Genomic DNA, 114,269 nt, shown 5'->3' with positions numbered 1-114,269 from the left:
CCCTCTATTCGGGCAGCGCGCCGTACTACCCGCGGGGCCGCGTGGCGTATCCGGCGGAACTCGCCACCGCCTTCGCCGCCCAGCTCGGCCTGGACGGATCGGGACGGCTGCTCGACGTCGGCTGCGGGCCCGGTTCGCTGACGCTGCCGCTGGCCGGATCGTTCGAAGAAGCGGTCGGGCTCGACGCCGACGAGGACATGCTCGCCGAAGCCGCCCGGCTGGCGGCGGACGCCGGGATCGGGAACTGCCGGTGGGTGCACCGGCGCGCGGAGGAGCTGCCCGCCGGGCTGGGCCGGTTCCGGGTGGTCACCTTCGCGCAGTCGTTCCACTGGTTCGACCGGCCGCGCGTCGCCGCCGCGGTGCGCGGAATGCTGGCGCCCGGCGGGGTCTGCGCCCACGTGCACGCGTCGACGCACGAGCTCGTGCACCCCGCGATCGCGGAGCTGGTGCGCGAGTACCTCGGACCGGTGCGGCGCGCGGGACGCGGGACACTGCCGGACGGCACGGCCGGCGGTGAGGCGGCGGTCTACCGCGCGGCCGGTTTCCACGGCCCGCGGCGGTTCGAGCTGCCCGGGCGGGTCGTGACCCGGACCGTCGACGAGGTCGTCGCCGGGGTGTTTTCGCTGTCGAGTTCGGCACCGCACCTGTTCGGCGAGCGACGAGCCGGGTTCGAGGCGGACCTGCGGCGGCGGCTGGCCCCGGCGGAGACGTTCACCGCGCGGCTGCCGCACATCGCCGTCGACCTGTGGTTCACCAAGGGTTGTTGAAGTCCTCTTCCTCTTCGGCGGCGGTGCGGGGCCGGCGGGCGCCCCGCGGCTCGTCCCGCCCCGGCCGCCGCGCCGGTTCGAACCCGCCGGGGCCCGGATACGCCTCCGCGTCGAAGGCGGACGCCGGTTCGGCGTGCGACCGGTCGGTGCTCCAGCCCGACTTGGTCTTGCGCTGGGCCATTTCCCGGACGTGCTGGACGTACCGCTCCGCCGCCTGGACCTGCTTGGTCATGTACTCGTGGGACCGGGCCTTGATCTCCTCGCCCTGCTGTTCGCGCAGGGCACGGCGATCGGCCTGTTCGCGGACGAGGCCGTCGAGCTCGGCCCGCATCCCGGCGATGTCGGTCATGCGTCCTCCTACCTGGTCCGGGCGGACGGCGGGTCTTCGTCGTCCAGGGAACCGATGATCCGCCGCCCGGGCTCACCGAGGTTGTCGAAGACGGCGCCGTCGATGCGGTAGGCGGACGAGCGGCGTTCGGTGTCGCCCCCACCGCCGCCGCCGTGGCCACCCATGGCGCCCATGCCGGGCATCCCGGACATCGACGAGCCGGACGACCCGGGTGCACCGGGCGCGCCGGAAGCCGACGCGAAGGCCGCCGCGGGCTGCGGCTGCGCGGCGGCGCCGGAGTGCGCGCCGCCGGAGACGGGGGTGTCACCGAGCCCGGCGACGCCGTCGAAGCCGGCGCTCGAGAAGCCGGCGTGGGCGCCGCCGCCGATCCCGGCTGTCGAGAGGCCGTGGTGGGCGCCCCCACCGCCGCCACCGGCGTGCGCGCCGCCGGCGGAACCGTCTCCGGAGCCGTGGTGGGAGCCGCCGGTGTCGCCGGGCGCGTGTCCGCCGTCGTGGTCCGAGCCGCCGTGGTGGGCACCGGGAGCGCCGCCGTCGTGGGACGCGAGGTCCTCGAGGGTGCCCCGGTGGGTGGGCAGGTCGTCGATCCGCTTCTCGGGAGTGTCGCCGAGGGCGCCTTCCGGCTTGTCGTCTTCGCCCAACGTGTACGTCGTCGGGGTGCCCTTGCCGTCGTCGACGGTCACCGTCGTCGGGCCGTCCGGCCCGTCGGGACGCTCGGCGGTGATCTCGAGGCCGCCGTCGTGGATGTGGATCTTGCCGTCCGGGCCGGGGCGGTAGGGGTCCGCGTCCGTCCCTTGTGGACCATCGGCGGGCTTGCCGTCGGCGGCCTTGCCGTCGTCGGACCAGTCGAGCTTGAAGTCCTTCGGTTCGCCGGGACCGTCGCCGACCTTGATGTCCATCTTGCCGTCGTGGTCCGGCTCGGTCATCTCGAAGGTCTTGTCGCCCTGCTTGACCTTCAGGACGTCCCGGTCGTCGTCGCCGCCGAGCAGGCCGTCGGGCTTGCCACCGGGATCCGTCTCGATGCCCGGGCCGCCGAACTCCTTCAGCGCGTCCGCGGCCTTCTTCTTCGCGTCCTCCGCGGCTTGTTCGGCCCCGGCCTTGCCGTCGCCGTCTTCGCCCGAGCCCGGGTCACTGCCACCCGAACCCGAACCGCCGCCCGCGCCACCACCGGACTCCGTCTGGATGCCCGGACCGCTGAACTCCTTCAGCGCATCCGCGGCCTTCTTCTTCGCCGCCTCGGCCGCCTGCTCGGCCCCGGCCTTGACGTCATCCCCGGAGCCCGAGCCCGGGTCACTGCCACCCGAGCCCGAACCGGAACCACCGCCCGCACCGCCGCCGGACTCCGTCTCGATACCCGGACCGCTGAACTCCTTCAGCGCCTCCGCGGCCTTCTTCTTCGCCGCTTCGGCAGCCGCGGCCGCGGCGTCCTGGCCGCTGTCGGGCGGCGGCGTCATCGACGACGGTGCCGTGCTGTCGGAGCCCGGCCCCGAACCACCGCCGGAGCCCGACCCCCCGCCGGAGCCCGAGCCGCCACCCGAGCCGAGGCCGGCCCCGGAATCCGTCTGGATTCCCGGGCCGCTGAACTCCTTCAGCGCGTCGGAGGCTTTCTTCTTCGCCGCCGCCTCCGCCTCCGCGGCCTGCTGCTTGGCTGCTTCCGCGGCCTGCTGCTTGGCCGCCTCCGCCGCGGAGCCGTCGTCCTGGCCGCCCGGTGAATCCGAGCCACCGCCACCGGAACCACCACCCGCGGAGCCGCCACCCGACGACGTGGACCCGTCCGGGATCGGCGGGACCTGACCACCACCGCCGCCCGCTCCCGAGCCGCTGCCGGAGCCCGAGCCGCTGCCGCCGCCGGTGCCGCTGGGCAGGTCGGTCCCCGAGCCGCCACCGGCCCCCGAACCCCCGCCCGACGCACCGGCCCCCGCGCTCGTGTCGGGGATCGGCGGCACCTGACCGCCACCTCCGCCGCCCCCCGAACCCGAACCCGAACCGCCGGATCCGGAGCCCGAACCAGATCCGGAACCCGAGCCCGAACCGCCGCCGGACCCGCCCGAACCGGACCCGCCGCCCGAACCACCGGCACCGCCGCCGGAGCCGCCGGCCGTCCCGGACCCCCCGCTCCCGGACCCACCCGGAGTGCCGGACCCGCCGGGCAGCGAAACGCCTTCGAACTCGTTGCGGATCCCGCCCATCACCTTGTCGAGCGCGTCGTACGCCTGGTCGACGAGGTCTTTCGTGTCCTTGCAGGTCTTCGCGAACCCCTGGTACAGCCGGTCCCACATGTCGGGGTTGAACTGGTTCTGCACCCACTGCTTGGCCAGGTCCTGGCCGTGCTTCTTGATCTCGTCGCCGTCGCAGCAGCCCTGGTCGTTGAGCGTCTTGACCAGGTTCGTCCCGAAGTTCAGGTCCATCCAGCCCGCGATCTGGGCGAGGTCCTTTTCGTTGCCGTGCTCGCCGTTGGCGACGGCGATGACCTTCTGCGCCATCGTGTAGTCGGCCTTGCCGACCAGGTCGGTGTACATCCCGATGACGGCGTCGGCCTTGCCCTTGCACAGCTGGAACACCGTCGTGGCGGTCTTCAGCGTCGCTTCGCTCGCGTTGCCGAGCGTCTGGGACAGCTTCGCCGCCTTCGGCTGGATCTTCTCGTTGTAGGTGTCCGACGCGGCATCGGCACCCGCGCCGCTCCAGCTGCCGAACAGGGTGCCCAGCTGCGAGCCGGTGTCCTGCTCCGTCCGGTCCACCGTCTCCGAGCCGCGCTTGAAGTGCCCGGCGTCCGCGACGAAGTCGGCGAAACTGATCCCGCGCTGCTCGTCGAACGGCGCCCGGATGTCCTTGTCGAGGTCGAGCGCGCGGGTGTTGCCGCGGCAGTCGGCCGGGATCTTCGCCAGCAGCGAACCGAACGTCTCGAACAGCTTCAGCGCGGGCGCGGCGGCGTCGAAGATCTCGTCGGACGTCTTCGTCCCGGTGGCGCCGGCTCCGCTGTCGTCGCCGGCCGCAGGCGGCTGCGTCCCGTCGAGCTTCTTCTTGCCGTCGTCGACAGCTTTCTTTTCCTGGTCCTCGTTGTAGCTGTTCTGGTCGCCGCTCGCCTTGGCCTTGTCGTAGGCCTCGTCGACCGATTGGCCGGCGAACAGCGGGTTCGCGGCGTAGGCGTGCGCGTACTTCTCGGCTTCGGCCCGCTTCTGCTTGATCTCGTCCGGTTCCTGGTCGGCCAGGAACGGCGGCGGTGGCGGGTTTTCCCGCAGCCAGCTGCTGATCAGCGCGCTCTTCTGCCCCGGCGGCACGCTCGGGTCGTCGAGCAGCGCCTTGACGTCGGACCACTTCTTCTTTTCGGCCATCAGAGCGTGCCCCCGGCGTTCGTGATCGCACCCGCCTGGTTGTTTTCGTTGGCGCCGTAGGTCGAGCCGGCGGTCCCGAGGTTCGTGCCGAACGAGCCGAGTGTGCTGCTGTAGCCGGAAACCGCGGCCCACAGCGCCTGTGCGCCGGCGGTGTACTTGGCCGCGTGGGCGCCGTGCGCCCGGCCGAACTTCTCCGCCGTCACCTGCGGTGTCTGCAGGTCCGGGTTGTCGTCCAGCAGGTTTTCCGCCAGGTCCCCGATGGTCTTGGACGCCGCCGACAACGCCTCGGTCGTCGCGGTGTACCCCCCGCCGCTCATTTCAGCGCCTCTCCTGAAGATCCTCGAGTTCCCAGTGCTTCCGCGAGCACCCCGGCCACGGATCCCACGTCGGTGAACCGGTCCAGCCGGTCCAGGTCGATCGTCACCCCGTAATAGATCTCCAGCGCCGCCAGCAGCTTGATCCGCCCCTTCGAGTCGATGCCCAGCTCCTCCAGGGGCGCGTCGGGCTCGACGAGAGCCGGGTCGAGCCGGAAGGTGTCGCAGACGACCTTCGTGACCTCGGCGCGGTGATCACCCACGGTCGCCACCATAACGTGCTTTCGCGGCCGACCGGGCGACCTTGCCGCTCGATGTGCGCGGAAGTCCACCGGAAGGGACCAGACGTACCGCGCGCAGCGTGAGACCGTGTTCGCGTGACACCGCGCGCAGCACCGCCCGGGTGACCTCCCGATCGTCGGCTTCGGCGCCGCGCGCCCGCTCCGCCACCACCACCGCACCCTCGCCTTCCTCGTCGGACACGCCGAACGCGGCGACGCGGTCGCGGCGGACCGCCGGGTGGGCCTCCCCGGCCGCCGCTTCGATGTCCTGCGGGTGGAAATTGCGGCCGTCGATGACGATGAGGTCCTTGAGCCGTCCGGTGACGTACAGGTCGCCGCGGTGCAGGACACCGAGGTCGCCGGTGCGCAGCCAGCCGGCGAGGCCGTCGAGCTCGGCCCCGAACGCCGTGGCGTCGCCGCGGCCCCAGTAGCCGTCCGCGACGTTCGGGCCGTGCACCCAGATCTCGCCGACCAGGCCTTCGGGCTGCTCCCGGCCGTCCTGGACGATCCGGACGAGCTGCCCGACCGGACGGCCGACGGACACGAGCTCCTGCCCGCCGTCGGTTTCGACGGCCCGGCCCTGCGCGAGGGCTTCGCGGTCGAACACCGCGCCACGCGGCCCTTCTTCGCCCGCGCTCGCGACGTACACGGTGGCTTCGGCGAGCCCGTACGACGGCCGGTGCGCCTCCCGCCGGAACCCGCGTGGCCCGAACACCTCGTGGAAGCGCTCGATCGTGCGCGGCCGGACGGGTTCGCTGCCGTTCAACGCGACCCGGACGTCCGACAGGTCGAGGTCCTCGCCGGTGTCGGCGTCGGCGGCGAGGTCGTAGGCGAAGTTCGGCGCGGCGGTGAACACCGCCGGGTACCCGGCGAGCTGCCGCAGCCAGCGCGCCGGCCGGTGCACGAACTCGGCCGGCGCCATGAACACCGACCGGCCGCCGGCGAAGACGGGCAGGCACAGCAGCTGGATCAGGCCCATGTCGTGGAAGAACGGGATCCAGCCCGCGCAGGTGCTGCCCTCGTCGACGGCGTACGCGAGGCTGCCCTGCCAGCAGGCGGCGACGATCGCGCGGTGCGGGATCACCGCACCGGCCGGCTCGCGCGTCGAGCCGGACGTGTACTGCAGGTAGGCGGGGCTGTCCGGCGTCACCGGCACCGGATCGGCGCCGGGCCCGCTGAGCTCGTCGACCACCACGACGCTTTCGTGCGCGGGCAGTCCCGGCGCCGCGGCCGACGACGTCAGCCACACCCGCGCACCGCTGTCGGCGAGGACTCCGGCGAGCCGCCCGGCCTGCGCGGGGCTGGACGGCGCCATCAGCGGGACGGCGACCAGGCCGGCGGCCAGCGCGCCGAAGAACGCCAGCGGGTAGGCGAGTTCCTGGCCCGCGAGGACGGCGACGCGCTCCCCCGGCTCGGCCACCCGGCGCAGCTCGCCCGCCACCACCCGGACCCGGGCGGCGAACTCCGCCCACGTCAGCGTGTGCTCCACGCCGCGAACGTAGTCCTGGTGGGTGAACAAAGGGCGTTCATCACCGGCGCGGGCGAACAGGCACTCCACGATCGAGGTGCGCAGCACGGCCTCGGGCACGGTCGCCGGCGCGGTCGGACGAGGCACGCTGGGCAACCTACCGGCCCGCCGAAACCCGGTTCACCCCCGGGGCGGGGCGCGGGTACGGTCGCAGACCATGGCCGCACCGGAAGCGCTGGTCTCCGCCCTCGCGGACCCCGACCGGCTCCAGCTGTTCGCCCGCATCTGCACCGCTCCCGACGGCCTCGAGGCGTCCCACGCTTCGGCCAAGCTCGCCAAGCGGCTCGTCGACGCGGGACTCGTCACCGAGGCCGAGGGCCGCTACCGGGCCGTGCCGTCGGTGTTCCGCGACGCACTCGCCAAGGCCCCGGTCGATCCGCTCGACGCGCTCTTCCGCCACGGACGGCTCGTCTCGATCCCGCATTCGGGCAAGCGGCGGCAGCTGCTGCTGGCCTACCTCGCCGAGCGCTTCGAACCCGGCCGGCTCTACAGCGAGCAGGACGTCCGCGAGAAGCTCTCGATGGTCCACGACGACCACGCGACGCTCCGCCGCTACCTCGTCGACGACGGCCTCCTGCAGCGCAGCAGCGACGGCGGCGCCTACGGCCGTCCCTCGGAAGCGCGCGCCGCCGGCTGAGCGGCCGGGAGGTCGAACAGCGCCAGGACGTCCGCGTCGGCGAACACGACGTTGTGCGCGACCTGCCCCTCCCGCACGGCGAGCACCTGCAGGGTGTGCAGCCGGAACCCCCCGGCGTCGTCGCGGCAGTAGGCCGCGAGCGCGGGCCGTCCGTTGGCGGCCGTGCGGGTCATGCGCCACTCCGGGCCGCGCATCCCGAACAGCCGCTCCAGGAACCGGCCGTAGTCACCGCGGCCCCGGAACCACAGCGGCACCGGCGGCATCTCCATCACGACGTCGTCGGTGAGCAGTTCGACGAGCCCGGCGACGTCGGCGCGTTCGAACGCACGCAGGTAGCGGTCCACGACCGCTTCGACCGCGGTGTCGTCCGGTTCGGGCACCTCGTCCGCCGACAGGCCGCCTAGTCCGGCGCGGGCGCGCTGCAGGGCGCTGTTGACCGCCGCCGGGGTCGTGTCGAGGAAGCCGGCCACTTCCGCCGCGCTGAACTCCAGGACGTCCCGCAGGATCAGCACCGCGCGCTGCTTCGGCGGGAGGGTCTGCATCGCCGCCAGCAGCGCCAGCCGGAGTGTGCCGCGGCGGGCCAGGCGCAGGCCGGGGTCGTCGAGGCGGGCGTCCGGGAACGGCTGCAGCCAGGGGATTTCGAACGACGGCGTCAGCGGTGCGCCCGGGTCGCCTGCCGGGCCGCCGAGCCCGGACGGCAGCGGCCGCCGGGCCCGTCCTTCGAGTGCGGTGAGGCAGGCGTTGGTGGCGATCCGGTAGAGCCAGGTGCGCACCGAGGCGCGGGCGGGGTCGTAGCCCGCCCACGCCTTCCACGCGCGGACGAGCGTCTCCTGGACCAGGTCCTCGGCCTCGTGGACCGAGCCGAGCATGCGGTAGCAGTGCGCCAGCAGCTCACGCCGGTGCGGTTCGGTGCGCGTCGCGAAGTCCTGCATCGTTCTCCCGTCCGGACGGCTTCCGGTGGGTGTACCGGTGCCGCCGCCCGGATTCATCGGCAACGGGAGAAATCTTTCTACAGGTCGTCGAAGTCCTCCGGCCGCAGACCGTCGAGTTCGGCGCGGAACCGGGCCACCTCGGCCTCGGCGTCCAGCACGTCGGCGGCCGGCCCTTCGGTCTCCTGCTCGACCTCGAGCTGCACGGACGCGACGTCCAGCACCTCTTCGGCGACGCGGATGGGCGCGCCCTGGCGCAGGCCGAGGGCGACCGCGTCGCTCGGGCGAGCCGAGACGCGGGTGCCCGAGGCGAGCACGAGGTCGGCGTAGAAGATGCCGTCCCGCACCTCGGTCAGCTCGACCGCGGCGAGGCCCTGGCCGAACGCGGCGAGCACGTCGCCGAGCAGCTCGATCGTGCCCGGGCGCGGCTGCGCGATCTGTTCCCGCGCCCGCACGAGGGCCTCGGCCTCGCCGTACCCGATCATGATCGCCAGCCAGCGGCGCGCGCCCTCCGGCTCGCGAAGCAGCATGAGGGGCGCTTCACCGGGCACGGGAACGGCCATTCCCACCACTTCGATCGGAATCACGCTGATCACCGCACTCTCCGTGTCGTGGAGCCCTCCGCGCGCGAAGTACCCACAACGAGCGGTTCACAACCCGATCCGGCGGCCGGGTTTCCCGGCCCGGGTACTTCTCGGCTGCGGACTCCGCTCCGGCGCCTTGCCCGGCGGCGGCGACGGCTGTCACCGTCGGGGTGTGGAACCGACGATTTCGCGCAGTGTGACCGTCTCCGCCGACCCGGGCACGGTGTGGTCGTGGGTCACCGACCTGCCACGGATGGGCGAGCTGAGCCCGGAGAACGTCGGCGGCCGCTGGCTGGACGGCACCGGCCCGGCACTCGGCGCGCGGTTCCGCGGCCGCAACCGCAACGGCGAGCTGCAGTGGTGGACGCGGGTGCGGGTGGTCGTGTTCGAGCCGGACCGCCGGTTCGCCTTCGACGTGCGCACGCCGTTCGGCTCGCGGGTCTCGCGGTGGGAGTACGTGCTGGCGCCGGCCGCGGGCGGCTGCGTGGTCACCGAGAACTGGTACCGGATCGGCAGCTGGGTGGTGCGGAAGTTCATGGGGCCGCGCGTCACCGGCCGCGCCGACCGGCCGGGCTACAACGTCCGGTCGATCGAGCACACCCTCGCGGCGCTGCAGGCCCGGGCCGAGGAGCGCGCCGCCGCGTGACCTGAGTCGCTTCGAACAGGTCAGTCTCTTGTTAAGACCCACATCTTCCAGCTAGGTTGCTTTTTCGAACCTAGGAGGATCATGCCCGACAGCGCGCCGAAGCCCGGCCTCGTGCTGCTGGTCGTCTCGACCGCCGCCTTCCTCGCCAGCCTGGACACGTTCATCGTCACGATCGCCTTCCCCGGCATCCGGGCCGCGTTCCCCGGTGACGACCTGGCGACGCTGTCGTGGGTGCTCAACGGCTACACGGTGCTGTTCGCCGCCTGCCTCGCCCCGGCCGGGCGGCTGGCCGACCGCTACGGCCGCCGCCGGCTGTTCCTCGCCGGTGTGGCGGTGTTCACCCTCGCGTCGGCGGCCTGCGCGGCCGCGCCGTCGATCCCCGTGTTGATCGCCTTCCGCGCGGTGCAGGCGATCGGCGCCGCGCTCGTCATGCCGACGTCGCTGGCGCTGCTGCTGACGGCGTTCCCGCCGCACCGGCGTCCGATGGCGGTCGGCGTCTGGGCGTCGGTGGGCGCGGCGGCCGCGGCCCTCGGCCCGCCGGTCGGCGGCCTGCTCGTCGAGGCGTCCTGGCGCTGGGTGTTCCTGGTGAACCTGCCGATCTGCGCGGCGACGCTGCTGGCCGGGCCGCGGGTGCTGCGCGAGTCGCGGGACACCTCGACCGGCGTCCCGGACCTCCTCGGCGCCACCGGGCTGCTGGTGGGCGTCGGTGCCATGGCGTACGCGCTGGTCGAGGCGCCCGACCGCGGGTGGACCGCCCGGCCGGTGCTGCTGGCGTTCGCGGTGGCCGCCGTCGCGCTGGCCTGGGTCCCGCTGCGCTCGGCGCGGCACCCGGTGCCGGTACTGGACCTGCCGGCCCTGCGCGTCCCGACGTTGTGGCTGGCCTGCCTGACCACCGGGGTGTTCGCCGCCGGGTTCGCGGCGATGCTGTTCGGCAACGTTCTGTTCCTGACGTCGATCTGGCACGACTCGATCCTGGTGGCCGGGCTGTCCCTGGCGCCGGGCCCGCTGGTGGTGGTCCCGGTGTCGATCCTCGGCGGCCGGTTCGTGCACCGCTTCGGGCCGGGCCCGGTCGTCGCCCTCGGCGGCGTGGCGTTCGCGACGGGATCGCTGATCTGGTTGCTGCGCATGGGATCGGTGCCCTCCTACGCGACGTCGATGCTGCCCGGCCAGCTGCTGACGGGCCTCGGTGTCGGGCTGATCCTGCCGAGCCTTTCGGGCGTGGTGGGCACGGTCCTGCCGCCGTCCCGCTGGGGCGCGGGCTCCTCGATGGTGAACACGGCCCGGCAGATCGGCACGGTCCTGGGCACGGCGGTGCTGGTGGCCGTCTTCGCCGGAACGCCGGACCTGGCGGACTTCCGGCGGGGCTGGCTGATGATCCTGGCCACGGCGGCGCTGACGTGCGCGGGCGGCCTGCTGATCGCCACGCGGCGGCGCACCGACCACCACGCCGAGCCCCAGGCCACCGCGGCCGCGCCCGCCTAGCTTGGTCCCGGCCCGACGCGGCGGCGGGGCACACGCCTTGGCGCGCACAAAGTCGGCAAAGGGGAGCCTTGAAGTTCCCTGCCACAACCAGCGGATCAGCTCGTCAGCCCCAGGCCTCGTCCAGCACCGCGAGCCCGGCGTCGATGCTCGCCGAGGGGATCGAGCCGTAGCCGAGGACCACGCCTTGCTGCGGGAAACCGCCGCACAGATCGGAAAGCGTCTGGATCGCCGCGCCGGCCGCCGCCGCGCGGGCCGCGATCGGCTCCAGGTCCGTCTCGTCCTCGGCCAGGGCGCACAGGTGCAGGCCCGCCGCCGACGGCACCGGGCGCAACCTACCCGCGAACACCCGTTCCAGGGTCGCGGTGATGCGCTCGTGGCGATCCGCGTAGACCTTCGTCGCGCGGCGGAGGTGGCGGGCGAAGAGCCCTTCGTCGATGAAACCGGCCAGCGCGGCCTGTGCGGGCAGGTCGCCGTGCCGGCCGGACAGCTGACGCGCGTGCTGCAGCGCGTCGCGCAGGGATGCCGGGGCGATCAGGAAACCCAGGCGCAGCATGGGAAGCAGCGTCTTGGAGAACGAGCCGACGTAGGCCACCCGGCCGTCGCGGTCCAGGCTCTGCAACGGCTCCAGCGGCCGGTCGGAGAACCGGAATTCACTGTCGTAGTCGTCCTCGACGACGACCGCGCCGGCGCGGGCCGCCCACGCCAGCAGCGCCGTGCGGCGGGCGAGGGACATCGGCGTGCCGAGCGGGAACTGGTGCGACGGCGTGACGTACACCAGTTTCGTGCGCGGCGGCAGCGCGGCGACGTCGAGCCCTTCGCCGTCCACCGGCACTCCGACGACTTCGGCGCCGTGCGAGGTGAACAGCAGCTTCGCCATCCGGTAGCCCGGCTCCTCGATGGCGACGCGGTCGCCGGGTTCGAGCAGGACGCGGCAGAGCAGATCCAGGGCCTGCTGCGCGCCTTGGGTGACGAGCACGTCGTCGGCGTCGGCGCGCACCGAGCGCGAGACGCCCACGTGCCGGGCGATCGCCGCGCGCAGCCCGGGGTGGCCGCCGGGCCCGGCGTAGTGTGCGAACTCGGCGGTGTCACGCAGTTCCCGCGCGAGCAGGCGCCGCCAGGTGTCCAGGGGGAACAGCGCGGTGTCGGGGATGCCCACGCGGAAGTCGAACTCCGGCGCGGGCGCCTCGGCGGCCGGGGGCGGCAGTGACCGCCACACCGCCGTCGGCTGCGGCCCGCGCACCGACGGAGCCTTGCGCGGCTTCGGCGCCGGGAGTTCCGCGCTGACGTAGGTCCCGGCGCCGACGCGGCCGGTGAGGAAGCCGTCGGCGGTGAGGCGGTCGTAGGCGACCGCGACGGTGTTGCGCGAGACGGCCAGGCGCCGCGCGAGCTCGCGAGTCGGCGGCAGCCGCTCCCCCGCGCGGAGCCTGCCGTCCAGGACGGCGTCACGCAGCTGGCGGTAGATGCGGACGCTCCGGTCGCCGCGACCGGCCAGGCTGACGTGGAAGTCCATCCGGCGAGCCTATATTGGCCCAATTCGATGGACCGGAATTGGATCTGGGATCGGGCCAAACAGGGCTCTAACGTTCCTCCCATGACCGTGCTTCTCGAACGTCCGAAGACCCGACGGCCCGGCCGGCTGCTCGCCGCCGCCCAGCTGGCCGGCTCGCTCGGCGACGGCGCGTTCCTGACCTGCTCGGTGCTGTTCTTCACGCGGATCGCCGGGCTGACGCCGGCGCAGGTGGGGCTCGGGCTCACGCTCGGCTGGGCGGTGGGTTCGGTCGCGGGGGTGCCGCTCGGGCACCTCGCCGACCGCCACGGCGCCCGCGGTTCGGCGGTGCTGCTGGCGCTGGCGACGGGCACGTCGATCCTGGCGTTCCTCGTCGTGCGCTCGCCGGTGACGTTCGTGCTGGCCGCGTGCCTCTACGGCAGCTGCCAGACCGGGCTGGCCGCGGTCCGCCAGGCGCTGCTGGCCGCGCTCGCCGACCCGGAGCGGCGGACGCGCATCCGGGCCCACCTGCAGTCGGCGGGCAACGCCGGGCTCGCCGTCGGCGCCGGACTGGGCGGTCTCGCCCTCTCGGCCGACACGGCTTCGGCGTACCTGACGGTCTTCGTCCTCGACGCGGCGGCCTTCGTCGTGACGGCGGCGCTGCTGCACGCACTCCCGGCGGTCCCGCGGACGGCGTCGCCGCACACGGGGGCACCGAAGTCCGCCGTGCTGCGCGACCGGCCGTACGCGCTGGTGACGCTGCTCAACGCGATCCTGCTGCTGCGCATGCCGCTGCCGAGCGTCGCGATCCCGCTGTGGATCGTCGAACACACCGCGGCGCCGGGCTGGACGGTGTCGGCGTTGTTCGTGCTGAACACGGTCGTGGTGGTGGTCTTGCAGGTCCGCGTCGCGGGTCGCCTGACGACCCTCGGTTCCGCGGCGCGGATGGTGCGCCGGTCGGGCGTGGTGCTGATGGCCTCCTGCGTGGGGTTCGCACTGTCGGCGCTGGGGACGTCACCGGCGGTGGCGTTCGCGGTGCTCGTCGCCGGGGCGCTGGTGCAGGTGCTCGGCGAGATGCTCCAGTCGGCGGGCTCGTGGGAGATCGGCTTCGCCCTGGCCCCGGCCGACAAGCAGGGCGAATACCAGGGCTTCTTCGGCAGCGGGACGTCGGTGGCCCGCGCGGTGGGCCCGGTGGTGCTGAGCACGGTGGTGGTCGGCGGGGGCCTCGCGGGGTGGCTCGTCCTGGGGGCGGTGTTCGTGGCCGCGGGCTGGGCGATGGGCCCGGCGGTCCGCTGGGCCGCCGCCACCCGCTGACCCGACTGCCCAAGGAGCGTTACTCGCTGACCTGGGCCGCCGCGGTCTGGTGCAGCGCAAGGTCCTGGCCCGCGGCCGAATCGTCGGCCCACGCGCCCGATTCCGCCGTCCACGTCCGGCCCGCGAAGCTCACCTTGTCCACGCCCAGTGCCTCCGCGCGGCCGACCAGCCAGGTCGCGTACGTCCAGCCCTGTGCCGCCGGGTGGGGTCCGCTGAGGCTGGACGTGCCCAGCTCCGCCGTCGCCGTCCCGGCGAGGTTCGCGGGCGCCGCCAGGGTCAGGTTGCGGCAGGTCAGCGCGGCCGGGAACTGGCCGTTGAACGCCGCCGCCATGGTGCGGGACTGCGATTCCCACTGCGAGTACGCGTCCGGGGCGCCCGACCGCTGGACCGCCTGCGCCGCCTCGGTGATCGGCAGCGTCTCCCAGTTCGGCAGCTTCTGGAGCTTCTCGTAGAACTCCGTCGCCGCGTAGACCGGGTCGCGCAGCTGGGCGACCGTGCCCCAGCCCTGGCTGGGCCGCTGCTGGAACAGCCCGACCGAGTCGCGGTCACCGCCCGGGAGGTTGCGCAGCTTCGACTCCTGCAACGCCGTCGCCAGCGCGACCGTCGCCGCGTGGGCGGGCAGCCCCAGCTTGGTGCCGACCGCCGAGATCGTCGCCGCGTTGTTCATCTGCTCCGGGGTGAACGTGTAGCTGGACGCCTTGTCCCCCGGCTGCGCCACCGTGCACCCCGGCGTCCGGATCTCACCGCGCGTGTACGCCACCACCACGACGATCCCGGCGGCCAGCACGACGACCGCCACCAGGACCATGGCCAGCTTCAGGCCACAACCGCGCACCCTGCCTCCCCTTCACCCGTTCGCACCAGTCTGCCCAATAGGAGGACGCGGTGCAGCGGGCGGGGTTCAGTGGCCGGTGCCGAGGAAGATCGGGTTGGACATCGCCACCATGGCGTTCGGCACCGTCGTGTTCGGGCCGCCGGACGGGCGACGGACCTCGACCCGCACCCAGCGGCTGTAGCGCGGGTAGGTCGTCCAGGTGACCGTGGCCGCCCCGGAGTCGCCGATCGGCTCGGTGTGTTCCGGGCCGAGCTGGTCGAGGAACGTCACCGTCGTCCCCGGCACGCCGGCGACCACGGCGTTGACGGTCACCGGTGTCCCGGTGCCCGCGGCGAGCCGCTCGCCGATGCCCGCGCTCGCGCCGCCGCCCGAGACGGTGAAGTCCAGCTGGACCGACGCCGATTCCGCCAGCCAGGAACGCCCGGCCGCGAGCCCGGCCAGGAGCTCCTGGCGGCGCAGCCGGTCGGCGAGCACGACGGTGTGCGGCAGGGCGACCCGCTGGTCCGGGTTGTGCGCGTCGGAGTCGCCGATCGCCGGGATGAAGCGGCCGCCGCGCAGGAGCCCGTCCCAGTGGATGACGCTCGCCTCGTCGTCCTGCGTCCACGGCCCGTTCCACACCTCGACGAGGTCGGCGAGCTCGTAGGCGAATTCGTAGGTGCAGCCGAAGCAGTTGGCGAACGGGTGCGCGGCGGTGACCAGGCCGCCGGCGCGGTGCACCTGGTCGGTGAAGCGCCGGAAGTCCCGCGGGTCGGCCGCCCGGTAGCGCCAGTCGATCCAGGTGCCGGCGGGCAGGCCGATCGCGGGCCAGTGCCCGGACCGGGTCGTCACCTCTTCGCCGTTGAGGATCAGCAGGTCGTCGGCGGCGTGGTCACCCCAGACCAGCTGCGAGCTGGAGGTGTTGTGGTCGGTGGAGACGATGAAGTCGAGGCCGGCGGCCCGGGCGTCGGCGACGAGCTGATCCGGCGTGCGGCGGCCGTCGGAGTGGACGGTGTGCAGGTGGCTGTCCCCGCGGTACCAGGCACGGCCGCGCTCGCGGGCGGGCGCGGCTTCCGGCGCCGGGTTCGGCTTGAACGGGGTGCCGTCCGGGCCGAAGGTGAGCGTGATGTCCACCCGGTAGTTCAGCCCCTGCGGCGCGACGGTGTACGGGCCGAGGATGACGTGCCACCGGCCGGGCTTGACCGGGCCGGCGAGGTAGCCGGGGGTGGCTTCGGACGCGCTGATCGAGAACCGGTCGCGGAAGCCGCCGGACCAGCCGCGGAAGCCGCGCGCGTTGCCGACGTCGTGGCCTTCGGGGCCGAAGATGCCGATGTCGCAGGCGTTCCCGCGGGTGCCGGCCGGCACGGTCGGCCGGTCGTAGGAGTACACGACGTCGATCTGCCGCACCCCACGTGGGACGTCGACGGGCAGGTAGTACCAGTCCGGCACGTCCGGTTTCAGCGTGCCGGTGACGGTCCGGGTCTGGCTGCCCGAGCCACCCGGCTGATCGGCGAAGGCCACGCCGGGCAGCATCCCCGCGGCGGCCGCCACCCCACCGGCCCGCAGCAGCGTCCGCCGGCTGAAGTCCCCGGAATCCATACGCACCTCCGCACCCGAGGCTAGGCGCGCCGGGCGAACGCGGACACCAACCGGTGGTGAACTTTCGCCGGCCCCTGGTCAGGGTTCGGCGCGCTTCCCCAGGATCTTCGTGAGGGCGACGACGGTGACGGCGGCAGCCAGCCCGAGCCGCATGACATCGACGGCGGGCACCCAGGTGACGGCGCCGTCGCGCACGACGAAGGCGCCGACGGGCCGGGCGAACACCCCGAAGCCGGCGCCTTCCCGCACGGGGAGGGTGTCGCCGCCTCCTCCGCCTCCACCGCCGCCGCCTCCGTAGACGGCCGCGGCCGGGATGACGACGACGCCGTCCCGCTCGACCGGATCGCCGTAGACGAGCCGGGCGGAGAAGATCCGGCGTGCGGTCGACGCCACCTGCCCCAGTTTCATCCCGCCATTCTGGCCGCCGAACCGGTTGCGGCGCCGCAAACTTCCGCGATCCTGCTTTGTTCCGCACGCGGGCGGAGCGTTTCGGAGAAGACGACGACCCCGTTGCCGGCCGCCCACCCCGCCCTGCCCGCTCCCCTGCTGGACCACCTGGTCGCGACCGCCGACGCCGAACCGGGGCCGATCCTCGCCGCCCGCCGGCACCTCACCCGCGACCACGCCAGGGCGCTCGCGGCCCGAGCGTGTGGTAGCCGCTGCTCGACCACGGCCTGCTCAGCCCGGCCGACGTCCCGGCCGGCGATCCGTGGCGCGGGCTGGCGGTGCTGGAGCACCCGGAACGGCCCCGGCCCGGGGCGGCCGTCCGGGCCTGACCGCGGAGTCCACTGTGGATCTTCCCGGCCACCCCGACGAGCGGCTCGGCACCGCCGTCGCGGCCAACCCGGCCCGGCCCGCCGCGGCGATGTCCACAGTGGCCGGTGCGGGCCGACCGGTTCCCGGCCCCGCGCAAAAATGCTCCACGGAATCGGTGCAGCGCTGAAAAAATTGCGCTAAAGGTGTGGCAGAAAGATGTATCCGATTGTTTTCACCGCGTTGACGGCTACCGTCCGATCGCTGCATTCTGCCACCCACGGGGAGGAATCATGGCACTGCTCAAGAACGGCGTGGTCACCGCGCCACCCGGTGCGGCCGCCGGCGCACGGGCACTGATCTCGGCCGATCCGTTCGGCTCCGGGACCGGCGCCGCCGCCGATCGGGGTGCGAACCGGTACGGCGTCTGCTCCATCGAGGACTTCCCGCCCGGGATGAACGACCTTTCCTTCACCCACGAGGACGCGGGTGGTTTCTACAATTACGTCAAGCAGTTCGCCGCGCCGAACTTCTGGTACACCGACGGCGGGGTGCTGTCGTGGATCTACGGCGAGGAGTACGACGACTGGCAGGGCACCTACGGCTTCGACGCCTGCGTCGCCGAGTACCACTCGGGGCACGGGACGATGGACGGCAACGGTGTCTTCTGGATGCCGATGGGCGGCACCTGGGGCGGGTCGGCCTGGGCGAGCTCGGCCGACATGCGCCTGGGCAACGAGGTCGCGCGCTACCTGTTCTTCTCCACCTGCCTCTCGCTGCGCATCGGCGACGGCAACAGCCCGATCCGCACGTGGGACGCGGCCAACCTGGGCCTGCGGATGATCTTCGGCTTCGAGTCGACCAGCGTCGACAGCCCGAACTACGGCGCCTACTTCTTCAGCAAGTGGAACGGCAACGGCCACAAGTTCGGCAAGGCGTGGCTGGACGCGTCGTGGGACATCGACCACCACCAGGCGCCCTCGGTCGCCGCGTGCGGGGCGACGCAGGCCGAGGCGCAGGACCGGCTGTGGAACGAAGGATCCTTCTCGACCGCCGCCGCGTCGAAGAACTGGTGGTGGTGGACCTGGTACGACGCCGCCAAGAGCATCCAGGCACCGCGGCTGGAGCTGCCCGGCTCGGCGCAGACCGCCCGGTTCGCCCCGCAACGGCTCTCCCCGTCGCGGCTGGCCGAGCTGGCCGGCCACTACGGCGTCCGGCTCGGCGGCGGGGTGCCCGCCGGCGCGATGGGCCCGCACGGCCTCGTGCTCGGCGAGGGCCAGGACGGTCCGCGGCTGAGCGTCGACCACCGGGGAGTCCGCGAAATCACCTTCGCCGACGCCGACGGCACCGGCCGGGACGCGCCGAGCGCGGACGAAGCCGTCCGGATCGCCCAGGACGCCGTCGAGACCTTCGGCCTGGCCGACCGCGTCGACCTGGTCGCCGACAAGGTGCGCCACCAGTACCACGCCGGCGGCACCGCCGACGACATCGCCGACCCGCGGGTGCGCGAGACCCACGTGGTGTTCACGCAGCTGGTCGACGGCCACCCGGTCGTCACGCCGGGCCTCGGCGAGGTGCGGGTCGGCATCGACGGCGGCGGCACGGTGACGACGATCGTCGACGCCACCCGCGAGGTCGAGCGGCTGGGCGAAGGCGCACCCGCGGCGCCGCCGCCGTCCGGTGCGGCCACCCGCGATCCGTCCACTGTGGACGAGGCGCTCGACGCGCCGCTGCAGCGGCTGCTGCGCCGGCTCTCGGCCGGCGGCCGCGTGCCCGCCGAGGTCCGCACGATCCCGGACTCGACGGCGGTCGGCTACGCGCTGCGCGGCGACGACGGCACCCCGGTCGTCCGGCGGACCGTCGAGGTCGACTGCGGTGCGGGGCTCGCGAAGCGGTACGTCCTGGAGGCTCCGCTGCGCTGACCGGCGCGAACCGGGCGGGCCGGCACCACGTCGGGGGGTGCCGGCCCCGCCGTTTCGCACGATCGGGTGTAGATCCGCGGTATCCGGGGCATCCGTCAGCGACACCTGTGCTCCAGGGGGAGCGCGCCGTACCGAGGGGAGACCGTGATGACCTTCCATTTCGTCAGCCGCTGGCTGGGCAGGCATCGCGATCGCCCCGGCATCACCGTCGACCTCGCGTGCGGCGGCCGCGTCACCCTGCGTGAGATCGACGGGCGGCCGGTGCTGGCGGTCACCACCGCGCCGGGGCCGGACGGCCGGTGCGAGGTCGCCGCCGTCCCCCTGTCGGAGGCCGAGCGCCGCGAGCTGGGGCAGGTCCTGGAGTCCGACGTCCTGCTCGCCTCCTGATCGCTTCCGCGCCACCCGCCGTTCGCGTGCCCGTAGGGTGCTTTGTCGCGAACCTCGCGTGAAAGCCGGTCCGGACGGTGTGGTGCGGGTCGCTTTTTGTGGGGTTCCCACAACTCAGCCGCCTCGGCATGCGCCATGGCGGACATTGGACCGGGCCCCGGTCATCCACCAGGGTGTAGACAGGTGCGGGCGACGTTCCAGGACAGGTGCGTCGCCTTCTGCGCGTGCGTACTTGGGAGGCTCAGCCGGTGTTCAGTCGTGTCGCCATCGTCAACCGCGGAGAGGCCGCGATGCGGCTCATCCACGCCGTCCGGGATCTGTCGGCGGAAACCGGGACGCGGATCGAGACGGTCGCCCTCTACACCGACGCCGACCGCACCGCCACGTTCGTCCGCGAGGCCGACCTGGCCTACGACCTGGGGCCGGCCTCGGCCCGCCCCTACCTCGACCTGGCCAAGCTCGAGCAGGCGCTGGTCGAGACGAAGGCCGACGCCGCCTGGGTGGGCTGGGGCTTCGTGGCCGAGGACCCGGCCTTCGCGCAGCTGTGTGAGAAGGTCGGCGTCACCTTCGTCGGGCCGAGCGCGGACGCGATGCGCAAGCTCGGCGACAAGATCGGCGCGAAGCTGATCGCCGAAGAGGTCGGCGTGCCGGTCGCGCCGTGGAGCCGCGGCGAGGTCGCCACGCTCGAAGACGCGCTGAAGGCCGGCGAGCGGATCGGCTACCCGCTGATGCTCAAGGCCACCGCGGGCGGCGGCGGGCGCGGCATCCGCATGGTCGCCTCCGGCGAGGACCTGGCCGAGGCCTACGAGCGCACCAGCCAGGAAGCGCTGCGCGCGTTCGGCTCCGGTGTCGTGTTCCTGGAGCGCCTGGTCACCGGCGCCCGGCACGTCGAGGTCCAGGTCATCTCCGACGGCACGACGGCGTGGGCGCTCGGCGTCCGCGACTGCTCGGTGCAGCGGCGCAACCAGAAGATCATCGAGGAGTCGGCCTCCCCGGTCCTCGCGCCGCCGCAGACGGCCGAGCTGAAGACGTCGGCGGAGCGGCTCGCGGTGGCCGTGGGCTACCGCGGCGCGTGCACCGTCGAGTTCCTCTACCACCCGGGCGAGAAGCTGTTCGCCTTCCTCGAGGTCAACACCCGCCTGCAGGTCGAGCACCCGATCACCGAGATCACCACCGGCACCGACCTGGTCAAGCTGCAGCTGCACGTCGCAGGCGGCGGGAAGCTCGAGGGCGAGCAGCCGGCCGAGAGCGGTCACGCCGTCGAGGCCCGGCTCAACGCCGAAGACCCCGACCGCGACTTCGCCCCCTCCCCCGGCCGCATCGCGCGGCTGGCGCTGCCGGCAGGCCCCGGCATCCGCGTCGACACCGGCGTCAGCGAGGGCGACACCATCCCGGCCGACTTCGACTCGATGATCGCCAAGATCATCGCCTACGGCCGCGACCGCGACGAAGCACTCGGCCGGCTGCGCCGCGCGATGGCCGAGACCACGGTGATCATCGAGGGCGGCGCGACCAACAAGAGCTTCGTGCTCGACCTGCTCGACCAGCCCGAGGTGATCGACGCCAGCGCCGACACCGGCTGGATCGACCGCGTCCGCGCCGAAGGCCGCCTGGTCACCCACCGGCACTCCGCGATCGCGCTCGCCGCGGCCGCCATCGAGGCCTACCAGGACGAAGAAGAGGTCTCCGTCCAGCGGCTGCTGTCCACCGCGCACGGCGGCCGCCCGCAGGTGCAGCACGAAAGCGGCCGCCCGCTCGACCTCAAGCTCCGCGGCGTCGGCTACCGCGTGTCCGTCGCCAGGGCCGGGCGGAGCCGTTTCCGCGTCGGCATCTCGGCCGGCTCGTCCGACGTGCACCACGCCGACATCGAGATCGACCGGTTCGACGCCCACAGCGGCCGGATCCTGGTCAACGGGCGGCGGTTCCGGCTGGTTTCGGCCACCCACGGGCCGATCCACCTCGTCGAGGTCGACGGCGTCACCCACCGCGTCAGCCGAGACGAAGGCGGCGTCGTCCGCTCCCCCGCGCCCGCGCTGGTCGTCGCCACGCCGCTGGCCGTCGGTGCCGAGGTCGAGGCGAACGCGCCGATCCTGGTGCTGGAGAGCATGAAGATGGAGACGGTGCTGCGCGCGCCGTTCCGCGCCCGCGTCCGCGAATGCCCGGTGTCCGTCGGCAGCCAGGTCGAGACCGGCGCGCCGCTGATGCGCCTGGAACCCCTGGCCGACGGCGCCGAGGACGAAGCGGCCGACGAGACCGAGACCGTCGAGATCGAGCTGCCTTCGGTGCCGGACGGCGTGTCCGCGGCCGAGCGCGTCGAACGCGGCCTGAACGACCTGCGCAGCCTCCTGCTCGGCTTCGACGTCGACCCGGCCGAGCGCAAGCGGCTCGTCGCGACCTACCTGGAGGCCCGCGCCGAGCTGGGCAACCGGCCGGTCGAGGGCGAACTCGAGCTGCTCACCGTCTTCGCCGACCTGTCCGAGCTCAGCCGCAACACCCCGGGCGGCGAACTCGACACCGAACCGGGCAGCCCGGTGCACAGCTCGCGCGAGTTCTTCCACAGCTACCTGCAGAGCCTCGACGTCGAACGCGCCGGCGTCACCGAAAGCTTCCAGGCGAAGCTGAAGCGCGTCCTCGCGCACTACGGCGTCCCCGACCTGGAGCGCACGCCGGAGCTGGAGGCCGCGGTCTTCCGGATCTTCCTGGCCCAGCAGCGGACGGCGGCCGACGTCGCGGTCGTCTCCGAGCTGCTGCGGCAGTGGCTCACCGGGGCACCGCCGGCCGAGGCGCTCAGCGAACGCGCCGGGCTCACCCTGGAGCACTTGGTCGAGGCCACGCAGGTGCGCTTCCCCGCGGTGTCCGACCTGGCCCGCGGTGTGGTCTTCCGCTGGTTCGCCCAGCCGCTGCTGCGCCGCAACCGCGCCCGCGTCTACGCCGCCGTCCGCACCGAGCTGAGCTACCTCGACCAGCACCCGGACGCCCCGGATCGCGCCGAGCGGATCCAGGCCATGATCACCGGCTCGCAGCCGCTGGTCCGGCTGATCGGGCAGCGGATCGGGCGGCCGGGCCGCGACCACGCGCCGCTGCTGGAGGTGCTGACCCGCCGGTACTACGGCAACCGCCGGCTCTCCGGCGTCGCCGTGCGCGAAGCCGGTGGGCACCGCTGGCTGACCGCCGAGCTGAACACCCCCGAAGGCGTGCTGCCGCTCGTCACCACCGCCGTCGACATCGCCGCCCTGCCCGATGCTCTCCGCACGCTCGGCGAGGTGGCCACCGAAGGCGTCGTCGCCGACCTGTACCTGCGCTGGGAAGACCAGCCGGACGTCGACGCGACCGCGGAGCGGCTCGGTGCGCTGCTCGCCGAAAACCCCCTGCCCGCCGGTGTGCGCCGGGTTGTGGTCACCGTGGCCGGCACCGGCGGCGCGGTGATGCACCACCACTTCACCTTCGAACGCGACGGGGCCGGCTTCACCGAGGACCGGCTGATCCGCGGCCTGCACCCGCAGATCGCCCAGCGCCTGCAGCTGCAGCGGCTGCGCGAGTTCGACCTCACCCGGCTGCCCTCGGCGGACGAGGAGATCTACCTCTTCAAGGCCGCGGCGAAGACCAACCCGGCCGACGAGCGGCTGATCGCGATGGGCCAGGTCCGCGACCTGACGCCGCTGCGCGAGGCCGACGGACGGCTGGTCGCGCTGCCGGCGCTCGAGGACGCGGTCACCGCCTGTCTCGACGCGATCCGCAACATCCAGGCGCAGCGGCCGCAGAACAAGCGGTTCGACACGAACCGCATCATGATGTACGTCTGGCCGCCGACCGACCTGACCACCGAGGAGCTCAACACCCTCGTCCAGCGCATCCTGCCGACTTCGGTGGGCGCCGGGCTGGAGGAGGTCCAGTTCCTGGCGCGGCGGCGCACGGAGGCGGGCAAGCTGACCGAGCTCGCCGTCCGGATCGCCCTCGACCCCGGCCACGGTGCGCGGCTGCACGTCGAGGCGCCGTCGACCGAGCCGGTGAAGCCCCTGGACGACTACCGCCTGAAGGTGCTGCGCGCGGCGCGCCGGGGCACCGTGTACCCGTACGAGCTGACCGGGCTGCTCTCCGGCCCGGAGGGCACCTTCACCGAATACGACCTGGAATCCTCGGGCGGTGGCGTCCTGGTCCCGGTCGACCGGCCGAAGGGCAAGAACACCGCGGCGATCATCGCCGGCGTCGTCACGACCCCGACCGAGCGGCACCCCGAGGGCGTCACCCGCGTCGTGCTGCTGGGCGACCCGACGAAGTCGCTCGGCGCCCTCTCGGAGCCGGAATGCTCGCGCGTCATCGCGGCGCTCGACCTGGCCGAGCGGATGCAGGTGCCGCTGGAGTGGTTCGCGCTGTCGTCGGGCGCGCGGATCTCGATGTCCTCGGGCACCGAGAACATGGACTGGGTCGCCGCGGCGCTCAAGCGGATCGTCACGTTCACCCAGGACGGCGGCGAGATCAACATCGTGGTGAACGGGATCAACGTCGGCGCCCAGCCGTACTGGAACGCCGAAGCCACGATGCTCATGCACACCAAGGGCATCCTGGTGATGACGCCGGATTCGGCGATGGTGCTCACCGGCAAGCAGGCGCTCGACTTCTCGGGTGGCGTGTCGGCCGAGGACAACTTCGGCATCGGCGGCTACGACCGCGTGATGGGCCCGAACGGCCAGGCGCAGTACTGGGCGCCGAACCTGCCGGCCGCGCGGCAGGTGCTGATGGCGCACTACGACCACACGTACGTGGTGCCGGGCGAGGCCGGCCCGCGCAAGGTGAGCACGAGCGACCCGGTCGACCGGGACGTCTCGCCGTTCCCGCACGCGATCGTCGGCAGCGACTTCCGGTCGGTCGGAGAGATCTTCTCCGCCGAGCACAACCCGGACCGCAAGAAGCCGTTCGACATCCGCACGGTGATGCGCGCGCTGTCCGACCAGGACCACCCGGTGCTGGAGCGCTGGGCGGGCATGGCCGATGCAGACACGTCCGCGGTGCAGGACGTGCACATCGGCGGCCGCCCGGTCTGCCTGGTCGGCATCGAGTCGCGGTCGGTCCCCCGCCGCGGCTTCCCGCCCACCGACGGGCCGGACACCTACACCGCGGGCACGCTGTTCCCGCGGTCGTCGAAGAAGACGGCCCGGGCGATCAACGCGGCCTCGGGCAATCGGCCGCTGGTGGTGCTGGCGAACCTGTCGGGCTTCGACGGCTCGCCGGAGTCGCTGCGCAAGCTGCAGCTGGAGTACGGCGCGGAGATCGGCCGGGCGATCGTCAACTTCGAGGGCCCGATCGTGTTCTGCGTGATTTCGCGGTACCACGGCGGCGCGTTCGTGGTGTTCTCCAAGGCGCTCAACCCGAACATGACGGTGCTGGCCCTGGAGGGCTCGTTCGCCTCGGTGCTGGGCGGCGCCCCGGCGGCGGCGGTGGTGTTCGCCGGCGAAGTCAACAACCGCACGGCGAACGACCCGCGCGTAACGGAGCTGCTGGCCCAGGTGGCGGCGGCCGGCGGCGCTTCCCGCGCGGCGTTGAACGCCCAGCTGGCGGAAGTCCAGTCGGCGGTCCGCGCGGAGAAGGTCAGCGAGGTGGCGGCGGAGTTCGACCGCGTCCACAGCATCCAGCGCGCGGTCGAGGTCGGCTCGGTGGACGCGATCATCTCGGCGGCCGAGCTGCGCCCGCGGATCATCGAAGCGATCGAACACGGCTTGAAGCGCTAGAGTCCGGCGGAGCCGGGGCCGATCGGTCCCGGCTCTGTCGGTTCTCTGGGGGTTGCCGTGCTTTCCGCCGTCCGGATCGAGCTGGAGCGGTACGACTGGACCGAGCGGCGCCTGCCTTTCGGCGGCGACCTCGCCTCCGTTCCCCTGGGCGTCGAGCGTCTGGTCACCGCGACCACGGATGCGGCGGCCAAAGCCGCGTACTACGAGTACTTCGACAACTACCTGATCATCCAGGGGAACATGTTCGCCCCGGCGGTCGACCTGGTGCCCGCGCTGTGCGCGGCGCTGGCCGAGGACCTGGCTCCCCCCGCGCGGTACTGGGTGCTGTACCTGATCCGTGAGATCGTGCTGGCCGAAGCCCGCATCGAAGAAACCCAGGCGGGCCACTTCGACCTGCCGGAACGGGCCCAGGCGCACGCGCGGGCCGCGCTGTGGCTGTTCTACCACGAGCTGTGCCACGGCGTCGCCGAGTGGGCAGCCCACATCCTCGAGGAGATCGAGCCGGATCAGGCCCGGCTCACCCATTTCATGGCGAAGGCGAAGCACCGGCTTCCCGCGGGTTCCTGAGACCGGTTTCGCGACTTTCGGGGGTATGACCTCTTTGCACCGGGCCGACACACTGTGCGTGCCGGTACGGTGACCACGGGTTCCGACCGGACCTCCATCCGTGCGGCGTGAGGAGATCCCCCGATGGCGTCAAGGTCCCTGTCCCGGCTCGCCCTCGCGGCGTCCGGGGTCCTGCTCACCTCCCTGCTCGGCGGCACCGCCACCGCGCAGACGGCGGACACGCCGGTGTTCTGGCGCGTCCCGGCCACCGCGACCCAGGCGCAGGCGCTGGCCGCGGCCGGTTTCGACGTCGAAGAAGGGGATGGCGGCAGCGTCGACGTCGTCGGCGGCCAAGCCGTCGCCGCGAAGCTGCGGGCGCTCGGCTACCGGCCCTCGTACTTCGACACCGTCTACAAGGAACTCCCCGCGCGGACGGAGAGCCTGGCGGCGGACACCTTCTACGGTGGCTACCGGACCGTCACCGCGCAGGAGAACCACCTCGCACAGGTCGCCTCGGCGCACCCCGACCTGGCCACGAAGTACACGATCGGCCAGTCGTGGAAGAAGACCAAGGGCCAGGGCGGCCACGACATCCAGGCGATCTGCCTGACCAAGAAGCAGACCGGCGACTGCACGCTGTCGACGACGTCGACGAAGCCGAAGTTCTTCCTGATGGCCCAGATCCACGCGCGCGAGCTGTCGACCGGCGAGCTCGCCTGGCGCTGGATCGACTACCTCGCCGACGGCTACGCCACCGACGCCACCGCGAAGTCCATTTTGGACACGACCGAGGTGTGGGTGGTGCCGATCGCCAACCCCGACGGCGTCGACATCGTCGCTTCCGGCGGGAACTCGCCGAAGCTGCAGCGCAAGAACGCGAACAACTCCCGCGGCGGCTGCAGCGGCACGAACATCGGCGTCGACCTCAACCGCAACTCGACTTATCGGTGGGGCGGCGACTCCAACTCCGCCTGCGCGGAGACCTACCAGGGCGTGAGCGCGGGTTCGGAGCCGGAGGTGCAGGCGCTGGAGAAGCTGGCCCGCGCGATCTTCCCGGACCAGCGCGGCACCGGGAACAACGACCCGGCGCCCGCGACCGCCAAGGGCACGATGATCACGCTGCACAGCTACGGCAACGACATCATCATCCCGTGGGGCTTCACCCAAGCCACTTCGCCGAACGACGCCCAGTACCGCAGGCTCGGCGCGAAGTACTCCGCGTCCAACGGCTACCTCGTCGGCACGAACGAGGAGACCGTCGGCTACGACACGTCCGGCACCACCGACGACTTCACCTACGGCGAACTGGGTGTCGCCAGCGTGACGTTCGAGGTCGGCGGTTCGAGCGGCTCCTGCGGTGGCTTCCTGCCGAAGTACACGTGCGTGGACAGCACGTTCTGGCCGAAGAACAAGGGCGCGCTGGTCACCGCGGCCAAGGCCGCGGCGGCGCCGTACCAGCAGTGATTCACGGGCGGCAGGCGTAGATGCAGTTCTGCGGGCGCGGGGATTCGAGCACTTCGACGTGCCGGAACCCCGCGTCCGCAAGCATTTCCGACGCCTTTTCGGTGCCCCACACGGCACCGAGCGCGGCACCGCCCTCGGCCAGCGACGTCGTGGTGCAGTACATCAGGCTGATCGAGTAGGTGAGGGCCGCCAGCGGGTTGCCGACGTTCCGCTCCAGGTGACTGGAGAAGTTGGTGTCCACCATGAAGAACAGGCCGTCCGGGGCGAGCGCGTGGCGGATCCGGCGCAGCACGACGTCCGGCCGGTCCTGGTCGTGGATGGCGTCGAACGCGGTGATGACGTCGTAGGGCGGATCGGCGGTCAGCTCGGCGGCGTCCCCGACGGCGAAGCCGGCGTTCGGCAGGCGGTGTTCTCTCGCCTGCTCGACGACGCCGGCGTTGATGTCCAGGCCGGTGAAGCGGGAGGCGGGAAACGCGCGGGCGGCCACGGCGATCGCGTTCCCGGTGCCACAGCCGAGGTCGAGCACGCGGGCGCCCGCCGTGAGCCGTTCCTTCAGGCCGGGGACCGCGCCGAAGAAGCCGTCCACGAGGTGCTCGCGGTAGATGTGCTTCCAGCTGTCGCCGGTCTTGGCGCCGAGGGTTTCGAGGTAGGGCCCGTAGGCCGACCTCGGGACGCCGCCGCCTTCGGCGAACGCGCGTTCCAGGTCCGGCAGGATGCCGGTGAACGCCGACAGCGTCAGCAGTGACGGCATCACGTTCGACGCGGTTTCGCCGAGCAGGAACTTGGCGTGTTCCGGCGGGAAGGTGTACTCGCGGCCGTCGTAGGTGAAGATCCCGCCGGTGACCATGGCGCCGAGCCACTCGCGGACGTAGCGTTCCTGCAGCCCGGCGCGTTCGGCGAGCCCGGCACTGGTGGCGGGCCCCCGCGCGGCGGCGGCGAGAAGGCCGGTGCGGTGGCCGACGCCGATGAGCATGGTGAGGGCGCTGCCGGTCATGGTCGCGGTCAGGTGCGCGGCGAACTCCTGCTCCTCCATGGGGTGGAGCCTACCCGCCGGCCGGACCGTCCGATGTGGACGATCCGGCCGGCGGGGTGGATCGGGCATCGCGGAGGCGGGGTGGTTGTGGGCGGCCGGCTCAGCCCGCAGCTGCGGCTACGTGGGCGCGGGTAGCACCCGGGTTCAGCGCGGCTGCGGCGACCCGCCGGCCGCGGTCGACCGCCCCGCCCCAACCCGCCCTCCTCCGGGCACGCCGCCCACCGGCCACGACCAACAGGATCCCCCTACAACCGCGAGCGTCCCCTTTGCCGGCGTGGCCCGGCGAGCCAGACCCAGCTCACCTCGGTTCGCCAGCACAGCCCCCGAACCGCCACCCCGGCACCGCACCACCGCCAAACCGAGCCCGTCAGGCGTCCTCGTCCTCCAGGCCTGCGTCGGCCAGTACCGCGTACACGCGGCGCCGCGCGTCGGCGAGGATCTTCTTCACCTCTGCGACCTGGGCCTCGTTGCCGCTGTACCCCACCTGGGCGGCCGCGCCGGACAGCTCGCCCAGCGCGTGCCACAGCGCCGCGAACCGGTCGGCGCCCGGCTCCTCCTCCGGCTCCTCCCACAGCGCCGCGAACTCCTCCTCGCGGCCCGCCACGTGCTCGCGCCCCGCGTCGGTCAGCCCCGCCACCCGGCGACCGGCCGTCTCGACCGTGTGGACCAGCCCCTCGTCCTCCAGCTGCTGCAGGATCGGGTACACCGATCCCGGGCTGGGCCGCCAGCGGTCGTGCGTGCGCCGCCGGATCTCCTGCATCAGCTGGTAGCCGTGCCTCGGCTCCTCGGCCAGCAGCGCCAGCACCGCCGGCCGCACCGGGCGGGCCGGCGGGCGGCCACCGCTGCCGCGGAAGTCGCGGACCCGCTGGAACGGCCCGGCCCCGCCCGACCAGCCGCCCGGGCCTCCGAACGATCCCGGGCCGCCCGGAAAGCCGGGGAAGCCCGGGCCGCCCGGGGGCTGGGGCGGGTGCGGCGGGAGGGGTGGCGGCGGCGGAAAGCCGCGAGCCAGCTCCGGGCCGCCGTCCCAGTCCTCCTCCCCCGGCACCGCAGGCCCCGGGTGCTCGAACCCCGCGTGCTCGCCCCCGGCGTGCCCCGGGTGCCCGAAGCCGGCGTGCCCAGCCCCAGCGTGCCCCGGGTGCCCCCGGTGGTGCTGCTCGAAGTGCCCCCCGAAGCCGGCAAACATCCGGCCCGCGCCCGCGCTCATCTCCATGATGACCCTCCTAGTCGTATCGGCGACATTCACACGATATATCGCCGCTCGATCGACGGCAAGGAGGTCAGCCGAAGTAGTGCCCGGCTTCCAGGTCGGCGAACAGGCCGGGCCATTCGGGCAGCCAGCCGAGCCGCTTCTGGGTCAGCACGCTCGACGCCGGCGTGTCCGGCCCGGCGAAGTGCGCGAGCCAGCCGAAGTGACCTGCGACGTCGGTCACCGAACGCACCGGCAGCCCGAGGCGCTCGCCGATGACGCCGGCGAGCACCTTCAGCGGCACGCCTTCGTCGCCGACCGCGTGCAGCCGCACGCCCGCCGGCGCCGCCTCGACGGCCAGGCGGTACAGGTGCGCCGCGTCGAACCGGTGCACCGCGGCCCAGCGACCCGTGCCGTCGCCCGGGTAGGCCGACACCCCCGTCTGGCGCGCGAGCCGGATCAGGGCCGGGACGAACCCGTGCCCGTCGCCCTCGCCGTGCACCGAATGCGGCAGCCGCAGCACCGACGCGCGCACCCCCCGCTCGGCCAGCGCGAGCGCCGCCGTCTCCGACGCCGACCGCGGGAACGCCGGGTCGGCCGCGTCCTCTTCGGTGGCCATCCGCCCCGGGGCCACCGGGCCGGTCGCGGCCGTGATGATCAGCGCCTTCCCGGATCCTTCGAGCGCTTCGCCGAACGCGCCGATCGCCGCGCGGTCGGTCGCGGCGGCGCCCGTGAGATCGGCGAAGTCGTCGTGGACGTAGGCGGTGTGGACGACCGCGTCCGCTTCGGCAGCTGCCGCGCGGAGGCCGTCCAGGTCGGTCAAGTTCCCGCGCCGGACCTCGGCGCCGGTGGCCGCGAGCGCCGCGGCCTTGTCGTCCGAGCGGGCGAGGCCGAGCACCTCGTGCCCCGCTTCCCGCAGTTCCCGGACGACGGCGCTGCCGACGAACCCGGTCGCACCGGTGACGAACACCCGCATTTTCGTACTCCTCGTGGTTGGCCGATGGTGCTTCCATCGTTGGGCCGCGGCGGCGCGGACGTCCAAAGCCTGGTTCTCATCGGGCGATACGCTTCAGGCATCACCGCAGGTAGACTGCGGTCATGGCGGACCTGGACCTGCGGCTGGTGCGGTACTTCACGGCGGTGGCCGAGCACCGGCACTTCGGGCGCGCGGCGGCCGCGCTGCACACCACGCAGCCGTCACTGAGCCGGCAGATCCGCCGGCTCGAAGGCCAGCTCGGCGCGCGCCTGCTGGACCGCACGCCGCAGGGCACGCGGCTGACCGAAGCGGGCGAAGTGTTCCTGCCGCGCGCCAAGGCGCTGCTGCAGTCGGCCGAGCAGGCGGCGGAGAGCACCCGCGCGGCGGCCGCGCCGAGCCGCCTCACGATCGGCTACCGGACGAACCTGTTCGTCACGCCGGCGGTGCGCGAACTGCGCCGCCGCCATCCGGAGGCCGAGGTGCTGACCCGGCACCTGGGCTGGACCGAAACCCGGGCCGCACTGCTGGAGCACCGGGTGGACATCGCGGTCACGCGGTTGCCGCTGCGGGCCGACGGGCTGCGCGTCACCGTGCTCTACGACGAAGAGCGGGTGCTGCTGGTGTCCGCGGACCACCGCCTGGCCGGCCGGGCGTCGGTCACGCTGGCCGACATCGCGGACGAGCCGCTCCCCCGCGTCGACGACCCGGAGTGGAACGCGTTCTGGCGCATCGACCCGCGCCCGGACGGCAGCCGGGCTCCGGACGGCCCGCTGGTCAGGGAGTTCGAGGAGAAGTTCGAACTGATCGCCGCGGGCCAGCTGGCGGCGATCGTCCCGGCCGGGGTCCGGTTCAGCCGTCTCCGGCGCGACGTGACGATCGTTGCGCTGGAAGGCATCGAGCCGTGCCAGGTGGCCCTGGCCACCCGCGCGACCGACGACAACGATCTCCTGGCCTCCGCGTGCCGGACGCTGGAGGCGCACCTGACCAGCCCGGAAGCGGCCGGCCTCACGGTTTCGGCGCGCTAAGAACCGGACTTCACCGCCAGCGTCAGCAACTCCGCCGCCGGACCCGTCAGGCGCCGGCCCGCCGGCCACACCGCGCGCAGCACCCGGGCCAGCTCCATGCCCTCCACCGGCACCGGCACCAGCCGCCGCCCGGCCACCTCGCGCACCACGTCGAGGTCGCTGATCACCGCCGGCCCGGCGCCGGCGATCACCGCGTTGCGCACCGCCGAAGCCGATCCCAGCTCCAGCAACGGCTTCACCGGGCCCGCTCCCGCCCGGCGCAGCGCCGCCTCGACGGTCTCACGCGTTCCCGAGCCCGGCTCCCGCACCACCAGCGGCGTCGCGGCCAGCTCCTCGGCCCGCAACGGACGGCGGCGCCGGGCCCAGGCGTGGCCGGCCGGGACCACCACGACGAGCCGGTCCGCCGCGACGCGGCGCGTGGCCAGGCCCGGCCACGGCCCCGGCGATTCGACGAACCCCAGGTCCACCCGCCCGCGCGCGACGAGGTCGGCGACCTGCTCGGAGTTGACCACCTCGAGCCCGACGTAGGTATCCGGCCCGCTCCGCTTGACCTCGCCGATCCAGGCGGGCACGAAGTGCTCGGCGAGCGTCATGCTCGCCGCCACCCGCAGCTGCGCGCCGCGCTGGGTGCGCAGGGCTTCCGCGCCGGTGCGCAGTCCGTCCACTTCGGCCAGCACGCGGTGGGCCCAGCCCGCGATCACCCGGCCGTCCGGGGTCAGCGCCGAGCCGCGCCGGGTCCGGTCCACCAGGGACAGTCCCAGCTGTCGTTCCAAAGTGGACAATCGTTTGCGGGCCGACGGCTGGGCGATGCCGAGTGCGGCGGCCGCCTGGCCGATGCTGCCGAGGTCGTCGACGAGCACCAGCAGGCGCAACGAGTCCAGATCCGGTCCGGTCATAGCTTCAGTCTATGACCTGACCACACACTGCCGGCTACCGCGCACGCCCGCGGGCGACGAGGCTGCAGGTATGGCACTGACGACGGCGAAGACCTCCGGCCTCGCGATCACCGGGCTCGGCGTCGCCGCGGCGTACGCACTCAGCTCCGCCTGGCCGGTGGTGGGCGCGCTCACGGTCGCGGTCGTGCTGGGCGTCACGGTCGGGAGCACGCCCGTCCTGACCGACGAGCAGCGCGTGGCCGTCGCCCGACTGACGAAACGCCTGCTGCGCGCGGGCGTCGTCCTGCTCGGGCTCCAGCTCGCCCTCCCCACCGTGCTCGCACTGGGCCCCGGCACGCTGGCCGCGGTCGTGCTGACGGTCGCCGTCACCTTCCTCGGCACGCTCGGCCTCGCCCGGCTGGTCCGGGTGCCGCGCAGTCTCGCCCTGCTGGTCGCCACCGGTTTCTCGATCTGCGGCGCGTCGGCGATCGCCGCGGTGGAAGGCGTGATCGAGCGCGACGACGAAGACGTCGCCACCGCCGTCGCGCTCGTCACCTGCTACGGCAGCTTCGCCTTGGCCGCGCTCCCCCTGCTCGCTCGCGCCCTCGGCCTGGACGCGACCCGGACCGGCAGCTGGGCCGGGATCTCGGTGCACGAGGTTGCGCAGGTGGTCGCGGCGGCCGGGCCCGCGGGCGCGGCGGCGGTCGGGATCGCCGTCGTGGTGAAGCTGAGCCGCGTCGTGCTGCTCGCCCCGGTGGTCGCGCTCGTCGGCGCCACCGAACGCGGCCGCCGCGACACGCACGCTCCGCTGGTGCCGCTGTTCGTCCTCGGCTTCCTCGCGATGGTCGCGGTCCGGAGCACCGGGCTCGTCCCCGCGTTCGTGCTCGACGTCGCGAAGATCGCGTCGACACTCCTGCTCGCCGGCGCGCTGTTCGGCCTCGGCTGCGCCGTCCGGCTCGGCGCGCTGCTGCGCGGCGGCGGCCGAGCCCTGCTCCTGGGGTTCCTGTCTACGCTTCTGGTGCTGGCGACCGGGTTCGGCACCCTGGCCGCGTTCACCTGAAATTTGCCTGCCCGACACGTATAGGTCGTTATACGTGCGGTTGTACTCCTCTTGTACGGGACGCGTCGACGCTGCTGACGAGACGTTGAACGAATCCGTAGGGAGCACGAACCGTGAAGATCACCCGACTCGCCCAGGGCCTGCTGGCCGGCCTGCTGGGGTGCGCCGCCCTGGCGGTCCCGGCGGCCATCGGCGCCGCGACCGCGCAGGCCGACGTGGCCAGCACATTGGTGTTCAACAAGGACACCGAGGGCCACGACTGCTACCGCATCCCCACCATCGTCAAAGCGAACAACGGCGACCTGCTCGCGTTCGCCGAAGGCCGCAACGGCGGCGCCCACGCCTGCGCCGACCTGGGCAAGATCGATCTCGTGATGAAGCGTTCCACCGACGGTGGCAAGACGTGGGGCGCGCTGAACACCGTCATCACGGCGTTCGGGGACACGAAGGGCAACCCCGCACCGATCGTCATCCCGGGCAGCGACCGGATCGTGCTGCTGTCGACCATGCAGTGCTACACCAATCCCGACTGCGGCCGGATCCCGCGCGTGTCCATCAGCGAGGACAACGGGAAGACGTGGGGCGCGCCGAAGACGCTGACCACGGAACTCGGCTTCTCGGCCGCGCCGGGCTGGCTGGCCACCGGGCCGTCCCACGGGATCGTGCTGACGCGCGGCGCGCACAAGGGCCGGCTCGTCGCCGGGATGAGCTACTCGAACATCGGCGCGCTGGTCTACAGCGACGACAAGGGCAGCACCTGGCACCTCGGCGCCACCGACAAGCCGACGACGAGTGCGATGAACCCGCAGGAGATCAGCGTCACCGAGCTCCGGGACGGCCGGATCTACGCCGCCGCGCGCAACCAGGCGAACGACGGCAACAAGTGCCTCGAGGACGGCACGCACAACCGCGCCTTCGCGATCAGCTCGGACGACGGCGCGACGTTCAGCTCGAAGTTCGACTTCGCCACCGACCTCGTCGCGCCGACGGTCGAGGGCTCGACGGCCCGGATGAGCGCCACCGACACCGGCGGCAAGTACAACCGGATCCTGTTCGCCGCACCGTCCGTTTGCGGCGAGCGCGAGGGGCTGCGCGTGCACTCGTCGTTCGACGAGGGCGCCAACTGGACCGGCACCGCCGGCAGCCTGCTCGTGTGGGGGCAGGGCGCGGCGTACTCGGACATGGTGCAGCTGTCGCAGTCGTCGGTCGGGGTGCTGTTCGAGGTGGGTCCCACGGAGCACCCCTACGACGCGATCCGCTTCGCGGCGGTCAGTGACGCCGCGCTCGGCGCCCCGGCCTGCGGTGGCGGCTACAGCGTGATCGACTCGGCGCCCCTGGGCACCGGCGGCGCGGCCGGCACGGTGTACCTGTCGTACAACGCGGCCAACGGCCAGAACTGCGTCAGCACCATGAAGAACGCCTCCGCCGGGACGGCCACCGCGACCGCGGCCTACCTGGAGGTCAAGGGCTCGGCGCGGCAGACCGACTCGGGCTCGTTCTCCTACTTCGCCGGCCCGGTCAAGGCCACGGCGGCGGACAAGTGCGTGAAGTGGGGCGGCGCGGCCGGCGGCCAGGTCTACGACAGCCAGTTCGAGCACTGCAGCTGAACCGGACGGGGACCCGCACCCCGGCCGGGTCCCCGCTCCGGTGCCGCGCCGGGCGGTCGGAAGCCGGTGCGGCTACCGACCTCCGAGCCCGCGCTACTTCGAACCCGCCGGTGCCGTCGCCACCGCGGACTCGCCGAACTTGATCCCCTTCGCTTCCTTCCCGATCGCCGTCAGCACCGCTACCGCGATCAACCCCGGCACCACCGTCCACACCAGAGCCGACGTGTACCCGTGGGACTCCGCGATCGCCTGCTGGATCGGCAGGTTCAATGCCGCCAGCAGATTGCCCAGCTGGTAGGTCACGCCCGGATAGAAGCCGCGGATGGCGTCGGGGGACATCTCCGTCAGGTGCGCCGGGATCACTCCCCACGCTCCCTGGACCATGATCTGCATCAGGAACGACCCCAGCGCCAGCATGCCGGCGCCGTGGTCGACCGCGAAGATCGGGATCACCGGGAGTCCCAACACCGCCGCCGCCACGATCGTGCGGCGGCGGCCCAGGCGCTCGGACAACGTCCCGAACGTCAAGCCGCCGATGATGGCTCCGATGTTGTACAGCACCGCTATCCACGTGCTCGTCGCCGCGCTCAGGCCCGCGCCGCCGTTGTCGTGGGCCTTCAAGAAGCTCGGGTAGACGTCCTGGGTTCCGTGGCTCATCCAGTTGAACGCCGTCATCAGCAGGATCAGGTAGCCGAAGCGGCGGATCACCTTCGGGTTCAGCAGGATGTCCTTCACCGACGTCCGCGTCACCTTCAGCTTCTCGCGCGCGGTCTCCCACACCTCCGACTCGCGGACGCGCGCGCGGATCAGCAGGCTGATCAGCGCCGGGAAGATGCTCAACACGAAGATCCAGCGCCACGGCAGCTCCAACGCCGAGTGGAACAGCAGGTACGCCAGCGCCGCCAGCAGGTAGCCGATCGAATAGCCGACCTGCAGCAGGCCCGAGAAGAAGCCGCGGCGCTCGACCGGGATCTTCTCCATCGCCAGGGCCGCGCCCAGCCCCCACTCGCCGCCCATGCCGATGCCGTAGACGAACCGCAGCACCAGCAGCACCGTGTAGTTCGGGGCGAACGCGCACAGCAGGCCGGCCACCGAGTACAGCACGACGTCGGCCATCAGCGGGATCCGGCGGCCCACCCGGTCGGCCCACAGACCGAACAGGAGCGCGCCGACCGGGCGCATCACCAAGGTCGCCGTCGTGATGAACGCCAGCTGCGTGGCCGTCGCCCCGAACGACTTGTCCTTCGCGATGTCCGCCAGGACGAAGACGACGAGGAAGTAGTCGAACGAGTCCATGCTCCAGCCGAGCAGCGCCGCGAGGAACGCGTTGCGCTGGTCGGAGGTAAGCGCTTTCCTGCCCGGTCGATCCGTCACCTTCGCCCCGTTCCGTCGGTTTCCCACCGGAAGACCTCAGGCCCGGTTTAGCACCCACCACCCCGGGCGGGCAAGGGGATCAGTGCGCGACGCGGATGCGGACCCGGCGGCCGACGTCCCGGGCCCACGCCTTGATCCGGTCCCAGTCGCGGAAGTCGCCGGTGCGCCGGCCCGACGCCACGAGCTTCGGGATCAGGCCGTGCACGATCGCCGGGTCCAGCCGGCCGCCGAAGGTGGCCGTGCGTTCCGCGTCGATGCGCGCGGCCAGCAGCGCCACGTTCGCCGGCAGGCTGACCTGGTGCGTCGCCGCGCCGGGGCCGCACGGTCCGCTGTGGAACAACCACACCGGACGCTCGGCGAGCGCCCGCGCGTTGCGTTCCAGCAGCCGGACGGCCTCCGGCCGCCACCGGTGGTAGTACAGGGCACTGCCGACGACGACCGCGGCGTAGTGCTCGACGCCGGCCACGTCGGCGGCGTCGCGCACGTCGACGGTCAGGCCCGCTTCACCGAGCTCGGCGGCGATGACCTCGGCGATCTGCCGGGTTCCGCCGTGACGCCCGGCGTAGGCGACGAGGACTGCGGTCATGCACCCCATTGTCGGCCCTCGCGGACCGGATTGCCCCGCGGACTGCACACGATCCGCCGAACGGGCGCTCGCACGCTACTCTCCGCAGCCCTCACGGCGGCGCCAGGAACGCCGGCCGCTCCGTCGGGTCAGGTTCGTCGTAGTAGCGGTGGAAAACCGCGGTTTGCCCGCCGGACAACGGCGGCACGATCCAGCTCCACTCCGCGGGGCACCGGCGCCCGGCCCGCTCCTCGCGTTCCAGGTGGGACAGGAACCGGTGCGATTCGGTGTGGTGGTCGGCCATGGTGACCCCGGCGGCGTCGAAGGAATGCTGCACCGCCAGCGTCAGCTCCACCAGCGCCCGGTCGCGCCACAGCGTGCGCTCGGACGCGGTGTCCAGGCCCATCAGCTCGGCGATCACCGGCAGCAGGTCGTAGCGCCCCTCGTCGGCCAGGTTCCGCGCGCCGATCTCGGTGCCGAGGTACCAGCCGTTGAACGGTGCGGCCGGGTAGGTGACGCCGCCGATCTCCAGCGGCATGTCGCTGATCGCGGGCACGGCGTGCCAGCGCAGCCCCAGCCCCGCGAACCAGCGGTGGTCGGGGTGGGTCAGCGGGACCTCCAGGACGACGTCCGGCGGCAGGGTGAACAGCCGCGGCTCGCCGGGCGCGGCCTCGATCAGCAGGGGCAGGACGTCGAAGGACCCTCTTCGCTCCGGCGGCCGCCAGCCGAGTCTTCGCACCTGCTCGGTGAATTCGGCGTAGCGCGGGTCGCCGAGGACCGAGCCGTCTTCGAGGCGGTACCCGGCATAGCGGATGAGCTGCTCGTTGTGGATGCGCGGGCCCGGTGTGTCCGGCGTGTCCGGGGCGAAGACGGTGATCGTCGGCCGGATCCGCCCGCCCCGGGTGGCCTGCCGGAGGTGGGCGACGCACTCGCCGGCGATCGCGGCGGGGTCGGTGACCCGGCGCCGGTCCCGGATGCGCAGGCTGCGCCAGTAGAGCCGGCCGATGCAGCGCGCCGAGTTGCGCCACGCGACGCGCGCACCGTACGCCAGCTCGGCCGGGGTGTGGCGGTAGGTGCCGGTTTCCTGGATTTCCGCGCGCACCGCGGCCAGCCGGGTCTCGAACCGCTCGCCCTCTTCCGCGGCGCCTTCGGCGAACATCCGGTCCAGGAATTCCTCCGCTTCCGCGGAATTGACGTTCTGCTCCCGCGAGACGCGCTGTGGGTAAAGCGGTAGCGAGGGCGTCACCCGCTCGGGTGTAACGGTCACCGCGGTTCCCCACTCTCCGAAATCGCGATCTGCAGCCCGACGAAAAGGTCCACCGTTCCTCCGAGAGTCGCCGACAACACTGCTGGCCGAAAGTCCCCACTGCCCTGGGAAATCCGGCCAGGCGAGGGAGGATACCCCACGTTCCGCGAGGCGGGCTCCGCCACTCGGGAACGCCGTCACGGCGATCGCGGAATACCGGCACACGCAGGCCTGATCCGAAAAACAACTGCTACCAAGCGTTATTCGGGCATGGCGCTGCGCGTTTTCCGTCAATCGATCACTTCCCACGGTGAAATCCGCGTGATCCTTTATCGCCCGGCCGCCTGCGTCTTTTCGTGGGTATTCGACGAGCGGCCTTCACCGGGGCCTGGCACCCGTGTACGCGCGCCCACGTTAGAGTCGCGGTATCGGCAAAAGAGGGAGGACGGTTTCGTGCACGCCAGGCGCATCCCCGTGGTCCTCGTCGCCGGGTTCCTCGGCGCGGGCAAGACGACGCTGCTCAACCACCTGCTCGCCAACCGCGAGGGCGCCCGGGTCGGCGTCGTGGTCAACGACTTCGGGCAGGTGAACGTCGACGCGCTCGCCGTCGCCGGCAAGGTCGACACGATGGTCTCCCTCGGCAACGGCTGCCTCTGCTGTGCCGTGGACGCCAGCAGGCTGGACGCGATGCTCGCGAAGCTGTCGAGCGCCGAGGCGGGTATCGACGTCATCGTCGTCGAAGCCAGCGGCATCGCCGAGCCCCGCGACCTCATCCGGCTGATGATCGCCAGCGAAAACCCCGACATCCGCTACGGCGGGCTCGCCGAGGTCGTCGACGCCGCCGAGTTCGAAGCCGCCCGCGAGCGCCACCCCGAGCTGGCCGATCACCTGCGGCTGGCCGATCTCGTGGTGCTGAACAAGGCCGACCGGGTGTCCGCCGAGGCGCTCGCGAAGCTCACCGCGACCGTCGAAGAGCTGGCGCCGGGCCGCCCGCTGCTGGTCACCGAGCACGGGCGGGTCGACCCGCGGCTGTTCTTCGACCCGGAACCCCGCGGCGAGCGGGCCGGCCAGCTGTCGTTCGACGACCTGCGCGAGGACGACCACGACCACTCGCGGCACCTGCACGCCGAGTACCAGACGGTCACGTTCACCGCCGCGACCCCGCTCGCGCCGCGGGCCTTCGTCGAGTTCCTCGAGCGGCGGCCGGCCGGGCTCTACCGGATGAAGGGCCAGGCCGACTTCGGCCCCGCCGGCCCGAAATCGCGGTTCCACCTGCACACCGTCGGCGGGTTCGTCCAGCTGGAGCGGTCGGCTTGGCCGCCGGGCGAGCCGCGGCGGACCGAGCTGGTGCTGATCGGCGCCGGGATCGACACCGACGCCGTGCTCGCCGACCTGGACCGGTGCCGGGCCGATGACCCCACCACCGTGGACGAGCGCGGCCTGCTGCACGTCCTGCGCTACCTGCCTGACGAGGCCTGAGGGCCGCCACGCCGAAGATCGGCAAATGCGCTCGGATCCCGGCCACCCCGACGGACACTGGCCGCCATGACGACCACCGCGGTGAGCGCACCACGCTGGTACCTGGTCGGCGTGCTGCCCGAAGACGTCCCCCTGGCCCACCTGATGACCCGCTCCGGCGACCTCCGCTACCGGCGTTCGGCCTGCGGGGAGCGGGAGTCCCGCAGCTGGAAGCCCGTCGACCTGCCGACGTCCGAGCTCGCGCCGTGCCCGGCGTGCGTCGCGACGCTGTCCGGCGTCGGCGAGGACCGCAGCCAGCTCGCCCTCGATCTGGGGATCTAAGCGGTCAACGTCCGCGCGAGCCGCTTCGCGGTCTCGAACGGCTGCGGGCCCTGGGCGACCACCGACGTGGCCGTGGCGCCCTCCAGCAGGAGCATCAGCTCGTCGGCCAGGGCGTCGGCGCGCTCGGGGTCGCCGCGGTCGCCGCGCCGGAGCTGCGCCCGCAGGTAGCCGTGCAACGCGGTCTTGTGGTGGCGGACCACTTCGCGGACCGGGTCGGCGGGGTCGGGGAACTCCGAAGCCGCGTTCTGGAAGGCGCAGCCGCGGTAGCCGTCGCGCGACAACCAGGCTTCGTAGGCATCGAACACCGCCAGCACCCGCTCCCGCGGATCGGCGTGCGCGGCGGTGATCCGGTCGACCTCCTCCTGCCACCGCCGGTCACGCTCCCGCAGGTACGCGACGACGAGCCCGCTCTTGGACCCGAAGTTGCCGTAGAGGGCCGCCTTCGTCACCCCGGCTTCGGCCGCCACCGTGTCGACGCCGACGGCGTGGATGCCGTCGCGGTAGAACAGCGTCGAAGCGGCTTTGAGCACCTTCGTGCCCGCATCACCGGGACGGGCTCGGGCCACCGCACTCCTCCGAACAGATCGGTATCGGTCTCTACCTGCAGTGATCGTACCATCGCTTGACACCAGACAGACCTGTCTGTTTGGTGGATGAAGTGGTGATGCAGACGAAGACGGACCGCTGGTGGTCCACGGCCGCGATCGGCGCGGTCGTGATCGCCCTCTGCTACGGGTTCGCGCGCTACGCGTTCGGGCCGTTCGTGCCGCGGTTCAGCGAGACGTTCGGGCTCACGACGGTCGGCGTCGGCGTGCTCGGCGGCGTGTCCACCGCGGGGTACGGCCTCGGGTTGCTGCTGGCCCCGAGCACGTCCGCGCGGTCGGCGCGCGGCACCGTGCTGCTGGCCGCCGCGGCGGCGACGCTCGGGCTCGGCCTGATGGCCCTGGCGCCGCACGTCGCGGTGTTCGGCGCCGGGATCGCCGTCGCGGGGGCCGGCGCGGGCCTCGTCTCGCCGGGCGTCGCCCAGCTGATCGGCGAGACGGCCGGGGCACGCACCCGCGACCGGGCGCAGACCTGGGCCAACACCGGAACCGGCCTGGGGCTGGCCGCATCGGCGTTCACTCCCCTGCTCGCGTTCGGCTGGCCGGTGATCTGGTCGGCGTTCGCCGCCCTCGGCGTGGCCGTGACGCTGATCGCGTGGCGGACGTTGCCGCGGTCACCCGGGCCCGGTGACGCCCCGGCGGCGTCCGGCCCCGGCGGCGGAATGGTCCCGCTCGTGGTCAACTCCGTCCTCATCGGCGTGACGAGCGCGCCGTACTGGACGTTCTCCAGCTCCCGGCTCGCCGAAGCCGGGCTGAGCCCGGTGGCCGCGACCTGCTGCTGGGCCGCCATCGGCGTGGCCGGGCTGCTCGGCGGCCTGGCGGGCCGGGCGGCCGAGCGCGTGGGCCTGCGGACGGTCAACCTCGCGACGTGGACCCTCTCCGCGACCGGCATCGCCCTGCTCGCCCTGCCGGATCCGGGCGTGCCCGTCGCCCTGCTTTCCGGCGCGCTGTTCGGCAGCACCTACATGGCGCTGACCGGGCTGTGCATCCTCTGGGCGGCCCGCCTCTTCCCGGCGCGGCCCGCCCGGGGCATCACGTGGTCGTTCGCCGGGCTCGGCGCCGGCCAGACCGTCGCCTCACCGCTGGCCGGCGCGGCGGCCGCGGGCCTCGGGTCCGCGGCGGTGTTCGGGCTGACCGCCCTGGTGGCGCTCACCGCGTGGAGCCAGCTCCACCGCCGCCTCGGGCCGCCACCGCGGTGACACCGTCCGGCGCCGACCCGGTTGCGCCCAGGCTCTGACAGCCTGCCTCACGCCTTCTTCGCGCGGCTCGGCGCCACCCGAGGCGGCTCGTTGGGCATCTTCGGGTACACCGGCGGCCACGGCGCGTCCATCAGCCCGTCCGCCATGTCGCGTTCGGACATCGCCAGCAGCGGCTCGATCGACTGCGGCCGCTCCCCCGCCCCGGCCCACGGATCGCCGCGCTCGGCGACCCGCGCCGGCACCGTGCTCAGCGTCAGCGTGTCGGGCTCGACGGTGTCCAGCTCGTCCCAGCCGATCGGGGTGGACACCTGGCCGCCGACCCGCGGGCGCACGCACCAGGTGCCGAACACGGTCTTGTGCGGGGCGTTCTGGTTGAAGTCGACGAACACGCGCGAGCCGCGTTCTTCCTTCCACCACTGCGCGGTGATCTTCTCCGGGTGCCGGCGTTCGAGGGCCCGCGCCAGCGCGACCGCGGCCGCCCGCACCTGGAAGCTGTCCCAGCGCGGCTCGAGCAGCACGTAGAGGTGCAGCCCGCGCGAACCCGACGTCTTCAGGTGGCCCTCGATGCCGTGTTCGGCCAGGAACTCCCTGGTCAGCACCGCGGCTTCGCGCAGCTCGTCGAAGCCGATGCCGGGCGACGGGTCGAGGTCGACGCGCAGTTCGTCGGTGACCTCGGGCGTGTCGGCGAGGTAGGGCCAGACGTGGAAGCCGAGGCAGCCGAGGTTCACCGCCCAGAGGAGGTGGGCGAGGTCCTTCGCCACCAGCGCGTCGCTCGTCGTGCCGTTCGGCGTCGAGACGACCGTGGTGGTCAGCCACGGCGGCGTGCCCTTCGGGACGCGTTTCTGGAACCAGTTCTTGCCGCCGGCGCCGTCCGGGTAGCGCTCCAGCAGCAGCGGACGCCCGCCGAGCCGGGCCAGCAGCGGCCCGGAAATCGCCCGGTAGTACTCGACGAGGTCGAGCTTCGTCTCCCCGCGTTCCGGGAAGTAGACCTTGTCCGGACTGCTGATCTTGACCTCGACGCCGTCGACGTCGAGCAGGACCGCCCCGCTCACCGCGCCTCCCCCAACAGCTTCGCGAGCTCGGCGGGCGGTGCCTCGTCGAGCTGGGCGTACGTGCAGGACTCCGGGGTGCGGTCGGGCCGGAAGCGGACCAGCCGCCCGCCGTGCCGGAACCGGCCGCCCTGCAGGTGCTCGTAGCGGACCTCCGCCACCCATTCCGGGCGCAGCGGCTCCCACGAGAGGTCCTTCTGCGGCGCCCACCGGCTGTTGGCGCCCGGCTGGCGACCGGGCTGCGGTTCGTACTCGGCCCAGTTGCGCCACGGATGGCCTTCGAGCGCGTTCTCGCGCAGCGGCGCCAGCTCGTCGACCAGCTCGGCCCGCCGCGCCTTGGTGAAGCTGCTGGCCACGCCGACGTGGTGCAGGACACCCTCGTCGTCGAACAGCCCGAGCAGCAGCGAACCGACGCCGGCGCCGTCCTTGTGCCAGCGGAAGCCGGTGACGACGCAGTCGGCCGTGCGCTCGTGCTTGACCTTCAGCATGACGCGCTTGTCCTGCTCGTACGGCAGGTCGCCGGGCTTGGCCATGACGCCGTCGAAGCCCGCGCCCTCGAACCGGGTGAACCAGTCCTCCGCCTGCGCCGGATCGTCGCTCAGCGGGGTCAGGTGGACGCGCTGCAGCCCTTCGGCGGCCGTGGACAGCACGCTTTCGAGCTGCTTGCGCCGCTCGCGGAACGGCTCCTCGGTGAGATCGGTGTCGCCGAGGGCGAGCAGGTCGAAGGCGATGAAGCTGGCCGGCGTCTCCTCGGCGAGCTTGCGCACGCGGGAAGCCGCCGGGTGCAGCCGCAGCTGCAGCACCTCGAAGTCGAGCCCGGCCGGCGTGACCAGCACGATCTCGCCGTCCACGACGCAGCGGGGCGGCAGCGCGGCGGCCAGCAGCTCCACCAGCTCCGGGAAGTAGCGGGTCAGCGGGCGGTCGTTGCGGGAGCCGAGTTCGATCTCGTCGCCGTCGCGGAACACGACGCAGCGGAACCCGTCCCACTTGGGCTCGTACAGCAGCCCCGGGTCACGAGGCACCTCGTGCACGGCTTTCGCGAGCATCGGCCGCACCGGCGGCATGACGGGCAAGTCCACCGCGCGAGCTTAAATCACAGGTACGACACTTCCTTGGCGAAAGACAGAGCCCGTCGTGATACACACTCCTTCGTGACCACCGAACGCCCCGCACCGCCCCTGACCGGCGGCGAGCGCGAAATGCTGCGCACCTTCCTCGACTTCCACCGCGCCACCCTCGCGATGAAGTGCGACGGACTGTCCGACGAGGACCTCCGCCGGGCGTCGAGCCCGCCGTCGACGCTTTCGCTGCTCGGCCTGGTCCGGCACATGGCCGAGGTCGAGCGCACCTGGTTCCGGCGGGTGATCAACGCCGAGGACATCCCGCTGCGGTGGTCGTCCGAAGGGGACTTCCAGGCCGCTTACGACGCGAGTTCGTCCACGCGCGCGGAAGCTTTCGAGGCGTGGCAGGCCGAGGTCGAGCAGTCACGCAAGATCGAAGAGACGGCCGAGTCCCTGGACGTCACGGGGTACCAGCCGCGCTGGGGCGAGGACGTCTCGCTGCGGCTGGTGATGCTGCACATGATCCACGAGTACGCCCGGCACAACGGCCACGCGGACTTCCTGCGGGAGGCCATCGACGGCGTCACCGGAGCCTGATGGACCTGCTCGCCTGGTTGCGCGACACCGACCCGGCCCTGCGCCGGCAGGTGGAGCGCGACCTGGCGGGCGAACCACCGGAGGTCTGGGAAGCGACCCGGGCGCGGATCGCGTCCGAGGGGTTCGGTGCCCGCCTGCTGGCGGCGCAGGACCCCGACGGCCGGTGGGCGGGCGGCGCGTTCTTCCCCGCCGGCTACCGCGGCGACGAGGACCAGCCGTGGACGGCGACGACGTGGACGTTGAACGCCCTCCGGGAATGGGGCCTCGACGCCGCCGTCCTGCACGGCACGGCCGAACTGCTCGACCGGCACTGCCGCTGGGAGTACGACGACCTGCCGTACTGGGGTGGCGAAGTCGACTGCTGCATCAACGCCTGGACCCTCGCCAACGGGGTGTGGCTCGGCGCGGACGTCGCCGGGATCGCCGAGTGGTTCGTCGAGCACCGGATGCCCGACGGCGGCTGGAACTGCGCGTGGGTCGAAGGCTCGACGCACTCGTCCGTCCACTCGACGCTCAACGCGCTCAAGGGCCTGCTCGCGTTCGAAACCGCGACGTCCTGCTTCCGCGACGCGGGCCGCCCGGACGAGCGGCCGGCCAAGGCGATCGCCCTGGTCCGCGCGGCCCGGCAGGCCGACGGGACGTGGCTGCAGCAGCGGACCGATTCCGGTCGGGCGTGGTTCGCGGTGGACGTCCCGGCCGGGCGGCCGTCGAAGTGGCTGACGCTGTTCGCCACCCGGGTCCTGAGCTGGTGGGACGGGCGCTAAAGCTCCGCCAGCACGAGCCCGCTGCGCGGCTTCGGCGTGAAGTACGTGGCCTTCCGCGGCATCCGGCGGCCGGCCGCGTGCACGGCGAGGACGTCGGCGTAGCTCACCGGGGCCAGCAGCACCACCGCGTCCGCGTCCGGCGGCAGCGGGCGGCCGGCCGGGAGCGGGCGGACGCACGGCCCGTCGGGGTCGACGCCGAGCGCGTGGGCGAACAGGACCTGCTCGACGACTTCGTGGTCGATCACCGGCCGCGGCCCGGCCACGGCCGGGAGCGGGATCCGCAGCACCGCCGCGCCGGCGCGCACCACGACCTCGCCGGTGACCGGCACGGCGTGCTCGTCGTAGCGGACGTCCAGGCCGGCCTCGCACCAACGGGACACCAGGTCTTCCGGGCCGAGTCCGGTGCCGGTGAGGACGCGGTGGATCGCGCCGATCTCCAGGGCCGGCCCCGCGGTGACCAGGGCGAGCAGCGCGCCGTGCCCGGCCGCCGCCGCGGCGGCCACGCGGTGGTTGCCGTCGGCGACCAGCAGGTCCGTGCCGGCGACCGCGGCCAGCAGCCGGCTCTGCAGCGGTCCGGCGGGCACCAGCCACAGGTCGTGGCGACGGCCGGCCGCGTCCGAAGTGGACAGATCGGGCAGGCCGAGCCCGGCGCACGCCTGCTCGACCTGCTCGGTCAGCTCCGCGCCGCCGGCGGCCGGGACGAGCAGGGCCGCGCTGGTCGCGCAGCCCAGGCCGGCGAGCACCGCGGCCCGTTCGGCGACGACGTCGGGGTAGACGTCCTCGGTGTGGCGGACGCGCGCGGTGCCGTCGTCGGTCACCGCCGCCGGGTCGACCAGGCAGAGCAGGCCGAGCGCCACGCCGTCCGGCCCCTCGATCCGGTAGGGCGCGACGACGTCGCCGACCGGCCGGTAGGACCGCTTGCGGAGCCGTTCGAGCGCGGCACGGGCGATGGGGACGGCGGCGGTCAGGCCGAGCCCGCGGGCCAGCGCCGCGGGGGTGCGGGCGGGGTGCTGAACGGCCAGGAGGCTGTCGGCGGCGCCGGGTGCGGCCAGCGCGGCGATCACGCGTTCGGGCTCGGCGAACTCGTCGACGTCGGGGCCGGGGACCGCGTCGCGGACCACCCAGCCCCGCCCGATCGGCCGGATCCAGTCGCTCATCCTGTCCATCTTGCGCCACGGGCGCCGGGAAATTCGCTGGGGCCGGTGCCGCCGGGATGGAATGCTTAGGACTGCAAAGCAGTTGACTCCGGTCATGACCGTCCCGAGGAGCACCCCGCCGATGACGACATCCGCCGCCACGAGGGGGGTCGGCTTCCGGTCCGAACGCGGCCCGGTGTTGATCGCGGTCATGCTCAGCGTCGCGCTGGTCGCGCTGGACAGCACGATCATCGCGACCGCCGTCCCGTCGGTGGTGCGCGACCTCGGCGGCTTCGCGCAGTTCCCGTGGCTGTTCTCGATCTACCTGCTCACCCAGGCGGTGACGGTGCCGCTCTACGGCAAGTTCGCCGACGTTCTCGGCCGTCGGCCGGTGATGTTCTTCGGGATTGCGGCGTTCCTGGTCGGCTCGGTGCTGTGCGGTGCGGCGTGGAGCATGCCGGTGCTGATCGCCGCCCGCGCGGTCCAGGGCATCGGTGCGGGGGCGATCCAGCCGATGTCGATGACGGTGATCGGCGACTTGTACACGGTGGAGGAACGCGCCCGGGTGCAGGGCTACGTGGCCAGCGTCTGGGGCGTGGCTTCGGTGGTCGGCCCGACGCTCGGCGGCGTCTTCGCCGAGTACCTGGACTGGCGTTGGATCTTCTTCATCAACCTGCCGCTGGGCGCGATCGCGGCGCTGATGCTGTTCCGCAACTTCGCCGAGCGCGTCGAGCGCAAGCCGCACAAGGTCGACTACCTGGGCGCGGCGCTGCTCACCACGGGCTGTTCCCTGGTCATCCTCGGCCTGCTCGAGGGCGGCGTCGCGTGGGCGTGGGGCTCGCTGCCGGGCGTGGCGATCTTCGTCGCGGGCGCGGTGCTGCTGGTGGCGTTCGTGCTGGTGGAGAAGCGCGCGGCCGAGCCGGTGCTGCCGCTGTGGGTGTTCACCCGGCGGGTCCTGGTGGGCGGCAACCTGGTGGCCGTGGTGGTCGGCGCGGTCCTGATGGGCCTGACGTCGTACCTGCCGACGTACGCGCAGGGGGTGCTCGGCGCGGGCGCGCTGGTGGCGGGGTTCGCGGTGGCGGCGTTGACGGTCGGCTGGCCGATTTCGGCGTCCCTGGCGGGCAAGATCTACCTGCGCATCGGCTTCCGCGACACGGCGTTGATCGGCAGCGTGTTCATCATCGCCGGCGGCGTGCTGGTGGCGATGCTGGACGCGGGTTCGTCGCTTTGGGGGGCGGCGTTCGCGGCGTTCGTCCTCGGGGTGGGCCTGGGGTTGGCGGCGAGCCCGACGCTGGTGGCGATCCAGTCGGTGGTGGGCTGGGACCGCCGAGGCGTGGTGACGGCGACGAACCTGTTCAGCCGGTCGCTGGGCAGCGCGGTGGGGGCGGCGGTGTTCGGGGCGATCGCGAATGCGACGTTGGCTTCGCGGTTCGCTTCGCCGCCCGCGGGGGTGGGGCCGCTGCCGCCGTCGGTCGACGCGACGAGCCTGGTGCTGGGTGGGCACGCGGCCGATTCGCCGGCCACGACGTTCGTGCGCGGGGCGCTGGCGGAGGCGACGCACTACGTGTTCCTGGGGTTGTTGGCGGTGGCCGTCCTGTCGGTCGGGGCGTTGCTGCTGATGCCGCGGAAGACCGAGCAGCTGGAGTTCTAGCCGGCGGACGCCCGCCAGCGGAGATGTTGGGGCGCAGTGGTTCTTGAGCTGACGTGAACGAGAATCCGCTGTTCGACCGAAGGTGCTCGCCGCTTTGCGTGGCTATGCTGGACGGCGGCAAGACTTTCGGTTCCGGGAAGACGCGCGACATGAACGACCAGCGGCAGGTGCTCGTCCGGGCGGAGGCCCGGCACGTCGTCGTCTCCGATTTCGACGGCGATCGTGAAACGTTCGCCTATCCGGGTGTCACACTCACCCGCGTCATCGCCGGCGTCCCGGACGAACGCCTCTGGCTGCCGATGGGCGAGCGCCCCAGCGAAGTCGACGACGAAGCCCTCATCGAGGCTCTGCGCGCGGCGTTCCTCTGGCGGATCGGGCTTCCGTAGCAGCCTTTTTCCGACGGCCGGGCGAGTATCGGCCGGTTTCCCGGGTAGGCCCTCCGGAGAAGGAGGAGCCACACGGTGCAGGTGAACTGGGGTGCGGCCCACGAGCCGGGTTGGCAGGTGCTGGACGTCGCCGGAGCGGATCCCTCGGGGCTGGTCGCCGCGCGCCGGTGGGCCCAGGCCAAACTGGCTTCGCTCGCCGACGCCGATCGGGTCGACGCCGTGATCGTGGTCGGCGAACTGCTGGAGAACGCCTACGTCCACGCCAACGGCCCCCGGCAGCTGCGGCTTCACGTCACGCACGACCCGTGCCAGGTGACGGTGGCGGTCGCCGACACCGGTACCGGCGAACCGCGGCTGCGGGTGCCGAGCCGGTCCGGGGGCCGCGGCCTGCTGCTCGTCGACGAACTCGCCCTCGCCTGGGGCGTGAGCCACCACGACGACGGCAAGGTCGTCTGGGCCCGCCTCGCCTGCGAGGACCAGCACCGGCTCAGCGGCCGTTCCAGTGGATGACGTCCGGGAACTCGACGAACTTCCGCAGGTGCTGCTGTTCGGTGCGGCTCTGCACGGGGAGCCGGAAGATCGAGCCGTCCGGCCAGGTCAGCGTGCTCTTGCGGAAGCTGAGCTCCGGTGCCTGCGGCTTGCGTGCTTCCCAGACGATCCGCGGCGGGGGCGCGTCGGCCGGGTCGGTCGAGGTCGGCCCGGTGTCCACCACCGCCAGGCACGACGGCGAGCACGCCAGCCACGCGCCCTGCACGGACCCGAGCCGGTCGGCCAGGTCGAGCGCCATCGCGTTCTCCGGGCCCGAAACGCCGATCACCCGCTGGAACGGCAGTCCCGGCCGTTCGCCGTGCGCCAAGGCGAACACGCCGAACACCGCGGCGCCGATCCCGCGCAGGATGTTCCAGAAGAACCGCCGGACGAGCCGCTTGCCCTCGACCGTGCCGTCCCGGCGGCGGCCGGGGACGTCGTAGCCCACGTCGGTGTCGCCGAGGTGCAGCACGATGACCGGCTCGCGCCACCGGTCCCGCAGCAGCGCCTCGACCCCCTCCCGGAACCCGGGCCGGACCCGGGTCTCCTCGGCCCAGCGCTCGACGCCCTCGGCGAACCCGCTCAAATGTCCAGGTCCTTGCGCGTCTCCTCCGGGCTCCGGTCCCCGCCGATCGCGCTCTTGTCGAACCACGGTTCGTCCCCCTCGGCCGTGACGGCTTCCTTGCCTTCGGCGAACGCGCCCTTGCCCGCCCCGGTGGCGGCCTTCACGCCCGCGCCGGCGAGGAACGGCTTGACGCCGGCCGAAGTGCCGAACATCGTCGTGAGCGCCCGGTTGCTCGGCTGCCAGCCCTGGGCGGCCGCACCGAAGCCGAACTTCGTCTCGCCCGGCATCACGCCGACGCGCAGCTTGCGGGTGAACACCTCGAGCTTCCCGGAGTACTTGACCAGGAACTCCATGAAGGTGTCGAGCAGCTTGCCGAACTTGCCGAGGTAGCGCGTCACCTTCTGCAGCACGCTGGCCGCCTTGGCGATCGACGCGGTCATCGCGGCCGCGACCGAGCCGCCGAAGCTGATCACCGACGCGGCCAGCGCGGGCAGCCACAGGGTGATCAGCCAGGACACCAGCTCGGTGATGATCCCCTTGATCAATTCTTCGATGACCACCATGACCATCGACCACATCTGCAGCACCTCGGCCACCGAACCGGCGGCCGAGCCGATGCCGCGGATGCCGGAGGAGAAGTCGCCGAGGGCTTCCTTCGCGGCGCTGCCCGCCTCGTCCACCCACTCGGCCAGCGCGGTGTCGCCGGTGCGCTCGAAGTCTTCGGCGAGCGCGACGAAGCCCTGCGCGATCGTGACGAAGTTCTCCGAGGCGTGGCCGATCGCCGGGCCGTCGCCGGTGACCTGGTGCAGCGCGTCCTGCAGCGGCTGGACCAGCTCGAGCAGCATGTTCAGGCCGTGGCTGACCAGCCAGCCGATCGGGTCCATCGCGAAGGTGACCATGTCGCCGGCGGCGGCGCCGACGAACGCCGCGCCGTCGCCGACCAGCGCGGCCCCCGCGGACGCCAGCTCACCCGGGCCGTCGGCCTCCGCGGCCTGCCGGGCGTGCTCGCCGATCTTCTTGCCGGCCTTGTAGGCGGTGCCGGCCACCGGCACGTACCCGGCGGCGCGGTCGAGGTTGGCGCCCGTGCTCTCGTCGTAGGCCCCGACGTCCAGCGCGTCGGCGATGCTCTTCTTCGGCTCGGTCATTCGCCCTGCCCGATCGCGTCGATTTCCGCCTCGTACCGGCCGAAGGTGACCTTCCCGGCGTCTTCGGCGCCCTGGTACATCTCCGCGGCCTTGGTGAGCTTGGTGGTGAACCCGTCCACACCGTCCTTGAGATCGGTGAGCAGCGAACGCAGCTCGGCGAGGCGGTCGGTGTAGCCCTGCTTCGCGAAGAGGCCGACGAGCCCCCATGCTTCGTTCGTGACGTCGGCGGCGTCGATCTTGGCGCCGAACTTGTCCGCCTCCTGCTCGTAGAACGGCAGCTGCTTGGAGTAGGCGGAGATCGCGCCGACGTTCGTCTGGATTCCTTCTGTCATCGCGGATTTCCCTAGGATCGGCGGAGGATGGGGCCCTGGTCGAAGTCGTCGTCGTCCCCGGCGACGGGCCGGCGGACGGGCCGCGACGGCTGCCGCGGCTGAGGTTCCGACGCGGGTTCGGCCGCCGCGGTTCCGAACGCCTCCGCCTGGGCTTCGCGCACCTGCGCCGAGACGTCCACCCCGAACGCGTCGCCGAAGGTCTCGTCCACGATGCCGGCCTGCTGCTGCGCGGCCCCGGCCGCCGCCCGGCGGATGGTGTGCATGATGGTCGCGGCCAGCTGCCCGGCCTCGACGCGGGTGGCCCCGGCGGTGAGCCGCAGGTCGGTGATGGTGCCGCCGGCGCCCGCGGTGACGGTCACGGTCCCGTCCGGCGAGGTCACGGTGGTCTCCAGCCGGGCGATCCGCTCCTGCATGTCACCAACGCCGGCGAAGCGGGCCTCGGCTTGCCGCACCTTGCTCTGGAAGTTCTGGAATTGGGCGATCAGCTCGTCCATCTGGGCGGACATCGTGTCTCCCTTGCGCGGTTCGGGGCCTGTGTCCGCATCATCGCAGATCCGTTCCGGTGCCGATCACGTTTCGCCGGATCGCGCGCCTCAGAAGTCGACGAGCTCCACGGTCACGGTGCAGGTGTCCCCCACGCCGAGGCCTTCGGCTTCCCGGACCGCCCGCTTGAGGGGCAGGACGTAGGCCTCGCGGGAGCCGTCCGGGAAGATCGAGGTCTTCCAGCTCGTGGCGCCGATCGTCACCCGGACGCGCACCGAACCGAAGCCGCGCCGCGGCTCGGCGGAGAGCTCGCGGATGTCCTCCGACGCGTCGGCGGGCAGGCTGACGAAGACCCAGCTGTCGGCGCGCCGGGCATCCCATTCCCACAGCTTCGCCTCGAAGACGATGATCACGCCCGCAGTGTCACACAGAGCACCGACAATTTCCGCCGGCTCCCCATCAGAGGCAGGGCGGCCGGTAGCCGTCGATGCGCAGGCCGCGGAACTCCAGCTCGTTCGGCGTCTTCCCCACGAACACCAGCCCTCGCGCTTCGCGAAGCGCCGAAGCGAACGAGTACGACGGCGTCCCCAGCTCCGGCAGCGACGTCCACCGGCGCGGCGAGAAGCTGAAGAACTTCGTCACCAGTCGCCCGTTCGTGGCCGGGATCGGTGTCAGCCACTGGGCGCCGCCGCTCCAGTGGGACGCCGGACGCAGCTGGACGTACAGGTCGTCGGTCGCGCGGTAGGTCAGCAGGAATCCCGCCGACCGGGACAGGTCGGCCTGCGCTTCGAACCGGTTGCCCAGCCACACCACGGCCACGTGCCACTCCGCGCCGAGGAACGTCACCTCGGCCGCGTACCGGCGCCCCTCCGGCACGAGCAGGCTCCCGGTGGCCGGGATCGTCGCGCCTTCGCCGCTGGCCAGCCACTGCTGCAGCCGGTCGATCGACGGTGTCGCGCACTCGTGGCCCGGCCGGGCGGAAGCGGTGGCCGGGGCGGACAGCGGGAGCACGAGCAGGGCCGTCAAGGCCGAAAGCGTTCTGGCGAAAGGAAACCGACCGCGCATTCCCGGCAAGCTAGCACCGCGGCCCGGCGAGCACCACCTGCCCGGGCGGGCCGGCAGGCCGCACGGCTAGGCTCGTCGTCGGCGAAAACGACCATTTTCGCCGAGGCAAGCGCACCACGACGCGGGAGAACAACCCATGCTGGACCGAGCGGTCATCGACGCACTCTTCCCTGCCGACCTGCCCGAACCCGAGCACTGGGAGCAGCAGTACCCCGCCCGCGACCTCCCCGAGGGCGCGCTGGTCACGCGCCTGGGCCCGTCGCCGACCGGGTTCGTGCACGTCGGTGGCATCTACGTGGCCACCATCGACCAGGACGTCGCCCGCCGCTCCGGCGGCCGCTACCTCGTCCGGGTCGAGGACACCGACCAGTCCCGCGAGGTCGAAGGCGCCCTCGAGCAGTTCGAACGCGGCTTCCGCTACTTCCGCCTCGCCGCGGACGAGGACATCGAGCGCGGCGGGGACTACGGCCCCTACCGGCAGTCGGCCCGCGAGCGCATCTACCTCACCTACGTCCGCGACCTGCTCCGCCAGGGCAAGGCGTACCTCGATTTCGCCACCAAGGAAGAGCTGGCCGCGATCACCCAGCGGCAGCAGGCCACCAAGCTGCCCACCGGCTACTACGGCAGCTGGGCCATCTGGCGCGACGCCGACCCGGCCGACGTCCAGGCCAAGCTCGACGCCGGTGCCCCGTACGTCGTGCGGTTCCGGGCCCCCGAAAACGCCACTGACACCGGCGCCCGCGCCCGCTTCACCGACGCCATCCGCGGGCCGCTGGAAGCCGAGGCCAACCGCAACGACGTCGTCATCCTCAAGAGCTCCGACCAGAGCCCCCGGCTGCCGACCTACCACTTCGCGCACGCCGTCGACGACCACCTCATGCGGGTGAACCTGGTGATCCGCGGCGACGAGTGGATCTCGTCGGTCCCGGTGCACCAGCAGCTGTTCGACGCGCTCGGCTTCGAGCCGATCACCTACGCGCACATCGCGCCGCTGATGAAGCAGGAGGGCGGCAGCAAGCGCAAGCTGTCCAAGCGCAAGGACCCGGAAGCCTCCGTCGACTTCTTCATCGAGGCCGGCTACCCCGCCGACGCCGTCCTGTACTACCTCCGCGGCCTCGCCAACGGCCGGCTCGCGGAGATGCCGCTGGAGCAGGCGCTCACCGAGCCGATCAACCTCGACGAGTGCGGCGTCGCCGGCCCGCTGGTGGACCTGGTCAAGCTCGACGACATCGCCGCGGATCACATCGCCACCCTGTCCGGCGCCGAGATCCTCGACGCCGTCCGGGACTGGGCCGGGCAGTTCGACCCCGAGCTGCGCCGGGTCCTCGACGAGGAGCCCGACCTCGCCCTGCGCGCGCTGGCCGTGGAGCGCGAAGGCGCCGAGAACCCGCGCAAGGACCTGAAGAAGTGGAGCGAGTTCCGCGCCGTCTACGGCTTCTTCTTCCCGCAGCTCCACGCGGCCGTCACCGGGCCCGACGACGAGCGCATCGCGGCGCTGGGCGTCGACCGCGCGGTCGTGCAGGCCGTGGCCCGCGACTTCGCCGCCGGCTACCGCCAGCTCGACGACGGCCAGGAGTGGTTCGAGCAGATCCGCGCGGTCGCGGCCAAGCACGGCTTCGCCCGCAACGCCAAGGAGTTCAAGAAGAACCCCGAGGGCTTCCCCGGCTCCATCCGCGAGGCCTCGCAGATCATCCGCATCGCCCTCACCGGGTCGACGCGCAGCCCCGACCTGCACGCGATCACGCAGGCACTGGGTCAGGACGAGGTCCTCGCCCGGATCGCCGCGCTCACCAAGTAGCGCCGCGGCCGCCTCAGGCGCGCTCGTCTTCCTCGAAGGGGCGGAAGGCGAAGCGCACCACGCTCGCCGGCCCGGCCTTGGCCCCGCTGGCGGGCACGGCGGCGATCAGCCCGGCCGCGTCCTCGCGGTCCAGCCGGGCCAGGAGGCGGGCCAGCGCTTCCGGCGCGCCCACCGGTTCCGCCGGCGTCTGGATCAGCGTGCGGTGGAGGATCCCCACGTCCCAGCCGTCCGCGCGGCCGCTGCCCGCCGGTACCCGGAGGGTCACGTCGAGCAGCCAGCGCGGTGGCTTGCCGGTCAGCGCCGGGGTGGCGTGCGCCGTCAGGCCGACGACCTGGTCGGCGCGCAGCAGGCCGTCACTGAGTGTCGCGATCCACACGTTGGTCAACCCCATGGATCAACGGATAACAGCCGCGCCCCGATGCCGCAATCCCCCGGCGGGTTCACTCGGGCCGGCCGGCCTTCGTCTCTTCCATCATCAGCAGCGCGCCGTGGCTTTCGCCGTTCGAGCTCCGCAGGGCACCGCAGAGCAGCCGGACGACCGTGGTCCGGCCGCGCCGGTTGACCGCTTCGAACGTCTGCTCGGCGTAGTAACCGGGGTCGGCCAGCGCCTCGCGCACCACGGGGCGCAGGTCCGCGACCGGCAGGCCGATGTCCAGGTTCAGCAGGTGGGTGCCTTCGGCTTCTTCCCGCCGCACCCCCCACAGGTCCTCGGCACCGCGGTTCCACGCCTTGATCCGCATCTCGGAGTCGATCACGATGATCCCGGCGTGGATCGAAGTGAGCACCGACTCGAGGAACTCGTTCACCTCGTCGAGGTCGAGGCTGCGCTCACGCAGCGCGTCGTTGATCGTCTGCAGCTCGTCGTTGGTGGACTGCAGCTCCTCGTTCATCGTCTCCAGTTCCTCGTTGGTGGACTGGAGCTCCTCGTTGGTCGTCTCCAACTCCTCCACAGTGGACTGGAGTTCCTCGTTGGTGGTCTCGAGTTCCTCGTTGGTCGACTGGAGTTCCTCGTAGGCGGACTCCAGTTGCCGGTTCGTGTGCTCGAGCTCGGTGAGCAGCTGGCGCGCCCAGCTCACGTCGTGGAACACCACCGAGACGCCGAGCAGCGTCTTGTCCTTGTTCACCAGCGGGTTGACGTGCACCTCGTACCACACGGTCTCGCCGGCCCGGCGCCACTCGACGTCCTTGATCCGCAGCGACCGGCGTTCCAGGCGGGCCTGCTCGACGTACGCGCGCAGCGCCACCGGCCGGTAGGAGACGTCCAGGTCGCGCAGCGGCCGGCCGATGTCGCGTTCGGACAACCCGAACGCCACCTCCGCCGGGGCGTTGATCAGGGCCGTCGTCTCCCCTTCGGTGACCACGATCTGGGCGACCGGGCTCGCCGAAAACGCGTGCTCACGCAGTTCTTCCAGCCCGGAGATGTCCTGCGTGCGCCGCTGCGGGAAGCCGTGGGAAACCAAGTGGGCGAAACTGACGGGCCCGTTGACCGCCTTGCGGAAGACCCGGCGCTTGAGGTCCAGCGGCTCGAAGATCCGGGCGTGCGACAGCAGCATCTCGGCCTTGCCGAGGAACAGCACCCCGCGGGGGGCGAGGGCGAAGTGGAACCGCTCGAGGATCTTGGTCTGCGTCTCGGCGTTGAAGTACATCAACGTGTTCCGGCAGACGAGCAGGTCGATCCGGGAGATCGGCGCGTCCTGCACCAGGTCGTTGCGCCCGAAGATGATCGACCGGCGCAGGTCCTTGCGGAAGCAGTACCGGCTGCCCACCAGCTCGAAGTACTGCTCCAGCTGCGCCTCGGTGAGCCCTTCGACCTCCGCCGGGCTGTAGGCCGCGTGGCGGGCCTGCGCCAGTGCCTCGTCGTCGACGTCGGTGGCGTAGATCTTCACCCGCTGCCGGAACGCCTCGACGCCGAGCGCCTCGGCGAGCAGCATCGCCAGGCTGTAGGCCTCCTGCCCGGCCGCGCAGCCGGCGCTCCACACCCGGATCGGCTCCTCCGGCGTGCGCTCGGCGAGCAGCGCGGGGAGCACCTCGTCCCGGAGGTAGTCCCACGCGTCCGGATCGCGGAAGAACCCCGTCACGTTGATCAGGATGGTGTTGAACAGCGCCACGAACTCGTCGGCGTTGACCTGCAGCTGGTCGATGTAGTCCGCGTAGCTGTCGATCTCCACCTGGCTCATCCGGCGGCGGACCCGCCGCATCAGGCTGCTCCGCTTGTACCCGGTGAAGTCGAAACCCCGCGACTCCTTCAAGTAGGCCAGCACCGACTCGAACTCGCCGTTGGGTTCCTTGGGCTCGGTCACGATCCGACACGCTACTCGGCGGAACGGTGACCGACGGTGCGGGGACGGTGGACGAGAACGGCCCAGACGACCTTCCCGCCCGACCACGACCGGCTGCAGCCCCATACCCGGGCGATTTGCGCGACCAGCTTCAGCCCCAGGCCGGGCTCGAACGGGGTCAGCCGTTCGAGCAGCATGGCCGGGCGCGTGTCCTGGTCGGCCACGGCGACCGTGCACACACCCCGGCGCAGGTCGAGCCGCAACCGCGGCTCCGAAGTGGTGTGCTTCAGGACGTTCTCGACCAGCTCGGTGGCGATGAAGCGGGCATCTTCGGCGAGCTCGGGCACCTCCCACTCGATCAACTTGGCGGTGACGAAGTCCCGGGCGCGAGCCGAAGCTCCGTCGAAGCGGGCGAAGGTGTGTTCGGACCGCCGTCGCACCGGCTGGTCCAGTGCCGCGGTCGCCGCCGCCAGGTCGGCGCGGATCGGGACGTAGCGGTCGACCACGTGGCGGCCCAGCAGCAGCTGGTGCACGGCACCGGCGGCCACGATCGTGAACGGGATACCCGGCCAGTCGCCGATCCGCATGGCGACCAGGGAGAACACGCTCACCAGCGACGAGTCGTCGATCACCAGCCCGCTGATGTCGGCCACCAGGCCGTCCGGAGCATCCGTCGCGATCTTGAGCAAGCCGTCGCGCAGTGAGGGGTACGAAGCGAGGTTCAGGTCGCCCGTGACCGTGACGACAGTCGCTCGCTCGAGGCGGGTAATGGCGAGGTGGACCTGGGCGGTGTTCATCCCGACGCCGGGTCGCCCGCGGCCTCGCGGTCCGCGTCGAGCAGGAACCGCCGCAGGGTCTCGGCGGCGTCGGTGGCTTCCCGGGCGGAGGCGGCATAGCGCTCCGCCAGCCCGCTCGGCCTCGTGGTGCCGGTCTGCGCGGCCAGCTTCCGGGCGAGTGCCGCCTTTTCGTCCAGCGCGCGCAGCGCCTTCATCAGCGCGAGCTGGAACTCCCGGCTGTGGGCTTCGAGCAGGGCCGGAGCCGACCAGGCGTGCCCGATCCGGCACCGGTAGCGGCCCACCGGGTCGACCTCGGTGAGCGACCCCTGGCAATCCGGGCAGGTGTAACCCGACCCCACGCTTCGTTCGGCGGCCGTGAGCGCGCCGAGCCGCACCGCCTCACGGGCGATCCGGTCTTCCAGCAGCAGGGCGTCCGACGGCGGCGGTACCTCGAAGGGCTCCACCGGCATCCGGACCAGCTTGTCGAGCACGGCACCGATCTCGACGACCCGCGCCACGTGCTCGGTGTCCACGAGGGCCAGTGCGCTCTCCGGCATGCCGCGGTACAGCGCGTCGGCCGGGTCCTGGACGACGGCCAGGCCGCCCCGGTCCACGATCGCCCGCAGCCCGGCGGCACCGTCGTCCAGCGCGCCCGAAAGGATGACGCCGATGACGCGCTGGCCGCCGGTCAGCGCGGCCGACCGGAAGGTCGCGTTGACCGCCGGCCGATGCCCGTTCTCCGTCGGTCCCTGCGTCAGGACCAGCGTTCCGTCTTCGGTGAGCAGGTGGCGGTCGGGCGGCGCGACCTGCACTGTCCCCGGCTCGAGGGGCGCTCCGTGGCGAGCGGTCCTGGCCGGCAGCGGGCCCACGCGGTCGAGAATCCGGGCCAGCGCGCTCTGCGTCCCGGCGCCCAGGTGCATGGCGACCAGAACCGCGGCCGGGAAATCGGCGGGCAACCCGGACACCAGGGACCGCAAGGCCTCGACCCCGCCGGCGGAGGCACCGACGACCACGAGGTCACGCCGGAAAGGCGGCACGGCGTCCACCTCCTCACCTTCGGCTCAACGGTAGCCCCAGCCCGTCTGTCACGACGAGTAGCCCCCGTCGTGCGGGCCTAAACGCCACCCGGTCGCCGGAGGCGTCAAGCATGCCGGGCGACGTGCTCCAGGATGGCCGCGGCGATGCCGGACAGCGGGAGCACGGCGTGGACGAGCCCGGTGCCGATCGCGGCGCCCGGCATGCCGAAGTGCGCGGACGTCCCCTCGTCCTGGGCGAACACCGTGCCTCCGCAGTGCGCGATCGCCCGGATCCCGGTCTGGGCGTCGGTGCCCTTGCCCGTCAGGACGACCGCCAGCGCACGGGGCCCGCAGGTGACGGCGAGGGTGGCCAGCAGCAGATCCGCCGACGGCCGCGCCGGCGGCAGATCACCGGTGTCCAGCAGCCCGATCCGGGCGTCCGACGTGACCAGCAGGTGCCGCCCCGCGGGGACGACCAGTGCCGCACCGGCCACGAGCACGTCTCCGTCAGCGGCCTCGCCGACCCGCAGCGCGGTGCGTGCGGCGAGGATGGCGGTGAGGTGGCTCGTCCGGGCCGGATCCAGGTGCTGGGCGACGAGCACCGCCGCGGGGAAGTCCGCGGGCAGCGGGGCGAGCACCCGGGTGAGCGCATCGAGGCCACCGGCGGACGTGACCAGGGCGACGACCGGGAACCGCAGCGGGAAGTCCGGTGTCACCGGCTCCCCCGCCGGTGGCGCACTTCTCGGCGGTTGCGCATGGACGCCCATCCTGTCACCGATGCGCCCGGGTCACCAGCCGGTCCTCGGTGCCGGCCCCGGGGCGGACGTGAGATGCTCGACCGCGCAGGCAGGCCGACGGCGGGAGGCGCAGCGGGTGACCACCTGGATCGACGTGATCAACTTTGTCCGGACGCGGTACGAGGTCCTCGAGGAGTCGGAGGATTGGCTGCGGTTCCGGCTGGAGGGCCCGCGGAACCGCACCCAGCAGGCGACGGTGCACCACCTCGCCGAACACGACGGCGGCTCGTGGGTCGAGATCTCCTCCCCGGTCGGCTGGGCCGACAAGATCGACCTCCGGCGGCTGCTCGAGCTGGCCGGCGGCTCGGCCGTCGGCGGCGCGGCCGTGGTGGACGGCGTCGCGCTGCTCAAGCACACCGTGCCGCTGGAGGACCTCAGCATCCAGCAGGAGTTCGAGCGCCCGCTCAAGGCGGTCGTCGCCCGCGCGGACGCCTTCGAGCACGAACTCACCGACGCCGACGAGTTCTGACGGCCGGCACCTGCCGCAACTGTCCACACGGGACGGGTCAGCCGGACCGCCGGGCCCGGTCGGTCCGGCGCCGGTTCTCCTTCTCCAGCGCGGTGACGAGCTCCTCTTTGGACATCCGCGAGCGCCCGGGGATGCCGAGCTGCTTGGCGCGTTCGTAGAGGTGCTGCCGGCTCGCGGTGGCGTTGACCCCGCCGCGGGTCGGCTTTTCGGGCTGCCCGGCTCCCCCGGCGGCCTGCTCGTCCGACGGGCCGGGTTCGGGCTTGGGTTCCCAGTGGTCGCCGACCTTCTCGAAGGTGTGCTTCAGGGCCGAGTAGGCGGTCTGCTGCGCCCGCCGTCCGGGGCCATAGGTGTTCAGCGCGGAGTCGTGCGCGGCGACCCACGTGTCCTGGGCCTTGCGCGGCGACCGCAGCAGCGTGCTGGGCAAGTCTTCGCGTCCGGGCATGTCGACTCGGCTACCCGGGCCCGCGGCTGGTGAAACAGGCGGCGCGGAGGCGGGCCGGTCGGCGCGGCGCCCGTCCACCACCCGCGGCACGGCGGCCGCGGCCGCGGGCCGACCCTCCAGATACACCGGCCGACCCGCCAGGTACGCGAGTCGTCCGTCCAGGTACGCGAGTCGTCCGTCCAGGTACGCGAGTCGTCCGTCCAGGTACGCGAGTTTTCGTGTGCCCCGGAGAGTCGGCTCGCGTACCCGGAGGGTCGGTTCGCGCACCGGGAGAGTCGGCTCGCGTCCCCTGAGAGTCGGTTCGCGTACCTGCAGGGTCGGCTCGCGTATCTGGAGGGTCGGCCGGCGGGCGCGGGCACGGGCCGCTGCCGCTACCGTCCGAAGAGGACCGGGTGGGCGGGTGGAACCTCCTGTGCGGCCGCGCTCCGGGGTCGGGCATGCTGATGACCGGTGTTTCCGGGGCAGAGGGGACGAGAGGGCAATATGGGTGCTTCACCCGATTTGACCATTCCGGCGAGCGTCGACAGCCCGGCGTCGCCGGAGGCGCCCGCGTCGCCCGTGGCGCGGTGGCTGCTGGAGCACCGGGTCGCGCCCGTCGGGCGCGCCGGCGGTGAGGACCACGGCACGCCGCAGGCCTGGTGGAAGGTCATGTGCCTGACCGGCGTCGACTACTTCTCCACCCTCTCCTACCTGCCCGGCATCGCCGCGCTCGCCGCCGGGGCGCTCTCGCCGCTGGCGACCCTGCTGATCGTCGCGCTGACGCTGTTCGGGATGCTCCCCATGTACCGCCGGGTGGCCCGGGAAAGCCCGCACGGCCAGGGCTCGGTCGCGATGCTGGAGAACCTGCTGCCGTTCTGGCGCGGCAAGCTCTTCGTCCTCACCCTGCTCGGGTTCGTCGCCACGTCGTGGATCATCACCATCACGCTGTCTTCGGCGGACGCCACCGTGCACATGCTGGAAAACCCGTACCTGCCGGGCTTCCTGCACGGCCACGCGGTGCTGATCACCGTCGTGCTGCTGCTGATCCTCGGCGGGGTGTTCCTGCTCGGCTTCAGCGAGGCCGTCGGGGTGGCCATCCCGCTCGTCGCGGTCTTCCTGCTGCTCAACGCCGTGGTGACGGTCGCCGGGGTGATCGACCTGGTCGGCGATTCCGCTGCCCTGTCCCACTGGACCGACGCGCTCACCGCCGGCGGCGGTGGGTTCACCGGCGTCATCGGCCCGGCCGTCATCGCGTTCCCGTTGCTGGTGCTGGGCCTCTCCGGGTTCGAAACGGGCGTCAGCATGATGCCGCTGGTCGCGGCCGACGGGAAGACCGCCGAGGAGAAGCTGGAATCCCGGATCCGCAACACGCGGAAGCTGCTGACCGCCGCCGCGCTCGTCATGTCGGTGTTCCTGATCGCGACGAGCTTCGTCACCACCGTGCTGATCCCGGCCGACGCGTTCAAGGACGGCGGCGAGGCCAACGGCCGCGCCATGGCCTACCTCGCCCACCACGAACTCGGCGAAATCTTCGGGACCGTCTACGACATCAGCAGCGTGCTGATCCTGTGGTTCGCCGGCGCCTCGGCGATGGCCGGGCTGATCAACATCGTCCCGCGGTACCTGCCGTCCTACGGCATGGCGCCGGAGTGGGGCCGCGCCGTCCGGCCGGTCGTGATCGTCTACACGGTGATCAGCATCCTCATCACGATCGCGTTCGGCGCCGACGTCAACGCCCAGGCCGGCGCCTACGCGACCGGCATCCTGGCGATGATGGTCTCCGGCGCGGTCGCGGTGAGCATCTCGGCGATCCGGCGGCGTCAGCGCGGCGCGGCCGCGGGCTTCATCATCCTCACGCTGGTGCTGCTGTACGCGCTCATCGAAAACGTCATCGAAAAGCCCGACGGGATCGCCATCTCGGCCCTGTTCATCCTCGGGATCATCGTCGTCTCGCTGGTGTCCCGGGTTTCGCGGACGACCGAGCTGCGCGCCGACCGCATCGAGTTCGACGACGAAGCCCGCCGGTTCATCGCCGATTCACTGGCCCACGACGGCGCCCTGAACATCGTCGCCAACAAGCGGCAGGGCGGCGACGAGGCCGAGTACTCCGAGAAGGAAGCCGAACAGCGCGGGATGAACCCGGTGCCCGGCGCCGCGGACATCCTGTTCCTCGAGATCGACGTCGTGGACCCGTCGGAGTTCAGCAACGTGCTCCAGGTGCGCGGCGTGGAGATCGACGGCTACCGGATCCTCCGCGCGAACAGCCCCGCGGCGCCCAACGCGATCGCCGCGATCCTGCTCACCTTGCGCGACGTGACAGGCGTCCGTCCGCGCTGCTACTTCGAGTGGTCCGAAGGCAACCCGCTCGGGCACCTGTTCCGCTACCTGCTCCTGGGCCGCGGCGACACGGCACCGGTCGTCCGGGAGATCATCCGCAGCGTCGAGAAGGACCCGGCCCGCCGCCCGGGCATCCACGTCGGCGGCTGAGGGGCCGCCCCCGGCCGATGGCCGGACGAAGTTCGGGCAGGGACCTGTTCCCCACCAACCCGGAGCTGCTTCGCGACCGGCCGTTCGCCGAGTACCGCGTGGATCACCGCCCCGCGGGCAAGCGGGTCTTCACCGCCTCGCGGGTGGCGGGCCCGCCCGCCGGACCGGGGCACGAGCCGGACCGCGGCCGTCCTGGGGGCGGGGCGCCCGAGCCGGCGCCCGGCCCGGTGCTCGCGCAGGTCCGCGGGGCGGCGGGGGCGCCGCCGGGCGGGCCGGCCGGTCGTCCCGGGGAACCGGGCGGGGCCGGTTGACCCAGGAGTCGAACAGCAGGATCAAGCCCGCGAACACGGCGAAGCCGATGCCGAGCGCGATGTTGACGAGCGCGCCGAGAATCCCGGCGACGAGCAGAATCGGCAACACCGCCATCAGGCAGAACGGGTCGATCCGGCCGAATTTCGGGCGTCGGGACCCCTCGCGGGGACTCACTGTGCGGTCTCCGGGTTCCTGCGCGCCATTCCAGCAGTATGCAACGTCGGGGACCGGACCTGCCACCTGGATGGCGCATCACCCGATTCCGCTGATCACCGACAGCGACGAGACCGCACACCTTGTGGTGGACAGAAACAGACAGAATCCGGGCGCATCCGGAGAGCCACCGCCGTTCCCGTGATGCAATGGCCGCCGCCGAAAGGGGTACGCGCATGAGAAACTGCTTCCCGCAGCGGATCGGTTACGCGGTTCTGGCCCTGCTGACGGCGTGCGGCACGCTCGCCGTCGCCGCCCCGGCCACGGCGAGCCCGGCACCGCCTTCCCTCGAATTCGCCACCCCGGACAGCCAAGCCCTGTTCGGCAGCGCCTACGCCGCCGCTCTGCAGAACCTCTTGCACACCAACACGATCGGGTACGACGCCCGCTACGACCGGAGCGGGCTGCTGGATCCGGCGACCGGCATCGTCCGCGCGGGTGGCGGGTACGCGCAGCCGTGGACGCGCGACGCGTCGATCAACAGCTGGAACGCCACCAGCCTGCTCGACCCGGCCTTGGCGGAGAACACGCTGTGGGCGGTGGTCGACAAGGACGCCGTCGGCGCGCTGCGCGTGCAGCAGGACGACCAGCAGTGGGACCAGGTGGTCTGGGTCACGGCCGCCTGGCACCACTACCTCGTCACCGGCGACCGGGAGTTCCTCCGGAACGCCTACCGCGCGGCGACGAGCACGCTGACGATCCGCGAACACGCCACCACGGCCGGCTTCAACGCGACCTACGGCCTGTTCACCGGCGCTTCCTTCTTCAACGACGGCATCGCCGGCTACCCCGCACCTCCGGCCGACGCGACCGAGTCGGTGAGCACCGGGAGCATGCCGTGGCCCGGGGTGGCGACCGGGATGTACCTCAGTACGAACGAGCTCTACTACGCCGCCTACGTCAACGCCGCGAACATGGCCGGAAAGCTGGGCCGCCCGGCCGCGGAGATCGCCGGGTACCAGGGCAAGGCCGCCGCGCTGCGTACCGCGATCAACCAGCGCTTCTGGAACGCCGCCACCGGCCGGTACGACTACCAGCTCCTCGCCGACGGCTCCCGCGGTGCCTTCCAGGAAGGCACCGGCCTGGCGTTCGCCCTGATCTTCGGCATCGCGAACCCGGCGCAGGCGCGGTCGATCGTCGGCCACGCCCGGGAGCTGCCCTGGGGCATGCCCGACACCTTCCCGAACTGGGCGCGCTACAGCGACGCGCAACCCGGACGGCACAACGCCATCGTGTGGCCGCTCGTCCAGGGCCTGTGGGCGAAAGCGCTGGCCGGACAGGGCGAACTGAACGCGTTCGCGGCGGAAACCGCGCGCCTGGCCAAGCTGGCCGGCAACAACAGCGGCTTCTGGGAGATCCACAACGGGACCACCGGGGTCGTCGACGGCGGCTGGCAGCGGCTGGGCGACACCGTGAAGTTCCACTGGGGATCCGAACCCGACCAGACCTGGTCGGCCACCGCGTTCCTCGACATGGTCCACACCGGCCTGTTCGGGCTGACGTTCACCGACCGCGGGCTGTCGTTCGCGCCCCACCTCCCGGCGGGCTGGGGTGACGTCACGCTGCGGAACCTGCGCTACCGCGGCGCCAACCTCACCATCGCCCTGCACGGCGCGGGCACCGCGATCCGGTCGTTCCAGGTCGACGGCCAGGCCACCCCGGCCACGATCCCGGACGCGCTCACCGGCGACCACACGATCGACATCGCCCTCACCGGAGCGCCCGCCGGCGACCGGGACGGCGACGGCGTGCCCGACGCCCAGGACCGCTGCGCCGACACCGCGGGCACCACCGCGCTGAGCGGCTGCCCCGACCCGGCACACCTCGAAGCCGAGGACGCCCGCAACACCGGCGGCGTCAAGACGAACGTGAACCACACGGGCTACTCGGGCCGGGCGTTCCTCGACGGCCTCTGGGCGCAGGGCGCGTCGTCGTCCTTCACCGTGCACCGCGCCACGACGGCAGCGGAACGCGCCGCGATCACCGTGCGGTACGCCAACGCCAACAACGACACGCGGACGATGACCCTGTCGGTGGACGGGCAGCCGGTGCGCCAGGTGGGCTTCCCGAAGGTCTCCGACAGCTGGGACGCCTGGGGCACCACGACTTTCGCCGACGTCCCGCTCACCGGCCGGGACCCGGTGGTGACCCTCTCCGAAGCGCCGGGCGACACCGGCGCGATCAACCTCGACTGGCTCGAATACCGCCGTTAGCGGACCGCGAACACCATCCCGATGTCGGCGGCTTCCTGGACGGGGTCCTGCACGGCCTCGACCGTGAAACCGCGCGCGGCGAAGACCTCGCGGACGGTGTCGCGGTTGCGCCGCCACCCTTCGACCTCGACGACTGCCTGCCGGACCAGCGGCCAGTGCCGGTCTTCGAGGCCGCGCAGCACGTCGAGCTCGGCGCCTTCGACGTCGACCTTCAGCAGGTCGACGCGCTCGATGCCCTGCTCGTCGAGCACCGCCGACAACGGCCGGACCCGGACCCGGTGGGTTTCGAGCTCCCGCATCACCCGCAGCTTGCGCCCGACGACCCCCCGCAGGATCGGCGCGGGCACGCGGCTGAGCCCGCCGCCCAGGCCGCCCCGCCGGATCATCTCGACGACGCTGGCCGTGACCCGCCGCCGTTCGGCTTCGACGTTCGCCGCGTCCCGCCACGACGACGAAAAGATGGTCGCCGCCGGGAAGTAGCTGAAATCGAGCTCGTCTTCGCCGGCCGCGAGCCCGTAGGGCAGCGCGGTCAGCCGGCCGCCGAAGAAGTCGCGGGCGTTGCGCTCCAGCGTCGCGTAGAGCGGCGGGAGCGGCTCGAACGCGTAGATCCGCACGTCCCCTTCCAGCCGTTCGTACACGGCCGCGGAGAAGACACCGACGTTGGCGCCGACGTCGAGGACGGTCGCACCGGAGACCAGCCCGACGCCGTGGCTGAAGTAGGCGCCGACCTCCTCGCGCAGGTACGACACCTCCCACGGGTTGATGCTGTGCAGGTCGATCGTGTCCATGGTCACGCGCAGAGACTTATCAGCATCGGGCGGCGCGGGCCACCCCCGTTCGGCGGCTACTCGCCGGGCGCTGCAGCCGCCGGCCGAGCGCTGCGGCTCAGCGCTCTTCTTCGACGTGCATCGCGGCCTGCTCGGGTCCGGCGGCCACCGCCGAACCCGCGTCCACGCCCACCTCGTCCGGCTCGGTGTCGAACGGCGGGCCGTCGCCCTCGACCGGTTCCAGCTGGATCGGCTGCTCCGGTTCCGCGCCCGTGTCCGGGTCCTCCGGCGCGCCCGCGCGGGAGTCGATGCCGGCCGGGATCTCCGCGGCCGGGTCGGGGTTCTCCTCGCCGACGCGGTCGCCCAGTCCGCGCGGGTGGGCCTGCTCCCACGGGGTCATCCCGTACTTCGTCACGCCCGACCAGTGTTCCGGGGGATCCATGCCTTCCTCGAGCGGGTCGGCGCGGATCCGGTCCTCGTCGAGGTCCTCGGCGCTGTTCAGCGCGGCCGGGTCCGTTTCGACGGCGTCGGGCTCGCCGGTGTCCTGCGGCGGGTCATAGCTCTGGTCCGGTTCGGTCATGTTCCCGGGGCTTCCCGCTGACGCGACGGCGAAACACCGGCCGGCGGCAGCCTTCCCCGGTCCGGGCCAGCAGGACCACGCCCACGACCGCCACCGCCGCGGCCGGGACCCACACGAAAGCGTGACCCGGTTCGAGGCGCTCCCCCGTCAAGAACCGCGCGGCCGGCACGGCCGCGAGGGGGTCGAGCAGCACCAGGGCCGGCATCGACCACGACAGCGCACCACGGGCGTAGGCCTGCTGGCTGCCGAGCTGCGCGATAATCGCAACGGCGAGGGCGGCCCACAGCGCGGTGCCGGTCAGGGTCGCCTGGAGTCCGCGTTCCTCGAACGTCTTCACCGCCGCGGAAATCAGCACCGCCGCGACGCCCGCCGCGATCCCGGCCGCCGCCCCGCACGCCAGCGCGCCCCGCGGCCCGCGCCCGAGCCGGCCGGCCACGGCGACCGCGCCCACCGCCACCAGTACCGCGGCGGCGACGGCGAACCACGGTGGCAGGTGGTCGCCGGTGCCGGGGGCCGGGCGGGCCGCCACCAGGAAGACGGCCAGGCCACCGCAGGTGCAGGCGGCGCCGATCCCGTCGAGGCGGGACGGCAGGCACCGGTCGCGCACCGAACGGATGGCCAGCGCGATGACCAGTCCCCCGGCGAGCACCGGCTGCACGATCGAGACCGGTGCCAGGGCCAGCGCGAGGACCTGCAGCAGGGTCCCCAGCACGGTGGCGCTCTGCCCGGCCATCCACTTCGGCCGCGTCACCAGCAGGCGGAGGTCGAGGCCCTCGGCGTGCGCGCTGCCCGAAGCGGCCTCGTGCTGCAGCACCGAGCCGACGGCGAACATGACGGCTGCGGCCGCGGCGACTCCCGTTCCGGGGAGGAAGGCGGCGATTCCGGCGGGCAGGGGCACCCGGTGCGGGTACCCCGGGCCGGCGCCGGCTACCCCGCGTTTGCCCGCCGTCGGCGGCGGTATCCGGGTGCTTCCGGATCCCCGAAACGAGGAGGCGTCATGCCCCGACCGGTGTCCGACCAGGTGGTCGTGCTCATGGGCGCGTCGAGCGGCATCGGGCGCGCCACGGCGCTCGCCTTCGCCGCCCGGGGAGCGCGTGTCGTGTGCGCCGGACGGACCGCGCGAGCGCTCGACACGCTGGTCGAGGAGATCGCGGGCGCGGGAGGGACGGCCGTGGCCGTGCCCACCGACATCGCCGATCCGGCCGCCGTGCGCGCGCTGGCCGCCACGGCCGAGGCGAAGTTCGGGCGGATCGACACCTGGGTGAACCTGGCCGGCGTTGCGGTGTTCGGCCGCGTCGAAGACATCACCGACGAAGAGTTCGACCGCGTCCTGCGGGTGAACTTCCTGGGCCACGTCCACGGCGTGCGCGCGGTGCTGCCCGCCTTGCGCCGCGCGGGTGGCGGGTCGGTGATCGGCGTGGCCTCGGTCGAGGGCGTGCGGGCGGTGCCGCTGCACGCGCCCTACACGGCCAGCAAGTTCGCGCTGCGCGGCTTCTACGACTGCCTGCGCATCGAGCTCGCCCAGGAGGGCGCCCCGATCGCGGTCACCACCATTCTCCCCGGAGCCATCGACACCCCGTTCTTCGAGCACGCGCGCAGCAAGCTCGGCGCGCTGCCGAAGCCCCCGCCGCCGGTGTACGCGCCCGAGACGGTCGCCGACACCATCGTGTTCGCCGCGACGCACCCCCGCCGCGAGATCCCCGTCGGCGGCGCCACGGCCGGGTTCTTCCTCGGGCAGCGGCTCTCCCCGGCGCTGGCCGATGCCCTGCTTTCACTGCGCCGGGTCGGTTCGCGCAGCTTCCGCAACACCTTGCCGGACAACGGAACCGACAACGTCGACGCCGCGGTGGACGAACCGGGCCAGGTCCACGGCAGCCACCCCGGCAAGGTGATCCGGGGCAGCACGTTCACCCGGCTGGCCACCGCGCTGCCCCGGCCGGGCGACCTGCTCACCGCGGCGGTGTCACGGCGGCACCGCACGACCGGCTGAGGGTTGACCGGCGCGCGGCGGGGTAGCCGCGGCGTATGGATCCCACGCGCGACGGTCACGCCCGGTCGAAGCCCGCGTGGGCGCACCGGGCCCTCCGGAAAGCCGAAGACGCCCAGGTGCTCGACGCCCCGGCCACCGGGCTGGCGCGGTTGCTGGGTGGTTTCGCCGAAAGCCGCGTGACGCGGCAGCTGCGCGGCCACGGCCTCGGCCACCCCGTGCACCCGCTCGCCGTGACCGTGCCGATCGGCGCCTGGCTGTGCTCGGCGGTGTTCGACGTGCTCCCGGACGGCCGGGACGCGGCGCGCCGCCTGATCGCGACCGGCCTGCTGGCCGCCCCGGCGGCGATGGTGCTGGGCCTGGCCGACTATTCGGGCCTGGACGTGCGGCAACGCCGGGTCGGCCTGGTGCACGCGGCCGCCAACGCCGCGGCGACGGCGCTGTTCGGCGCGTCCTACCTGGCCCGCCGCGGTGGCCACGACGGACGGCTCCTCGGCGCGCTGGGCCTGGCCGTGACGAGCGTGGGTGGCGCGCTCGGCGGGCACCTGGCCTACGCCCAGGGCGCCGGGGTGTTCCGCTGGGAGCCCCTCGACGACCTGGCCTCCGCCGAACTCGCGGGCGACGACCCGGCCGCGCCCCGCAACCCCGCCTGAAGACCCCGGGCTTCGATCATCGTCCACCGGGGTAACCGCGTCCCATGAGCGAATCCGAAGACCGCCCCTTGACCCCCGACGCGCCGGCCCCGCCGGGCACCCCGGAGCTCGACCTCGACGTGGAAATCCCCGAAGCCGACCGGCGGCGGAAGCAGCCCGGCTCTCAGGACGTCGACGAAGACGCCGGCGAAATCGAACCACCCAGCTGACCGGCAGGCCACGGCCGCGCCGCCGTCATCAGGCCGATCATGCCCGCGACCAGGCGCAGCTGGTCCACCGTCCGGATGTCCGCCTCGACGAGCCGGGGCGAACACACCAGGACGGCCAGCGCCTGCGCCCGCGACAACGCCACGTTCAACCGGTTGCGCGACAACAGGAAGTCGAGGCCGCGCGGCAGGTCGACCGCCGACGACGACGTCATCGTCGCGATCACCACCGGGGCCTCCTGGCCCTGGAAGCGGTCGACCGTGCCCACCCGGACCCCCGGGAACCCGGCCTCCTCCAGCGCCCGGGTCACGGTCCGGGCCTGCAGGTTGTAGGGCGCGACGACGAGGATGTCGTGGTCACCCAATGGCCGCGCCGATCCGTGGTCGGTCCACAAGCGACGGTGCACTTCGGACACCAGCCGCACCACCTCGGCGGCTTCGGCCACCGAGCGGGTCGTGTTGCCCTGGTGCTCCACCTCGCTCAGGTACAGCCCCGCTTCGACGCCGTCCAGGGCGCGGTCCGCGGCCGACGGGTGGGCGTGCAGCCGGCCGGCGTAGGACAGGTTCGACACCGGTTCGCAGACGGCCGGGTGCATGCGCCGCGTCTCGTCGAGGAAGTACCCCAGCGACGGCGGCATGATGTCGGCGTCGCCGATCAGGTGGCCCAGCGCCGAGGCCTCGGCACCCGCCGGGTGCGTGCCCTGCACGACCTGGGGCAGCTGCTGCGGATCACCGAGCAGCAGGACGTTCTTCGCGCACATCGACACCGCGAGCGCGTCGGCGAGGGCGAACTGGCCGGCCTCGTCGATGATCAGCAGGTCGAAGGGCTCCTCGCGGACCGCGGCGTTGGCGAACGTCCACGCCGTCCCGCCGACGAGGTGCCCGGTGTCGTGCTCTTCGCGCCACTTCACCAGCGCCGGGTTGCTCTTCGGCTGGTCCCACGGCGCGGCCGGGTCCGGCGTCTTCTTCGCGCGCTTGGCGCACGGCAGCTCCGGCGCGCTCTTCTTGGCCGCGCTCAGCACGTTCTCCACGGCCTTGTGGCTGGTCGAGGTGACCGCGACCGTCCGCCCGGCCCGCACGAGCCGGGCGATGAGCCGGCCGGCGAGGTAGGTCTTCCCCGCCCCCGGCGGCCCCTGGACGGCGAGCGCCGAACCGTCGAGCGCCTCGACCGCTTCGATCACCGTGGCGACCAGGTCCTCGCCCGGCTCCGGGAGGGTCGCTCCGCCACGCAGCCGCGGTGGGGTGCGCCGGAGCAGGTCGACGCCGGGGTGGCGCGGCAGCTCCGGGAGCGTGTCGACGACCAGGCGCGCGAGGTCGGCGACCGCCTCGTCCTTGGGTGACGGACGCACCGGGCTGCCCGGCAGCACCGCGCTCGGCCGGTCGTTCGTGGTGGCGTCCGGCGGGCTGCTTTCCTCCAGCGTCAGCTCGACGGCCGACGCGGCGACCACCTTCGCGTCGCGGGCGGTGTCGCCGTAGCGCAGCCGGACGTCGTCACCGGGCGCGAACGGGTGCGGCCGATCGGGGTCGCACGCGAGCAGCAGCGTCCGCTTCGCGGTGCGTGCCCGCCCGGCCGGGGGCACCCACTCCCCCGCTTCCAGCGAGACCGGCACGGCGCAGGCGGTGTCCACCTCGAGGTCGCCGAGCGGGGCGGCCAGCTGGCCGAAGTACTCCCACCACGCTGGGTTCGTCTCGCGACGGTGGTAGCCGACGGACGCCGCCAGCAGCGCCCGGGCGCGCTCGTCGGCGGTGAAGTGGCCGGGGTCGTCCGGCAGCCCGTCGAGCAGGGGGTCGACCAGCGCGGCCAGCTGGGCGGCCCGTTCGGCGCGCCGCTCGGCGGCGACGTCCTCCTCGGCCGCGCGCAGCAGCGCGTCTTCGGCGGATTCCTCGGCGGCCTCCGGGACGTCGATGCCCGCGTCGGCGCGGATCCGGTGCAGGAACTCGAACAACCGCTGCGCGGAGACGCAGTCGTCTTCGGTGTTCTCGCCGATGCGGCGCAGGACTTCGTCGGCGCGTTCCGGTTCGCCGGACTGCGCCAGCGCCAGGTACTCCTCGTAGGCCTCGACGTCGGACACGGCGGTCTTCGCGCGGGCGCCGGGCTGGTAGAGCGGCTCGAGGTGGCGGATCGAGTACGACCGCTGCGACACCCGCAGCGCCTTGCGCACGACCGCGTGCAGGTCCACGACCGCGCCGCTGCGCAGCAGGTGGTCGACGGTCTCCTCGCGGGTGCCGTGCACCGCCGCGAGCCGCTTGATCGCGGTGACCTCGTACGGCGCGTAGTGGTAGACGTGCGAGCCCGGGTGTTCGGCGACGCGCGCCGCGGCGAAGTCGACGAATTCCTCGAACGCCCGCCGTTCCTGGGCGCGGCTGTGCGCCCAGAACGGGGTGAACTCCCGGTCGCCGACCGCGCCGAACAGGTACTCGAGGCCCTCGCCGGCGAGGGCGTGCGGATCCCCCGCCAGGTCGACGAACACGTCGCCCGGCGCCGGGGCGGGCAGGGCGGCCAGCTCGTCCGGGTCGACGATCTCGTAGGCGACCTCACCGGTGGTGTCCTGCCGGACCTGCAGCGCCGCCTGGGCGCGCAGGGCCGCGAACGCCGTCACCGACAAGTCCCGCGGCCGGTCGGCCGGGCCGGCCGCGGCCAGCGCGTCGATCGAGCCGAGCCCGGCGGCGGCGAGCTTGCGGCGCTGGTCGCCGCGCATCCCGGCGACGAGCGAGAGGTCCCGGTCGGCTTCCCGCGCGGCCGCGCAGTGCCGGGCGAACCCGCAGCCGGCGCAGGCCGGACGTTCGTCGGCCCACAACGGCACTGGCAGGCGCGGCGGTCGTTGCGCCAACCGCGTCCGGAGCCGGTCCACCAGCGGCCGGAAGTCCTCGACGCGCAGCGTGCGGGTGCCGCCGTCGGTGAGCCGGAGGTGCAGGTGCGGCCCCGCCGGCCAGCCGGCGCGGGTGACCGCGTCGGCACACGCCGTCAGCTGGACCACCGCGGCCGGCGTCGCCTGCCGGACCGGCTTCGCGTCGTGGACCTCGTAGCGCCCTTCGCCGTCCTGCACGAGGAAGTCCGCCTGCGCCGAGAACTCGCCGTCGAGGAAGACGGCCCGGTGGATCACGGGGACGCCGGTCCGCAAGGCCTCTTCCGTCGCCTTCGCGGCGAGCGTGGTGTCCTGGACGTCGATCTCGGCGACCTCGCGCCCGTCGGCGCGGAATCCGGCGAGCATCGCCGTGGCGTGCCCGCGCCGCGGGCCCGGTTCGGCGGGCGCGGGCCGCGGCGCTCCCGGCAGGCCCGCGGCGAGCGCCTGGAGGAGGACGCTGCGGTGCTCACAGTCGAGCAGGTCGGCGAGATCGGCTGGGGTGAGCATCGCCGGGAAGTCTGACACGGCCGATCATCGGGGCCGGAGCACGGCGTCCCCGACACGCCGGGCGGGCGCCGAAACTTTCGGGAATTCCCTGGTATATCGCCAATTCTTGACAGCGCCGACCCTGCCCGCAATAGTGCGGGAAACGAACTAAATACTCGTGAACACGATGGGGGCACGGTGTCTCTCAGCGACGAGAACGAGCGGAGCCGGCTGCGCCGGCGTTCCTTCCTGATCGGCAGCGGAGCTGCCGTGGCCACCTCGATGTTCGGTGCCCTTCCGGCGCAGGCGAGCCCTCCGAGCGCCTTTCCTGGCGACTACGACGGCTCGGACCTGTGGCTGCGTTACGAACGGGTCGCCGATCCCGGCCTCCTCGCCCGGTACCGGGCCGCGCTCGGGGCGATCGTCGTGGAGAACGCCGGGCGGACCTCGGTCCACCGCCACACGGCGAACCTGAGCATGGCCCCCGGCTCCACCGAGCACTTGGTGCGGAGCACCTTGGAAGCGGCACGGGACGAGCTCGTCCGGGGCCTCGGCGGGCTGCTGGGGCGGCCGGTACCGGTGCCGGGCGGGTTCCCCGACCGCGCGGTGGTCGTGGGCACCCCGGACAGCTCGCCCCTGGTGCGCCGGCTCGTTCCCGCGCGCGACCTGGCGCCACTCGGTACCGACGGCTACCTCATCCGCTCGGTGGCCCGGGGCGGGCACCGGGCCGTCGTCATCGCCGGCAACACCGATCTCGCAGCGCTGTACGGGACCTTCGCCTTCCTCCGCCGTCTCCAGGCTCAGCAACCCGTCACCGGCCTGGACATTTCGTCGGTCCCCCGGATCAACCACCGGTACCTGAACCACTGGGAGACCGAGCGCCTCTACGCCGGGAACAACGCGGCCGGAACCGGCGGGCTGAACGGCGAAACCGGGGCGATCTTCGACTTCACCGCGACCGGCGCGTCCGCCGGGCTGAACTTGCCGGTGATCCTCGACCGGTACCTGGTGGCGGCGCGGGCGATGGCTTCCGTCGGCATCAACGGCCTCACGATCAACAACGTCAACGCCAACAGCTTCTACCTCACCCCGGCCGCCATCGAGCAGGAAGCCGCGCTGGCGGACGCGCTGCGCCCGTACGGGATCAAGCTGGCCGTCTCCATCAACTACGCGGCCCCGACCGACGCCCGGTTCGCGCCCGACACCCTCACGCGGGAACAACTGGATCCCTACAGCGCGCAGTTCCAGGGCTGGTGGACCCGCCGGGCCCGGCAGCTGCAGGCCGCGATCCCCGACTTCCTGGGGTTCACCGTGAAGGCGAACTCCGAGGGCCAGCCGGGTCCCCAGGACCTGGGCTACGACCACGGTGACGGCGCCAACGGGATGGCGGCCGCGGTGGCACCGCTCGGGATGCGGATCTTCTGGCGGACCTTCGTCTACAACGCCGACGTGGACGCGGACCGGCTGAAGCGGGCCTACCTGGAGTTCGGCCCCATCGACGAGGAGCCCCAGCCCGACGGGACAAAGGGCCGGTTCGCCCGGAACGTGTTCCTGCAGACCAAGAACGGCCCGCTCGACTACCAGGCCCGGGAGCCGGCCAACCCGCTCTTCGGCCGGATGGAACACACCAACCAGGCCCTGGAACTGCAGGTCACCCAGGAGTACACCGGGCAGAACACGATGCTGTGCTACCTCGGCCCGCTGTGGGAAGAGGTCCTGAAGTCCGACACGTTCGCCACCGACGAGCACGGCCGGCTGCTGAAGAAGCGCCTGGTGGGCCACGTGGTGGACGGCACGGCCCAGGGCCACCCGGACAGCGCCATCGTCGGCGTGGCCAACTTCGGCAACGCGGACAACCTGACCGGGCACCACTTCGCGCAGGCGAACCTGTACGCCTTCGGCAGGCTGGCGTGGGACTGGACCCTGGACGCCCGCGGCATCGCCGAGGACTGGGTCCGGCTGACGTGGAGCAATCGCGACTTCGCCGTCCGGACCATCGTGGCGATGATGCTGGGCTCCCGGGAGGCGCTGGTGAGCTACCAGACCCCGCTCGGCGTCGCGCACCAGTTCCGGTCCAGCGACCACTACGGCCCCAACCCCGCCGAACGGCTGGCGCGGGACGACTGGAGCCCGGTGTACTACAACCGGGCCGACCGCGCCGGGCTCGGCTACGACCGGTCCCCCACCGGCAGCGGCTTCACCGCGCAGTACTTCCCGGTGCTCGCGGCCCGGTACGCCGACATCGCCACCGTCCCCGAAAACCTGCTGATGTGGTTCCACCACGTGCCGTGGGACCACCGGATGCGCAACGGCCGGATCTTCTGGGACGAACTCGTGTACCGCTACCAGACGGGCGTCCACTACGTGTCGTGGATGCGCCGGGTCTGGGACTCGCTCGAACCGCACGTCGACGCCCGCCGCTTCGCCGAGGTGCGGGCCAAGCTCGCCGCTCACGAAGCCGACGCGGGGGCCTGGCGCGACACCTGCGTGCGCTATTGGCAGGGGTTCAACGGCCTGCCCGTCCCGACCGAGGGGCCGCTCTCGATCGCCATCGTGCTCGGCGGCCGGACGATCGGCGGCTTCGACGCCGGCGCGCCGGCGTCCACCATCCCGGTGGCGGCCGGGACGTCACCGAAAATCACGAAGGTCGTGCCGGCCGATCCCGCCGCGAAGTGCGAAATCCTCGGCCAGGCCGCGGGGGTTCCCGGACGCGCTGTGGTGCGAATCACCGCGACCGGTTTCTTCGGGCCCCTCCTCAAGGACTACGTCTTCGACCTCGTATCCCCCACCCGCTGAGCCCCGGGAACCGCGCGGCGCCCGCGTCCGTTGTCGTATCCTACGGCACCGTAAGTTACGGTTGCGTAGGTACGGAAGGACGTTCCCTATGCCGGTCCCCGAAACCACCCGCCTGCTGCACGAGCTGGAAGGCACGGTCGAAGAGAACCTGAACCGGCACCTCGCCGCCGCCCAGGAGTGGATGCCGCACGAGTACGTCCCTTGGAGCCAGGGGCGCGACTTCGCCGAGCTGGGCGGGGAGGCGTGGGACCCGGAGCAGTCCCGGGTGACCCCGATCGCCCGGACCGCCCTCGAGGTCAACCTGCTCACCGAGGACAACCTGCCCAGCTACCACCGCGAGATCGAGCGCGCCTTCGGCCGCGACGGCGCGTGGGGCACCTGGGTGCACCGGTGGACGGCCGAAGAAGGCCGCCACGGCATCTGCATCCGCGACTACCTGCTGGTCACCCGCGCCGTCGACCCCGTCGAGCTCGAGCGGATGCGGATGGAGACCATGCAGGCGGGCTACGACACCGGCGACAAGCCGCTGCTCAACGTCTGCGCGTACGTCTCGTTCCAGGAGCTGGCGACCCGGCTCTCGCACCGCAACACCGGCCGCTACACCGAGGACCCCCTAGCTGAGCGGCTGCTGGCCCGGGTGTCCACGGACGAGAACCTCCACATGGTCTTCTACCGCAACCTCGTCAAGGCGGCGCTGGAGATCTCGCCCGACGCGATGATGCGCGCGATCACCGACGAGGTGCTGAACTTCGCGATGCCGGGCGCGGTGATCCCGAGCTTCCAGCGCAAGGCGGCGCTGATGGCCAAGGCCGGCATCTACGACCTGCGCATCCACCACGACGACGTCGTCCAGCCGCTGCTGCGGTACTGGAAGGTCTTCGACCTGACCGGCCTCGGCGCGGTCGGCGAAGCCGCGCGGGAGGAACTCGCCACGTTCGTCAAGGGACTCGACACCCAGGCTTCGCGGTTCGAGGAACGCCGCGACGCCACCGCCGCGCGCCGGGCGGCGCGGGGCATAGTGGACCTCTGAGCCGCACCCCGCCGGAGGTCGCCGTGGCCCCTCTCGACGGACCGGCGGGACCTGCGACTCAGCGAGATCGCACCCGGCGCCACCGGGCCGGTACCAGGGCGCGCGGCGAGTCCTGAGGCGTTCCCCCCGACCAGCCGGCGGGGCGGCTGAGCGACATCGTGCGCCAGACCGGACCGTCGGCCGCGCACCGGCGCCGCGCGAGGCATAGTGAACTTCCGAACCCGCCCGCCGGAGGTCGCCGTGCCGCACCGAGGTCGCGTTCCCGGTGCCACCGGGCCGGTACTGGGACGCGCGCTGAAGGTGCTCGAGGCGTTTTCCCCGGATCGGCCGGCGCTGCGGCTGAGCGAGGTCGCACGCCGGACCGGATTGCCGGCCACGACCGCGCACCGGCTGCTGCGGGAGTTCTGCGAGTGGGGTGCGCTGGAGCGCGACGAGACCGGCGTCTACCGGGTCGGGCTGCGGCTGTGGGAGCTCGGCTCGCTCGCCCCGCGGGGTCTGGGCCTGCGGGAACTCGCCCTGCCGTTCCTGGAGGACCTCTCGCAGATCACGCGCGAGAACGTCCAGCTGGCCGTCCGCGAAGGCACCGAAGTGGTGTACATCGAGCGGATCGCCGGGACCGGGGCGGTGCCGGTGCTGACCCGCGTCGGCGGCCGGTTCGCGCTGACCGCGACCGGCGTCGGGCTCGTCCTGCTCGCCCACGCCCCCGCCGAGGTGCAGGAGGACGTCCTCGGCCGCCCGATCGACCGGTACACCAGCGAGACCGTGACCGACCCGGACCGGGTGCGGCACCTGCTGGCCGACGTCCGCACGCACGGGTTCTCCATCAGCGAGCGCCAGGTGACCCTGGACGCGGTGTCGGTCGGCGCGCCGATCCACGACGCGCGGGGCCGGGTGGTGGCCGCGGTGTCGCTGGTCGTGCGGTACGGGAGCGTGTCACCGCACGCGCTGGCCCCGCTGGTGATGACCAGCGCACGGGCCATCTCGCGCGCACTTTCCATCTTATGAAATAGCCCTTCGTGGTGCCCGGGCCGTTCCCTCAGGCTGTGACCCGGCCCACCACGAAAGGACGACCCCGATGAGCGCCATCCCCCGCGACCAGTGGTACGTCGCCGCCTACGGCTCCGAGATCGGCGCCGAGCTGTTCGGCCGGACGATCTGCGGCGAGCCGATCCTGTTCTGGCGGACCCGCGACGGGAGCGTCACCGCGATGGCCGACCGGTGCGTGCACCGGCGGTTCCCGTTGTCGCAGGCGCCTTCCCGGCTCGTCGACGACCAGGTCGTGTGCGGCTACCACGGGTTCACCTACGGCGTGGACGGCAAGTGCGTGGCCGTGCCCGGGCAGACCCGGGTGCCGCGGACCGCGCGGCTGACGCACTACCCCGTGGTGGAGCAGGACTCCTTCGTCTGGGTGTTCATCGGCGACCCGGCGAAGGCCGACGCGGCCGCGATCCCCCACGCGCCCTGGCTCGCCTCGCCGGACTACACCACGGTCTGCGGGCTGGAGCCGCTGAAGGCGCGGTTCTCGCTGCTGGTGGACAACCTGCTGGACCTGTCCCACGAGACCTACCTGCACGGCGGCTACATCGGCACCCCGGAGGTCGCCGAAACGCCGATCACGACCGAGGTCGACGAGGAAGCCGGCATCGTCTACGTCTCGCGGCACATGGCCGACGCGGCGTGCCCGCCCTTCTACGCCAAGTCGACCGGCCTGGAGGGCCGCATCTCGCGCTGGCAGGACATCGAGTACACCCCGCCGTGCCTGTACAAGCTGCACAGCCGCATCGCGCCGGTCGGGTCCGTGCCGAACCCGGACGGCAGCGACCCGGACGGCTTCCACGTCGAGGTCGTCTACGCGATCACGCCCGAGACCGAGCACTCCACGCACGACTTCTGGGCCGTGGCAAGGGATTTCGCGCTCGACGACGAAGGCGTGTCGGCGTTCCTGGCGGAGAACAACCGCACGGTGGTGCTGCAGGACGTCGAAGCCCTCGACGTCCTCGAGCGGGTGATCGCCACCGAACCGGACGGGTACCAGGAGCTGTCGATCAACATCGACACCGGCGGCCTGGCGGCCCGCCGGATGCTGCAGCGGCTGGCTGCGCCGGTGACGTCGTGAACCAGCCGATGCTCAGCGGCGACCGCGTCTACCGGATCCACTGGGTGCTCGGCACCGACCGGTTGCGCGCGGTCTGCCACTGCGGCGCCGAGCGCGAGTTCGAAGACCCCGTGCAGCTGTGGGACTGGCTGCTCGCCCACCCCGAAGGACACTGATGACCCTCGAACTCCTGGTGGACCGCAAGGAAAAGCTCGCCGACGGCGTCGTCCGGCTGACGCTCCGCGCGCCTGGAGGGGGTTTGCTGCCGCCGTGGGAGCCGGGCGCGCACATCGATCTGGTGCTGCCGGGCGGCGCGCGGCAGTACTCGCTGTGCGGCGATCCCGCGGACAGGTCGGCGTACGTCGTGGCGGTGCTGCGGGAGGCCGACGGCCGCGGCGGCTCGGCGTACGTGCACGACTCGCTGGCCGACGGGGACCTTCTTCAGGTGGACGGGCCACGCAACCACTTCACGCTGGTGGACGCCGAGCGCTACCTGTTCATCGCGGGTGGCATCGGCATCACGCCGATCCTGCCGATGCTCGACCAGGTCACCGCGGCCGGCCGCGACTGGCAGCTCGTGTACGGCGGCCGGACGCGCGCGTCGATGGCGTTCACGGAGGAGCTGACCCGCCACGGTGACCGGGTTTTGTTCCGGCCCCAGGACGAACACGGCCTGCTCGACCTCCCGACGCTGCTGGCCGCGGCCCAGCCCGGCACGGCGGTGTACTGCTGCGGCCCGGAACCGCTGCTGGCCGCGGTGGAGGCGCTCGAACCGGCGGACCTGCACGTCGAGCGCTTCACCGCCCGGTTGGACGAAAGTCCGCGGGCGGCCTTCGAGGTCGAGCTGGCCGGGTCGGGGCGGGTGCTGCCGGTGCCCGCGGACCGGTCGATCCTGGAGGTGGTCGAGGAAGCCGGGGTGACGGTGCTGTCGTCGTGCCGGGAGGGCACGTGCGGCACCTGCGAGACGGGTGTCCTCGGCGGGACCCCGGACCACCGCGACTCGGTGCTGACCGCGGATGAGCGGCTGGAGAACGAGGTGATGATGCTGTGTGTGTCGCGCGCCTGCTCGCCGCGGCTCGTGCTCGACCTCTGACGGAGGCGCGGCCGCGCTTCAACCCCGCCGCACCTCGATTCCCGGGCCTGCGTTGACGATTCGGCGCCGGTCGGGATAGGCCCGAACGGTCAGCCGGGCATCGCCCAGTCCGGAGAGGTCGATATCCCCTCGGCCACCAGGAGAAGAAATGATCTCCAAGGTGGCGAGCTGGTTCATCCGGGCGATCTGCGCCCACCAGCTCGGGTTGACCGGCGCCAATAACTCGAGAGTTCGAAGTCCTCTCACGGTGGAAAGCGGAGTGAGGTCTTCGACTTGGCAGCGGCGGATGGACAGCCTCTCCAAGGCGGGAAAGCGCGAGAGTTCGCCGAGTTCGCCGAGTGGGCGAACATCCAGAAATCCCACCCAATCGAGCGCGGGGGCAACCTTGGCCAGTTGACGCAAACCGCCCTGGATGCCCAGCCCCACCCCCTCGGGAGTTCTCCCGATATCCAGCGATCGAAGAGCGGCCAAATTGCGAAGGAAGCCAAAGTCTGCCCCGTCAGGATAGTGGTAAAGATTCAACGAGGTCAGTGCCCTCAGGTCGCCGAGCGCGGAGAAGTCGTTCACCTCGTTGAGCCGACTGATGGCCAATGAGACCAAACTCTTCATGGGCTGAAAAACCCCGAGGTCTGTTTGCGACCCTACCCCGGGCAAGAAGTACAGGTGTCTCAGGCTCGGGACACCAAGGAGCGGATGAGGATCGATCGCACCACGAGACACCAGAAACAACGATTCCAGGTCGGTGCACCGCGTCAGCGGAGTAAGATCTTCGAAGCCACCACTCAGATGAGCATCACGCAAGCACGGCAACCGCGTGAGCACTTCGAGGTCCGCGATGTCGCTGAGAGCGATGTTCAGGTCGCTCAGGCGGCGAAGTTTGGGTACTGCAGGCAGGAGCGCCTGGTCTTCGATCCGCAGGTGCCCGTCCAGCAACGGCGCGTCGGCGAGGACGCGTGCGGCGTACTCGTCGGGATCGAAGTAGCGCCAGGCCGCGATCAGCTCCCTTTGCACACCCGGCCTCGGGTCGCCGCTGAACTTCTCGAGCACCGGCCACGCTTCCGGGCCGTTGATCAACGCTGCGGTCCGCACGGTGGCCGCGGCCGCGGCCTCCGATAGATCCGCGGGCGTGTCGAGGAGCCGGGGCAGCAGCACTTCACCGCCGGCGGCCAGGGACCGGGCCTCGGCCTTCCCCCGAGGCGGGATCAGCGCGGCCAGTGCACTTTCCATGCGCTCGGCAAGCTCGACCGTCAGGGCCGGCGCGGACTCCGTCGCCGCCGCGGCGAGGAGCCGGAGCTTCCGCCGGGTTCTCGGTTCCGCGTCGGCCCGGTCGAACAGGCCCGTGAACAGTTGTTCGCGCAGCGGCGCGTTGGCCAGGCCCGCGGCCATCACGACGATGTCCCGCCACTGGTCCAGGTGCGCGTTTTGCACCAGCAGGCCGACATCCCCCTGGTCCGCGGCCTCCTCCGCGGTCAGGAACTCCTGGAACGTGCGGTGCACGAAGTCGATCCGGCCCGGTGTCGGCTCACGGACGATCCCGCTCCGCTGCAGGAGGTGCTCGAGCACGCGATCGGCGTCGTGGCCGACCCTCGGCACGGTCGCGAGGCGTTCGGCGAGGCGCCTGAGGGCCTCCTCCCTGCTCAACTCGGACCGGCCGTTCACCGACAGGCGCCAGGCCAGGTGCCGGAGCAGCTGGCGGCTTTCCTGGTGACCGATTTTCAGCGAAGCGGGGACGCGCCGCTCGGCATCGCGCCGCTCCAGCAGCATGGACAACGCGGTGACGTAGAGCTCGAGCCGGTTGCGCGGGAGGAACGAGGCACGGTCCAGGTTCAGGGCGCACAACATGGCGCACAACAGCGGCGTCGTCGCGAGGGCCCTCAGGTGGGCGTTGCCGTCCAGGCGGCTGAGCAGGACACCCTCGTAGCGGGGAAGATCCTCCTCGGCACACGGCATGCTTCCCGCATCGCGCACCGCCTTGTGCCAGTGACGGACAAGGGCGCGTACGTCGGCCTGGCTCATGTGCTCGATCCAGGCGGAACTGAACCCTTCCGCGCTCAGCCACGTCTCGGCCGCCGCGGCCGGCCGTGACGTGAGGACGAGCCTGCTTTCGGGAAAGGCCTGGCACAGGTCTTTGAGCCACGCCCGGACCGCCCCTCGCTCGTCGGCGGTGAGTTCGTCGACGCCGTCGACGAGGACGAGCGCCCGTCCCGACGCGAGCTGGCGATGGACGTAGGCCGACGGCATCAGGGCGGTCAGGGCTTGCGCCGTCCCGTCGAGGAACTCCTCGGGCGAGGGCAGCCGCCGGCCGGAGTAGCTGCGCAACTTGATCAGGAACGGAACGTACCCGTTGAGGCCGGCCAGCTCGTCGCGGAACGTCCCTCGCGCGGCGTTGACCGCGAGCCAGCGCAGGAGGGTCGACTTGCCCGAACCGGCTTCGCCGCGGATCAGGATGCGGGCGGACGTCGCCAGCGCTTGCTCGGCCCGCACGGATCCGTCCTGGCCGCGCCCCGCGTCGGCCCGCCACGAGAGCATCTCGTGGGCCGGTCCGCGCAGGTCCGCGCCGGCGCCGCGGACGGTCAAGCTCACGTAGGCCACGCTCAACGTCGTCCGGGGACGGTAGCTGCGGGTATCCACCCCGAACAGCTCGAGGTCGTCCAGGGTTTCGCTGATCTGGCGCAGGTACCGCGAACGGAAGGCCGTGTCCGACGCGGTGCCGCCGGGAGCCATCAGGGAGGGCGCCGGCAGCCGGTTGAGAACTCGTTCGAGCTGCTCGGCCAACCCCGAGACCCGGCCGAGCAGCTCCGCACCGGCCCTGGCCGCGAACGGAGTCAAGTGCACGACGAGGCGGACGTAGTAGCCGCAGCACTCTTCGAGGACCCGGCGGTGGAACCACGTACCGGCCTCGCCGAGACCGGCGCGTTCCGCCGCGGCCGGCAGGGTGGCGCGAAGGCGGGCGGCGAGCTTGGCCGCGTCGACGTCGACCTCGAACAAGTCGGCGTCGGCCAGGTTCGCCCGTTCGAAGGCGGCGGCGACCTCGGCCAGCGCCGCGGACCGCTCCCCGTCGTCGAGGTCCGGGACTTCCTGACGGCACACCAGCAGCAGCCGCTCCGACACCACGTCGACCAGTGCCTCGATCTCCCGGTCGAAGCGCCTGCGGGAAAAGCCGCCGCCCATCCGGACCTGCACCAGCTCCGCCAGCGAACTCTGCCGTTCGAGCTCACTCTTGCGGCTGGTGAGCCAGGACTTCACGGCCGAGTTCACGACCGCCGTGCCCACCTTCAGCACCAAAGGCTCCATGCAGGTCGAGTCGCGATCGCCTCACGCACCGTTACTGCACGGCGGGCCGGGCCGATCTGTAGTGATATGGGCGGGTGCAGACCTTCAACTCCTTCGTGGACAAGATGGACGAGCGGGTGGGCGACGGGCTCGAGCGGGTCCTGTGTGCTCACCACCGCCGGCGGCTGCGCGGGCTCGGCTGGGGTGCCGTTCTCGACTCCGCCGGGGCGCAGGACCCGCTCGGCGGCCGGGCTCCGGTGCGCGACGGCAACCGCGTCGAGGTGCTGATCGACGGCGAAGAGTCGCTGCCGGCCGTCGCCGAGGCCATCCGGGGGGCGAAGTCGTACGTGCACATCGCCAACTGGCACGCCAGCGCCGACTTCCGGCTGACGCGGGAGCCCGGCTCGCCCACCCTGCGTGAACTGCTGGCCGAGGTCGCCGGGCGGGGGGTCGAGGTGCGGGTGCTGCTGTGGGCGGGGCCGCCCTTTCCCGCGTTCCAGCCGTCGCGGAAGCTGGCGCGGTCCGAACGGCGGAAGTTCACCGAGGGCACCGACGTGCGCTGCGTGCTGGACGCCCGCGAGCGGACCCTGCACTGCCACCACGAGAAGCTGGTGATCGTCGACGACGCCGTCGCGTTCGTCGGCGGGGTGGACCTCACCGCGCTGGAGGGCGACCGGCACGACAGCCCGGACCACCCGCCGCGGCCGATCGGGTGGCACGACCTGATGGCCCGGCTCGACGGCCCGGTGGTCGCCGACGTCGCCGATCACTTCCGCCGGCGGTGGACCGAGGTGGCGGGCGAGGACCTGCCGGCGCCCACGGTGCCGGACCCGGTCGGCGGCAGCCGCGTCCAGCTCCTGCGGACGGTGCCGAACGACACCTACGACTTCCTGCCGAAGGGCGAGTTCACCGTCCTCGACGGCTACCTGCGCGCGCTGCGCTCGGCGCAGCGGCTGATCTACCTGGAGAACCAGTTCCTGTGGTCGCCGGAGATCGCCGAGGTGCTGCTCGACAAGCTGCTGAACCCGCCGCACGAGGCGTTCCGCGTGGTCCTGCTGCTGCCGCGCAAGCCGAGCAACGGCTCGGACACCACGCGCGGCCAGCTGGGCCGGCTGCTCGACGCCGACGACGGCCACCACCGCCTGCTGGCCACGACGATCAGCGCCCACGACGGCGGTTCGGCCGCCCCGGTGTACGTCCACGCGAAGCTCGGCATCGTGGACGACTCGTGGCTCACCGTGGGCTCGGCGAACCTGAACGAGCATTCGCTGTTCAACGACACCGAGGTGAACATCGCGACCGACGACCCGGAGGTGGTCCGGGCCACCCGGCTGCGGTTGTGGGCCGAGCACCTCGGGCATCCGGTGGCGGAGCTGGCAGACCGGGACCCGGCGGACATCGTGGACAACCTGTGGCGGCCGCTGGCCGAGGAGCAGGCCGAGCGGGAACGCCGGGGTGAGCGGCGGACCCACCGGCTGGTGCTGCTGCCGGGCGCCTCGCGCCGGGCGGCCCGGCTCCAGGGGCCGTTGCGGGGGCTGCTCGTGGACGGCTGAGCGCTACCGGATCCGCAGCTTCCGCATCAGCTTCAGCCCGGAAAGCATGCTCTCGACGTACTTCTCGTACCCCTGCCCCGGCCGCGGCCCCATCACCTGCTTCTTCAGCACGGCCAGGTTCTGCACGTCCGTGTACTTCAGCAGCCCCTGATCGCCGTGCCGGGCGCCGACGCCGGAGTTCTTCACCCCGCCCGACGGCGTTCCCTTGGCCGCGTACGCGGTCGCGAGGATGTCGTTCACGTTCACGTTGCCGGACTCGATCCGGGCCGCCACCGCGCGCGCCGCGGTGACGTCGGTGCTCCAGACCGAGGCGTTGAGGCCGTAGTCCGTGTCGTTGGCCAGCGCCACCGCTTCGTCGACGGTGCGGTACTTGTGCAGCGCCACCACCGGGCCGAACGTCTCGGTCACGCCGCAGAGCATGTCCGGCGTGACGCCCTCGAGGATCGTCGGCTCGAAGAACGCCGGGCCGAGGTCGGGTCGGGGCTTGCCGCCGCAGAGAACGGTGGCGCCCTTGGCGACCGCATCGTCCACATGGGACTTGACGCGGCGCATGTGGTCGACCGAGACCAGCGAACCCATGTCGGGGCCGAAGTCGTACGCCGCGCGGACGTCGAGGGCCGAGGCCGCCGCCACGAACGCCGTCTTGAACTCCTCGTACCGGGATTCCGGCAGGTAGATCCGCTCGATGTGCATGCAGATCTGACCGGTGTTGCCGAACGCGCCGAAGATCGCACCCTGGACGGCCTCGGCAAAATCGGCGTCTTCCAGCACGATCATCGGGTTCTTCCCGCCGAGCTCGAGGCAGCAGCCGATGAGGTTGCGGCCCGCGCGCTCGCCGATCACCCGGCCGGTCGCCGTGGAACCGGTGAACATCACGTAGTCGGCGTGGTCGATCAGCGTGGGGCCGACGTCCGGGCCCTCGCCGCACACCACCTGGAACAGCCCTTCCGGCAGCCCCGCCTGCTCCAGCAGCCGGACGCCGTAGAGCGGCGACAGCGCGGTCTTGTTGTCGGGCTTCAGCACCACCGCGTTGCCGGCCATCAACGCCGGGATCGCGTCGGAAACCCCGGTGGCGAACGGGAAGTTCCACGGCGCGATGATCCCGACGACCCCCTTGGGCAGCCGGACTTCGGTCGACGTCGTCAGCATCGGGACCGGGCCGCCGCGCTTCGTCGGCGCCAGCAGCTTCGCGGCCCGCTTCAGGTAGTGGCTCATCACCATCGGCGGGTCGCAGGTCTCTTCGATCGCCATCCGCCGGTTCTTGCCGCTCTCGACCTGGATGAGGTCGGCGACGGTCCGCGCGTGCTCGACGAACAGCGCGTGCGCCCGCCGGAACACCGCCAGCCGCTCCTTCACCGGCGTGGCCGCCCACTTCCGCTGGGCCTCGCGCGCGACGGCGAACGCCCGCTCGATGTCCTCGGGCGGCGACTGCGGCAGCTCGACGAGCACGTCGCCGGTGTAGACCTCGGTGAGCTTCCAGGTCGCGCCGGACGAGCCGGGCACCCGGGCCACGAGCTGCTCCAGGAAGGCGTCGGTGACCGACGCCGGACGGGTGAGTTCGAGCGGGGTGAGCGTCATGACCGGCTCCCGAGGACGAGCTGGGCGCCCATTTCCCCGATCATGATGCAGGGCGCGTTGGTGTTGCCGCCGGTGATCGACGGCATGATCGAAGCGTCGCAGACCCGCAGGCCCTCGACCCCGCGCACGCGCAGGTCGGGGCCGACGACGGCGAGCTCGTCGACACCCATCCGGCAGGTGCCGACACCGTGGTAGACCGACGTCGCACGGTTGAGGATGGCGTCGCGCAGCTGCTGGCCCGTGAGGTCCTTGCCCGGGTGGATCTCTTCCTTGACCGCGCCCTTGAACGCCTTGGACGCGAAGATCTCGCGCACCATTTCCGAGCCTTCGCCGAGCAGCTCGAGGTCGGCCGGATCGGACAGGTACTGGAAGTCGATGACCGGGGCCGCTGCGGGATCGGCCGAGGCGAGGCGCAGCGTGCCGCGGCTCTTGGGGTAGATGAGCGTCGTCAGCACGGTGAGCGCCGGGCGCTTGTCGACGTCGTGCCGGATCGGCGCGTCCTGGTTGGGCGAGACGTAGGCCCACGGCAGGAGGTGCAGCTGCAAGTCGGGGATCGCCCCGGCCTGCGAGGTCCGCAGGAACGCGACCGCCTCGAAGACCGAGTTCGCCAGGAACGTGGTGCCGGGGCGCAGCAGCTCCCGGGCCAGCCCGCGGGCGAAGTACGGCGCCGTGCCCTTGTTCTTGCTGGTGGTCACGTGGAATGTGAGGGCGTGGAACATGTGGTCGTGCATGTTGTCGCCGACGGGCAGGTCGGCGACGACGTCGATGCCGTGTTCCTTGAGGTGCTCGGCGTGGCCGATGCCGGAGAGCATGAGCAGCTGCGCGGAGCCGATGACGCCGGCGGAGAGGATGACCTCCTTGCCGGCCCGGATGGTGCGCCGGCGGCGCCCGTCGACGACCTCGACGCCGACGGCGCGGCCGTTCTCGATGAGCACCTTCTCGACCAGCACCCCGGACTGCAGCTGCAAGTTCGGGGGCGCGTGGTGGAGGTAGCCGCGCGAGGCGCTGTAGCGCAGGCCGTCGGCGGCGTTCTGCTGCATCCGGCTGACGCCTTCTTGGGACTCGGCGTTGTAGTCGTCGAGGATCTTGCAGCCGAGCGCGTCGGCGGTGGCGTCGACGAACTGCAGCGAGCCTTCCTGAGGGTTCTTCGCGCGGGTGACCCGGATCGGCCCGCCCGCGCCGCGGAAGGCGTTCTCGCCGTCTTCGAAGTCCTCCATGCGCTTGTAGGCCGCGTTGACGCTGTCGGCGTCCCAGCCGGTGTTGCCTTCGGCGGCCCAGGAGTCGAAGTTGGCGCGGTTGCCGCGGACGTAGACCATGCCGTTGATGGAGCTCGAGCCGCCGACGACCCGGCCGCGCGGCACCGGCATCCGCCGATCGAGAACGTGTTTCTGCGGAATGCCGTAGTAGCCCCAGTCGAGCGGCTTCTTGAGCTGCGGCACGGCGTGCATCGGCCCGACGAGCCCGGGTTTCTTGATGAGCAGCTGCGCATCGCTCGTCCCGGCTTCCAGGACGATCACGCTGGCCCCGGCCTGGGCGAGCCGGCCCGCGATCGCCGCGCCCGAGCTCCCCGACCCGACGACGACGTAGTCGGCCTCGTCGCCGCGCGCCGCCCTGTTCGCCATACTCGCTCCTCGGTACGACCGGCCACTAGAACTATAACCTGTTCTAGTTCGCGCCAACCGTATAGCGCCGACCCCGGAGAGCGCAACGGCCCGCACCGGCAAGCGCAGTGAATGACTCATTCCTGGCGTCGGACGCCAGGAATGAGTCATTCACTGCGGCCGGACCGGCGGAGCGGGCCTCAGCCCCAGGTCAGGAAGCGGTAGTGCAGCCCGGCCGAGGACTCCAGCCACTCCCCCACGGAGTCCGCCGGCCGCCCGACCTCCGGCGCGTACGTGTCCCCCTCGAAGGACTCCCGGATCTCCGTGACCACGATCCGGTCCGCGAACGGCAGCGCCGCCCGGTACACCGCCGCGCCGCCGATCACCCACCGGTCGCCGGGCACCGCGGCGAGCGCCGACGGCAGGTCCGCGAACGTCTCGGCGCCCTCCTGCGGGGTCCCCGAGAGCACGAGGTTGCGCCGCCCCGGCAGCGGCCGGAAGCGCGGCGGCAGCGACTCCCACGTGCGGCGGCCCATCACCACCGCCGCCCCCGCGGTCAGCTCCTTGAAGTGCCGCAGGTCCTCCGGCAGGTGCCAGGGCAGCTCGCCGTCCCGTCCGATGACCCCGTTCGCCGCCTGCGCCCAGACCAGCCCGATCACACCGCCACCGGTGCCTTGATGCCCGGGTGCGGGTCGTAACCCTCGACCGAAAAGTGCTCGTAGGTGTACTCGAACAGGCTGTCGGCCGGCTTCAGCCCCAGCGTGGGGAAGGGCCGCGCCTCGCGGGCCAGCTGCGTGCGGACCTGGTCGACGTGGTTGTCGTAGATGTGGCAGTCGCCGCCGGTCCAGATGAAGTCGCCGACGCCGAGGCCGACCTGGGCGGCGATCAGGTGCGTCAGCAGCGCGTAGCTCGCGATGTTGAACGGCACGCCGAGGAACAGGTCCGCGCTGCGCTGGTACAGCTGGCAGGACAGCTTGCCGTCGGCGACGTGGAACTGGAAGAACGCGTGGCACGGCGGCAGCGCCATGCGCGGGATGTCGGCGACGTTCCACGCCGACACGATGATCCGCCGCGAGTCCGGGTTCTCACGCAGCGTGCGCAGGACCTCGGCGATCTGGTCGACGTGTCCGCCGTCCGGGGTCGGCCACGAACGCCACTGCACGCCGTAGACCGGGCCCAGGTCACCGTCTTCGGCCGCCCACTCGTCCCAGATCGTGACGCCGTGTTCGCGCAGCCACGAGACGTTCGCGTCGCCGCGCAGGAACCACAGCAGCTCGTAGGCGATCGAACGGAAGTGGACTTTCTTCGTGGTGATCAGCGGAAAGCCCTCGGACAGGCGGTAGCGCAGCTGATGCCCGAAGATCGACCGCGTGCCCGTGCCGGTACGGTCGCCCTTGCGGGCGCCCGTGTCGAGGACATGGCGGAGGAGGTCTTCGTACTGCGTGTCCGGCATGCCCGGAGCCTAGCCATGCCGCTGACTCAGCGTGAACCCCGGATGGCCGAATCCACCCCGGCGATAACTTGACCCATTCCAGAAAACGCCCTAGGGTCGGCGGCGATGTCAGACTTCGAAGCGCAGCTGCGGGCGGTCTCGCTGCGGGTCACCCGGCCCCGGCTGGCCGTGCTGGCCGCGCTGCGCGACCATCCCCACGTCGACACCGAGACGGTGATCGATCTGGTGCGGGCCGACCACCCGGCGGTGTCGCACCAGACGATCTACGACGTGCTGCGGGCGCTCACCGACACCGGGCTCGTCCGGCGCATCCAGCCGGCCGGGGCGAACGCCCGTTACGAGGCCCGGGTGGGTGACAACCACCACCACGTCGTGTGCCGTTCGTGCGGGGCGATAGCCGACGTCGACTGCGCCGTCGGCCACACCCCCTGTCTCACCGCTTCGGACGACCACGGTTTCGTGATCGACCAGGCGGAGGTCGTCTACTGGGGCACCTGCCCCGACTGCGCGGCCGACCGTCCCCGAAATGATTCGCCGCTCCCGGAAGGAAGTAAATGAGCTCCACCCAGGACACCCCGTCCAGCGCGCAGGGCGTGGACAAGAAGGCGGCGGCCGGTTGCCCGGTCGCGCACGACTCGGTGACTTCGCACGGAAGCGAGAGCGAAAACCCGGCGATCGACTCCCCGACGCCGAAGACGGGCGGCCGTCCGCGCACGAACAAGGACTGGTGGCCCAACCAGCTCGACCTGTCGGTGCTGCACGCCCACTCCGCGAAGGGCAACCCGCTCGGCGAGAACTTCAGCTACGCCAAGGAGTTCGCGAAGCTCGACGTCGAGGCGCTCAAGCGCGACATCACCGACGTGCTCACCACCTCGCAGGACTGGTGGCCGGCCGACTTCGGGCACTACGGCGGCCTGATGATCCGCCTGAGCTGGCACGCCGCGGGCACCTACCGCATCCACGACGGCCGCGGCGGTGCCGGTGACGGCAACCAGCGCTTCGCCCCGCTCAACAGCTGGCCCGACAACGCCAACCTCGACAAGGCGCGCCGCCTGCTGTGGCCGGTCAAGCAGAAGTACGGCCAGAAGATCTCGTGGGCCGACCTGCTCGTGCTCGCCGGCAACGTCGCCTTGGAGTCCATGGGCTTCAAGACCTTCGGCTTCGGCTTCGGCCGCGAAGACGTCTGGGAGCCCGAGGAGGTCATCTGGGGCCCGGAGGACGACTGGCTGGGCGACGAGCGCTACGTCAGCGACTCGGAGATGGCGCCCGAGGTCGGCGCGACCGAGATGGGGCTCATCTACGTCAACCCCGAGGGTCCCCGCGGCAACGCGGACTTCGAGGCGGCGGCGCACTTCATCCGCGAGACCTTCGCCCGGATGGCGATGAACGACGAGGAGACCGTCGCCCTCATCGCCGGTGGCCACACCTTCGGCAAGACCCACGGCGCCGGCGTCGCCGACGACCACGTGGGCCCGGAGCCGGAGGGCGCGAACCTGGAGGCGCAGGGCCTCGGCTGGCTGAGCACGCACGGCAGCGGCAAGGGTCCGGACACGATCACCAGTGGCCTCGAGGTGACCTGGACCGACAAGCCGACCGAGTGGAGCAACCGCTTCTTCGAGATCCTCTTCGGCTTCGAGTGGGAGCTCACCACGAGCCCCGGCGGCGGCAAGCAGTACGTCGCCAAGGACGCCCCGGAGATCATCCCGGACCCGTACGACCCGAACAAGAAGCACAAGCCGACGATGCTCACGACGGACCTGTCGCTGCGCTTCGACCCGGTCTACGGCCCGATCTCGCGCCGGTTCCTGGAGAACCCGGACGAGTTCGCGCTGGCCTTCGCCAAGGCCTGGTACAAGCTGCTGCACCGCGACATGGGCCCGGTCAGCCGATTCCTCGGCCCGTGGGTCGCCGAGCCGCAGCTGTGGCAGGACCCGGTGCCCGCCGTCGAGGGCGACCTCGTGGGCGACGCCGACATCGCCGCTCTCAAGGCGAAGGTGCTGGAGTCCGGCCTGAGCACCGCCGAGCTGGTTTCGACCGCGTGGGCGTCGGCCGCGAGCTTCCGCTCCACCGACAAGCGCGGTGGCGCGAACGGCGCCCGGATCCGCCTGGAGCCGCAGCGCAGCTGGGAGGTCAACCAGCCCGAGCAGCTCGGCAAGGTCCTGGAGATCCTCGAGGGCATCCAGCGCGAGTTCAACGAGGCGGGCGGCGCGCAGATCTCGCTGGCCGACCTCATCGTGCTGGCCGGCTCGGCCGCCGTCGAGAAGGCGGCGCGCGACGCCGGCGTCGAGACGACCGTGCCGTTCCACCCGGGCCGCACCGACGCCTCGCAGGAGCAGACCGACGTCGACGCCTTCAAGGTGATGGAGCCGCGCGCCGACGGGTTCCGCAACTACCTGCGCTCCGGCGAGAAGCTGCAGCCGGAGGTGCTGCTCGTCGAGCGCGCCTACATGCTCGACCTGACCGCGCCCGAGATGACCGTCCTCGTCGGCGGCCTGCGTTCCCTCGGGACCAACGTCGGCGGTGTCGCGCACGGGGTCCTCACGGACCGGCCGGGCGTGCTCTCAGGCGACTTCTTCGCCAACCTGCTCGCGCCGGGCACCCGGTGGAAGGCGGCGGAGTCCGGCGAGAACGTCTACGAGATCCGGGACGTCGCGACGGACGAGGTCAAGTGGACCGCCACCGCGGTCGACCTGATCTTCGGCTCGAACTCGCAGCTGCGGGCGCTGGCCGAGGTCTACGCCAGCGAAGACGCCCGCGAGAAGTTCGTGGCCGACTTCGTCGCGGCGTGGACGAAGGTCATGGAGCTCGACCGCTTCGACCTCGCCTGATCCACCCCCGAACGGGCCCGGCCGATCCTCGCGATCGGCCGGGCCCGTTCGCGTGCGCGGCGATCTTGACACCGGGGCGACCGCCGACCTACCGTGGGTCCACGCCGCCGGGTTGTCCAGACCATTTATTTCACGTCCGTGAACGAATGGTGTGTTCCACCGCGAAAGGACACCCGACGATGCGTGTTCGTGCTTTGCTCGTCCTCCTGGCGATCCCGGCGCTGGCCGCGGCCACCGCGTCCCCCGCGCTGGCGGCGGATCCGTCCGTGGCCCCGGGCGGCAACTTCGACCTCTCGGTCTGGCAGCTGCAGGAGCCGGTCGGCTCGCCGGGCAGCCCGACGACCATCTCGTCGTCCCGGCTGCAGGGCCCGAACGGCTTCCAGGACAGCTACTTCTACACCGACACCCGCGACGGCGCGATGACCTTCTGGGCACCGGAGAAGGGCGTCACGACGCCGAATTCGAACTACGCGCGCTCGGAGCTGCGCGAAATGAACCGCGACGGCTCCGCCGCGAACTGGTCGCTCAGCGGGTCGCACAAGCTGAACGCGACACTGCGCGTGGTCTCGGTGACGTCGAACGTGTGCGTCGGCCAGGTGCACCTCGGCACCGGCGGCTCGTCGACGAAACCACTGCTGGAGCTGTACTACCGGGCGAGCGGGGACATCGTGCTGGGCACGGAGAACTCCCCCGACGGCGGCCAGACGTCCCACACCGTCGGCCACGTCTCGGTCGGCAAGACGTGGACCTACACGATCGGCATCTCCGGCGGCAACACCATCGACCTCACGGTCAACGGCAGCACCACGCACTACGGCATCCCGTCGTCGTTCAAGGCGTACAAGCAGTACTTCAAGGCCGGCTCGTACAACCAGTCCTCTTCGAGCAGCACGACGAAGGGCGCGCGGGTCGCGTTCTACGGCCTGAACGTTTCCCACAGCTGAACGGAGACCGGCCCGGCCGCCACCGGGCCGCCGTTCCTCAGCGCCAGCCCAGTTCCGGGGCCACGTGGGTGAGGATGTTCTCCAGCACGTGCGCGTTGTAGTCGACGCCGAGCTGGTTCGGGACGGTGAGCAGCAGGGTGTCCGCGGCCTGGATCGCCTCGTCCTCCTTGAGCTGCCCCACGAGCTCGTCGGGCTCCCCGGCGTAGGACCGGCCGAAGATCGCGCGCGTGTTCTCGTCGATCATGCCGACCTGGTCGCGCGAGTGGCGGTCGCGGCCGAAGTACGCGCGGTCCTGGTCGTTCGTCAGCGCGAAGATGCTGCGGCTGACCGAAACCCGCGGCTCCCGCTCGTGGCCGGCTTCCGTCCACGCCTCGCGGTAGGCCTCGATCTGCTTGCGCTGCTGGACGTGCAGCGGCTCGCCCGTCTCGTCATCCTTGAGCGTCGAGCTCTGCAGGTTCATGCCCAGCTTCGCCGCCCAGACGCTGGTGGCGTTCGAGCCGGAGCCCCACCAGATGCGGTCGCGCAGGCCCTCCGAGTGCGGCTCGAGCCGCAGCAGGCCCGGCGGGTTGGCGAACATCGGCCGCGGGCTCGGCTGCGCGAAGCCCTCGCCGTCGAGCAGCTTGAGGAACACCTCGGTGTGCTGGCGGGCCATGTCGGCGTCCGTCTCGCCCTCGCCAGGGGCGTACCCGAAGTAGCGCCAGCCGTCGATCACCTGCTCGGGGGATCCCCGGCTGATGCCCAGCTGGAGCCGGCCACCGGAAATGAGGTCGGCCGCGCCCGCGTCCTCGATCATGTAGAGCGGGTTCTCGTAGCGCATGTCGATCACGCCGGTGCCGATCTCGATCTTCGACGTCCGCGCGCCGATCGCCGCGAGCAGCGGGAACGGGCTCGCCGCCTGCCGCGCGAAGTGGTGCACGCGGAAGTAGGCGCCGTCCACACCGAGTTCCTCGGCGGCCACCGCCAGGTCGATCGACTGGTGCAGGAAGTCGGCGGCCGACCGGGTCTCGGAGTGCGCGCTCGCCGACCAGTGGCCGAACGAGAGGAAGCCAATCTTCTTCACACGACCTCAGACGTCCGGCGGCCGGGAATGATTCCCGGTGTGAGCGGACCGACCCCTCGCTCGTTCCGGTGAATCGGCGGCCGCACCCGGCCCGGCCGGGTACTCCGCCGGAAACGAGGAGGAGACGCATGCCCGACAACGACCTCACCGGATTCCTGATCATCGGCCTGGTCTTCGTGGTGGCCGACGGCCAGGTGCTCTACCGCGGTGGCCGGCGCTACCTCAGCGGGCCGGAGGGCGGGGAGGGGACCGGCTCGCTGGCGTGGATGGTGGTGACCGTCTTCCACCTCGTCTCCTTCGGCGTGCTCGCCCTGCTCTCCGTCGTCGGCCCGCAGTGGTCGGGTTCGACGGCCGCCCTGGTCGGCCGGCTCGGTATCTTCCTGCTGCTGATGGCCGTGGCCCACGTCCTCACGCTGGCCGTGCTCGCCCAGCGCCGGCAGGACCGGATCGTCGAGAACCACTTCCAGGACCGGGACGGCGAGCCGCGCGGCACCGAAACCTACGTCCGGCCCGCCACCGAGGTGGTCGTCGAGCCGGCGGCGACGGACCCGGCGTGGCGCGCCACCGTCACGCCGGTGCCCGGCCAGGAGGGCCCGCACCCGCGGGTCAGCCCCGATCTCGGGAACCACGGCCCGTACCGCACCTGAGCTGCCCGGCCGCGTTCACCGGATCGAAGGAATCCTGACGGCGAGCCGCGGTTTTCGCGCTGCCGCTCCCCCGGCCGTCGTGATTGGATCTTGCCCGGCCGGTGCGCGAGGAAGGAAATCTGCGGTGCGAACGTCCCGAGCAGGGCTGGCGGTGGCCGTCTCGGTCCTGGTGGCGGCCACGGCGCCCGCCGCCGCGACCACGCCCGACCCGCTCGCGCCGTACCGGGGTCAGGAGGTCTCCTGGGGCGCCTGCCCGTTCAAGCAGAAAAGCCAGCCCCGGACTCCCACAGCCCAGTGCGCGCGGATCACCGTCCCGCGAGACTGGGCCGCCCCGTCGGCGGGCACCGACCTGCAGGTGGCGATCAGCCGGGTGACGGCGACCGGCAGCCGGCAGGGCGCGATCCTGGTGAACCCGGGCGGCCCCGGCGGCCGGGGCACTTCGCTCGCGGGCGCGCTGGCCGGCCTGGAACCGGCGGTGAACGAGCACTACGACATCGTCGGGATGGACCCCCGGGGCACCGGCCAGGAGGGCGGCACGGACGAGGGGTACATCTGCCGGGTGCCCCTGGGACGGCTGCCCCAGGACGACGAGGAGCTCGACGCCCGCGACCGCTCCGCAACCAGCATCGCGCTGCACCAGCGGACGCCGCGCGTGCTGGCGGAGGCGTGCCAGAGCGACGCGCTCGCGCCGTTCATCACCACCTGGCAGACCGCGCACGACATGGACCTCATCCGCAGCCTGCTGGGCGACGAGAAGCTGAACTACCTCGGCTTCTCCTACGGCACCTGGCTCGGCGCGAAGTACGCGTCGCTGTTCCCGGCGCAGGCCGGCAAGATGGTCCTCGACTCCAGCGTGAACTTCGAAGGGCGCCTCCAAGCCGCGTTCGAAGCGTTCCCGAAGATCGACCAGCGCCAGTTCGACCGCGTCTACGCGCCGTGGCTGGCCCGGCGGTTCCCGGACCAGCTCGGCAAGACGGCCACCGAGGTCCGGGCCAAGTGGGAGCGGCTGCGGGCGTTCTTCAAGACCAAGGGCATCCCGCCCGACGTCTTCGACTCGGTCTTCGTCGGCAACGGCAGCCCCCGGCAGTGGCTGACCGGCGCCCTGGTCCTCACCAAGGGCGCGGCCGCGATGGACGGCACGGCCGCCGCCCCCGCGCCCGCCGCGCTGCGGAGCGACCTCGACCAGGCTTCCCGGGCCGTCTTCGGCCGTCCGGCGGACCGGCTGACCGCGGCCGACGTGGCGGCGGACCCGCCGGAGCCCGACTACGCCGACGTCCCGGGTACGCGGCTGGCCGTGGCGTGCGGCGACCAGCCGACGCGGACCGCGAGCTGGTACAAGCTGCTCAGCGACCTGCAGGGGCCGGCCTACCCGCTGTTCGGCTGGGCCTACGGACTCAGCGAGGCGTGCGGCTTCTGGTCCGACGCGCCCCAGCACGAGCTGCCGACGCTCTCGCCGCGGGCCGCGAAGAACATCCTGGTCGTCCAGGGCGAATTCGATCCGCAGACCGGCTACGAGCAGGCGGAGACGGCGGCCCGGGCGGCCGGGATCCCGATGATCTCGGTGGCGGAGTCGCCCTTCCACGGCCAGTACGCCGTCAGCGGGAATTCCTGTGTGGACGATCTGGTGAACGGCTTCTACCTCGGCCGCGGCCGGCCCGCGGCCACCATCTGCCCCGGCGTCCCGCTGCCCGGGGAGCACCAGGTCTTCCCGGTGCCGGGCCCGGCGGGCGAGCCGTCCCGGCCGACGGCACCCGCGCCGCGCGACGCCCGGTCGAGTGTCCGCGAACGGCTTCAGGACGACATCAGCGCGGTCAACCGGGGTCGCTGATCAGGTACGCCACCCCGCGCCGGTCGATGTCCTCCAGGTCTTCCGGGTAGAGCCCCCGGCCGGTGAACCGCTCGAGGGCGACCAGGCCCTTTTCGTTGCGGTCGCGGAAGTTCTCCAGGTCCAGGCCGGCCAGCGCCGCGGCGACGTCCTCGTCCGCGGACGGCTCGCCCAGTCCCGGCTCGAACGCCGACCGGAGCTCGCCGCCCCTGGCGAAGGACAGGCGCGTCATGCCGTTGACGTTCCAGAACATGCTCGCCGCGCGGCCGCCCCGCGACGCCGCGGTGAGCACGGGCGCGTGAGAGCCGGTGAAGCCGTTCTCCTCGATCGCCACCACCACGCCGTCGAGCTCCAGCACCGCCAGCCACGGGTCCGCGTACGCCTCGCGCAATTCCGCCAGCGGCTCGGGCCGGCCGGGGTCCGCGCCGAACGCGCGGAGGACGTCGTCCGCCGGAAGGCCGGTGACCACCGTGACCGTCGCCGCCACCGTCAGCCGGGACCGCCCGATCCAGCGGTAGCGCACCTCGGGCCGGTCTGCCACCGGCGGCTCCGGCTCGCCGCGCAGGCGGTGTCCGAGGCGGTCGGCCCGGGCGTGCACCACCGGCGGCGCGGGCGGCGCCGCCCACACCCACAGGCTGTAGCCCTCGGTTTCCGGGTCGTCGCGGCCGTAGGCGTGCACGCGGACGCGGTAGTCGCCGGGCCACGGCGGTGTCGGCACGCCCCCGCCCACGCTCGCCGAGCCGTGCTCCGCGTGCCAGCCGAGGTCGACGACCTCGTCCCAGCCCAGGGTGTCCACCGTGGCGGGCGGCTCGGCCAGCACCCGGACACTGACGTGCACCGAGCCGTTCTCCGTGCCGGTGCGGACCACCACGCCACCGTCGGCGGCCTCCGCGAGGCCGTTGTCCGCGAAGTCGCCGAAGGCCGGGAATTCGCCCTCGGTCAAGGCGAAGACGTGGTCGCGGACGTTCACGGACGTGCTCCCGTACTGCGGCAGCCGGTAGCCGGCGCGCTGCTTCTCCCGCAGCGCCGCCGCGTAGGCGTCGGGCATCGGTCGTGCGCGCAGCAGGTTCGCCGCGACCCCGAGCGCCGTCCCGACGATGCCCGCGGCTGCGGGGCGGCCGGCTTCGCGGGCGGCGATCGTCGCGGTCACCAGCGCGATCGCGAGGTGGCCGGCGCCGTGCGCGGCCGCGATCCCGGCTTCGTCGCCTTCCGCGGTGGGCAGCAGCCGGTCGTCGGCCACCAGGCCGGCCGTCAGGTCCGCCACCAGCTCCAGGAGACCGGGCCGGGCGTGGTGCAGCAACCGCGTCTCCCGCACCGCTTCCGCTTCGCTTTCGGAAGCGAGGAAACCGAAGCCCCCCGACGACGGTGGTGGCAGCAGGGCGGCCGTCACCGAAAGCGCCGGAACGGCGAGACCGGCCAGCGTGAGCTCCACCGCGCCGTGCACCCGCTCGACCACCCACGGCGGCAAGGACATGAGCGACCACAGCACTTCGGACTCGGGCACGTCCGGGAACCGGCGGCGTTCCGGTTCGCACCGCAGGCGCCCCAGCACCGCGGCCGGCGCGGCCGGGAGCACGGCACGGACGGCCGGTGCGACGGCGGCCACGGCCGCGGCGAGGTCATCCCCCATGCGACCACAGTGCCACAGTTACGGCGCCACGCTTTCGACCACGAACGCCCCGGACGGCGACCCCATGAGGCCGGCGAGCTCGAGGATGCGCAGCGGCGCGGAAGCCGCGCTCGCCCGGGTGGTGACGGCCAGGCCGCGGCGCCGGGCCACCGCCGCGACGTCGAGCAGCAGGGCGACGCCGCAGCTGCTCAGGTACCGCAGTCCGGTCAGGTCGACGACCACCGACCGGGTCGCGGTGGCTTCGACGCTGGCCAGTACGGCCGGCCGGACCTCGCCGATCGTCGCCAGGTCGAGGTCGCCGGTGAGCTTCAGCGCCAGCGGCCCCGGCCCGCCTTCGTCCACCGATACGCCGGCCGGGACCACGATTTCGGGTGCCACGGGCGGGCTTTCCGGCGCGGCGTCGGGGTCCGGGGCGATGCGGAACCGGACGGCGGTGCCGGGACCGCCGTGGTCGATGCCGAACTCCTCCGACAGCGCCTTGATGATCCCGATGCCCCGTCCGCGGTGGCTGTTGTCCGCCGGCTCGCGGCGCCACCGGCCGTCGTCGCGGACGAGCGCCTCGAGCCGGCCGTCCGCCGTGCGGGTCACCGAGTACGCCACCTCGCCCGGCGTCTCCGGGAAGGCGTGCTCGACGGAGTTGGCCACGGCCTCCCCCAGGGCGAGGCTCAGGTCCTGGTGGAGTTCCGCGGGCAGGCCGGCGAGCGCCGACCAGCGCGCGAGGTCCTCGCGCAGGCGCCGCAGGACGTCGGGTTCGGCGGCCGCGGACCGCCGCAGCGGCGGGGGCACCAGGCGGATCGCCAGCAGGGCGACGTCGTCCTCCTGCCCGCTGTCGAGCAGGGCCGAGCCGATCGCGGTGACGAGCTGTTCCGGCGCGGCGGCGTGCGCGCGGGCGGCGGCTTCGCACAGCCGCCGCAGTCCCTCGTCGATCGGCTCGTCGCGGCGCTCGACGAGGCCGTCGGTGTACAGGAGCACCGAGGCGCCGGGCGCCAGCGTCACGGTGTGCTCGCGGTGGTGGGCCCGGTCCGGGCCGCCGAGCACGGCGCCGCCGCCGGACAGCAGCCGGGCGCCGCCGGCCTCGACGACCACCGGCGGCGGGTGCCCGGCGACGGCCCAACGCAGTTCGCCGGTCTCCCAATCGAGCGTGAGACACGCGCAGGTCGTGCCGGCCGCCCCCGCCGTGCGCGCCGCGAAGGCGTCGAGGCGGTCGAGCGCGGCGGCCGGGCCGTGGCCGTCGAGCAGACTGCCGGCCAGTGCGCTGCGCAGCTGGCCCATCACCGCCGCCGCCTGCGGTCCCTTGCCCACGACGTCGCCGACGGACAGCGCGACGCGGGTCGGGCCCACGGCCACCAGCTCGTACCAGTCCCCGCCGGTCTGGGCGTGCACCGCGGCCGGCTGGTAGCGGGCCGCGGCGGCGATCCGGGGCAGCGCGGGCAGTTCGCGCGGCAGCAGGCTGCGCTGCAGCGTCTCGGCGATCTCGTGCTCCCGCTGCAGCAGGAGCTCCCGCTCGGCTTCACGCCGACGGCGCTCGGTGACGTCGCGGCCGATCGCCTGCACGCCCGACGGGGTGGCTTGGATGCTCAGCTCCAGCGCCATTTCCGTGCCGTCGACCCGGCGCACGTGGTGGACTTCGCTGGTCTCCCGGACCGCGCCCGGCCGGGCGATGAGCTGCCGCCACCGTTCGCTCCCGGCGTCGTCGAGCAGGGCGGTGATCGAAGTGCCGATCAGCTCGTCGCGCGCGTACCCGAGCAGTTCGCAGGCCGCGGGGTTGATCTCGGCGAACCGCAGGTCGCGGTCGAGCACCCAGATCGCGTCGGTGGCGCGTTCCACCAGCAGCCGGTGCCGTTGTTCGCTGTCACGCAGGGCGCGGCCGGCGTGCGTGCGCTGGATGGACTCCCAGCACCGGCTCACGATGAGCTCGACCAGCTCGACCTCCGCGTCCGTCCACTCCCGGACCGTGGCCTGGTGCACGGCCATCGCCGCGACGAACCGGCCGCCGCGCAGCAGCGGCACGCAGATGACGGCGCGGATGCCGGTGACGCGGTAGGCGTCCAGGTCCGCCGGCTCGAGGCGGACGTCGTGGTGACTGTCGGCGACCACCCACGAGCGCCCGGCCCGCATGGCGCGCATGCAGCCGTCCCCGAACGCCGACATGGCGAAGCGGCCGGGCAACGGCGGCAGGCCGGTGGCGTGGTCCCCGCTCATCAGGAAGTGGTCTTCGTCGGCTTCCGCTTCGGCGTAGGCGCAGCGGTCCGCACCGAGGTGTTCGCCGAGGCTGCGGGCCGCGTAGGCCATGACGTCCTCGGCGTCGTCCAGTTCCTGCAGACCCCGTTCGAACCCGGCCAGGAACCGCTGCCGCTCCGCTTCGGACCGCCGTCCGGAGGCGTCCAGCAGCACGCCGCCGATCGTCGCCCCGCCCGGCTGCACCCGCCCGAGTTCGTGGAGCCACACCACCCGGCCGTCGGCGGTCAGGGCGCGGTAGGTGACTTCGTAGCTGCCGTGGGCCCGGCCCTCGTCCCGGGCCCGCGCGCAGTGGTCGCGGTCCTGCGGGTGCACCACCGAGAGGGCGAACGCGGGATCGGCCGACCACGACCCGGGCGGGTGGCCCAGGAGAGCGTGCGAGGCATCGGAAACGAACGAGAAGGCGCCGCTGCGGGCGTCGGCCTCCCACACGACGACGGGCAGGCCGTCGACGAGATCCTGCCAGTCCTCCGGCTGCATGCTCCCCGGCTTTCCCACGAACGTCGACCCGCCGCGCGGCTGGGCACACCATACGGAGCCGACGACGGGTACGCGATTCGCGGCAGAAAATCTCTCGTGGCGGGAGGAGATATCCGGCTCGCGTCGGCCACCTTCAGCCGACGGCGAGCACCCGCAGCGGGTCCGGGTACCGCGGCTCCCAGCCCAGCTCCCGCCGCGCCTTGGCCGGGGTGAACTCCTGGTCGAGGGCGAACGCGTCGGCGATCGGGCCCATCTCGGCCCGCGCCTGCTCCAGGGTGATCGACGTCGTCTTCCCGTCCAGGCCGGCCGCGTGCGCGCACGCCTCGGCCACCTCCTTCGCGGCCGGGTTCACCCCGCCCACCCCGAGGTAGACCGACCCCGGCTCGGCCGCCAACGCCGCCACGTACAACCGGGCGAGGTCGTCGACGTGCACGAGCGCCCAGTGGTTGGCGCCGTCGCCGAGGTACGGGATCGCCCCGCTCTTGCGGCCCGGCTCGACGAAGAACGCGTCGATCAGCCGGTTTTCGCCGCCGTAGAGCAGCCCGGGCCGCACGATCACCGGGTGGGCCGCGCGCGCCAGCACCGCCTCCTCCACCGGCTTGCGCCAGGCCACCACGTCCGGCGGGTTCCACGGCGCGGTTTCGTCGCGCAAGCCGCCGGTGTCGCCGTACACCCACGTGCCGCCGGTGTGCACGTACCTGCCGGCGCCGCCCATCGCCGTGGCCGCGGCGAGGTCCTCCTCCCCCGAGGCGGCCTGGGCGAGGTGGATCACCGCCGCCGCCCGGGCGGCGCGGTCGGCGAGGACGTCGAGATCGGCGAGACCGCCGCGGACCGCGGTGGCCCCGGCCGCCACGACGGACGCCTCCGCGCGGTCGCTGCGGGCGAGCGCCTCGACGGCGTGGCCCGTCCGCACCAGCTCCGCGATCGTGGCCCGGCCGATGTAGCCGGATCCGCCGGTCAGAAAGACCTTCATGCTTGCTCCTTTCGAATACTTCCCCACTCTTCCGCCGGCGAGAGGGCGTCGTCCAAGACCTCTTCGGGCGCCGGTGATACCCCCAGGACATCAGGGCGCCCGCTCTTGACGTCGACCGGCGCCGGATGTTCTCATTCCTGGGAGCGCTCCCAGCCTGGTGAAACACTCGAACACCGGACCCAAGGGAGTTCAATGAAGCGCTCCATCGCTGCGCTGGCGGCCGCCGGCGCGACGGTTCTCGGCGGCACCGCCGTGCTGGCCATGCCCCAGGCCTCGGCCGCCACGCAAGGCTGCCACGTCGACTACACCGTCACCAACCAGTGGCAAGGCGGGTTCCAGGCCGCGGTCAAGGTCACCAACCTGGGTGACGCGATCACCGGCTGGTTGCTCCGGTTCACCTTCCCCGACGCCGGCCAGAAGGTCGCCCAGGGCTGGAACGCCACATGGGCGCAGTCCGGCGCGACCGCCACCGCGGCCAACGCCGACTGGAACCGGACCCTCACCACGGGTGCCACCACCGAACTCGGCTTCACCGGCACCACGACCGGCGCCAACCCGGTTCCGGCATCCTTCACCCTGAACGGCGTCACCTGCACCGGGTCGACGACGACCACGACCACCCCCACGACCACGACCACGACCACCACCACGCCCTCCCCCGGCGGCACGCCGCTGGCCGCGAACGGGCAGCTGCACGTCTGCGGTGTCCACCTGTGCAACGAGGCGAACCGGGCGATCCAGCTGCGCGGCATGAGCACGCACGGCCTGCAGTGGTTCGACTCCTGCTACAACGACGCGTCCCTGGACGCCCTCGCGAACGACTGGCACGCCGACCTGCTCCGCATCGCCATGTACGTGCAGGAAAAGGGCTACGAGACCAACCCGGCCTGGTTCACCGACCGGGTCAACAGCCTCGTCGGCGAAGCCGAGGAACGCGGGATGTACGCGATCGTCGACTTCCACACCCTCACCCCGGGCGATCCGAACTACAACCTCGACCGCGCCAAGACGTTCTTCGCGGCGGTGGCCGCGCGCAACGCGGCCCGGAAGAACGTGATCTACGAGATCGCCAACGAACCCAACGGCGTCAGCTGGGGCGCCATCAAGAGCTACGCCGAACAGGTCATCCCGGTGATCCGCGCCGCCGACCCGGACGCTGTCGTGATCGTCGGCACCCGTGGCTGGTCGTCGCTCGGCGTTTCCGACGGCTCGAACGAAACCGAGATCGTCAACAACCCCGTCAACGCCGGCAACATCATGTACACGTTCCACTTCTACGCCGCCAGCCACAAGGACAACTACCGCGCCACGGTGAGCCGGGCGGCCACCAGGCTGCCGCTGTTCGTCACGGAGTTCGGCACGGTGACCGCCACCGGCGGCGGCGCACTGGACCAGGCGAGCACCACGGCCTGGCTGGATCTGCTCGACCAGCTGCAGATCAGTTACGCGAACTGGACGTACTCCGACGCCGACGAAAGCAGCGCCGCGCTGCAACCGGGCACCTGCGCGGGCGGCGACTACGGCACCGGCCGGTTGACCGCGTCCGGTGCACTGGTCCGGAACCGCATCAACACGCCCGACCACTTCTGATCCACCCGGGTGGGGTTCCGCGTGCGGAACCCCACCCTTTCTCAACCGCCAGGTTGACAACGTTCCGGAGTCCCTCTACCGTCCTGCTCAACCGAAGAGTTGAGGACGAACCGGTGGACGAAGACAGCGAACGGCTCAACCGGGTGTTCGCGGCACTGGCCGACCCGACGCGGCGCGATCTGGTGGCGCGGCTGGCCGGCGCGGACGCGACCGTTGGCGAGCTGGCCGAGCCGTACGACATGAGCCTGCAGGCGGTCTCCAAGCACGTGAAGGTGCTGGAGGAAGCCGGGCTGGTCACGCGCAGCAAGGATGCCCAGCGCCGTCCGGTCCACCTGGATGCCGAGGTGTTCGACCTGATGACCAAGTGGATCGAGCGGTACCGGCGGCAGGCCGAGGAGCGCTACCGGCGCCTCGACGCCCTGCTGGGCCGCATGGCCGGCGGAGAAACCCGGCCACGAAAGGACGCGTCATGACCGCGACAACGCACGAAACCGAGATCCTGGCCGACGACAAGGTCCCGACGATCCGGCTCGTCCGGGAGTTCGACGCCCCGCCCGAGCAGGTGTTCCGCGCCCACATCGACCCCGAGCTGTACGCGCAGTGGGTCGGACCGCACTCGGTCACCACGAGGATCACGCGGTGGGACGCGCGCACGGGCGGCGAGTGGGCTTTCGCCAACGACCGCGGCGGCGAGGAGATCGCCGCGTTCCACGGCTGTTTCCACGACGTGCGGCCGAACGAGCGGATCGTGTGGACGTTCACCTACGACGGCGAGCCCGACGGCGTCGCCCTGGAAACGCTGACCCTGGAAGAAATCGAGGGCGGCCGCACCCGGCTGCGGGTGCTGAGCGTGGTGCCGGACTTCGCCACCCGGGACGGGATGCTGGCCAGCGGCATGGACGTCGGGATCAACGAGGGCTACGCCAAGCTCGACGCACTGCTCGCCAAGGAGGCCTGAAATGACACCCACCGGACCCGCTCAGCGGCACGCGCAGGACGCGGCCCGCTTCACGGAGCTGACGGAGTCGGCTTCGGCCGGCGACTGGACGCGCCCCAGCCCGGTCGCGGAGTGGACCGCGCTCGACGTGGTGCAGCACCTGGTCGAGTGGCCGCGCGCCTTCCTGCGGGGCGCCGGGATCGAACTCCCGGCACTGGCCGGCGACGCCGACCCGGCCGGCGCCTGGAAGCAGCACGTCGCCGACATCCAGGCCATCCTCGACGAGCCGGCCGGGCGGGTGCTCAGCAACCCGCACACCGGTGACCGGCCGGTCGACGAGGCGATCGATCAGTTCTACACCAACGACGTCTGGATGCACTCCTGGGATCTCGCCAAGGCGCTGGGCCGCGAGCCGGACCTGGGCGAGGAGCGCTGCGCCGCCACCTTGGCCGGGATGCAGCCGATGGAGTCCTTGCTGCGCGACAGCGGGCAGTTCGGGCCGGCGGTGCCGGTCGCCGGCGACGCTTCGGCGCAGGACCGGCTGATGGGCTTCCTGGGCCGCGACCCGGCCTGGCGCCCCTGAGCCTTCGCGGTTCACCCGGCGCGGCGGACCGGCCGCGGGGGAAAGCAGTGGGAGCAGCCGGGCGGCCCATGGCCGGCCGCCCGGGGGGGCCGGAGCTCGGATACAACGTTGTAAAGCGGTATTTACAACGTTGTATCCGACCGGCTACCGTCTCCCTGCCTGGTCCCCGAGGAGCATGAGGAGCGTCAGCATGCGCTCGCTTCGACGTCTGTGCACGGTCCTGACCACCACTGTCCTCGCCGTGTCCGCCGCGGTGGTCCCCGCCGCGGCAGGCCAGGCCGGCCCCCCGCCGATGTACCCCGATCCCGGGCCCGGGACGCACCTACTCGACCACGCAGGCAAGCTCGCCGGCTTGAGCGATCCCGGCTGGTACGAAGCCAACATCCCGTTCGTCGACCTGCCCGACAAGGCGATCGAAGACACCTACTACTACCGGTGGCGCACCTACCAGGAAGCCCTGAAGTACAGCGGTCCGAAGGACGGGTGGATCGTCTCCGAATTCCTCGGCCCGGTCGGGTACTCCGCTCCCGGCGGCGGGATCGACGCCGCCGCCGGGCACCACCTCTACGAAGGGCGGTGGCTGCGCGACCACCGGTACCTCGACGACTACGTCGACTACTGGCTGCGCGGCAGCGGCGCGGGCGCCAAGCCGGCGACCGACGGCCTCAACGAGAACACCACCGACTGGGCCCACGAATACTCGTTCTGGGCCGCCGACGCCGTGCTCGCCCGGGCCGCCGTCGACGGCCGGTGGGACTTCGCCGTCGACCGGCTCCCCGAACTGCAGCGGCAGTGGGCCGCCTGGGCACCCCAGTTCGACGCGCAGCTCGGCCTCTACTGGCAGGTTCCGGTCTGGGACGCCATGGAGTACACCGCGAGTTCCTACCAGAGCCCGGATCCCTACCACGGCGGCGCCGGCTTCCGCCCGACGCTCAACGCCTACCAATACGGCGACGCGGTGGCCATCGCGAGCCTGCTGCGCCGGCGCGGCGCACCCGGCGACCGGCAGCTCGCCGACCGGTACGACCGGGACGCCCGCTCCCTGCAGGCGAACCAGCAACGCCTCCTGTGGGACGGCGGCGACCAGTTCTACAAGCACGTCATGCGGGACGCCAACCCCGCGCGCACCAAGATCGCGGACCGCGAAGAGATGGGCTTCGTGCCCTGGTACTTCCACATGGCCCCGGCCGGTGCCTCCGCCGCTTGGTCGCAGGTGACCGACCCGGCGGGCTTCGCCGCCCCCTTCGGGCCCACCACCGTCGAACGGCGGAGCCCGTGGTTCATGCACGACGTGCAGCAGGGGTGCTGCCGCTGGACGGGTCCGAGCTGGCCCTACGCGACCAGCCAGACCCTCACCGCACTGGCGAACCTGCTCACCGACTATCCCCCGCAGCCCTACGTCTCCACGCAGGACTACTACGCCCTGCTGCACGGGTACGCCCTCACCCAGCGCAAGAACGGCCGGCCCTACGTCGCCGAAGCGCACTACCCCGACGAAGACCGCTGGCTGTACGACTCCCCCGGGCACAGCGACGACTACAACCACTCGACGTTCGACGACCTCGTGCTGTCCGGGCTGCTCGGCATCCGGCCCCAGCAGGGCGACCACGTGCGGCTCGCGCCGCTCGTTCCGTCCACTTGGGACCACTTCGCCGTCGAGAACGTGCCCTACCACGGCCGGAACCTGACCGTCGCCTGGGACCGTGACGGCCACGTCTACCGGCAGGGGGCGGGCCTGAGCGTCTGGCTGGACGGCAAGCTCGTGCACCACCAGAGCGGCCTGACGGCGGTCGACGTGCCGGTGCGCCCGGGCAAGCCGGCCGGCCCCGCCCGCGTCGTCGACGACCTGGCGAACCCCGGCCGCACCGGCTATCCGGCGGCGTCCGCGTCCTACACCTGGCACGGGGACAGCCCGGCGAACGCGATCGACGGCCAGGACTTCGACCTCGACGTCCCGTCGACGCGCTGGACGAGCTACGGCAGCCCGAACCGCAGCGACTGGCTGGCCGTCGACATCGGCGCGGCCACCGACGTCTCCGACGTCCGGATCTCCTTCTACGACGACGGGGGCGGCGTCCGCACGCCGGACTCCTACGCCCTGCAGTACCGCACGGCCGACGGGACGTGGGCCGAGCTCCCCGGCCAGCACCGGGATCCCGGCGCACCGGTGCGGGGCAAGCCGAACCGCGTTCTCGTCCAGCCGCCGGTCCGCACCGACGGGCTCCGCGTCCTGCCGTCCAGAGTGGACGGTGGCGCGGTCGGGATCACGGCGGTGCAGGCGTGGCGCGCCGAGGACGAGCAGCTCGACGTCCGGCTCCAGGACGGTCCGGTGAGCGTGCGGCCCGGGCAGGCGATCGAACTCAGCGGCTCGATCCGCAGCTCGCGGGCGATGACCGTCCGGCCCGCGCTCACGCTGCCGCGCGGCTGGACGGCCCAGCCGATGGGCCCGGTCGGCGACCTCCGGCTCACCCCGGGACGGCCCGTGCCGCTGCGGTGGCGCGTGACGGCCCCCGCGGACACGCCGGTGGGCACCCGGGCCCCGGTGCGGCTGCTCGTGAGCACGCTCGACCACGGCACCCCGGTGCGCAGCACCGCGGACCTCGTGCAGGCGGAGGTCGTCTTCGATCCCGCCGACTTCGGCACGCCGGTGTGGGACGACGACTTCAGCGGAAACCAGCTGAAGCCGTACCGGATCGGCGCGCGGTTCGGGGAACCGGTGCCCGAACTGAGCCAGGCCGACGGCGCACTGGTCGCGTCCGCGAGCCGGCAGTCTTCCGCCGTGCTCGTGGCGCCGGTGGCCGCCCCGGCCGGCGACTTCGCGGTGCTCCTCGAACCCCGTGCCTTCGCCGGCGGGGCGCCGGAGGACAGCGTGCTCCTCGGCCGCGCCGACGGGCCCGACGATCTCGCCCTGGCCTGGTACAACAACCACTTCGGCACGTCCGGCGCGGACGTGCGCGCGGGCGGGCGCGACTACGGCGACGACGTGACCGGCGGATGCTGCACCGCGGTCACCTGGTCCCCGGGCGACCGGTTCGCCGTCGTGTCGGACCACCGGGGCGGGCTGACGAGCTGGCTGGGCCACCAGGGCCGGTGGCAGCTGCTGCGCACGATCCCGGCCGGCTCACCCGGCTTTCCGGGGGATCCGGGTGGCGGAGCCCCCGGCCCGGGGCGGAGCCCCGGTTTCGGCACAGCGGTCGGCACCGGCTGGTCTCCCGCGATCGGCCTCCGGCTGACCGCCGGCCGGCTCACCCTCGACCGGCTGACGGTCGTGGCGCGCGGGCCGGCGTAACGGCGGGGAGGCGATTGACAAACGGCGGGTGCGCGGGGGATTCTGGGAGCGCTTCCAGACATCGCCGCCCGGGGCTGCTCGTCCGCCGGTCGCGGTGACCGAAGGCGGAAGGAGAGTCCATGGGATCCGCCTCCCGCCGGATGGCCGCGCGCCCGGGCGTGCTCGCCGTGATCGCCGTCCTCGTCGTGACGGTTTCCCTGCTGTGGCCGTGGAAATCCGGTGCCGCACCGGCCTCCCCGGTCACCGGCAACGCGACCCACTTCGACGCGCTCGGCGCCCCCTACGGCGGCTGCGGCCTGCCGCAGGACGTGCTCGATTCGCCCGATTTCGTCGCCCTCAACGTCTACAACACCCCCGGCGACTACAGCTTCTACCCGCGGCCGATCCCCCCGTCCCAGGCCGCGAAGATCGGCCTGTGGGACAACGGCCGCAACTGCGGGCGGTTCGTGCAGGTCACCATCGGCGACTACTGCACCGGCGTCAACGACGGCGCGCCGGGGCAACCGTTCTGCCGCAACGGTTCCTGGGTGACCGACGGATACGCCGGCGCCCAGCTGACCATGGTCGTGGCCGACAGCTGCGGCGACTCGAACGCCTGGTGCCGCGACGATCCCGGGCACCTCGACCTGTCGACCGCGTCGCTCAACCGGTTCTTGAAGAACGGCGTCCCGGTCGGCGACATGAACCCCGCGCACTGGAACAACCGGCACGTCTCGTGGTCCTACGTGCCCGCGCCCAGCTACACCGGCGACCTGAAACTCGGCTTCCTCCAAGGCGCGCAGCGGTATTGGACGGCCATCGCCGTGTCGCACCTGCCCAACGGCGTGCACGGCGTGGAGTTCCTCGGCGCGGACGGCAGCTGGCAGCAGGCGCAGCCGGACAGCGACCTCGGGCAGGCCTTCATCATCGGCCCGACCGCCGCGGCGGGCACCGCGTACGCGATCCGGGTCCGGGACGCGAGTGACACGCTCGTCAACGACGGCCGCGTCTACCGCTTCACGTTGCCGGACCAGTGTCTTTCGGGTTGCGCGGCCGCCTACACCGGCATCGGCTACACGACCGGGGCCGGCACCCCCACCACGACTCCGACAACGCCGACGTCTCCGACCACGCCGACGACTCCCACCACGTCGACCACCCCGGCCGGGGCGTCGTGCGCGGTGACCTCCGGGGTCACGTCTTCGTGGAACGGCGGCCACCAGCTCGAGTTCACCGTCAAGAACACCGGCTCGGCCGCGCTGTCCGGCTGGACGACGGCGTTCTCGTTCGCGGGCACCCAGCAGGTGACCAACTCGTGGAACGCCGTGCCCACCCAGACCGGCCAGCAGGTGCGGGCGGCCAACGCGACCTACAACGGGACGCTGGCCGCCGGGGCGACGACGACCTGGGGCGCCGTCGTCACCGGCACGTCCCAGCCGCTGGCCGGGCTGGTCTGCACCGCCCGCTGATCCTCAGTGGACGGTCGCCCAGAACCCGGTCAGCACCGCGGCGGCGCGGGCCGGGTCGTGGGTCATCCACCAGTGGCCCAGTCCGTCGAGGACGGCGACCCGGGCACCGGCGCGGGCGGCCGCCCGGCGGCGTTGCGCCTCGGTGCCGACGACGTGGTCGGCCGTGGCCAGGACGGCCAGCCCCGGCCGGGCCGCCGCGCGTTCCAGCGGCAGCCCGAGACCGTGCGCACCCGTCGCGGCTGCGGACCGGTAGAGGGTGAGCACCGCGCGGCCCATCGCCTCGTTCTGCCCCGCCGCGACGCGGGCCGCGACGGCTTCACTCATCCCGCGTTCCACCAGCATCGCCGTGCGCTCTTCGACCGCGGCACCGAACCGCGCCGCGACGTCGGCCTCGCCGACGCCCGGGGTCTGCCAGCGGCGGGCGAATTCGTGCCACTCGTAGTCCGGGTCGAAGGCGCCGAGCGTGTCGCTGACCCAGCTGCGGACCAGGTGCGGGTGGCTCAGCACGACGTTGACGACGTGCGTGCCGCCGAAGTCGTGGCCCACCAGGTCCACCGGCTCACCGAAGGCCGTCAGTTCGCCGGCCAGCCAGTCCCGGTAGCCGGCCGGGGTGGCGGCGAACCCGGCGGGCAGGGGCGCGCCGAAGCCGGGCGGGGACAGGCAGACCGGATCGGACCGCGACGGCGCCAGCTCGGCCAGCAGCAGGTCCCAGACCGCCGCCGTCTCCGGGTTGCCGTGGACGAACACCGCGGGCATCAGCCCGCCACCGGCGCCGTCGGCTGCAGGACCGATTCCAGCAGCGCCTCGGTGCGCAGGTGGGTGATCGCCTGGTACTCGGGATCGCGGATCATGGCGGCGAAGGTCTTCCGGTCCGGGTAGCGGACCAGCGCCACCATGTCCCAGGCCTGGCCGTCCTCGGCGACGAGCGCCGGATCGCCGTTGCCGATGTACACCACCTCCAAGCCGTACCGGGGGTTGAGTTCGGCACGGAGAGCTTCGGCGTAGCGCTGGTAGCTTTCGCGGCCGCCGTCCGGGCGGAACCGCAGCAGGTTGAGCATCACGACCGGGCCACCCGGGTCGTCGGCGAGCAGGGTGTCGAGGGCGCGGTCTTCGATTTCGATCATCGGATCCTCCTGGGGTCTCGCTGCCACCTTACACATACTTGTTGGGCGACACGCAAGTTACTTTGTTAAGCTGCGTCCATGCCCCCCGCACGCCGCACCCAGCAGGAACGCCGCGACCAGGCCGAAGCCGCCCTCCTGACCGCCGCCGCCGAGCTCGTCGTCGAGCAGGGCGTGCGTTCGCTGACGCTCGCCCGCGTCGGGGAACGCGCCGGATACAGCCGTGGCATCGTCACCCACCACTTCGGCGGGAAGCAGGCGCTGGTCGAACGGCTGGCGCGGGCCACGCAGGCCGGGTTCGTCCCGGGTCTCGAAGACCTGCCGCCCGGCCTCGACCGGCTGCTGCGGCTGATCGACGGCTACCTCGGCGAGCTCGGCCGGATCGGCGTGTTCAACCAGGCTTTCCTGCTGCTGTGGGCGGAAGCCGCCACCCAGCCGGACCTGGCCCCGGTCTTCCGCGAGCGGGACGCCGCCTTCCGCGCCGACCTGCGGGAAGACGTCGAAGCCGGTATCGCGGACGGCAGCATCGACCCGGACATCAGCCCCGGCGAAGTCGCGATCGCCGTGGTCGGGCAGCTGCGCGGGATCGCGCTGCAGCGGCTGCTCGATCCGGGCAGTGCCGACACCGAGGCGCTGCGCCGGAGCGTCACCGGCCAGTGGCGCCGCGCCCTGACCCCTTAGGCTCGTCGTCTGACCGCGGAGGGAGGTGCCGGTGTGACGGAACGCGGGCGGCTGCCGCGCGTCAAGCGCGTGACGATCGAGGACGTGGCCCGGGAAGCCGGCGTGGGGCGGCAGACGGTTTCGCGGGCCCTGCGCGACCTGCCGGAGATCGCCCCGGACACCCGTGAGCGCGTGCTGGCGGCGGCGACCCGGCTGGGCTACCGGCCGAGTGCGCTGGCGAAGGGGATGCGCACCCAGCGGTCGGACGTCATCGCCCTGATCGTCTCCGACATCGCGAACCCGTTCTACCCGGCCGTGGCGCGCGGGGTGTACGACGCGGCGGAAGCGGCCGGCTGCAGCGTCGTGCTGTACAACACCGACGCCGACCCGGGCCGGGAACGCGACGCCATCGAGGACGCGCTGGCCCGCTCCGCACGCGGCGTCGTCGGCTTCTTCTACGGCACCCCCGACGACGTCCTGGCCGACTACGCGCGCTCGGTCCCGCTGGTCGTCGCCGACCGGGAGCTGCCGACGGAGGTGGCGGCCTCGGTGAGCAACGACTTCGCGACCGGCACCGCGGCGGCCGTCGAGCTGCTCGCCCGACGACCGCACGCCTGCCTCGGCATGCTGGACAGTTCGGTCGGCGTCGCGGTCGACGAGCGGCGGCTGGCGTTCGTCACGGCGTGCGCGGCGCTGGGCTTCGGCGACGTCTCGGCCCGGATCGTCCAGGGACCGCCGACCATCCCGGGCGGCACGGAAGCGACCCACCGGCTGCTGGCGGCGTGGCCGGAGGTCAACGGCATCTTCGCGTTCAACGACCTGATGGGCATCGGGGCGGTTCAGGCGGTCCTCGCCCGCGGCGGCGCGGTGCCCGGGGACTGCGCGGTGGTCGGCTTCGACGACCTGGAGATGTCGGCGTACCTGAACCCGCCGCTCAGCACGGTCCGGATCGACAAGTACGACCACGGCCAGGCCCTGGTCCGGGCCCTGCTGGCGGACACCGCCGACCGGATCTCGCTGCCGGTTTCGTTGATCACGCGCGCGACCGCCTGAGTCGAATCCGTCGAGTAATGCCCCTTGACGGGGTCCCGCCGAGGTGCGCATACTCCCCGGGAACAGCGGCCGGGAACATTCCCGGGAACGTTCCCGACAGCAGTTCCGACAGCGTGGCGGAGAGGAGACAGCGGCATGGGCGCAGGCACGCCGAGGGCGCTGGGCTCGCCCCTGCCGCCGGTCGTTCCGGTCCGCGCCGCGCCCGGGGCCGCTCTCGAAGACCACCTCGCCGCGGTCGAGCGCGGCGGGCGCGCCGACGGGGAGCCGTTGCGCGAAGGCCGGGCCGCCCGCGCGGAACTCGCCCCGCGCCCCGGCGGTCCGCTGCCTCCCGCGAGCCGGCCCGCCCGAGCCGCCGGCTGCCACCGGTACCTGGTCCACAGTGGACGCCCGCTCCGGCCCCTCGGGAGGGCCACCGAGCCGCTTCCCGCCCCCGTCCCCGATGTCCGGCTCGCCACGCCGGGCCTCGGCCGAAGCTGAAACCGAAGCCGCCGCCCCCTCGAAAGGACCGAACGCAATGGTGCGTACCTCTCCCCCGACGAACCGGCTCCGCCGGCTGGGCGCCGCCGTGGCCGCGCTCGCCCTGGTGACCTCCGGCTGCGGCTCCGCCGACACCGCCGCCCCGGCCGCCGCGGCCTGTGCGCCAGCGGGCGGCAAGGTGGAGCTGTCGTTCTGGTCCTGGCTGCCCGGCATCGACCAGGCCGTCGCCCTGTGGAACCAGGGGCACCCCGACATCCACGTCAGCGTCGAACAAACGCCGCAGGGCAACCAGGGCACCTACAACAAGATGTTCACCGCGCTGAAGGCGAACCAGGCGCCGGACCTCGGGCAGGTCGAGTTCGACTCCCTCCCCGGTTTCCGCGTCCAGCAGGGCCTGCGGGACATCTCGGCCTGCCCCGGCGTCGCGGACGCCAAGTCCAAGTTCGTGGACTGGACCTGGGCGCAGGCTTCGGTGGGCGGCGACGGTGTCTTCGCCATCCCGCAGGACACCGGCCCGATGGGCCTGTTCTACCGCAAGGACCTGTTCGAGAAGTACCACGTGCCGGTGCCGGCGACCTGGGACGAGTACGCCGAAGCCGCGAAGACCCTGCACGCCGCGGACCCCGGCCTCACGATCACGCACTTCCCGCAGAAGGACGTCAACTGGTTCGCCGGTCTCGTCTGGCAGGCGGGCGGGCACTGGTTCACCCAGGACGGCCGGCAGTGGAAGGTGAACCTGACCGACCCCGCGTCCACCAAGGTCGCCGGCTACTGGCAGAACCTGCTTTCGCAGGGCCTGGTCTCGAACTACCAGGGCTTCTCCGAATCCTGGAACAAGGCGCTGGACTCCGGCCAGATCGCCACCTGGACCGGGGCCGTCTGGGGCGTCGGCACGATCGCGAAGGCCGCGCCCTCGACCGCCGGGAAGTGGGCCGTGGCGCCCCTTCCGCAGTGGACCAAGGGTGAGCAGCGCTCCGGCAACTGGGGTGGCTCCACCACCGCGGTGTTCGCCGGGACCAAGCACCCGGCCGAAGCGGCGCAGTTCGCCCTGTGGCTCAACAGCGACCCGCAGGCGCTGGCCATCCTGACCGCCCAGGGCGGCATCTACCCGGCCACCGTCGCCGCCCAGGGGTCGGCGAAGGCGTCGCCGGAGAACACGCAGTTCTTCGGCGGCCAGGACGTCGACGCGGTGTTCCGCGACGCGGGCAAGGGCGTCAGCCAGGACTTCACCTGGGGACCGTCGATGGAGCAGACCTACGCCCACGTCCGTGACGGCTTCGGCGCCGCGCTGTCCGGTTCCGGGACGCTCGGCAAGGCGCTCTCCGATGCCGGCGCGGCGACGATCACCGACCTGCAACGCCAGTCCATCCCCGTGGCGAAGTAAGGACGACGATGGTTGTCGCAGCGTCCCAGACCGTCGCCGGGGGGGCCCCCCCCCCCCCCGGGGGGCGGCCGCGCCCGGGGGCGCCCCCCCGCCCCCCCGCCGCGGGGCCCGGCGGCCCCCGGCCGGGCGGGGGGGGGGGGGTTGGGGAGGGCCCCCGGGG

At 72.4% G+C, this 114,269-nt stretch carries 101 protein-coding genes (1 of these 101 cut by a window edge); 52 read left to right on the top strand and 49 right to left on the bottom strand.

Annotated features, from left to right (window positions below):
* Positions 1–767: the 3' portion of a class I SAM-dependent methyltransferase gene (locus tag ISP_RS22440; protein ID WP_013226033.1), read on the top strand. It extends 28 nt beyond the left edge of the window; only the last 767 of its 795 coding nucleotides appear in the window; its start codon lies off the left edge, out of view; it ends in the stop codon at positions 765–767.
* On the opposite strand, the gene ISP_RS22435 is transcribed toward ISP_RS22440, so the two are convergent.
* The 5 genes from ISP_RS22435 to ISP_RS22415 are packed head-to-tail and all read right to left on the bottom strand — an operon-like array spanning position 751 to position 6,655.
* A complete protein-coding gene (locus ISP_RS22435; RefSeq protein WP_013226032.1) occupies positions 751–1,116 on the bottom strand; it encodes a hypothetical protein in 366 nt (121 codons plus the stop codon). The two genes, ISP_RS22440 and ISP_RS22435, sit on opposite strands and share 17 nt — an antisense overlap.
* An 8-nt stretch (positions 1,117–1,124) precedes the next feature.
* Positions 1,125–4,445: a WXG100 family type VII secretion target gene (locus ISP_RS22430; RefSeq protein WP_013226031.1), complete on the bottom strand. Its 3,321-nt coding sequence runs from the start codon at positions 4,443–4,445 to the stop codon at positions 1,125–1,127.
* Positions 4,445–4,762 carry a hypothetical protein gene (locus ISP_RS22425; protein ID WP_013226030.1) on the bottom strand — a complete coding sequence of 106 codons (318 nt, stop codon included), beginning with the start codon at positions 4,760–4,762 and terminating at the stop codon, positions 4,445–4,447. The genes ISP_RS22430 and ISP_RS22425 overlap by 1 nt, the downstream gene beginning before the upstream one ends.
* Complete coding sequence (locus tag ISP_RS22420; protein ID WP_230468895.1) at positions 4,759–5,022, bottom strand: acyl carrier protein; 264 nt, start codon at positions 5,020–5,022, stop codon at positions 4,759–4,761. Before ISP_RS22420 ends, ISP_RS22425 begins: the two co-directional genes overlap by 4 nt.
* Entirely contained in the window at positions 5,015–6,655 is a 1,641-nt protein-coding gene (locus ISP_RS22415) for a fatty acyl-AMP ligase (RefSeq protein ID WP_013226028.1), read from the bottom strand. Before ISP_RS22415 ends, ISP_RS22420 begins: the two co-directional genes overlap by 8 nt.
* Before the next feature lie 70 nt (positions 6,656–6,725).
* On the opposite strand from ISP_RS22415, the gene ISP_RS22410 reads away from it, so the two are divergent.
* Positions 6,726–7,205 carry a DUF2087 domain-containing protein gene (locus ISP_RS22410; protein WP_230468894.1) on the top strand — a complete coding sequence of 160 codons (480 nt, stop codon included), beginning with the start codon at positions 6,726–6,728 and terminating at the stop codon, positions 7,203–7,205.
* On the opposite strand, the gene ISP_RS22405 is transcribed toward ISP_RS22410, so the two are convergent.
* Complete coding sequence (locus tag ISP_RS22405) at positions 7,169–8,137, bottom strand: sigma-70 family RNA polymerase sigma factor (RefSeq protein ID WP_013226026.1); 969 nt, start codon at positions 8,135–8,137, stop codon at positions 7,169–7,171. The genes ISP_RS22410 and ISP_RS22405 overlap by 37 nt on opposite strands.
* A gap of 77 nt (positions 8,138–8,214) precedes the next feature.
* Positions 8,215–8,730, bottom strand: coding sequence for a bifunctional nuclease family protein (locus tag ISP_RS22400; RefSeq protein WP_013226025.1), 516 nt, complete (start codon positions 8,728–8,730; stop codon positions 8,215–8,217).
* Between the two features lie 160 nt (positions 8,731–8,890).
* Here ISP_RS22400 and ISP_RS22395 point away from each other — a divergent pair, with 160 nt between their 5' ends.
* Together ISP_RS22395 and ISP_RS22390 are read left to right on the top strand one after the other, a co-directional pair.
* Positions 8,891–9,364: an SRPBCC family protein gene (locus tag ISP_RS22395; RefSeq protein WP_014467066.1), complete on the top strand. Its 474-nt coding sequence runs from the start codon at positions 8,891–8,893 to the stop codon at positions 9,362–9,364.
* 81 nt (positions 9,365–9,445) lie between these two features.
* Positions 9,446–10,846 (top strand): MFS transporter, encoded by a 1,401-nt coding sequence (locus tag ISP_RS22390; protein ID WP_013226023.1) that lies wholly within the window; start codon positions 9,446–9,448, stop codon positions 10,844–10,846.
* 103 nt (positions 10,847–10,949) lie between these two features.
* On the opposite strand, the gene pdxR is transcribed toward ISP_RS22390, so the two are convergent.
* Positions 10,950–12,356, bottom strand: a complete 1,407-nt coding sequence (gene pdxR / locus ISP_RS22385; protein WP_013226022.1) for a MocR-like pyridoxine biosynthesis transcription factor PdxR — start codon at positions 12,354–12,356, stop codon at positions 10,950–10,952.
* Between the two features lie 81 nt (positions 12,357–12,437).
* Here pdxR and ISP_RS22380 point away from each other — a divergent pair, with 81 nt between their 5' ends.
* A complete protein-coding gene (locus ISP_RS22380; RefSeq protein ID WP_013226021.1) occupies positions 12,438–13,646 on the top strand; it encodes an MFS transporter in 1,209 nt (402 codons plus the stop codon).
* A gap of 19 nt (positions 13,647–13,665) precedes the next feature.
* On the opposite strand, the gene ISP_RS22375 is transcribed toward ISP_RS22380, so the two are convergent.
* From ISP_RS22375 to ISP_RS22365, 3 genes are all read right to left on the bottom strand, one after another.
* Positions 13,666–14,454 carry a hypothetical protein gene (locus ISP_RS22375; protein ID WP_013226020.1) on the bottom strand — a complete coding sequence of 263 codons (789 nt, stop codon included), beginning with the start codon at positions 14,452–14,454 and terminating at the stop codon, positions 13,666–13,668.
* Positions 14,455–14,547: 93 nt separating this feature from the next.
* Positions 14,548–16,056 carry a CehA/McbA family metallohydrolase gene (locus ISP_RS22370; protein WP_013226019.1) on the bottom strand — a complete coding sequence of 503 codons (1,509 nt, stop codon included), beginning with the start codon at positions 16,054–16,056 and terminating at the stop codon, positions 14,548–14,550.
* Positions 16,057–16,134: 78 nt separating this feature from the next.
* Positions 16,135–16,464 (bottom strand): hypothetical protein, encoded by a 330-nt coding sequence (locus ISP_RS22365; RefSeq protein ID WP_013226018.1) that lies wholly within the window; start codon positions 16,462–16,464, stop codon positions 16,135–16,137.
* A gap of 382 nt (positions 16,465–16,846) precedes the next feature.
* Between ISP_RS22365 and ISP_RS22360 the strand changes: the two genes are divergently transcribed.
* The 6 genes from ISP_RS22360 (at position 16,847) to ISP_RS22335 (ending at position 26,854) form a co-directional block, all read left to right on the top strand.
* Positions 16,847–16,999 (top strand): hypothetical protein, encoded by a 153-nt coding sequence (locus tag ISP_RS22360; protein ID WP_155258930.1) that lies wholly within the window; start codon positions 16,847–16,849, stop codon positions 16,997–16,999.
* Between the two features lie 103 nt (positions 17,000–17,102).
* Positions 17,103–18,731 carry a DUF6345 domain-containing protein gene (locus tag ISP_RS22355; protein ID WP_013226017.1) on the top strand — a complete coding sequence of 543 codons (1,629 nt, stop codon included), beginning with the start codon at positions 17,103–17,105 and terminating at the stop codon, positions 18,729–18,731.
* Between the two features lie 147 nt (positions 18,732–18,878).
* The gene (locus tag ISP_RS22350) at positions 18,879–19,118 is read left to right on the top strand and encodes a hypothetical protein (protein WP_013226016.1); all 240 of its coding nucleotides are present in this window, start codon (positions 18,879–18,881) and stop codon (positions 19,116–19,118) included.
* A 248-nt stretch (positions 19,119–19,366) separates the two neighbouring features.
* Complete coding sequence (locus tag ISP_RS22345; protein ID WP_013226015.1) at positions 19,367–24,844, top strand: ATP-binding protein; 5,478 nt, start codon at positions 19,367–19,369, stop codon at positions 24,842–24,844.
* Between the two features lie 57 nt (positions 24,845–24,901).
* On the top strand, positions 24,902–25,411 hold the full coding sequence (locus ISP_RS22340) for a hypothetical protein (protein ID WP_013226014.1): 510 nt from the start codon (positions 24,902–24,904) through the stop codon (positions 25,409–25,411).
* A gap of 123 nt (positions 25,412–25,534) precedes the next feature.
* Positions 25,535–26,854 (top strand): M14 family zinc carboxypeptidase, encoded by a 1,320-nt coding sequence (locus ISP_RS22335; RefSeq protein ID WP_013226013.1) that lies wholly within the window; start codon positions 25,535–25,537, stop codon positions 26,852–26,854.
* A 1-nt stretch (position 26,855) separates the two neighbouring features.
* Here the strand turns inward: ISP_RS22335 and ISP_RS22330 are convergent, their stop codons facing one another.
* The 3 genes from ISP_RS22330 to ISP_RS22320 form a co-directional block, all read right to left on the bottom strand.
* Positions 26,856–27,887: a class I SAM-dependent methyltransferase gene (locus ISP_RS22330; RefSeq protein ID WP_013226012.1), complete on the bottom strand. Its 1,032-nt coding sequence runs from the start codon at positions 27,885–27,887 to the stop codon at positions 26,856–26,858.
* A gap of 367 nt (positions 27,888–28,254) precedes the next feature.
* Positions 28,255–29,097: a PadR family transcriptional regulator gene (locus tag ISP_RS22325; RefSeq protein ID WP_013226011.1), complete on the bottom strand. Its 843-nt coding sequence runs from the start codon at positions 29,095–29,097 to the stop codon at positions 28,255–28,257.
* Between the two features lie 67 nt (positions 29,098–29,164).
* A complete protein-coding gene (locus ISP_RS22320; RefSeq protein WP_013226010.1) occupies positions 29,165–30,049 on the bottom strand; it encodes an SDR family oxidoreductase in 885 nt (294 codons plus the stop codon).
* A 122-nt stretch (positions 30,050–30,171) separates the two neighbouring features.
* On the opposite strand from ISP_RS22320, the gene ISP_RS22315 reads away from it, so the two are divergent.
* Positions 30,172–31,074 (top strand): LysR family transcriptional regulator, encoded by a 903-nt coding sequence (locus tag ISP_RS22315; protein WP_013226009.1) that lies wholly within the window; start codon positions 30,172–30,174, stop codon positions 31,072–31,074.
* Here ISP_RS22315 and ISP_RS22310 read toward each other — a convergent pair.
* Entirely contained in the window at positions 31,071–31,970 is a 900-nt protein-coding gene (locus ISP_RS22310) for a LysR family transcriptional regulator (protein ID WP_013226008.1), read from the bottom strand. The genes ISP_RS22315 and ISP_RS22310 overlap by 4 nt on opposite strands.
* 70 nt (positions 31,971–32,040) lie before the next feature.
* On the opposite strand from ISP_RS22310, the gene ISP_RS22305 reads away from it, so the two are divergent.
* Positions 32,041–33,009, top strand: a complete 969-nt coding sequence (locus ISP_RS22305; RefSeq protein ID WP_013226007.1) for a YeiH family protein — start codon at positions 32,041–32,043, stop codon at positions 33,007–33,009.
* A 113-nt stretch (positions 33,010–33,122) separates the two neighbouring features.
* Complete coding sequence (locus ISP_RS22300) at positions 33,123–34,616, top strand: sialidase family protein (RefSeq protein ID WP_013226006.1); 1,494 nt, start codon at positions 33,123–33,125, stop codon at positions 34,614–34,616.
* Positions 34,617–34,709: 93 nt separating this feature from the next.
* Here ISP_RS22300 and ISP_RS22295 read toward each other — a convergent pair whose 3' ends face one another.
* The 3 genes from ISP_RS22295 to ISP_RS22285 all read right to left on the bottom strand — a co-directional run bounded on the left by ISP_RS22295 (position 34,710) and on the right by ISP_RS22285 (position 37,822).
* Positions 34,710–35,990, bottom strand: coding sequence for an MFS transporter (locus tag ISP_RS22295; RefSeq protein WP_013226005.1), 1,281 nt, complete (start codon positions 35,988–35,990; stop codon positions 34,710–34,712).
* 79 nt (positions 35,991–36,069) lie between these two features.
* Complete coding sequence (locus ISP_RS22290) at positions 36,070–36,576, bottom strand: flavodoxin domain-containing protein (protein ID WP_013226004.1); 507 nt, start codon at positions 36,574–36,576, stop codon at positions 36,070–36,072.
* 91 nt (positions 36,577–36,667) lie between these two features.
* Complete coding sequence (locus tag ISP_RS22285) at positions 36,668–37,822, bottom strand: nitric oxide synthase oxygenase (protein ID WP_071831729.1); 1,155 nt, start codon at positions 37,820–37,822, stop codon at positions 36,668–36,670.
* Positions 37,823–38,254: 432 nt separating this feature from the next.
* On the opposite strand from ISP_RS22285, the gene ISP_RS22280 reads away from it, so the two are divergent.
* Together ISP_RS22280 and ISP_RS22275 are read left to right on the top strand one after the other, a co-directional pair.
* Complete coding sequence (locus ISP_RS22280; protein ID WP_013226002.1) at positions 38,255–39,280, top strand: CobW family GTP-binding protein; 1,026 nt, start codon at positions 38,255–38,257, stop codon at positions 39,278–39,280.
* A 66-nt stretch (positions 39,281–39,346) separates the two neighbouring features.
* On the top strand, positions 39,347–39,601 hold the full coding sequence (locus ISP_RS22275; protein ID WP_013226001.1) for a hypothetical protein: 255 nt from the start codon (positions 39,347–39,349) through the stop codon (positions 39,599–39,601).
* Here the strand turns inward: ISP_RS22275 and ISP_RS22270 are convergent.
* Positions 39,598–40,167, bottom strand: a complete 570-nt coding sequence (locus ISP_RS22270; protein WP_013226000.1) for a TetR/AcrR family transcriptional regulator — start codon at positions 40,165–40,167, stop codon at positions 39,598–39,600. The genes ISP_RS22275 and ISP_RS22270 overlap by 4 nt on opposite strands.
* 98 nt (positions 40,168–40,265) lie before the next feature.
* Here ISP_RS22270 and ISP_RS22265 point away from each other — a divergent pair, with 98 nt between their 5' ends.
* Complete coding sequence (locus ISP_RS22265; RefSeq protein ID WP_230468892.1) at positions 40,266–41,402, top strand: MFS transporter; 1,137 nt, start codon at positions 40,266–40,268, stop codon at positions 41,400–41,402.
* Positions 41,403–41,449: 47 nt separating this feature from the next.
* Here the strand turns inward: ISP_RS22265 and ligD are convergent, their stop codons facing one another.
* Both ligD and ISP_RS22255 read right to left on the bottom strand, forming a co-directional pair.
* On the bottom strand, positions 41,450–42,454 hold the full coding sequence (gene ligD, locus ISP_RS22260; RefSeq protein ID WP_013225998.1) for a non-homologous end-joining DNA ligase: 1,005 nt from the start codon (positions 42,452–42,454) through the stop codon (positions 41,450–41,452).
* Positions 42,451–43,530, bottom strand: a complete 1,080-nt coding sequence (locus tag ISP_RS22255) for an ATP-dependent DNA ligase (protein ID WP_176742235.1) — start codon at positions 43,528–43,530, stop codon at positions 42,451–42,453. The genes ligD and ISP_RS22255 overlap by 4 nt, the downstream gene beginning before the upstream one ends.
* A 72-nt stretch (positions 43,531–43,602) precedes the next feature.
* On the opposite strand from ISP_RS22255, the gene ISP_RS22250 reads away from it, so the two are divergent.
* Together ISP_RS22250 and ISP_RS22245 are read left to right on the top strand one after the other, a co-directional pair.
* On the top strand, positions 43,603–44,109 hold the full coding sequence (locus tag ISP_RS22250; RefSeq protein ID WP_013225996.1) for a DinB family protein: 507 nt from the start codon (positions 43,603–43,605) through the stop codon (positions 44,107–44,109).
* Positions 44,109–44,873 carry a prenyltransferase/squalene oxidase repeat-containing protein gene (locus ISP_RS22245; protein WP_013225995.1) on the top strand — a complete coding sequence of 255 codons (765 nt, stop codon included), beginning with the start codon at positions 44,109–44,111 and terminating at the stop codon, positions 44,871–44,873. Before ISP_RS22250 ends, ISP_RS22245 begins: the two co-directional genes overlap by 1 nt.
* Here the strand turns inward: ISP_RS22245 and ISP_RS22240 are convergent.
* Positions 44,870–46,030 (bottom strand): DUF1015 family protein, encoded by a 1,161-nt coding sequence (locus tag ISP_RS22240; RefSeq protein WP_013225994.1) that lies wholly within the window; start codon positions 46,028–46,030, stop codon positions 44,870–44,872. The genes ISP_RS22245 and ISP_RS22240 overlap by 4 nt on opposite strands.
* A 121-nt stretch (positions 46,031–46,151) precedes the next feature.
* Between ISP_RS22240 and ISP_RS22235 the strand changes: the two genes are divergently transcribed.
* From ISP_RS22235 to ISP_RS22225, 3 genes are all read left to right on the top strand, one after another.
* The gene (locus ISP_RS22235; protein WP_013225993.1) at positions 46,152–47,660 is read left to right on the top strand and encodes an MDR family MFS transporter; all 1,509 of its coding nucleotides are present in this window, start codon (positions 46,152–46,154) and stop codon (positions 47,658–47,660) included.
* A 104-nt stretch (positions 47,661–47,764) separates the two neighbouring features.
* Positions 47,765–48,046 (top strand): hypothetical protein, encoded by a 282-nt coding sequence (locus tag ISP_RS22230; protein WP_013225992.1) that lies wholly within the window; start codon positions 47,765–47,767, stop codon positions 48,044–48,046.
* A 75-nt stretch (positions 48,047–48,121) separates the two neighbouring features.
* Positions 48,122–48,556, top strand: a complete 435-nt coding sequence (locus tag ISP_RS22225) for an ATP-binding protein (protein ID WP_013225991.1) — start codon at positions 48,122–48,124, stop codon at positions 48,554–48,556.
* Here the strand turns inward: ISP_RS22225 and ISP_RS22220 are convergent.
* From ISP_RS22220 to ISP_RS22195, 6 genes are all read right to left on the bottom strand, one after another.
* On the bottom strand, positions 48,534–49,160 hold the full coding sequence (locus ISP_RS22220) for a hypothetical protein (protein WP_013225990.1): 627 nt from the start codon (positions 49,158–49,160) through the stop codon (positions 48,534–48,536). The genes ISP_RS22225 and ISP_RS22220 overlap by 23 nt on opposite strands.
* Complete coding sequence (locus ISP_RS22215) at positions 49,157–50,284, bottom strand: hypothetical protein (protein ID WP_013225989.1); 1,128 nt, start codon at positions 50,282–50,284, stop codon at positions 49,157–49,159. Before ISP_RS22215 ends, ISP_RS22220 begins: the two co-directional genes overlap by 4 nt.
* Positions 50,281–50,616, bottom strand: coding sequence for a hypothetical protein (locus tag ISP_RS22210; RefSeq protein WP_013225988.1), 336 nt, complete (start codon positions 50,614–50,616; stop codon positions 50,281–50,283). Before ISP_RS22210 ends, ISP_RS22215 begins: the two co-directional genes overlap by 4 nt.
* 11 nt (positions 50,617–50,627) lie before the next feature.
* Positions 50,628–51,122, bottom strand: a complete 495-nt coding sequence (locus ISP_RS22205) for a YbaB/EbfC family nucleoid-associated protein (protein WP_013225987.1) — start codon at positions 51,120–51,122, stop codon at positions 50,628–50,630.
* 87 nt (positions 51,123–51,209) lie between these two features.
* Positions 51,210–51,512 carry a DUF1905 domain-containing protein gene (locus tag ISP_RS22200; protein ID WP_013225986.1) on the bottom strand — a complete coding sequence of 101 codons (303 nt, stop codon included), beginning with the start codon at positions 51,510–51,512 and terminating at the stop codon, positions 51,210–51,212.
* Positions 51,513–51,558: 46 nt separating this feature from the next.
* A complete protein-coding gene (locus ISP_RS22195; RefSeq protein WP_013225985.1) occupies positions 51,559–52,125 on the bottom strand; it encodes a hypothetical protein in 567 nt (188 codons plus the stop codon).
* A gap of 175 nt (positions 52,126–52,300) precedes the next feature.
* Between ISP_RS22195 and ISP_RS22190 the strand changes: the two genes are divergently transcribed.
* Complete coding sequence (locus ISP_RS22190) at positions 52,301–53,962, top strand: glutamate--tRNA ligase (protein WP_013225984.1); 1,662 nt, start codon at positions 52,301–52,303, stop codon at positions 53,960–53,962.
* Between the two features lie 13 nt (positions 53,963–53,975).
* Here ISP_RS22190 and ISP_RS22185 read toward each other — a convergent pair whose 3' ends face one another.
* The 5 genes from ISP_RS22185 to ISP_RS22165 form a co-directional block, all read right to left on the bottom strand.
* Complete coding sequence (locus ISP_RS22185) at positions 53,976–54,353, bottom strand: hypothetical protein (protein ID WP_014467065.1); 378 nt, start codon at positions 54,351–54,353, stop codon at positions 53,976–53,978.
* 49 nt (positions 54,354–54,402) lie between these two features.
* Positions 54,403–56,262, bottom strand: a complete 1,860-nt coding sequence (locus ISP_RS22180) for a CheR family methyltransferase (protein WP_013225982.1) — start codon at positions 56,260–56,262, stop codon at positions 54,403–54,405.
* A gap of 11 nt (positions 56,263–56,273) precedes the next feature.
* A complete protein-coding gene (locus tag ISP_RS22175; RefSeq protein ID WP_013225981.1) occupies positions 56,274–57,038 on the bottom strand; it encodes a hypothetical protein in 765 nt (254 codons plus the stop codon).
* Complete coding sequence (locus ISP_RS22170; protein WP_013225980.1) at positions 57,035–58,063, bottom strand: chemotaxis protein CheB; 1,029 nt, start codon at positions 58,061–58,063, stop codon at positions 57,035–57,037. The genes ISP_RS22175 and ISP_RS22170 overlap by 4 nt, the downstream gene beginning before the upstream one ends.
* Before the next feature lie 95 nt (positions 58,064–58,158).
* Positions 58,159–58,749 (bottom strand): chemotaxis protein CheB, encoded by a 591-nt coding sequence (locus ISP_RS22165; protein WP_013225979.1) that lies wholly within the window; start codon positions 58,747–58,749, stop codon positions 58,159–58,161.
* Positions 58,750–58,906: 157 nt separating this feature from the next.
* Between ISP_RS22165 and ISP_RS22160 the strand changes: the two genes are divergently transcribed.
* Positions 58,907–59,299, top strand: coding sequence for a hypothetical protein (locus ISP_RS22160; RefSeq protein ID WP_013225978.1), 393 nt, complete (start codon positions 58,907–58,909; stop codon positions 59,297–59,299).
* 37 nt (positions 59,300–59,336) lie between these two features.
* Here ISP_RS22160 and ISP_RS22155 read toward each other — a convergent pair whose 3' ends face one another.
* Positions 59,337–59,741, bottom strand: a complete 405-nt coding sequence (locus ISP_RS22155; RefSeq protein ID WP_013225977.1) for a ChaB family protein — start codon at positions 59,739–59,741, stop codon at positions 59,337–59,339.
* Positions 59,742–60,224: 483 nt separating this feature from the next.
* Here ISP_RS22155 and ISP_RS22150 point away from each other — a divergent pair, with 483 nt between their 5' ends.
* The 3 genes from ISP_RS22150 to ISP_RS22140 all read left to right on the top strand — a co-directional run bounded on the left by ISP_RS22150 (position 60,225) and on the right by ISP_RS22140 (position 64,945).
* Positions 60,225–62,207: an APC family permease gene (locus ISP_RS22150; protein ID WP_013225976.1), complete on the top strand. Its 1,983-nt coding sequence runs from the start codon at positions 60,225–60,227 to the stop codon at positions 62,205–62,207.
* Positions 62,208–62,224: 17 nt separating this feature from the next.
* Positions 62,225–62,518, top strand: coding sequence for a hypothetical protein (locus tag ISP_RS22145; RefSeq protein WP_013225975.1), 294 nt, complete (start codon positions 62,225–62,227; stop codon positions 62,516–62,518).
* A gap of 390 nt (positions 62,519–62,908) precedes the next feature.
* Positions 62,909–64,945 (top strand): glycosyl hydrolase family 65 domain-containing protein, encoded by a 2,037-nt coding sequence (locus tag ISP_RS22140; protein WP_013225974.1) that lies wholly within the window; start codon positions 62,909–62,911, stop codon positions 64,943–64,945.
* Here ISP_RS22140 and ISP_RS22135 read toward each other — a convergent pair.
* From ISP_RS22135 to ISP_RS22125, 3 genes are all read right to left on the bottom strand, one after another.
* The gene (locus ISP_RS22135) at positions 64,942–65,733 is read right to left on the bottom strand and encodes an FkbM family methyltransferase (protein ID WP_230468941.1); all 792 of its coding nucleotides are present in this window, start codon (positions 65,731–65,733) and stop codon (positions 64,942–64,944) included. The genes ISP_RS22140 and ISP_RS22135 overlap by 4 nt on opposite strands.
* Positions 65,734–65,830: 97 nt before the next feature.
* Entirely contained in the window at positions 65,831–66,292 is a 462-nt protein-coding gene (locus ISP_RS22130; RefSeq protein WP_013225972.1) for a hypothetical protein, read from the bottom strand.
* Positions 66,267–67,190, bottom strand: a complete 924-nt coding sequence (locus ISP_RS22125; protein WP_230468889.1) for a DMT family transporter — start codon at positions 67,188–67,190, stop codon at positions 66,267–66,269. Before ISP_RS22125 ends, ISP_RS22130 begins: the two co-directional genes overlap by 26 nt.
* Before the next feature lie 99 nt (positions 67,191–67,289).
* Between ISP_RS22125 and ISP_RS22120 the strand changes: the two genes are divergently transcribed.
* Genes ISP_RS22120 through ISP_RS22110 form a run of 3 tightly spaced genes read left to right on the top strand, consistent with a single transcriptional unit; the run spans position 67,290 to position 69,141 of the window.
* Entirely contained in the window at positions 67,290–68,282 is a 993-nt protein-coding gene (locus ISP_RS22120) for an SDR family oxidoreductase (RefSeq protein WP_013225970.1), read from the top strand.
* Positions 68,283–68,317: 35 nt separating this feature from the next.
* On the top strand, positions 68,318–68,932 hold the full coding sequence (locus tag ISP_RS22115) for a DUF2231 domain-containing protein (RefSeq protein ID WP_013225969.1): 615 nt from the start codon (positions 68,318–68,320) through the stop codon (positions 68,930–68,932).
* Positions 68,933–68,976: 44 nt separating this feature from the next.
* On the top strand, positions 68,977–69,141 hold the full coding sequence (locus ISP_RS22110; protein ID WP_155258929.1) for a hypothetical protein: 165 nt from the start codon (positions 68,977–68,979) through the stop codon (positions 69,139–69,141).
* Here ISP_RS22110 and ISP_RS22105 read toward each other — a convergent pair.
* Positions 69,096–72,491, bottom strand: a complete 3,396-nt coding sequence (locus ISP_RS22105; protein ID WP_013225968.1) for a TM0106 family RecB-like putative nuclease — start codon at positions 72,489–72,491, stop codon at positions 69,096–69,098. The two genes, ISP_RS22110 and ISP_RS22105, sit on opposite strands and share 46 nt — an antisense overlap.
* Before the next feature lie 177 nt (positions 72,492–72,668).
* Here ISP_RS22105 and ISP_RS22100 point away from each other — a divergent pair, with 177 nt between their 5' ends.
* The 6 genes from ISP_RS22100 (at position 72,669) to ISP_RS22075 (ending at position 79,484) form a co-directional block, all read left to right on the top strand.
* A complete protein-coding gene (locus ISP_RS22100) occupies positions 72,669–75,266 on the top strand; it encodes an alpha-glucuronidase family glycosyl hydrolase (RefSeq protein WP_013225967.1) in 2,598 nt (865 codons plus the stop codon).
* A gap of 88 nt (positions 75,267–75,354) precedes the next feature.
* Positions 75,355–76,296 carry an acyl-ACP desaturase gene (locus tag ISP_RS22095; protein WP_013225966.1) on the top strand — a complete coding sequence of 314 codons (942 nt, stop codon included), beginning with the start codon at positions 75,355–75,357 and terminating at the stop codon, positions 76,294–76,296.
* A gap of 240 nt (positions 76,297–76,536) precedes the next feature.
* Positions 76,537–77,301 (top strand): IclR family transcriptional regulator, encoded by a 765-nt coding sequence (locus tag ISP_RS22090; RefSeq protein WP_200876252.1) that lies wholly within the window; start codon positions 76,537–76,539, stop codon positions 77,299–77,301.
* 70 nt (positions 77,302–77,371) lie between these two features.
* A complete protein-coding gene (locus ISP_RS22085) occupies positions 77,372–78,412 on the top strand; it encodes an aromatic ring-hydroxylating dioxygenase subunit alpha (protein ID WP_013225964.1) in 1,041 nt (346 codons plus the stop codon).
* The gene (locus tag ISP_RS22080; protein ID WP_013225963.1) at positions 78,409–78,567 is read left to right on the top strand and encodes a hypothetical protein; all 159 of its coding nucleotides are present in this window, start codon (positions 78,409–78,411) and stop codon (positions 78,565–78,567) included. Before ISP_RS22085 ends, ISP_RS22080 begins: the two co-directional genes overlap by 4 nt.
* The gene (locus ISP_RS22075) at positions 78,567–79,484 is read left to right on the top strand and encodes a PDR/VanB family oxidoreductase (RefSeq protein WP_013225962.1); all 918 of its coding nucleotides are present in this window, start codon (positions 78,567–78,569) and stop codon (positions 79,482–79,484) included. The genes ISP_RS22080 and ISP_RS22075 overlap by 1 nt, the downstream gene beginning before the upstream one ends.
* Before the next feature lie 18 nt (positions 79,485–79,502).
* On the opposite strand, the gene ISP_RS22070 is transcribed toward ISP_RS22075, so the two are convergent.
* On the bottom strand, positions 79,503–82,766 hold the full coding sequence (locus ISP_RS22070; protein ID WP_013225961.1) for an NACHT domain-containing protein: 3,264 nt from the start codon (positions 82,764–82,766) through the stop codon (positions 79,503–79,505).
* 86 nt (positions 82,767–82,852) lie between these two features.
* On the opposite strand from ISP_RS22070, the gene ISP_RS22065 reads away from it, so the two are divergent.
* Positions 82,853–84,310, top strand: a complete 1,458-nt coding sequence (locus ISP_RS22065; RefSeq protein ID WP_013225960.1) for a phospholipase D-like domain-containing protein — start codon at positions 82,853–82,855, stop codon at positions 84,308–84,310.
* A 3-nt stretch (positions 84,311–84,313) separates the two neighbouring features.
* Here the strand turns inward: ISP_RS22065 and ISP_RS22060 are convergent, their stop codons facing one another.
* The 4 genes from ISP_RS22060 to ISP_RS22045 all read right to left on the bottom strand — a co-directional run bounded on the left by ISP_RS22060 (position 84,314) and on the right by ISP_RS22045 (position 88,942).
* Positions 84,314–85,888, bottom strand: coding sequence for a succinic semialdehyde dehydrogenase (locus tag ISP_RS22060; RefSeq protein WP_013225959.1), 1,575 nt, complete (start codon positions 85,886–85,888; stop codon positions 84,314–84,316).
* Positions 85,885–87,510, bottom strand: a complete 1,626-nt coding sequence (locus tag ISP_RS22055; RefSeq protein ID WP_013225958.1) for a GMC family oxidoreductase — start codon at positions 87,508–87,510, stop codon at positions 85,885–85,887. Before ISP_RS22055 ends, ISP_RS22060 begins: the two co-directional genes overlap by 4 nt.
* A gap of 179 nt (positions 87,511–87,689) precedes the next feature.
* Entirely contained in the window at positions 87,690–88,148 is a 459-nt protein-coding gene (locus ISP_RS22050; RefSeq protein ID WP_013225957.1) for a dihydrofolate reductase, read from the bottom strand.
* Positions 88,145–88,942 carry a thymidylate synthase gene (locus tag ISP_RS22045; protein ID WP_013225956.1) on the bottom strand — a complete coding sequence of 266 codons (798 nt, stop codon included), beginning with the start codon at positions 88,940–88,942 and terminating at the stop codon, positions 88,145–88,147. The genes ISP_RS22050 and ISP_RS22045 overlap by 4 nt, the downstream gene beginning before the upstream one ends.
* A gap of 105 nt (positions 88,943–89,047) precedes the next feature.
* On the opposite strand from ISP_RS22045, the gene ISP_RS22040 reads away from it, so the two are divergent.
* The 3 genes from ISP_RS22040 to ISP_RS22030 all read left to right on the top strand — a co-directional run bounded on the left by ISP_RS22040 (position 89,048) and on the right by ISP_RS22030 (position 92,714).
* A complete protein-coding gene (locus ISP_RS22040; RefSeq protein ID WP_013225955.1) occupies positions 89,048–89,500 on the top strand; it encodes a Fur family transcriptional regulator in 453 nt (150 codons plus the stop codon).
* Entirely contained in the window at positions 89,497–91,770 is a 2,274-nt protein-coding gene (katG, locus tag ISP_RS22035) for a catalase/peroxidase HPI (protein WP_013225954.1), read from the top strand. The genes ISP_RS22040 and katG overlap by 4 nt, the downstream gene beginning before the upstream one ends.
* Before the next feature lie 179 nt (positions 91,771–91,949).
* Positions 91,950–92,714 (top strand): polysaccharide lyase family 7 protein, encoded by a 765-nt coding sequence (locus ISP_RS22030; protein WP_013225953.1) that lies wholly within the window; start codon positions 91,950–91,952, stop codon positions 92,712–92,714.
* Between the two features lie 37 nt (positions 92,715–92,751).
* Here ISP_RS22030 and ISP_RS22025 read toward each other — a convergent pair whose 3' ends face one another.
* Positions 92,752–93,774 (bottom strand): LLM class flavin-dependent oxidoreductase, encoded by a 1,023-nt coding sequence (locus ISP_RS22025; RefSeq protein ID WP_013225952.1) that lies wholly within the window; start codon positions 93,772–93,774, stop codon positions 92,752–92,754.
* Between the two features lie 128 nt (positions 93,775–93,902).
* Here ISP_RS22025 and ISP_RS22020 point away from each other — a divergent pair, with 128 nt between their 5' ends.
* Together ISP_RS22020 and ISP_RS22015 are read left to right on the top strand one after the other, a co-directional pair.
* Positions 93,903–94,421: a hypothetical protein gene (locus ISP_RS22020; RefSeq protein ID WP_013225951.1), complete on the top strand. Its 519-nt coding sequence runs from the start codon at positions 93,903–93,905 to the stop codon at positions 94,419–94,421.
* A gap of 151 nt (positions 94,422–94,572) precedes the next feature.
* Positions 94,573–96,249 (top strand): alpha/beta fold hydrolase, encoded by a 1,677-nt coding sequence (locus tag ISP_RS22015; protein WP_013225950.1) that lies wholly within the window; start codon positions 94,573–94,575, stop codon positions 96,247–96,249.
* Here ISP_RS22015 and ISP_RS22010 read toward each other — a convergent pair.
* The 3 genes from ISP_RS22010 to ISP_RS22000 all read right to left on the bottom strand — a co-directional run bounded on the left by ISP_RS22010 (position 96,233) and on the right by ISP_RS22000 (position 101,567).
* Complete coding sequence (locus ISP_RS22010; protein WP_013225949.1) at positions 96,233–97,876, bottom strand: DUF6461 domain-containing protein; 1,644 nt, start codon at positions 97,874–97,876, stop codon at positions 96,233–96,235. The two genes, ISP_RS22015 and ISP_RS22010, sit on opposite strands and share 17 nt — an antisense overlap.
* Before the next feature lie 18 nt (positions 97,877–97,894).
* Positions 97,895–100,612, bottom strand: a complete 2,718-nt coding sequence (locus ISP_RS22005; protein WP_235204781.1) for a SpoIIE family protein phosphatase — start codon at positions 100,610–100,612, stop codon at positions 97,895–97,897.
* Positions 100,613–100,727: 115 nt separating this feature from the next.
* Entirely contained in the window at positions 100,728–101,567 is an 840-nt protein-coding gene (locus ISP_RS22000; RefSeq protein WP_013225947.1) for an NAD-dependent epimerase/dehydratase family protein, read from the bottom strand.
* A 192-nt stretch (positions 101,568–101,759) separates the two neighbouring features.
* On the opposite strand from ISP_RS22000, the gene ISP_RS21995 reads away from it, so the two are divergent.
* The 6 genes from ISP_RS21995 (at position 101,760) to ISP_RS21970 (ending at position 109,414) form a co-directional block, all read left to right on the top strand.
* Positions 101,760–103,157, top strand: coding sequence for a cellulase family glycosylhydrolase (locus tag ISP_RS21995; RefSeq protein ID WP_013225946.1), 1,398 nt, complete (start codon positions 101,760–101,762; stop codon positions 103,155–103,157).
* A 113-nt stretch (positions 103,158–103,270) separates the two neighbouring features.
* The gene (locus ISP_RS21990; RefSeq protein WP_013225945.1) at positions 103,271–103,630 is read left to right on the top strand and encodes an ArsR/SmtB family transcription factor; all 360 of its coding nucleotides are present in this window, start codon (positions 103,271–103,273) and stop codon (positions 103,628–103,630) included.
* Positions 103,627–104,115: an SRPBCC family protein gene (locus tag ISP_RS21985; protein ID WP_013225944.1), complete on the top strand. Its 489-nt coding sequence runs from the start codon at positions 103,627–103,629 to the stop codon at positions 104,113–104,115. The genes ISP_RS21990 and ISP_RS21985 overlap by 4 nt, the downstream gene beginning before the upstream one ends.
* A gap of 1 nt (position 104,116) precedes the next feature.
* On the top strand, positions 104,117–104,677 hold the full coding sequence (locus ISP_RS21980; protein ID WP_013225943.1) for a maleylpyruvate isomerase family mycothiol-dependent enzyme: 561 nt from the start codon (positions 104,117–104,119) through the stop codon (positions 104,675–104,677).
* A 190-nt stretch (positions 104,678–104,867) separates the two neighbouring features.
* Positions 104,868–107,966, top strand: coding sequence for an MGH1-like glycoside hydrolase domain-containing protein (locus ISP_RS21975; protein ID WP_013225942.1), 3,099 nt, complete (start codon positions 104,868–104,870; stop codon positions 107,964–107,966).
* A 119-nt stretch (positions 107,967–108,085) separates the two neighbouring features.
* Positions 108,086–109,414, top strand: coding sequence for a cellulose binding domain-containing protein (locus ISP_RS21970; protein ID WP_013225941.1), 1,329 nt, complete (start codon positions 108,086–108,088; stop codon positions 109,412–109,414).
* Positions 109,415–109,417: 3 nt separating this feature from the next.
* Here the strand turns inward: ISP_RS21970 and ISP_RS21965 are convergent, their stop codons facing one another.
* Both ISP_RS21965 and ISP_RS21960 read right to left on the bottom strand, forming a co-directional pair.
* A complete protein-coding gene (locus ISP_RS21965) occupies positions 109,418–110,170 on the bottom strand; it encodes an alpha/beta fold hydrolase (RefSeq protein ID WP_013225940.1) in 753 nt (250 codons plus the stop codon).
* Positions 110,170–110,538 carry a DUF1330 domain-containing protein gene (locus ISP_RS21960; protein ID WP_013225939.1) on the bottom strand — a complete coding sequence of 123 codons (369 nt, stop codon included), beginning with the start codon at positions 110,536–110,538 and terminating at the stop codon, positions 110,170–110,172. The genes ISP_RS21965 and ISP_RS21960 overlap by 1 nt, the downstream gene beginning before the upstream one ends.
* 78 nt (positions 110,539–110,616) lie before the next feature.
* On the opposite strand from ISP_RS21960, the gene ISP_RS21955 reads away from it, so the two are divergent.
* The 4 genes from ISP_RS21955 (at position 110,617) to ISP_RS21940 (ending at position 114,109) form a co-directional block, all read left to right on the top strand.
* A complete protein-coding gene (locus ISP_RS21955; RefSeq protein WP_013225938.1) occupies positions 110,617–111,216 on the top strand; it encodes a TetR/AcrR family transcriptional regulator in 600 nt (199 codons plus the stop codon).
* Between the two features lie 33 nt (positions 111,217–111,249).
* Positions 111,250–112,248, top strand: coding sequence for a LacI family DNA-binding transcriptional regulator (locus ISP_RS21950; RefSeq protein ID WP_013225937.1), 999 nt, complete (start codon positions 111,250–111,252; stop codon positions 112,246–112,248).
* A 135-nt stretch (positions 112,249–112,383) separates the two neighbouring features.
* Positions 112,384–112,725: a hypothetical protein gene (locus tag ISP_RS21945; RefSeq protein ID WP_014467060.1), complete on the top strand. Its 342-nt coding sequence runs from the start codon at positions 112,384–112,386 to the stop codon at positions 112,723–112,725.
* 37 nt (positions 112,726–112,762) lie between these two features.
* On the top strand, positions 112,763–114,109 hold the full coding sequence (locus ISP_RS21940) for an ABC transporter substrate-binding protein (RefSeq protein ID WP_013225936.1): 1,347 nt from the start codon (positions 112,763–112,765) through the stop codon (positions 114,107–114,109).
* The last annotated feature ends 160 nt before the right edge of the window (positions 114,110–114,269 follow it).

Source organism: Amycolatopsis mediterranei, assembly GCF_026017845.1.
GTDB lineage: Bacteria > Actinomycetota > Actinomycetes > Mycobacteriales > Pseudonocardiaceae > Amycolatopsis > Amycolatopsis mediterranei.
The sequence above is the reverse complement of the archived record's forward strand: the minus strand, read 5'-3'. Positions and strand labels throughout refer to the sequence as shown.

Excerpts from the sequence above, each read along its gene's own strand:
- ISP_RS22435 (WP_013226032.1), bottom strand. The coding sequence starts at position 1,116 with ATGACCGACATCGCCGGGATGCGGGCCGAGCTCGACGGCCTCGTCCGC.
- ISP_RS22430 (WP_013226031.1), bottom strand. The coding sequence starts at position 4,445 with ATGGCCGAAAAGAAGAAGTGGTCCGACGTCAAGGCGCTGCTCGACGAC.
- ISP_RS22425 (WP_013226030.1), bottom strand. The coding sequence starts at position 4,762 with ATGAGCGGCGGGGGGTACACCGCGACGACCGAGGCGTTGTCGGCGGCG.
- ISP_RS22410 (WP_230468894.1), top strand. The coding sequence starts at position 6,726 with ATGGCCGCACCGGAAGCGCTGGTCTCCGCCCTCGCGGACCCCGACCGG.
- ISP_RS22405 (WP_013226026.1), bottom strand. The coding sequence starts at position 8,137 with ATGCAGGACTTCGCGACGCGCACCGAACCGCACCGGCGTGAGCTGCTG.
- ISP_RS22390 (WP_013226023.1), top strand. The coding sequence starts at position 9,446 with ATGCCCGACAGCGCGCCGAAGCCCGGCCTCGTGCTGCTGGTCGTCTCG.
- pdxR (WP_013226022.1), bottom strand. The coding sequence starts at position 12,356 with ATGGACTTCCACGTCAGCCTGGCCGGTCGCGGCGACCGGAGCGTCCGC.
- ISP_RS22380 (WP_013226021.1), top strand. The coding sequence starts at position 12,438 with ATGACCGTGCTTCTCGAACGTCCGAAGACCCGACGGCCCGGCCGGCTG.
- ISP_RS22375 (WP_013226020.1), bottom strand. The coding sequence starts at position 14,454 with ATGGTCCTGGTGGCGGTCGTCGTGCTGGCCGCCGGGATCGTCGTGGTG.
- ISP_RS22370 (WP_013226019.1), bottom strand. The coding sequence starts at position 16,056 with ATGGATTCCGGGGACTTCAGCCGGCGGACGCTGCTGCGGGCCGGTGGG.
- ISP_RS22365 (WP_013226018.1), bottom strand. The coding sequence starts at position 16,464 with ATGAAACTGGGGCAGGTGGCGTCGACCGCACGCCGGATCTTCTCCGCC.
- ISP_RS22355 (WP_013226017.1), top strand. The coding sequence starts at position 17,103 with ATGGCACTGCTCAAGAACGGCGTGGTCACCGCGCCACCCGGTGCGGCC.
- ISP_RS22350 (WP_013226016.1), top strand. The coding sequence starts at position 18,879 with ATGACCTTCCATTTCGTCAGCCGCTGGCTGGGCAGGCATCGCGATCGC.
- ISP_RS22335 (WP_013226013.1), top strand. The coding sequence starts at position 25,535 with ATGGCGTCAAGGTCCCTGTCCCGGCTCGCCCTCGCGGCGTCCGGGGTC.
- ISP_RS22330 (WP_013226012.1), bottom strand. The coding sequence starts at position 27,887 with ATGGAGGAGCAGGAGTTCGCCGCGCACCTGACCGCGACCATGACCGGC.
- ISP_RS22325 (WP_013226011.1), bottom strand. The coding sequence starts at position 29,097 with ATGGAGATGAGCGCGGGCGCGGGCCGGATGTTTGCCGGCTTCGGGGGG.
- ISP_RS22320 (WP_013226010.1), bottom strand. The coding sequence starts at position 30,049 with ATGCGGGTGTTCGTCACCGGTGCGACCGGGTTCGTCGGCAGCGCCGTC.
- ISP_RS22315 (WP_013226009.1), top strand. The coding sequence starts at position 30,172 with ATGGCGGACCTGGACCTGCGGCTGGTGCGGTACTTCACGGCGGTGGCC.
- ISP_RS22310 (WP_013226008.1), bottom strand. The coding sequence starts at position 31,970 with ATGACCGGACCGGATCTGGACTCGTTGCGCCTGCTGGTGCTCGTCGAC.
- ISP_RS22305 (WP_013226007.1), top strand. The coding sequence starts at position 32,041 with ATGGCACTGACGACGGCGAAGACCTCCGGCCTCGCGATCACCGGGCTC.
- ISP_RS22290 (WP_013226004.1), bottom strand. The coding sequence starts at position 36,576 with ATGACCGCAGTCCTCGTCGCCTACGCCGGGCGTCACGGCGGAACCCGG.
- ISP_RS22275 (WP_013226001.1), top strand. The coding sequence starts at position 39,347 with ATGACGACCACCGCGGTGAGCGCACCACGCTGGTACCTGGTCGGCGTG.
- ISP_RS22265 (WP_230468892.1), top strand. The coding sequence starts at position 40,266 with ATGCAGACGAAGACGGACCGCTGGTGGTCCACGGCCGCGATCGGCGCG.
- ISP_RS22245 (WP_013225995.1), top strand. The coding sequence starts at position 44,109 with ATGGACCTGCTCGCCTGGTTGCGCGACACCGACCCGGCCCTGCGCCGG.
- ISP_RS22240 (WP_013225994.1), bottom strand. The coding sequence starts at position 46,030 with ATGAGCGACTGGATCCGGCCGATCGGGCGGGGCTGGGTGGTCCGCGAC.
- ISP_RS22235 (WP_013225993.1), top strand. The coding sequence starts at position 46,152 with ATGACGACATCCGCCGCCACGAGGGGGGTCGGCTTCCGGTCCGAACGC.
- ISP_RS22230 (WP_013225992.1), top strand. The coding sequence starts at position 47,765 with ATGCTGGACGGCGGCAAGACTTTCGGTTCCGGGAAGACGCGCGACATG.
- ISP_RS22215 (WP_013225989.1), bottom strand. The coding sequence starts at position 50,284 with ATGACCGAGCCGAAGAAGAGCATCGCCGACGCGCTGGACGTCGGGGCC.
- ISP_RS22210 (WP_013225988.1), bottom strand. The coding sequence starts at position 50,616 with ATGACAGAAGGAATCCAGACGAACGTCGGCGCGATCTCCGCCTACTCC.
- ISP_RS22205 (WP_013225987.1), bottom strand. The coding sequence starts at position 51,122 with ATGTCCGCCCAGATGGACGAGCTGATCGCCCAATTCCAGAACTTCCAG.
- ISP_RS22190 (WP_013225984.1), top strand. The coding sequence starts at position 52,301 with ATGCTGGACCGAGCGGTCATCGACGCACTCTTCCCTGCCGACCTGCCC.
- ISP_RS22185 (WP_014467065.1), bottom strand. The coding sequence starts at position 54,353 with ATGGGGTTGACCAACGTGTGGATCGCGACACTCAGTGACGGCCTGCTG.
- ISP_RS22175 (WP_013225981.1), bottom strand. The coding sequence starts at position 57,038 with ATGAACACCGCCCAGGTCCACCTCGCCATTACCCGCCTCGAGCGAGCG.
- ISP_RS22155 (WP_013225977.1), bottom strand. The coding sequence starts at position 59,741 with ATGCCCGGACGCGAAGACTTGCCCAGCACGCTGCTGCGGTCGCCGCGC.
- ISP_RS22150 (WP_013225976.1), top strand. The coding sequence starts at position 60,225 with ATGGGTGCTTCACCCGATTTGACCATTCCGGCGAGCGTCGACAGCCCG.
- ISP_RS22145 (WP_013225975.1), top strand. The coding sequence starts at position 62,225 with ATGGCCGGACGAAGTTCGGGCAGGGACCTGTTCCCCACCAACCCGGAG.
- ISP_RS22140 (WP_013225974.1), top strand. The coding sequence starts at position 62,909 with ATGAGAAACTGCTTCCCGCAGCGGATCGGTTACGCGGTTCTGGCCCTG.
- ISP_RS22135 (WP_230468941.1), bottom strand. The coding sequence starts at position 65,733 with ATGGACACGATCGACCTGCACAGCATCAACCCGTGGGAGGTGTCGTAC.
- ISP_RS22130 (WP_013225972.1), bottom strand. The coding sequence starts at position 66,292 with ATGACCGAACCGGACCAGAGCTATGACCCGCCGCAGGACACCGGCGAG.
- ISP_RS22120 (WP_013225970.1), top strand. The coding sequence starts at position 67,290 with ATGCCCCGACCGGTGTCCGACCAGGTGGTCGTGCTCATGGGCGCGTCG.
- ISP_RS22115 (WP_013225969.1), top strand. The coding sequence starts at position 68,318 with ATGGATCCCACGCGCGACGGTCACGCCCGGTCGAAGCCCGCGTGGGCG.
- ISP_RS22110 (WP_155258929.1), top strand. The coding sequence starts at position 68,977 with ATGAGCGAATCCGAAGACCGCCCCTTGACCCCCGACGCGCCGGCCCCG.
- ISP_RS22105 (WP_013225968.1), bottom strand. The coding sequence starts at position 72,491 with ATGCTCACCCCAGCCGATCTCGCCGACCTGCTCGACTGTGAGCACCGC.
- ISP_RS22095 (WP_013225966.1), top strand. The coding sequence starts at position 75,355 with ATGCCGGTCCCCGAAACCACCCGCCTGCTGCACGAGCTGGAAGGCACG.
- ISP_RS22085 (WP_013225964.1), top strand. The coding sequence starts at position 77,372 with ATGAGCGCCATCCCCCGCGACCAGTGGTACGTCGCCGCCTACGGCTCC.
- ISP_RS22075 (WP_013225962.1), top strand. The coding sequence starts at position 78,567 with ATGACCCTCGAACTCCTGGTGGACCGCAAGGAAAAGCTCGCCGACGGC.
- ISP_RS22060 (WP_013225959.1), bottom strand. The coding sequence starts at position 85,888 with ATGACGCTCACCCCGCTCGAACTCACCCGTCCGGCGTCGGTCACCGAC.
- ISP_RS22055 (WP_013225958.1), bottom strand. The coding sequence starts at position 87,510 with ATGGCGAACAGGGCGGCGCGCGGCGACGAGGCCGACTACGTCGTCGTC.
- ISP_RS22045 (WP_013225956.1), bottom strand. The coding sequence starts at position 88,942 with ATGCCGGACACGCAGTACGAAGACCTCCTCCGCCATGTCCTCGACACG.
- ISP_RS22040 (WP_013225955.1), top strand. The coding sequence starts at position 89,048 with ATGTCAGACTTCGAAGCGCAGCTGCGGGCGGTCTCGCTGCGGGTCACC.
- katG (WP_013225954.1), top strand. The coding sequence starts at position 89,497 with ATGAGCTCCACCCAGGACACCCCGTCCAGCGCGCAGGGCGTGGACAAG.
- ISP_RS22030 (WP_013225953.1), top strand. The coding sequence starts at position 91,950 with ATGCGTGTTCGTGCTTTGCTCGTCCTCCTGGCGATCCCGGCGCTGGCC.
- ISP_RS22020 (WP_013225951.1), top strand. The coding sequence starts at position 93,903 with ATGCCCGACAACGACCTCACCGGATTCCTGATCATCGGCCTGGTCTTC.
- ISP_RS22010 (WP_013225949.1), bottom strand. The coding sequence starts at position 97,876 with ATGGGGGATGACCTCGCCGCGGCCGTGGCCGCCGTCGCACCGGCCGTC.
- ISP_RS22000 (WP_013225947.1), bottom strand. The coding sequence starts at position 101,567 with ATGAAGGTCTTTCTGACCGGCGGATCCGGCTACATCGGCCGGGCCACG.
- ISP_RS21995 (WP_013225946.1), top strand. The coding sequence starts at position 101,760 with ATGAAGCGCTCCATCGCTGCGCTGGCGGCCGCCGGCGCGACGGTTCTC.
- ISP_RS21985 (WP_013225944.1), top strand. The coding sequence starts at position 103,627 with ATGACCGCGACAACGCACGAAACCGAGATCCTGGCCGACGACAAGGTC.
- ISP_RS21980 (WP_013225943.1), top strand. The coding sequence starts at position 104,117 with ATGACACCCACCGGACCCGCTCAGCGGCACGCGCAGGACGCGGCCCGC.
- ISP_RS21975 (WP_013225942.1), top strand. The coding sequence starts at position 104,868 with ATGCGCTCGCTTCGACGTCTGTGCACGGTCCTGACCACCACTGTCCTC.
- ISP_RS21970 (WP_013225941.1), top strand. The coding sequence starts at position 108,086 with ATGGGATCCGCCTCCCGCCGGATGGCCGCGCGCCCGGGCGTGCTCGCC.
- ISP_RS21965 (WP_013225940.1), bottom strand. The coding sequence starts at position 110,170 with ATGCCCGCGGTGTTCGTCCACGGCAACCCGGAGACGGCGGCGGTCTGG.
- ISP_RS21960 (WP_013225939.1), bottom strand. The coding sequence starts at position 110,538 with ATGATCGAAATCGAAGACCGCGCCCTCGACACCCTGCTCGCCGACGAC.
- ISP_RS21955 (WP_013225938.1), top strand. The coding sequence starts at position 110,617 with ATGCCCCCCGCACGCCGCACCCAGCAGGAACGCCGCGACCAGGCCGAA.
- ISP_RS21945 (WP_014467060.1), top strand. The coding sequence starts at position 112,384 with ATGGGCGCAGGCACGCCGAGGGCGCTGGGCTCGCCCCTGCCGCCGGTC.
- ISP_RS21940 (WP_013225936.1), top strand. The coding sequence starts at position 112,763 with ATGGTGCGTACCTCTCCCCCGACGAACCGGCTCCGCCGGCTGGGCGCC.